At 73.4% G+C, this 113304-nt stretch carries 103 protein-coding genes, 2 pseudogenes and 1 riboswitch (2 of these 106 cut by a window edge); of the genes and pseudogenes, 58 read left to right on the plus strand and 47 right to left on the minus strand.

Translation table 11 applies throughout. The features are described 5' to 3' along the window. The 10 genes from AMK27_RS33975 to AMK27_RS34020 all read left to right on the plus strand — a co-directional run. Window positions 1-1892: the 3' portion of a M14 family metallopeptidase gene (locus AMK27_RS33975; RefSeq protein WP_073917143.1), read on the plus strand. It extends 1060 nt beyond the left edge of the window; only the last 1892 of its 2952 coding nucleotides appear in the window; its start codon lies beyond the left edge, outside the window; it ends in the stop codon at window positions 1890-1892. 218 nt (window positions 1893-2110) lie between these two features. Next, the gene (gene gap, locus AMK27_RS33980; RefSeq protein WP_073917146.1) at window positions 2111-3121 is read left to right on the plus strand and encodes a type I glyceraldehyde-3-phosphate dehydrogenase; all 1011 of its coding nucleotides are present in this window, start codon (window positions 2111-2113) and stop codon (window positions 3119-3121) included. A 104-nt stretch (window positions 3122-3225) separates the two neighbouring features. Continuing rightward, complete coding sequence (locus AMK27_RS33985; RefSeq protein WP_073917149.1) at window positions 3226-4437, plus strand: phosphoglycerate kinase; 1212 nt, start codon at window positions 3226-3228, stop codon at window positions 4435-4437. 7 nt (window positions 4438-4444) lie between these two features. Further along, window positions 4445-5224, plus strand: coding sequence for a triose-phosphate isomerase (gene tpiA / locus AMK27_RS33990; protein WP_073917151.1), 780 nt, complete (start codon window positions 4445-4447; stop codon window positions 5222-5224). Between the two features lie 97 nt (window positions 5225-5321). Then, window positions 5322-5552: a preprotein translocase subunit SecG gene (gene secG / locus AMK27_RS33995; protein WP_017238647.1), complete on the plus strand. Its 231-nt coding sequence runs from the start codon at window positions 5322-5324 to the stop codon at window positions 5550-5552. 77 nt (window positions 5553-5629) lie between these two features. After that, a complete protein-coding gene (locus AMK27_RS34000; protein ID WP_071891222.1) occupies window positions 5630-5965 on the plus strand; it encodes an RNA polymerase-binding protein RbpA in 336 nt (111 codons plus the stop codon). A 140-nt stretch (window positions 5966-6105) separates the two neighbouring features. Next, window positions 6106-7320, plus strand: a complete 1215-nt coding sequence (locus tag AMK27_RS34005) for an MFS transporter (RefSeq protein WP_107425741.1) — start codon at window positions 6106-6108, stop codon at window positions 7318-7320. 47 nt (window positions 7321-7367) lie between these two features. Then, on the plus strand, window positions 7368-9038 hold the full coding sequence (gene pgi / locus AMK27_RS34010) for a glucose-6-phosphate isomerase (protein ID WP_445194889.1): 1671 nt from the start codon (window positions 7368-7370) through the stop codon (window positions 9036-9038). Between the two features lie 4 nt (window positions 9039-9042). Next, a complete protein-coding gene (locus AMK27_RS34015) occupies window positions 9043-9543 on the plus strand; it encodes a PH domain-containing protein (protein ID WP_073917155.1) in 501 nt (166 codons plus the stop codon). Then, window positions 9540-11111 carry a PH domain-containing protein gene (locus AMK27_RS34020; protein ID WP_241847685.1) on the plus strand — a complete coding sequence of 524 codons (1572 nt, stop codon included), beginning with the start codon at window positions 9540-9542 and terminating at the stop codon, window positions 11109-11111. The genes AMK27_RS34015 and AMK27_RS34020 overlap by 4 nt, the downstream gene beginning before the upstream one ends. Before the next feature lie 25 nt (window positions 11112-11136). On the opposite strand, the gene pgl is transcribed toward AMK27_RS34020, so the two are convergent. The 5 genes from pgl to tkt are packed head-to-tail and all read right to left on the minus strand — an operon-like array spanning window position 11137 to window position 17766. Next, complete coding sequence (gene pgl / locus AMK27_RS34025) at window positions 11137-11919, minus strand: 6-phosphogluconolactonase (RefSeq protein WP_073917157.1); 783 nt, start codon at window positions 11917-11919, stop codon at window positions 11137-11139. Then, entirely contained in the window at window positions 11916-12989 is a 1074-nt protein-coding gene (gene opcA / locus AMK27_RS34030; RefSeq protein ID WP_073917159.1) for a glucose-6-phosphate dehydrogenase assembly protein OpcA, read from the minus strand. The genes pgl and opcA overlap by 4 nt, the downstream gene beginning before the upstream one ends. Then, the gene (gene zwf, locus AMK27_RS34035) at window positions 12986-14518 is read right to left on the minus strand and encodes a glucose-6-phosphate dehydrogenase (RefSeq protein WP_073917161.1); all 1533 of its coding nucleotides are present in this window, start codon (window positions 14516-14518) and stop codon (window positions 12986-12988) included. The genes opcA and zwf overlap by 4 nt, the downstream gene beginning before the upstream one ends. Window positions 14519-14523: 5 nt before the next feature. Further along, window positions 14524-15642: a transaldolase gene (tal, locus tag AMK27_RS34040; RefSeq protein ID WP_073917163.1), complete on the minus strand. Its 1119-nt coding sequence runs from the start codon at window positions 15640-15642 to the stop codon at window positions 14524-14526. A 36-nt stretch (window positions 15643-15678) separates the two neighbouring features. Then, window positions 15679-17766, minus strand: coding sequence for a transketolase (tkt, locus tag AMK27_RS34045; protein WP_073917165.1), 2088 nt, complete (start codon window positions 17764-17766; stop codon window positions 15679-15681). A gap of 314 nt (window positions 17767-18080) precedes the next feature. On the opposite strand from tkt, the gene AMK27_RS34050 reads away from it, so the two are divergent. The 3 genes from AMK27_RS34050 (at window position 18081) to AMK27_RS34060 (ending at window position 20659) form a co-directional block, all read left to right on the plus strand. Then, entirely contained in the window at window positions 18081-19028 is a 948-nt protein-coding gene (locus tag AMK27_RS34050; protein WP_030322505.1) for a heme o synthase, read from the plus strand. Window positions 19029-19171: 143 nt separating this feature from the next. Next, the gene (locus tag AMK27_RS34055; protein ID WP_073917167.1) at window positions 19172-19492 is read left to right on the plus strand and encodes a hypothetical protein; all 321 of its coding nucleotides are present in this window, start codon (window positions 19172-19174) and stop codon (window positions 19490-19492) included. Window positions 19493-19567: 75 nt separating this feature from the next. Continuing rightward, on the plus strand, window positions 19568-20659 hold the full coding sequence (locus AMK27_RS34060; RefSeq protein WP_073917169.1) for an amidohydrolase family protein: 1092 nt from the start codon (window positions 19568-19570) through the stop codon (window positions 20657-20659). A 101-nt stretch (window positions 20660-20760) separates the two neighbouring features. Here the strand turns inward: AMK27_RS34060 and AMK27_RS34065 are convergent, their stop codons facing one another. From AMK27_RS34065 to AMK27_RS34075, 3 genes are all read right to left on the minus strand, one after another. Further along, the gene (locus AMK27_RS34065) at window positions 20761-21729 is read right to left on the minus strand and encodes a COX15/CtaA family protein (RefSeq protein WP_107425742.1); all 969 of its coding nucleotides are present in this window, start codon (window positions 21727-21729) and stop codon (window positions 20761-20763) included. A gap of 73 nt (window positions 21730-21802) precedes the next feature. Further along, window positions 21803-22588: an ABC transporter permease gene (locus tag AMK27_RS34070; RefSeq protein WP_073917389.1), complete on the minus strand. Its 786-nt coding sequence runs from the start codon at window positions 22586-22588 to the stop codon at window positions 21803-21805. Between the two features lie 14 nt (window positions 22589-22602). Beyond that, window positions 22603-23538: an ABC transporter ATP-binding protein gene (locus AMK27_RS34075; RefSeq protein WP_073917173.1), complete on the minus strand. Its 936-nt coding sequence runs from the start codon at window positions 23536-23538 to the stop codon at window positions 22603-22605. A 320-nt stretch (window positions 23539-23858) separates the two neighbouring features. On the opposite strand from AMK27_RS34075, the gene AMK27_RS34080 reads away from it, so the two are divergent. The 8 genes from AMK27_RS34080 to AMK27_RS34115 all read left to right on the plus strand — a co-directional run bounded on the left by AMK27_RS34080 (window position 23859) and on the right by AMK27_RS34115 (window position 30419). Beyond that, window positions 23859-24584, plus strand: coding sequence for a helix-turn-helix transcriptional regulator (locus AMK27_RS34080; RefSeq protein ID WP_073917175.1), 726 nt, complete (start codon window positions 23859-23861; stop codon window positions 24582-24584). Beyond that, window positions 24581-25996 carry a Fe-S cluster assembly protein SufB gene (sufB, locus tag AMK27_RS34085; RefSeq protein WP_073917177.1) on the plus strand — a complete coding sequence of 472 codons (1416 nt, stop codon included), beginning with the start codon at window positions 24581-24583 and terminating at the stop codon, window positions 25994-25996. Before AMK27_RS34080 ends, sufB begins: the two co-directional genes overlap by 4 nt. 74 nt (window positions 25997-26070) lie before the next feature. Further along, window positions 26071-27252, plus strand: a complete 1182-nt coding sequence (gene sufD / locus AMK27_RS34090; RefSeq protein WP_073917179.1) for a Fe-S cluster assembly protein SufD — start codon at window positions 26071-26073, stop codon at window positions 27250-27252. Then, entirely contained in the window at window positions 27252-27569 is a 318-nt protein-coding gene (locus AMK27_RS34095; RefSeq protein ID WP_030322524.1) for a bifunctional 3-phenylpropionate/cinnamic acid dioxygenase ferredoxin subunit, read from the plus strand. The genes sufD and AMK27_RS34095 overlap by 1 nt, the downstream gene beginning before the upstream one ends. Window positions 27570-27576: 7 nt before the next feature. Next, the gene (gene sufC / locus AMK27_RS34100) at window positions 27577-28344 is read left to right on the plus strand and encodes a Fe-S cluster assembly ATPase SufC (protein WP_073917181.1); all 768 of its coding nucleotides are present in this window, start codon (window positions 27577-27579) and stop codon (window positions 28342-28344) included. After that, window positions 28341-29609 carry a cysteine desulfurase gene (locus AMK27_RS34105; protein WP_030322528.1) on the plus strand — a complete coding sequence of 423 codons (1269 nt, stop codon included), beginning with the start codon at window positions 28341-28343 and terminating at the stop codon, window positions 29607-29609. Before sufC ends, AMK27_RS34105 begins: the two co-directional genes overlap by 4 nt. A 10-nt stretch (window positions 29610-29619) precedes the next feature. After that, on the plus strand, window positions 29620-30084 hold the full coding sequence (sufU, locus tag AMK27_RS34110; protein ID WP_030322530.1) for a Fe-S cluster assembly sulfur transfer protein SufU: 465 nt from the start codon (window positions 29620-29622) through the stop codon (window positions 30082-30084). Continuing rightward, window positions 30081-30419 carry a metal-sulfur cluster assembly factor gene (locus AMK27_RS34115; protein ID WP_073917183.1) on the plus strand — a complete coding sequence of 113 codons (339 nt, stop codon included), beginning with the start codon at window positions 30081-30083 and terminating at the stop codon, window positions 30417-30419. The genes sufU and AMK27_RS34115 overlap by 4 nt, the downstream gene beginning before the upstream one ends. Window positions 30420-30507: 88 nt before the next feature. Here AMK27_RS34115 and AMK27_RS34120 read toward each other — a convergent pair whose 3' ends face one another. Further along, window positions 30508-31608 carry an oxidoreductase gene (locus AMK27_RS34120; RefSeq protein ID WP_079188673.1) on the minus strand — a complete coding sequence of 367 codons (1101 nt, stop codon included), beginning with the start codon at window positions 31606-31608 and terminating at the stop codon, window positions 30508-30510. A gap of 63 nt (window positions 31609-31671) precedes the next feature. On the opposite strand from AMK27_RS34120, the gene AMK27_RS34125 reads away from it, so the two are divergent. From AMK27_RS34125 to AMK27_RS34140, 4 genes are all read left to right on the plus strand, one after another. Beyond that, window positions 31672-31992: a DMT family transporter gene (locus AMK27_RS34125; protein WP_073917186.1), complete on the plus strand. Its 321-nt coding sequence runs from the start codon at window positions 31672-31674 to the stop codon at window positions 31990-31992. Continuing rightward, complete coding sequence (locus tag AMK27_RS34130) at window positions 31992-32540, plus strand: TetR/AcrR family transcriptional regulator (RefSeq protein WP_073917189.1); 549 nt, start codon at window positions 31992-31994, stop codon at window positions 32538-32540. Before AMK27_RS34125 ends, AMK27_RS34130 begins: the two co-directional genes overlap by 1 nt. A 204-nt stretch (window positions 32541-32744) precedes the next feature. Then, the gene (dapD, locus tag AMK27_RS34135) at window positions 32745-33728 is read left to right on the plus strand and encodes a 2,3,4,5-tetrahydropyridine-2,6-dicarboxylate N-succinyltransferase (RefSeq protein WP_073917191.1); all 984 of its coding nucleotides are present in this window, start codon (window positions 32745-32747) and stop codon (window positions 33726-33728) included. A 62-nt stretch (window positions 33729-33790) separates the two neighbouring features. Further along, window positions 33791-34009, plus strand: a complete 219-nt coding sequence (locus tag AMK27_RS34140) for a hypothetical protein (protein WP_073917193.1) — start codon at window positions 33791-33793, stop codon at window positions 34007-34009. Here AMK27_RS34140 and dapA read toward each other — a convergent pair. Beyond that, window positions 33988-34887, minus strand: coding sequence for a 4-hydroxy-tetrahydrodipicolinate synthase (gene dapA, locus AMK27_RS34145; RefSeq protein WP_073917195.1), 900 nt, complete (start codon window positions 34885-34887; stop codon window positions 33988-33990). The two genes, AMK27_RS34140 and dapA, sit on opposite strands and share 22 nt — an antisense overlap. A gap of 132 nt (window positions 34888-35019) precedes the next feature. Between dapA and AMK27_RS34150 the strand changes: the two genes are divergently transcribed. After that, on the plus strand, window positions 35020-35772 hold the full coding sequence (locus AMK27_RS34150; protein ID WP_073917197.1) for an SDR family NAD(P)-dependent oxidoreductase: 753 nt from the start codon (window positions 35020-35022) through the stop codon (window positions 35770-35772). Between the two features lie 101 nt (window positions 35773-35873). On the opposite strand, the gene AMK27_RS34155 is transcribed toward AMK27_RS34150, so the two are convergent. Then, on the minus strand, window positions 35874-36332 hold the full coding sequence (locus tag AMK27_RS34155) for a GNAT family N-acetyltransferase (protein ID WP_073917199.1): 459 nt from the start codon (window positions 36330-36332) through the stop codon (window positions 35874-35876). Window positions 36333-36429: 97 nt separating this feature from the next. On the opposite strand from AMK27_RS34155, the gene AMK27_RS34160 reads away from it, so the two are divergent. Continuing rightward, a complete protein-coding gene (locus tag AMK27_RS34160) occupies window positions 36430-37143 on the plus strand; it encodes an antibiotic biosynthesis monooxygenase (RefSeq protein ID WP_073917201.1) in 714 nt (237 codons plus the stop codon). Window positions 37144-37198: 55 nt separating this feature from the next. Here the strand turns inward: AMK27_RS34160 and AMK27_RS34165 are convergent, their stop codons facing one another. Beyond that, complete coding sequence (locus AMK27_RS34165) at window positions 37199-39058, minus strand: endonuclease/exonuclease/phosphatase family protein (RefSeq protein ID WP_073917202.1); 1860 nt, start codon at window positions 39056-39058, stop codon at window positions 37199-37201. 243 nt (window positions 39059-39301) lie between these two features. On the opposite strand from AMK27_RS34165, the gene AMK27_RS34170 reads away from it, so the two are divergent. The 4 genes from AMK27_RS34170 to AMK27_RS34185 all read left to right on the plus strand — a co-directional run bounded on the left by AMK27_RS34170 (window position 39302) and on the right by AMK27_RS34185 (window position 44564). Further along, complete coding sequence (locus tag AMK27_RS34170; RefSeq protein ID WP_073917204.1) at window positions 39302-40762, plus strand: hypothetical protein; 1461 nt, start codon at window positions 39302-39304, stop codon at window positions 40760-40762. A gap of 280 nt (window positions 40763-41042) precedes the next feature. Next, complete coding sequence (locus AMK27_RS34175) at window positions 41043-42491, plus strand: alkaline phosphatase PhoX (RefSeq protein WP_073917206.1); 1449 nt, start codon at window positions 41043-41045, stop codon at window positions 42489-42491. A 66-nt stretch (window positions 42492-42557) separates the two neighbouring features. Then, complete coding sequence (locus tag AMK27_RS34180; RefSeq protein WP_241847686.1) at window positions 42558-43328, plus strand: GntR family transcriptional regulator; 771 nt, start codon at window positions 42558-42560, stop codon at window positions 43326-43328. Between the two features lie 216 nt (window positions 43329-43544). Then, window positions 43545-44564, plus strand: coding sequence for a 1-aminocyclopropane-1-carboxylate deaminase (locus AMK27_RS34185; RefSeq protein ID WP_073917207.1), 1020 nt, complete (start codon window positions 43545-43547; stop codon window positions 44562-44564). A gap of 60 nt (window positions 44565-44624) precedes the next feature. Here AMK27_RS34185 and AMK27_RS34190 read toward each other — a convergent pair whose 3' ends face one another. Together AMK27_RS34190 and AMK27_RS34195 are read right to left on the minus strand one after the other, a co-directional pair. Further along, complete coding sequence (locus tag AMK27_RS34190; protein ID WP_198955981.1) at window positions 44625-45869, minus strand: TerD family protein; 1245 nt, start codon at window positions 45867-45869, stop codon at window positions 44625-44627. 36 nt (window positions 45870-45905) lie between these two features. Next, window positions 45906-46145 carry a hypothetical protein gene (locus AMK27_RS34195; RefSeq protein WP_079188679.1) on the minus strand — a complete coding sequence of 80 codons (240 nt, stop codon included), beginning with the start codon at window positions 46143-46145 and terminating at the stop codon, window positions 45906-45908. A gap of 148 nt (window positions 46146-46293) precedes the next feature. Between AMK27_RS34195 and AMK27_RS34200 the strand changes: the two genes are divergently transcribed. After that, window positions 46294-47229, plus strand: a complete 936-nt coding sequence (locus tag AMK27_RS34200; RefSeq protein WP_073917212.1) for an AraC family transcriptional regulator — start codon at window positions 46294-46296, stop codon at window positions 47227-47229. Window positions 47230-47535: 306 nt separating this feature from the next. Here AMK27_RS34200 and AMK27_RS34205 read toward each other — a convergent pair whose 3' ends face one another. Continuing rightward, the gene (locus AMK27_RS34205; protein WP_073917213.1) at window positions 47536-48294 is read right to left on the minus strand and encodes an SDR family oxidoreductase; all 759 of its coding nucleotides are present in this window, start codon (window positions 48292-48294) and stop codon (window positions 47536-47538) included. 20 nt (window positions 48295-48314) lie between these two features. Then, window positions 48315-49124 carry an NAD-dependent epimerase/dehydratase family protein gene (locus tag AMK27_RS34210; RefSeq protein WP_073917215.1) on the minus strand — a complete coding sequence of 270 codons (810 nt, stop codon included), beginning with the start codon at window positions 49122-49124 and terminating at the stop codon, window positions 48315-48317. Window positions 49125-49384: 260 nt separating this feature from the next. Here AMK27_RS34210 and AMK27_RS34215 point away from each other — a divergent pair, with 260 nt between their 5' ends. Both AMK27_RS34215 and AMK27_RS34220 read left to right on the plus strand, forming a co-directional pair. Next, window positions 49385-50317 carry a 5-dehydro-4-deoxyglucarate dehydratase gene (locus AMK27_RS34215; RefSeq protein ID WP_073917217.1) on the plus strand — a complete coding sequence of 311 codons (933 nt, stop codon included), beginning with the start codon at window positions 49385-49387 and terminating at the stop codon, window positions 50315-50317. Between the two features lie 98 nt (window positions 50318-50415). After that, window positions 50416-51549 carry a hypothetical protein gene (locus AMK27_RS34220; protein WP_073917392.1) on the plus strand — a complete coding sequence of 378 codons (1134 nt, stop codon included), beginning with the start codon at window positions 50416-50418 and terminating at the stop codon, window positions 51547-51549. Between the two features lie 151 nt (window positions 51550-51700). On the opposite strand, the gene AMK27_RS34225 is transcribed toward AMK27_RS34220, so the two are convergent. Beyond that, a complete protein-coding gene (locus AMK27_RS34225; protein WP_073917219.1) occupies window positions 51701-52426 on the minus strand; it encodes a GntR family transcriptional regulator in 726 nt (241 codons plus the stop codon). 210 nt (window positions 52427-52636) lie between these two features. On the opposite strand from AMK27_RS34225, the gene AMK27_RS34230 reads away from it, so the two are divergent. Both AMK27_RS34230 and AMK27_RS34235 read left to right on the plus strand, forming a co-directional pair. Further along, window positions 52637-53893 (plus strand): amidohydrolase, encoded by a 1257-nt coding sequence (locus AMK27_RS34230; RefSeq protein ID WP_073917221.1) that lies wholly within the window; start codon window positions 52637-52639, stop codon window positions 53891-53893. Continuing rightward, entirely contained in the window at window positions 53890-55377 is a 1488-nt protein-coding gene (locus AMK27_RS34235) for an APC family permease (protein WP_073917223.1), read from the plus strand. Before AMK27_RS34230 ends, AMK27_RS34235 begins: the two co-directional genes overlap by 4 nt. A gap of 108 nt (window positions 55378-55485) precedes the next feature. On the opposite strand, the gene AMK27_RS34240 is transcribed toward AMK27_RS34235, so the two are convergent. The 9 genes and pseudogenes from AMK27_RS34240 to AMK27_RS34280 form a co-directional block, all read right to left on the minus strand. Beyond that, the gene (locus tag AMK27_RS34240; RefSeq protein WP_445194890.1) at window positions 55486-56736 is read right to left on the minus strand and encodes an amidohydrolase; all 1251 of its coding nucleotides are present in this window, start codon (window positions 56734-56736) and stop codon (window positions 55486-55488) included. A gap of 254 nt (window positions 56737-56990) precedes the next feature. Next, on the minus strand, window positions 56991-59777 hold the full coding sequence (locus AMK27_RS34245) for a SpoIIE family protein phosphatase/ATP-binding protein (protein ID WP_073917227.1): 2787 nt from the start codon (window positions 59775-59777) through the stop codon (window positions 56991-56993). Next, window positions 59774-61840, minus strand: a complete 2067-nt coding sequence (locus tag AMK27_RS34250; RefSeq protein WP_073917229.1) for a SpoIIE family protein phosphatase — start codon at window positions 61838-61840, stop codon at window positions 59774-59776. Before AMK27_RS34250 ends, AMK27_RS34245 begins: the two co-directional genes overlap by 4 nt. 132 nt (window positions 61841-61972) lie before the next feature. Next, a pseudogene (locus AMK27_RS34255) lies at window positions 61973-63173 on the minus strand (MFS transporter). Between the two features lie 89 nt (window positions 63174-63262). Next, window positions 63263-63715 carry a hypothetical protein gene (locus AMK27_RS34260; RefSeq protein ID WP_073917231.1) on the minus strand — a complete coding sequence of 151 codons (453 nt, stop codon included), beginning with the start codon at window positions 63713-63715 and terminating at the stop codon, window positions 63263-63265. A 172-nt stretch (window positions 63716-63887) separates the two neighbouring features. After that, the gene (locus AMK27_RS34265) at window positions 63888-65336 is read right to left on the minus strand and encodes a peptidoglycan D,D-transpeptidase FtsI family protein (protein WP_073917233.1); all 1449 of its coding nucleotides are present in this window, start codon (window positions 65334-65336) and stop codon (window positions 63888-63890) included. A 194-nt stretch (window positions 65337-65530) separates the two neighbouring features. Then, on the minus strand, window positions 65531-66190 hold the full coding sequence (locus AMK27_RS34270; protein ID WP_073917235.1) for a response regulator transcription factor: 660 nt from the start codon (window positions 66188-66190) through the stop codon (window positions 65531-65533). Further along, complete coding sequence (locus tag AMK27_RS34275) at window positions 66187-67464, minus strand: sensor histidine kinase (RefSeq protein WP_073917236.1); 1278 nt, start codon at window positions 67462-67464, stop codon at window positions 66187-66189. The genes AMK27_RS34270 and AMK27_RS34275 overlap by 4 nt, the downstream gene beginning before the upstream one ends. After that, complete coding sequence (locus tag AMK27_RS34280; protein WP_073917238.1) at window positions 67461-68480, minus strand: hypothetical protein; 1020 nt, start codon at window positions 68478-68480, stop codon at window positions 67461-67463. Before AMK27_RS34280 ends, AMK27_RS34275 begins: the two co-directional genes overlap by 4 nt. Before the next feature lie 151 nt (window positions 68481-68631). On the opposite strand from AMK27_RS34280, the gene AMK27_RS34285 reads away from it, so the two are divergent. Continuing rightward, a complete protein-coding gene (locus tag AMK27_RS34285; RefSeq protein ID WP_073917394.1) occupies window positions 68632-69129 on the plus strand; it encodes a cupin domain-containing protein in 498 nt (165 codons plus the stop codon). Between the two features lie 46 nt (window positions 69130-69175). Here the strand turns inward: AMK27_RS34285 and AMK27_RS34290 are convergent, their stop codons facing one another. Next, window positions 69176-69946 carry an IclR family transcriptional regulator gene (locus tag AMK27_RS34290; protein WP_073917240.1) on the minus strand — a complete coding sequence of 257 codons (771 nt, stop codon included), beginning with the start codon at window positions 69944-69946 and terminating at the stop codon, window positions 69176-69178. Window positions 69947-70096: 150 nt separating this feature from the next. Here AMK27_RS34290 and AMK27_RS34295 point away from each other — a divergent pair, with 150 nt between their 5' ends. Then, window positions 70097-71596 (plus strand): aldehyde dehydrogenase (NADP(+)), encoded by a 1500-nt coding sequence (locus AMK27_RS34295; RefSeq protein ID WP_274535756.1) that lies wholly within the window; start codon window positions 70097-70099, stop codon window positions 71594-71596. Window positions 71597-71612: 16 nt separating this feature from the next. Here the strand turns inward: AMK27_RS34295 and AMK27_RS34300 are convergent, their stop codons facing one another. After that, entirely contained in the window at window positions 71613-72668 is a 1056-nt protein-coding gene (locus AMK27_RS34300) for a zinc-dependent alcohol dehydrogenase family protein (RefSeq protein WP_073917396.1), read from the minus strand. A 100-nt stretch (window positions 72669-72768) separates the two neighbouring features. Between AMK27_RS34300 and AMK27_RS34305 the strand changes: the two are divergent. Then, a pseudogene (locus AMK27_RS34305) lies at window positions 72769-73682 on the plus strand (AraC family transcriptional regulator). A gap of 6 nt (window positions 73683-73688) precedes the next feature. On the opposite strand, the gene AMK27_RS34310 reads toward AMK27_RS34305, so the two are convergent. Continuing rightward, window positions 73689-75056: an MFS transporter gene (locus AMK27_RS34310; protein WP_073917243.1), complete on the minus strand. Its 1368-nt coding sequence runs from the start codon at window positions 75054-75056 to the stop codon at window positions 73689-73691. A gap of 72 nt (window positions 75057-75128) precedes the next feature. Between AMK27_RS34310 and AMK27_RS34315 the strand changes: the two genes are divergently transcribed. The 4 genes from AMK27_RS34315 to AMK27_RS34330 all read left to right on the plus strand — a co-directional run bounded on the left by AMK27_RS34315 (window position 75129) and on the right by AMK27_RS34330 (window position 78825). Next, window positions 75129-76229, plus strand: coding sequence for a GlxA family transcriptional regulator (locus tag AMK27_RS34315; protein ID WP_073917244.1), 1101 nt, complete (start codon window positions 75129-75131; stop codon window positions 76227-76229). A 126-nt stretch (window positions 76230-76355) separates the two neighbouring features. Beyond that, window positions 76356-76832, plus strand: a complete 477-nt coding sequence (locus AMK27_RS34320) for a GNAT family N-acetyltransferase (RefSeq protein WP_073917246.1) — start codon at window positions 76356-76358, stop codon at window positions 76830-76832. 73 nt (window positions 76833-76905) lie between these two features. Then, entirely contained in the window at window positions 76906-77613 is a 708-nt protein-coding gene (locus AMK27_RS34325; protein WP_073917247.1) for a DsbA family oxidoreductase, read from the plus strand. Window positions 77614-77766: 153 nt separating this feature from the next. Then, on the plus strand, window positions 77767-78825 hold the full coding sequence (locus AMK27_RS34330) for an aminotransferase class V-fold PLP-dependent enzyme (RefSeq protein ID WP_073917249.1): 1059 nt from the start codon (window positions 77767-77769) through the stop codon (window positions 78823-78825). Between the two features lie 67 nt (window positions 78826-78892). Here the strand turns inward: AMK27_RS34330 and AMK27_RS34335 are convergent, their stop codons facing one another. After that, the gene (locus AMK27_RS34335) at window positions 78893-79402 is read right to left on the minus strand and encodes a MarR family winged helix-turn-helix transcriptional regulator (protein ID WP_073917250.1); all 510 of its coding nucleotides are present in this window, start codon (window positions 79400-79402) and stop codon (window positions 78893-78895) included. A 116-nt stretch (window positions 79403-79518) separates the two neighbouring features. On the opposite strand from AMK27_RS34335, the gene AMK27_RS34340 reads away from it, so the two are divergent. Next, window positions 79519-80586, plus strand: coding sequence for an alkene reductase (locus tag AMK27_RS34340; protein ID WP_073917252.1), 1068 nt, complete (start codon window positions 79519-79521; stop codon window positions 80584-80586). Window positions 80587-80730: 144 nt separating this feature from the next. Here AMK27_RS34340 and AMK27_RS34345 read toward each other — a convergent pair whose 3' ends face one another. Beyond that, a complete protein-coding gene (locus tag AMK27_RS34345) occupies window positions 80731-81834 on the minus strand; it encodes a pyridoxal-phosphate-dependent aminotransferase family protein (protein WP_073917397.1) in 1104 nt (367 codons plus the stop codon). Window positions 81835-81940: 106 nt separating this feature from the next. Here AMK27_RS34345 and AMK27_RS34350 point away from each other — a divergent pair, with 106 nt between their 5' ends. Beyond that, the gene (locus AMK27_RS34350; protein WP_073917253.1) at window positions 81941-83026 is read left to right on the plus strand and encodes an amidohydrolase family protein; all 1086 of its coding nucleotides are present in this window, start codon (window positions 81941-81943) and stop codon (window positions 83024-83026) included. Window positions 83027-83088: 62 nt separating this feature from the next. Here AMK27_RS34350 and AMK27_RS34355 read toward each other — a convergent pair whose 3' ends face one another. Further along, entirely contained in the window at window positions 83089-83658 is a 570-nt protein-coding gene (locus AMK27_RS34355; RefSeq protein WP_073917255.1) for a GNAT family N-acetyltransferase, read from the minus strand. Further along, window positions 83655-85832, minus strand: coding sequence for a penicillin acylase family protein (locus tag AMK27_RS34360; protein WP_073917256.1), 2178 nt, complete (start codon window positions 85830-85832; stop codon window positions 83655-83657). The genes AMK27_RS34355 and AMK27_RS34360 overlap by 4 nt, the downstream gene beginning before the upstream one ends. Before the next feature lie 92 nt (window positions 85833-85924). Here AMK27_RS34360 and AMK27_RS34365 point away from each other — a divergent pair, with 92 nt between their 5' ends. Beyond that, window positions 85925-86644: a siderophore-interacting protein gene (locus AMK27_RS34365; protein ID WP_073917258.1), complete on the plus strand. Its 720-nt coding sequence runs from the start codon at window positions 85925-85927 to the stop codon at window positions 86642-86644. Window positions 86645-86955: 311 nt separating this feature from the next. Next, the gene (locus AMK27_RS34370; protein ID WP_073917260.1) at window positions 86956-87966 is read left to right on the plus strand and encodes an SCO1860 family LAETG-anchored protein; all 1011 of its coding nucleotides are present in this window, start codon (window positions 86956-86958) and stop codon (window positions 87964-87966) included. A gap of 151 nt (window positions 87967-88117) precedes the next feature. On the opposite strand, the gene cobC is transcribed toward AMK27_RS34370, so the two are convergent. Continuing rightward, complete coding sequence (gene cobC, locus AMK27_RS34375; protein WP_073917261.1) at window positions 88118-89689, minus strand: Rv2231c family pyridoxal phosphate-dependent protein CobC; 1572 nt, start codon at window positions 89687-89689, stop codon at window positions 88118-88120. 6 nt (window positions 89690-89695) lie between these two features. Between cobC and AMK27_RS34380 the strand changes: the two genes are divergently transcribed. After that, a complete protein-coding gene (locus tag AMK27_RS34380) occupies window positions 89696-90424 on the plus strand; it encodes a ZIP family metal transporter (protein WP_073917263.1) in 729 nt (242 codons plus the stop codon). A 2-nt stretch (window positions 90425-90426) separates the two neighbouring features. Here AMK27_RS34380 and AMK27_RS34385 read toward each other — a convergent pair whose 3' ends face one another. From AMK27_RS34385 to AMK27_RS34415, 7 genes are all read right to left on the minus strand, one after another. Next, window positions 90427-91863 carry a cobyrinate a,c-diamide synthase gene (locus AMK27_RS34385; protein ID WP_073917264.1) on the minus strand — a complete coding sequence of 479 codons (1437 nt, stop codon included), beginning with the start codon at window positions 91861-91863 and terminating at the stop codon, window positions 90427-90429. Then, on the minus strand, window positions 91857-92465 hold the full coding sequence (gene cobO / locus AMK27_RS34390) for a cob(I)yrinic acid a,c-diamide adenosyltransferase (protein WP_073917266.1): 609 nt from the start codon (window positions 92463-92465) through the stop codon (window positions 91857-91859). Before cobO ends, AMK27_RS34385 begins: the two co-directional genes overlap by 7 nt. Further along, window positions 92465-94534: a putative cobaltochelatase gene (locus tag AMK27_RS34395; protein WP_073917267.1), complete on the minus strand. Its 2070-nt coding sequence runs from the start codon at window positions 94532-94534 to the stop codon at window positions 92465-92467. Before AMK27_RS34395 ends, cobO begins: the two co-directional genes overlap by 1 nt. A 139-nt stretch (window positions 94535-94673) precedes the next feature. Then, a complete protein-coding gene (locus tag AMK27_RS34400) occupies window positions 94674-96221 on the minus strand; it encodes a cobyric acid synthase (RefSeq protein ID WP_073917269.1) in 1548 nt (515 codons plus the stop codon). Beyond that, window positions 96218-97207: a cobalamin biosynthesis protein gene (locus AMK27_RS34405; protein ID WP_073917270.1), complete on the minus strand. Its 990-nt coding sequence runs from the start codon at window positions 97205-97207 to the stop codon at window positions 96218-96220. The genes AMK27_RS34400 and AMK27_RS34405 overlap by 4 nt, the downstream gene beginning before the upstream one ends. A 34-nt stretch (window positions 97208-97241) precedes the next feature. Beyond that, window positions 97242-97381, minus strand: a riboswitch (cobalamin riboswitch). 113 nt (window positions 97382-97494) lie between these two features. Continuing rightward, window positions 97495-97716: a hypothetical protein gene (locus AMK27_RS34410; RefSeq protein ID WP_073917272.1), complete on the minus strand. Its 222-nt coding sequence runs from the start codon at window positions 97714-97716 to the stop codon at window positions 97495-97497. A gap of 12 nt (window positions 97717-97728) precedes the next feature. Then, a complete protein-coding gene (locus AMK27_RS34415; RefSeq protein ID WP_073917273.1) occupies window positions 97729-98997 on the minus strand; it encodes an inorganic phosphate transporter in 1269 nt (422 codons plus the stop codon). Window positions 98998-99417: 420 nt separating this feature from the next. On the opposite strand from AMK27_RS34415, the gene AMK27_RS34420 reads away from it, so the two are divergent. Together AMK27_RS34420 and AMK27_RS34425 are read left to right on the plus strand one after the other, a co-directional pair. Then, window positions 99418-100545: an alpha/beta hydrolase gene (locus tag AMK27_RS34420; RefSeq protein WP_073917275.1), complete on the plus strand. Its 1128-nt coding sequence runs from the start codon at window positions 99418-99420 to the stop codon at window positions 100543-100545. A 77-nt stretch (window positions 100546-100622) separates the two neighbouring features. Continuing rightward, window positions 100623-102080 carry a hypothetical protein gene (locus tag AMK27_RS34425; protein ID WP_079188675.1) on the plus strand — a complete coding sequence of 486 codons (1458 nt, stop codon included), beginning with the start codon at window positions 100623-100625 and terminating at the stop codon, window positions 102078-102080. A 115-nt stretch (window positions 102081-102195) separates the two neighbouring features. Here AMK27_RS34425 and AMK27_RS34430 read toward each other — a convergent pair whose 3' ends face one another. Continuing rightward, window positions 102196-102597, minus strand: a complete 402-nt coding sequence (locus tag AMK27_RS34430; RefSeq protein WP_198955982.1) for a VOC family protein — start codon at window positions 102595-102597, stop codon at window positions 102196-102198. 68 nt (window positions 102598-102665) lie between these two features. Continuing rightward, window positions 102666-103556, minus strand: coding sequence for a KPN_02809 family neutral zinc metallopeptidase (ypfJ, locus tag AMK27_RS34435; RefSeq protein ID WP_073917277.1), 891 nt, complete (start codon window positions 103554-103556; stop codon window positions 102666-102668). A 266-nt stretch (window positions 103557-103822) separates the two neighbouring features. Between ypfJ and AMK27_RS34440 the strand changes: the two genes are divergently transcribed. The 3 genes from AMK27_RS34440 to AMK27_RS34450 all read left to right on the plus strand — a co-directional run bounded on the left by AMK27_RS34440 (window position 103823) and on the right by AMK27_RS34450 (window position 106917). Next, on the plus strand, window positions 103823-105421 hold the full coding sequence (locus AMK27_RS34440) for an ABC-F family ATP-binding cassette domain-containing protein (protein ID WP_073917279.1): 1599 nt from the start codon (window positions 103823-103825) through the stop codon (window positions 105419-105421). A gap of 342 nt (window positions 105422-105763) precedes the next feature. Beyond that, on the plus strand, window positions 105764-105985 hold the full coding sequence (locus tag AMK27_RS34445; protein ID WP_006123601.1) for a helix-turn-helix domain-containing protein: 222 nt from the start codon (window positions 105764-105766) through the stop codon (window positions 105983-105985). Window positions 105986-106116: 131 nt separating this feature from the next. Continuing rightward, window positions 106117-106917 (plus strand): enoyl-CoA hydratase/isomerase family protein, encoded by an 801-nt coding sequence (locus AMK27_RS34450; protein WP_073917280.1) that lies wholly within the window; start codon window positions 106117-106119, stop codon window positions 106915-106917. Between the two features lie 51 nt (window positions 106918-106968). On the opposite strand, the gene AMK27_RS34455 is transcribed toward AMK27_RS34450, so the two are convergent. Next, entirely contained in the window at window positions 106969-107616 is a 648-nt protein-coding gene (locus AMK27_RS34455; protein ID WP_073917282.1) for a hypothetical protein, read from the minus strand. Window positions 107617-107709: 93 nt separating this feature from the next. Here AMK27_RS34455 and AMK27_RS34460 point away from each other — a divergent pair, with 93 nt between their 5' ends. The 5 genes from AMK27_RS34460 to amaP are packed head-to-tail and all read left to right on the plus strand — an operon-like array spanning window position 107710 to window position 110180. Next, window positions 107710-108186 carry an Asp23/Gls24 family envelope stress response protein gene (locus tag AMK27_RS34460; protein WP_073917283.1) on the plus strand — a complete coding sequence of 159 codons (477 nt, stop codon included), beginning with the start codon at window positions 107710-107712 and terminating at the stop codon, window positions 108184-108186. 52 nt (window positions 108187-108238) lie between these two features. Beyond that, window positions 108239-108430, plus strand: a complete 192-nt coding sequence (locus AMK27_RS34465) for a hypothetical protein (RefSeq protein WP_055602871.1) — start codon at window positions 108239-108241, stop codon at window positions 108428-108430. Between the two features lie 6 nt (window positions 108431-108436). Further along, window positions 108437-108796 (plus strand): Asp23/Gls24 family envelope stress response protein, encoded by a 360-nt coding sequence (locus AMK27_RS34470; protein ID WP_073917285.1) that lies wholly within the window; start codon window positions 108437-108439, stop codon window positions 108794-108796. Next, window positions 108793-109566, plus strand: coding sequence for a DUF6286 domain-containing protein (locus AMK27_RS34475; protein WP_073917286.1), 774 nt, complete (start codon window positions 108793-108795; stop codon window positions 109564-109566). The genes AMK27_RS34470 and AMK27_RS34475 overlap by 4 nt, the downstream gene beginning before the upstream one ends. 26 nt (window positions 109567-109592) lie before the next feature. Further along, window positions 109593-110180, plus strand: coding sequence for an alkaline shock response membrane anchor protein AmaP (gene amaP, locus AMK27_RS34480; protein WP_073917287.1), 588 nt, complete (start codon window positions 109593-109595; stop codon window positions 110178-110180). Between the two features lie 12 nt (window positions 110181-110192). Here the strand turns inward: amaP and AMK27_RS34485 are convergent, their stop codons facing one another. The 3 genes in view from AMK27_RS34485 to AMK27_RS34495 are tightly spaced (at most 34 nt apart) and all read right to left on the minus strand, a layout consistent with a single transcriptional unit that may run on beyond the window. Further along, entirely contained in the window at window positions 110193-110948 is a 756-nt protein-coding gene (locus AMK27_RS34485; protein ID WP_073917289.1) for an SDR family oxidoreductase, read from the minus strand. Window positions 110949-110952: 4 nt separating this feature from the next. Next, window positions 110953-112743: a glycoside hydrolase family 15 protein gene (locus AMK27_RS34490; protein WP_073917291.1), complete on the minus strand. Its 1791-nt coding sequence runs from the start codon at window positions 112741-112743 to the stop codon at window positions 110953-110955. 34 nt (window positions 112744-112777) lie between these two features. Next, on the minus strand, window positions 112778-113304 hold the 3' portion of the coding sequence (locus tag AMK27_RS34495; RefSeq protein WP_073917292.1) for an SURF1 family cytochrome oxidase biogenesis protein. It continues 304 nt past the right edge of the window; only the last 527 of its 831 coding nucleotides appear in the window; its start codon lies beyond the right edge, outside the window; its stop codon occupies window positions 112778-112780.

Genomic DNA, 113304 nt, shown 5'->3' on the forward strand with positions numbered 1-113304 from the left:
GGCCGCAGGTGTCCTCGGAGCTGTACATCACCAACGGCGAGGCGGACGGACACGCCGCCAACGTCAACGGCATGCAGATGTTCACCCCCGAGATGTCGACCTGCGCCACCGCCTCCCGGGTCGACCCGAACGACGCCTGGAACGCGGCCGACTGCGCGTCCGTCTTCACCTTCCCCGACGACGAGAAGCTGATCCAGGCCGAGTTCGCCAAGAACATCCCCTTCGCGCTCGCCGTCGCCGAGACCGCCGCCCGCCCGGACCGGCCCGTCTCCCCGGTCGGCATCGAGGCCCCCGACTTCACGCCGAAGGCCTTCACCACCTCCTACGCCCGCGGCGGGGAGCAGGAGGTCGCGGTCACCGCGCGGAAGTCGCTGCGCGGCAAGACCCTGAAGTACCGGATCAACGGCGGCCGCACCCACAGCGAGGGGCTCGACGCCTGGAAGGGCGGCGAGACCTACGGAGGCGAGGACAACCTCTACTTCGACGAGTACCGCGCCGAGGTCGAGGACGCCCGGCCCGGCGACACCGTCGAGGTCTGGTTCACCGCCCGCACCCGGGAGGGCCGGGCCACCGCCTCCGCCCCCTTCAGCTACACGGTGGCCGAGCGGCCCCGCGGCGACGTCCTCGTCCTCGCCGACGAGGGCGGCACCACGGCCGCCCGGCACACCGCGGCGTACGTGAAGGCGCTGGCCGACAACGGCCGGAAGGCCGCCGTCTGGGACGTCGCCACCCAGGGCACCCCGGACGCGCTCGGCGTGCTCTCCCACTTCCGCACCGTCGTCTGGTACACCGGCGCCGAGCGGCCCTCGGGCGCCACCCAGCTCGCCGTCCGCGCCTACCTCAACGAGGGTGGCAAGCTGATCAACACCGGCGAGAAGTCCGGCGGACTCACCCAGGTCGGCCTGGCCGAGACCAACGACTTCGCCCAGTACTACCTCGGCGCCTACCACCGGGCCGGACTCAAGAACCCGCCCGCCTTCGCGGGCAGCGGGGCCTTCAAGGGCATCGGCGCGGGCCTCGGCGCCTCCGCCGACAACCCGCTGGACAACGCGGGCGCGTACACCGTCACCTCGGACACGCTGAAGCCGAAGGAGTTCCCGCAGTTCTCGAGCAGCGCCTCCGCCGGCTCCTACCCGGGCATCCGGATGCCCTTCGAGCCCGCCGAGGGCGCGACCTTCGCGGCGGTCAAGCACGCCGACGACACCTGGGCCCGGCTCAGCAGGACCGTCGACCTCACCGGCGTCCCCGCCGCGGTGGCACCGCGCCTGGACTTCCAGGTCAGCTACGACACCGAGCCCGGCTACGACAACCTCGTCGTCGAGGCCCACACCGTCGGCCAGGACGACTGGACGACCCTGCCCGACCGCAACGGCGGGACCTCCACCGAGGCCCCCGCCGACTGCGGCGAGGGCTACTACGTCCGGGGCCACCCCTTCCTCGCCCACTACCTCACCGTCGGCGAGGACGGCTGCGCCACCACCGGCACCACCGGCTCCTGGAACGCCTTCACCGGCCCCTCCAACGGCTGGCGGCAGGCCTCCGTCGACCTGAGCGCCTGGGCCGGCAAGAAGGTCGAGCTCTCGATCTCCTACATCTCCGACCCCGGTACGGGAGAGATGGGGGCGTTCGTCGACGACACCCGCCTCGTCACCGGGCCCACCACCGAGGCGGAGGGCTTCGAGACCGCCCTCGGCGCGTGGACCGTACCGGGCGCTCCCGCCGGCAGCCCCGGCAACGGCTCCGACTGGGCGCGCTCCGCGGCGCTCTTCCAGTCGCAGGCCGCGGTCACCACGCGTGACACCGTCCTCCTCGGCTACGGCCTGGAGCAGGTCCCCGGAGCGGGCGAGCGGGCACGCCTCGTGGGCCGTGCCCTCGGGGTGCTCCACCGCTGACGGAGAGTAGTGGGGACAAAGGTCCCACGACGGCCCGTACCCGTTGGTAGGTACGGGCCGTCGGCCTTTCTCCCTCACTTTCCGGGCTCGTACGGATGCGGTCGATGTCACTACGGGGGTGCTGTGGGGGTAGGGTCGTAAGCGGTCGGGGACATCCCAAAAAACAAAAATCTCGCCGGCGTCGAGCACACCGGCGTACCTAACGAGGAGATCGGTTCGTGACGATCCGCGTAGGCATCAACGGCTTTGGCCGCATCGGCCGGAACTACTTCCGCGCGCTCCTTGAGCAGGGTGCCGACATCGAGATCGTGGCTGTCAACGACCTGGGTGACACCGCGACCACCGCACACCTGCTGAAGTACGACACCATCCTGGGCCGCCTCAAGGCCGAGGTGACCCACACCGCCGACACCATCACCGTCGACGGCCGCACCATCAAGGTGCTCTCCGAGCGCAACCCGGCCGACATCCCCTGGGGCGAGCTGGGCGTCGACATCGTCATCGAGTCGACCGGCATCTTCACCAAGAAGGCCGACGCCGAGAAGCACATCGCCGGTGGCGCCAAGAAGGTCCTCATCTCGGCTCCGGCCACCGACGAGGACATCACCATCGTGATGGGCGTCAACCAGGACAAGTACGACCCGGCGCAGCACAACGTCATCTCGAACGCGTCCTGCACCACCAACTGTGTCGCGCCGATGGCGAAGGTTCTCGACGAGAACTTCGGCATCGTCAAGGGCCTGATGACCACGGTCCACGCGTACACGAACGACCAGCGCATCCTGGACTTCCCGCACAAGGACCTGCGCCGCGCCCGCGCCGCCGCGGAGAACATCATCCCGACCACGACGGGCGCCGCCAAGGCCACCGCCCTGGTCCTCCCGCAGCTCAAGGGCAAGCTGGACGGCATCGCCATGCGCGTCCCGGTCCCGACCGGCTCCGCGACCGACCTGGTCGTGACGCTCGACCGCGAGGTCACCAAGGACGAGGTCAACGCCGCGTTCAAGAAGGCCGCCGACGACGGCGACCTCAAGGGCATCCTCTTCTACACCGAGGACCCGATCGTCTCCTCGGACATCGTCAGCGACCCGGCGTCCTGCACCTTCGACGCCTCCCTGACCATGGTCCAGGAAGGCAACACGGTCAAGATCCTCGGCTGGTACGACAACGAGTGGGGCTACTCCAACCGTCTCGTCGACCTCACCGTCTTCGTCGGCGGCCAGCTCTAGACTTCAGGGCAGGCTTTCGATGTGAGCAGGGCTCGGGCAGCGCAACGCCGCGCTGCGCGAGCCCTGTTTGTGTGCTCCACCGCGTACCAAGGAGTCTGTGACAGATGAAGACGATCGACGAGCTTCTCGCCGAAGGCGTCTCCGGCAAGCGGGTGTTCGTCCGCGCCGATCTCAACGTGCCGCTCGACGGCACCACCATCACCGACGACGGCCGCATCCGCGCCGTCGTGCCCACGGTCAAGGCGCTCGCCGACGCGGGTGCCCGCGTCGTGGTCGCCTCGCACCTGGGCCGCCCGAAGGGCGCCCCGGACCCGGCGTTCTCGCTCGCCCCGGCCGCCGCGCGGCTCGGCGAGCTCCTCGGCGCCGAGGTGGCCTTCGCGACGGACACGGTCGGCGAGTCCGCCACCGCCACCGTCGCGGGCCTCTCCGACGGCCGGGTGGCCGTGATCGAGAACCTCCGCTTCAACGCCGGCGAGACCTCCAAGGACGACGCCGAGCGCGGCGCGTTCGCGGACCGGCTCGCCGCCCTCGCCGACGTCTACGTCGGTGACGGCTTCGGCGCCGTGCACCGCAAGCACGCCTCGGTCTTCGACCTCCCGGCGCGCCTGCCGCACGCCGCGGGCTACCTCATCGCCACCGAGGTCGGCGTCCTGAAGAAGCTCACGGACGACGTCCGGCGGCCGTACGTGGTCGCGCTCGGCGGCGCCAAGGTCTCCGACAAGCTCGGCGTGATCGACCACCTCCTGGAGAAGGCCGACCGCATCCTCATCGGCGGCGGCATGGCGTACACCTTCCTCAAGGCCCAGGGCCACGAGGTCGGCATCTCGCTGCTCCAGGAGGACCAGATCCCGGCGGTCCTGGACTACCTGAAGCGCGCCAAGGAGCGCGGGGTGGAGTTCGTCCTCCCCGTCGACGTGCTGGTCTCGTCCGAGTTCCCCGACCTGAAGACCAAGGCTCCGGCCAACCCGACCACGGTCGCCGCGGACGCCATCCCGGCGGACGAGGAGGGCCTGGACATCGGTCCGGAGACCCGTAAGCTCTACGCCTCGAAGCTCGCCGACGCCGGCACCGTCTTCTGGAACGGTCCGATGGGCGTCTTCGAGCACCCCGACTACGCCGAGGGCACCAGGGCCGTCGCCCAGGCGCTCGTCGACTCCCCGGCCTTCACGGTCGTCGGCGGCGGAGACTCCGCCGCGGCCGTCCGCATCCTGGGCTTCGACGAGCAGGCGTTCGGACACATCTCGACCGGCGGCGGCGCCTCCCTCGAATACCTCGAGGGCAAGAAGCTCCCCGGCCTCGTCGCACTGGAGGACTGACCCTTTCATGAGCAGCACCCGCACCCCGCTGATGGCGGGCAACTGGAAGATGAACCTCAACCACCTCGAGGCCATCGCCCACGTCCAGAAGCTCGCCTTCGCCCTGACCGACAAGGACTACGACGCCTGTGAGGTGGCGGTCCTCGTCCCCTTCACCGACATCCGGTCCGTCCAGACCCTGGTCGACGGCGACAAGCTCAAGATCAAGTACGGTGCCCAGGACCTCTCGGCGCACGACTCCGGTGCCTACACCGGTGAGATCTCGGGCTCGATGCTGGCCAAGTTCAAGTGCTCCTACGTGGCCGTCGGCCACTCCGAGCGCCGCCAGTACCACGCCGAGAACGACGAGGTCTGCAACGCCAAGGTGAAGGCCGCCTTCAAGCACGGCGTGACCCCGATCCTCTGTGTCGGCGAGGGCCTGGACATCCGCAAGGCCGGCAACCAGGTCGCGTACACCCTGGCCCAGCTCGACGGCGGTCTGAAGGACGTCCCGGCCGAGCAGGCCGAGACCATCGTGATCGCGTACGAGCCGGTGTGGGCCATCGGCACCGGCGAGGTCGCCACCCCCGACGACGCCCAGGAGGTCTGCGGGGCGATCCGCGGCCGCCTGGCGGAGCTGTACTCGCAGGAGCTGGCCGACAAGGTCCGCATCCAGTACGGCGGCTCGGTCAAGTCCGGCAACGTCGGCGCGATCATGGCGCAGCCGGACGTCGACGGCGCCCTGGTGGGCGGCGCGGCCCTGGACGCCGACGAGTTCGTCAAGATCGTCCGCTTCCGCGACCAGTGAGTATGCGGTAGCGGAGTTACGTCGTACCCTTGCGGGGGTCGGGCAGGTGCCCGGCCCCCGTCCGTATAAGTCCGAGGAAGTTGGTCCAGCCGTGGTTATGGGGTTCTCGATCGCCCTCATCGTCTTCAGCGGGCTGCTGATGCTGCTCGTGCTGATGCACAAGGGCAAGGGTGGCGGCCTCTCCGACATGTTCGGAGGCGGAATGCAGTCCTCCGTCGGTGGCTCCTCGGTCGCCGAGCGCAACCTGGACCGCATCACCGTCGTGGTCGGTCTGCTGTGGTTCGCCTGCATTGTGGTACTTGGTCTGCTGATGAAGTTGGACGGGTAACTCCGAACACTGGACGCGCGTTGGGCCTTACGTAGACTGGGGCATCTTCGAGCACCATCACGCAGGGAGTTACGACCGTGGCAAGTGGCAACGCGATCCGGGGAAGCCGGGTCGGGGCGGGGCCGATGGGCGAGGCCGAGCGGGGCGAATCGGCGCCCCGCGCCCGCATCTCCTTCTGGTGCTCGAACGGGCACGAGACGCAGCCGAGCTTCGCCAGCGACGCGGCGATCCCCGAGACCTGGGACTGCCCACGGTGCGGCTTCCCGGCCGGTCAGGACCGGGACAACCCGCCGGACCCGCCGCGCACGGAGCCGTACAAGACCCACCTCGCCTATGTGCGTGAGCGACGCAGCGACGCGGACGGCGAGGCGATCCTCGCCGAGGCGCTCGCGAAGCTGCGGGGCGAGATCTGAGCGCGGTGTGACGATGTGACGAACGGGCCTTGCCCGCGAACTCGGTTCGCGGACAAGGCCCGTTGTCAGTGGTCCCCCTTAACGTCGGTCGTGAAGGATCCTCGGATCCGGCGGACGGACGGGGGCGCACCACCATGACGATGACGAAGGCGGCGACAGCGGGCGGCAGGGCCGTGCCCGCCTGGCGGGGCGGCTTCGGGAGGCTGTGGACCGCCGCGGTCGTCTCCCGGTTCGGCGACTCCCTGCGCACCGCCGCGATGCCGCTGCTCGCCGCCTCGCTCACCGACGACGCCCTCCTCATCGCCTCCGTCACCGCCTGCGGCTACCTGCCCTGGCTGCTCTTCGGCCTGCTCGGCGGAGCCGTCGCCGACCGGGTCGACCAGCGCAGGGCCATGTGGGCCGTCGACCTCGTACGCGGCGCGCTCATGGCCGGGTTCGCCGCCGCCGTCGCCTTCGGACACGCCGGTATCGCCCTTCTCCTGGTCCTCGCCTTCGCGCTCACCACCATGCAGACCCTCTTCGACAACGCCGCCACCGCGCTGCTGCCCTCCCTCGTGCCCGCCGAGACCCTCGCCGGAGCCAACGCCCGCCTGATGACCGGTCAGCAGCTGGTGAGCGGCCTCCTCGCCGCGCCCCTGGTGCCCGCCCTGCTCCTCGCAGGGCCCGCCGTGCCGTACGCCGCCGACGCCGCCACCTACGTCCTGGCCTCGCTGCTCATCGCCTCCCTGCGGACCCCGGCACCCGCACGGCCGCCCCGGCCCGCCGGCTCCACCCTCCGGGCCGAGATGGCCGAGGGGCTCGCCGTGCTGCGCGCGGACCGCTCCCTGCGGTGGCTCTGCACGGCCACCACCCTCTGCAACATCGGCATGGGCGCCCTCATCGCCACGCTCGTCGTCCTGGTCACCGACGGCCTCCACGCCGGGAACACGGGATACGCGGCCACCCTGACCGCCTTCGCCATCGGCGGGGTCGCGGGCGGGTTCCTGGCCCGCCGGATCGCCGAACGGACCGGACGGGTACGCGCGGTGGTCCTCGCCGGCACCGTCCAGACCGGCTGTCTCGTCCTGTTGGGGACGGTCCCGGTCCTCGCGGTGGCGATCGGGGCCATGGCGGTGTTCGGCTTCATGGGGACCGTCTGGAACGTCCAGCAGACCACCCTCATGCAGGAGCGCGCCCCCGAGGGCATGCTCGGCCGGATCGCCGCCGCGTTCCGCACCCTCGCCGTCGCGGGCGCCCCGCTCGGAGCCGTGCTGGGCGGCGCGGCGGCGGCCGGCTGGGGACCGCTCACCCCGGCTCTGCTCGCGGCGGCCCTGTTCGCGCTCGCCGTCACGTCACTGGCCCCCCTGATCAATTAGGTTGGAGAGGCAGCGGGGCAGACAAGCAGTACGAGAAGAAGTGGGCGATGTCCGAGATGAAGAACGAAGGCCGCACCAGGCTCAACCGGCTGCCCGAGTGGGCGGCCCTCGGCAAGCACCGTGAGCAGCTGGGGGAGACCCGGCTGCGCGACCTGTTCGCCGCCGACGCGGAGCGCGGCACCGACTACGCCCTGCGTGTCGGCGACCTCTACCTGGACTACTCCAAGCACCTCGTCACCGACGAGACGCTGACCCTGCTGCGCGAACTGGCGGCCGCCACCGGCGTCGCCGAGCTCCGCGACGCCATGTTCCGCGGCGAGAAGATCAACACCACCGAGGACCGCGCGGTCCTCCACGTCGCGCTCCGTGCCCCCCGCGATGCGGTGATCGAGGTCGACGGGGAGAACGTCGTCCCCGGCGTCCACGCCGTCCTCGACAGGATGGGCGCGTTCTCCGACAAGGTCCGCGCGGGCGAGTGGACCGGCCACACCGGCAAGCCGATCAAGAACATCGTCAACATCGGCATCGGCGGCTCCGACCTCGGCCCCGCCATGGCCTACGAGGTCCTGCGCTCCTTCACCCAGCGGGACCTGACGCTCCGTTTCGTCTCCAACGTCGACGGCGCCGACCTCCACGAGGCCGTCCGCGACCTCGACCCCGCCGAGACCCTGTTCGTCATCGCCTCGAAGACCTTCACCACCATCGAGACGATCACGAACGCCACCTCCGCGCGGGACTGGCTCCTCACCGGCCTGGGAGCCGGCCAGGAGGCCGTCGCCAAGCACTTCGTCGCCCTCTCGACCAACGCCGAGAAGGTCGAGGAGTTCGGCATCGACACCGCGAACATGTTCGAGTTCTGGGACTGGGTCGGCGGTCGCTACTCGTACGACTCCGCCATCGGCCTCTCCCTGATGATCGCCATCGGCCCGGAGCGCTTCCGCGAGATGCTCGACGGCTTCCACCTCGTCGACGAGCACTTCCGCACGGCTCCGCCCGAGGAGAACGCACCGCTGCTCCTCGGCCTCCTCGGGGTCTGGTACGGCGCCTTCTTCGACGCCCAGTCGCACGCCGTCCTGCCGTACTCGCACTACCTCTCCAAGTTCACCGCCTACCTCCAGCAGCTCGACATGGAGTCCAACGGCAAGTCGGTGGACCGCCAGGGCAACCCGGTCGACTGGCAGACCGGCCCCGTCGTCTGGGGCACCCCCGGCACCAACGGGCAGCACGCCTACTACCAGTTGCTCCACCAGGGCACCAAGGTCATCCCGGCCGACTTCATCGGCTTCGCGCGGCCCGTCGACGACCTGCTGCCGGGCCTCGTCGCCCAGCACGACCTGCTCATGGCCAACTTCTTCGCCCAGACGCAGGCCCTGGCCTTCGGCAAGACCCCCGACGAGGTGCGGGCGGAGGGCGTCCCCGAGGAGCTCGTCCCGCACAAGACCTTCCAGGGCAACCACCCCACCACCACGATCCTCGCCGACACGCTCACCCCCTCCGTCCTCGGCCAGCTCATCGCGCTGTACGAGCACAAGGTCTTCGTCCAGGGCGCCGTCTGGAACATCGACTCCTTCGACCAGTGGGGCGTCGAACTCGGCAAGGTCCTCGCCAAGCGGATCGAGCCGGTCCTGACCGCCGCCGACGGGGACCAGAGCGGCGAGCACCTCGACAGCTCCACCGCCGGACTCGTGTCCGCCTACCGCACGCTGCGCGGACGGTAGAGCCATGACGGGGGAGAACGCGGTGCGGCTGCGGCCGCCCAGGAACGCCGTGGACGAGCGGGCCGTCGCCTGGTGGCGGAGCCGGCTCCTGGCGACCACCGCCGTACCGGTGGTGGTCCTCGGCGTCCTCGGCGCCCTCATCGGGCCCGCCCGGTTCTGGCTGCTGCTCGCGGCCGGCGCCGTCGCGGTCCTGGGCCTCACCTGCACCGCGTTCTTCCCCGCCTGGTGGTTCCGGGTGCACCGCTGGGAGGTCACCGAAGACGCCGTCTACGTCCGCACGGGGGCCCTCTGGCAGGAGTGGCGGATCGCGCCGATGTCCCGGATCCAGACCGTCGACACCTCGCGCGGCCCGCTGGAGCAGGGCTTCCGGCTCGCCACCGTCACGGTGACCACCGCCTCCTCCAAGGGCGCGATCCGGATCGAGGGCCTCGACCACGAACTGGCCGCCGAGCTGGCCGAGCGGCTGACCCTGATCACCCAGGCCACCCCCGGGGACGCCACATGAGCGAGGCGCCGGACACGATGACCGGAGCCGCCGCGGACGGGACGCGGGAGACGGACTGGCTGCGGCTCGATCCCCGCACCGTGCTCGTCCGGGTCGTCCTCTTCAGCGGCGTCCTGGCCGGCGCCGCGCTGCCCGTCACCGTCGCGCTGGCCGGGCCGCGCCCGCTGTGGCAGGCCGTCGCCTGGGTCGCCGCGGGCGTCACCCTCGCCCTGCTCGCCGACATCGTCGCCGAGACCGTCCGGCTCCGCCGCACCCGCTACCGGATCGGCGCCGAGAGGGTGGAGCTCCACACCGGGCTCCTCGTCGTCCAGCGCCGCTCGCTCGCCCGCGAACGCATCCGCAGCGCCGACCTCACCGCCAACCCGCTCCAGCGCGCCCTCGGCCTCGTCAAGGTCCGCATCGGCACCGGAGAGCACACCGGCGGCAGCGAATCCACCCTCGAACTCGACCTGGTCACCCGGGCCGAGGGGGAGCGGCTGCGCCACGAGCTGCTCGCCCGCCCCGCCGCCGCCCCCCCGGCCCCGGACCACGACCCCTCTCTCGCGACCCTCGACCCGCGCTGGATCCGCTACGCCCCCGTCTCCTTCCTCGCCCCCGCCCTCGGCGGCGCGGCGGCCGGAGCGGTCATGCAGGTCAGCGAGTGGTTCGGCGCCCAGGCGGAGGTCATCGACTGGATAGGGGACCGGTTCCAGGACGTCTCCATCCCCTGGATGATCGTCGTCCTGGTCCTCATCGCCACCGTCGCCGGAGCGGTCGGCGCCCTCGGCCTCTGGGTCGAGATGTGGTGGAACTACCGCCTGGAGCGCGAGCCCGGCGGCACCCTGCGGGTCTCCCGCGGACTCTTCACCGCCCGCTCGGTCTCCATAGAGGAGCGCAGGCTGCGCGGCATCGAGCTGGTCGAGCCGCTCGGCGTCCGCGCCCTCGGGGCGGCCCGGGTCGACGCCGTCGCCACCGGGCTCGTCAAGGACGAGGCCGACAAGCACACCGACCTCAAGACCCTGCTGCCGGCGGCGGAGCGGCCGGTGGCCGACCGGGTCGCCGCCCAGGTCCTGCGCGAGCCGCAGCCGCCCACCGGGGCGCCCCTCGCCGCCCACCCCCGGGCCGCCCGCACCCGCAGGGTGCGCTGGGCGCTGGGGAGCGCCCTGCTGCCCGTGGCGGTCCTCGTCCTCCTCGGTCTGCTCCTCACCCCGGTCCTGCTGTACGCGGCGGCCGGCTGCGCGGTCGTGCTCGGCCCGGTCGCCCTGCTGTTCGCGCGCGACGCGTACCGCTCGCTCGGACACGCCGTCAGCGGCGCCTACCTGGTCACCCGTTCGGGTACGGTCCGGCGGACCACGGTCGCCCTCCAGCGCTCCGGTGTCATCGGCTGGACCGTCAAGCAGTCGTACTTCCAGCGGCGGGCCGGCCTGCTGACCCTCACCGCCACGACGGCGGCGGGAGCGGGCGCGTACGACATCCTCGACGCCGGCCGGAGCGAGGGGCTGACCTTCGCCGCCGGGGCCGTACCGGACCTGCTCGCGCCCTTCCTCGAAGCCGTACCGACGCAGGAGGCCCGGTCCACCGAGAGGTGAACCGGGCCTCCGAGGCGCCGTGCCGTCAGGCGGACGCCGGCGGGTACAGGCTCCGCGGCAGCTCCGAGGCCGCCGCCGCGTCCAGCAGCCACAGGGTGCGCGAGCGGCCGTAGGCGCCCGCCGCCGGGGCCTGCACCTCGCCCGCGCCCGACAGCGCGATCGCCGCCGCCTTCGCCTTGTCCGCGCCGGCCGCGAGCAGCCAGACCTCCTTCGCCGCCCGGATCGCCGGCAGGGTCAGCGAGACCCGCACCGGCGGCGGCTTGGGCGCGCCGTGCACCCCGACCACCGTCCGCTCGGTCTCGCGGACCGCGGGCAGCTCCGGGAAGAGCGAGGCCACATGGGTGTCCGGGCCGACGCCCAGCATCAGGACGTCGAAGGTCGGGACCCCGCCGTGGTCACCGGGGCCCGCGGCGGCGGCCAGCTCCCGCGCGTACGCGGCCGCGGCCGCGTCGACGTCGGAGCCGTACGGGCCGTCCGAGGCCGGCATGGCGTGCACCCGCACCGGGTCGAGCGGCACCCGGTCGAGCAGCGCCTCGCGGGCCTGGGTGACGTTCCGCTCGGGGTCTCCCGACGGCAGGAAGCGCTCGTCGCCCCACCACAGGTCGAGCCGCGACCAGTCGATCGCGTCCCGGGCGGGTGCCGAACCGAGCGCGGCCAGCAGGCCGTTGCCGTTGCGTCCGCCGGTGAGCACCACCGAGGCGGAGCCGCGGGCGGCCTGGGCGTCCACGATCTTCGTGATCAGCCGGGCCGCGGCGGCCTCGGCCATCAGCTCCTTGTCGCGGTGGACGACCAGCTGGGGCGTGCTCACTTGGCCGCCGCCTTCTTGGCCGGAGCCTTCTTGGCGGCGGGCTTGGCGCCGGGCTTGGCGGCCGGGGCGGCCGACTCCGCGGCGGCTTCCGGAGCGGGCTCCGCGGCCGTCTCCACGTCGAGGTCGGGGGCGGTGACGGCCGCCTCCTCGTCGAGCCGCTCCAGGCCGAACCTGAGCGCCGTCGCGTAGGTGTCGTCGGGGTCGAGCCGGCGCAGCTCCTCCGCGATCAGCTCGGCCGTGTCGCGGCGCTTGAGCGCCACCGCGCGGTCGGGCTGCCCCTGGATGGAGAGCGTGGCGAGGGAGCCGTCCGGCCGGTCGAGGACGATCGGGCCGGAGCTGGTCTCCATCCGTACGGAGGTGAGACCGGGGCCCGAAGACTTCGAGCGGCGCACCGGGATCTTGAGCCGCTCCGCCAGCCACATGGCGAGCAGTTCGACGCTCGGGTTGAACTCCTCGCCCTCGACCTCGGCGGAGGTCACCTCGCACACGACCTGGTCGAGCGCGGCGGCGAGCATCGAGCGCCACGGGGTGATCCGCGTCCACGCGAGGTCCGTGTCGCCGGGGGTGTACGCGTCCGCGCGCGCGGTCAGCTCGTGGATGGGCTGCTCGGACGCGTACGTGTCGGTCACCCGGCGCTGGGCGAGGGCGCCCAGCGGGTCCTTCGCCGGGTCGGTCGGCGCGTTCACCGGCCACCAGACGACGACCGGGGCGTCCGGGAGGAGCAGCGGCAGGACCACCGACTGGGCGTGGTCGCCGACCTCGCCGTACAGCCGGAGGACCACCGTCTCCCCGGTGCTGGCGTCGGCGCCGAGGCGGACCTCGGCGTCGAGCCGTGCCTTGGAACGGTCCCGCGGGGAGCGCGAGACCCGCTTGATGACGACGAGGGTCCGCGAGGGGTGCTCGCGGGACGCCTCGTTCGCGGCCTTCAGCGCGTCGTAGGCGTTCTCCTCGTCGGTGACGATGACAAGGGTGAGCACCATGCCGACGGCCGGCGTGCCGATCGCCCGCCGCCCGAGCACCAGCGCCTTGTTGATCTTGGAGGACGTGGTGTCCGTCAGGTCGGTCTTCATGGCCGGCGCCAGCTCCGTCCGTCTCGTGCGAGCATCTCGTCCGCCTCGACGGGACCCCAGGTCCCGGACTGGTACTGCGCGGGCTTGCCGTGCTTGTCCCAGAACTGCTCGATCGGGTCGAGGATCTTCCAGGACAGCTCGACCTCCTCGACGCGCGGGAAGAGGTTGGAGTCGCCGAGCAGGACGTCGAGGATGAGCCGCTCGTACGCCTCGGGGCTGGACTCCGTGAAGGACTCGCCGTACGCGAAGTCCATCGACACGTCCCGGATCTCCATCTGGGTGCCGGGCACCTTGGAGCCGAACCGCATCGTCACGCCCTCGTCCGGCTGGACCCGGATGACGATGGCGTTGCGGCCGAGCTCCTCGGTCGCGGTGGAGTCGAAGGGGGAGTGCGGGGCGCGCTGGAAGACGACCGCGATCTCGGTGACGCGGCGGCCGAGCCGCTTGCCGGTGCGCAGGTAGAAGGGGACGCCCGCCCAGCGGCGGTTGTCGATCTCCAGCTTGATGGCCGCGTAGGTGTCGGTCTTCGACTGGGGGTCGATGCCGTCTTCCTGGAGGTAGCCGACGGCCTTCGCGCCGCCCTGCCACCCGGCGGCGTACTGGCCGCGGACCGTGGACTTGCCGAGGTCCCTGGGCAGCTTCACGGCGCCGAGGACCTTGGTCTTCTCGGCGGCCAGCGCGTCGGCGTCGAAGGAGGCGGGCTCCTCCATCGCGGTCAGCGCGAGCAGCTGGAGCAGGTGGTTCTGGATGACGTCACGGGCGGCGCCGATGCCGTCGTAGTAGCCGGCGCGGCCGCCGATGCCGATGTCCTCGGCCATGGTGATCTGCACGTGGTCGACGTACGACCGGTTCCAGATCGGCTCGAAGAGGGTGTTGGCGAAGCGGAGCGCCAGGATGTTCTGGACGGTCTCCTTGCCGAGGTAGTGGTCGATCCGGAAGACCTCGTTGGGCGGGAAGACCTCGTGGACGACCTCGTTGAGCTCCTTGGCGGAGACCAGGTCGTGGCCGAAGGGCTTCTCGATGACCGCGCGGCGCCAGGAGCCGTCCTTCTGGTCGGCGAGCCCGTGCTTCTTGAGCTGCTGGACGACCTTGGGGAAGAACTTCGGCGGGACCGACAGGTAGAAGGCGAAGTTGCCGCCCGTGCCCTGCGCCTTGTCCAGCTCCTCGATGGTGTCCTTCAGCTGCTCGAACGCGTCGTCGTCGTCGAAGTCGCCCTGGACGAAACGCATCCCCTGGATCAGCTGCTGCCACACCTCCTCGCGGAACGGGGTGCGCGCGTGCTGCTCGACGGCGTCGTGGACCTCCTGCGCGAAGTCCTCGTCCTGCCACTCCCGGCGGGCGAAGCCGATGAGCGAGAAGCCCGGCGGCAGCAGGCCGCGGTTGGCCAGGTCGTAGACGGCAGGCATCAGCTTCTTACGGGACAAATCGCCCGTGACGCCGAAGATCACCAGACCCGACGGCCCCGCGATGCGCGGGAGCCGTCGGTCTGCGGCGTCACGGAGCGGGTTGGCTCCGTGGACTGCGCTCAAAGTGCTTACGCCTCCGAAGGTGCGAGGCGCGAGAGCTCCGCCTCGGTGGACTTGAGAAGGTCGTTCCAGGACGCCTCGAACTTCTCGACGCCCTCGTCCTCGAGGAGCTGGACGACGTCGTCGTAGGCGATGCCCAGCTTCTCGACGGCCGCGAGCTCGGCACGCGACTGGTCGTAGGTGCCGCGCACGGTGTCACCGGCGACCACGCCGTGGTCGGCGGTGGCCTCCAGGGTGGCCTCCGGCATGGTGTTGACCGTGCCGGGGGCGACCAGGTCCACGACGTACAGGGTGTCCTTGTACGCCGGGTCCTTGACGCCGGTCGAGGCCCACAGCGGACGCTGCTTGTTGGCCTGCGCCTTGTCGAGGGCGGTCCAGCGCTCCGAGGAGAAGACCTCCTCGAACGCCTCGTAGGCCAGCCGCGCGTTGGCCAGGGCGGCCTTGCCCTTGAGGGCCTTGGCCTCGTCGGTGCCGATGCCGTCCAGGCGCTTGTCGATCTCCGAGTCCACCCGGGACACGAAGAAGGAGGCCACCGAGTGGATCTTGGAGAGGTCCAGGCCGCGCTCGCGGGCCTTCTCCAGACCCGCCAGGTAGGCGTCCATGACCGCGCGGTAGCGCTCCAGCGAGAAGATCAGCGTCACGTTGACGCTGATCCCGAGGCCGATGACCTCGGTGATCGCCGGTAGACCCGCCTTGGTGGCCGGGATCTTGATGAGCGTGTTGGGGCGGTCCACCAGCCAGGCCAGCTGCTTGGCCTCGGCGATGGTGGCGGTCGTCTCGTGGGCGAGACGGGGGTCGACCTCGATGGAGACCCGGCCGTCCTGGCCCTGGGTCGCGTCGAAGACCGGACGCAGGATGTCGGCGGCGTCGCGGACGTCCGCCGTCGTGATCATCCGGATGGCCTCGTCGACGGTGACCTTGCGGGCGGCGAGGTCGGCGAGCTGCTGCTCGTAGCCGTCGCCCGAGGAGATCGCCTTCTGGAAGATCGACGGGTTCGTGGTCACACCGACCACGTGGCTCTGGTCGATGAGCTCGGCCAGGTTGCCGGACGTGATCCGCTTGCGCGAGAGGTCGTCCAGCCAGATCGCGACGCCTTCGTCGGAGAGGCGCTTGAGAGCGTCTGTCATGAGAATTCCATCTCCATTAAGTCGTACGTATGCGGATCAGCGCGCGGTGGCGTCGATCGATTCCCGGGCGGCGGCGACGATGGCCTCCGGCGTGAAACCGAACTCGCGGAACAGGACCTTCGCGTCCGCCGAGGCACCGAAGTGCTCCAGGGAGACGATCCGGCCGGCGTCGCCGACGTAGCGGTGCCAGGTGAGACCGATACCGGCCTCGACCGCGACACGGGCCCTGACCGACGGCGGCAGGACGGAGTCCTTGTACGCCTGGTCCTGCTCCTCGAACCACTCCACGGACGGCATCGAGACGACCCGGGTGGGGACGCCGGCGGCCTGCAGCTGCTCGCGGGCCTCGACGGCGAGGTGCACCTCGGAGCCCGTGCCGATCAGCACGACCTCGGGCGCGCCGCCCTCGGCCTCGAACAGCACGTAGCCGCCCTTGACCGTGTCCTCGTTCGGCGCGTACGTCGGCACACCCTGGCGGGTGAGCGCCAGGCCGTGCGGGGCGCCCTTGCCGAAGACCTTCGTGTGGCGCTGCATGATCTCGCGCCAGGCGATGGCCGTCTCGTTCGCGTCGGCCGGACGGACCACGTTGAGACCCGGGATCGCGCGCAGCGAGGCCAGGTGCTCCACGGGCTGGTGCGTCGGGCCGTCCTCGCCCAGACCGATCGAGTCGTGGGTCCAGACGTACGTCACCGGGAGGTGCATCAGGGCGGACAGCCGGACGGCGTTGCGCATGTAGTCGGAGAACACCAGGAAGGTGCCGCCGTAGATGCGCGTGTTGCCGTGCAGCGCGATGCCGTTCATCTCCGCGGCCATGGAGTGCTCGCGGATGCCGAAGTGGATCGTGCGGCCGTACTGGTCGGCCTCCGGCAGCGGGTTGCCCTCGGGCAGGAACGACGAGTCCTTGTCGATCGTCGTGTTGTTGGAGCCGGCGAGGTCGGCCGAGCCGCCCCACAGCTCCGGGATGACCGCGCCGAGCGCCTTCAGGACCTGGCCCGAGGCGGCACGGGTGGCGACACCCTTGCCCGGCTCGAAGACCGGGAGCTTCTCGGCCCAGCCGGCCGGCAGCTCGTTGGCCTGGATGCGGTCGAACTCGGCGGCGCGCTCCGGGTTGGCCGTACGCCATTCGGCGAGCGACTTCTCCCACGCGGCGCGGGCCTCGCGGCCGCGGTCACCGAGCGAACGGGTGTGCGCGATGACCTCGTCGGTGACCTCGAAGGTCTGCTCCGGGTCGAAGCCGAGGACGCGCTTGGTGGCCGCGATCTCCTCGTCGCCGAGCGCCGAGCCGTGGGCGGCCTCGGTGTTCTGCGCGTTCGGGGCGGGCCAGGCGATGATCGAGCGCATCGCGATGAACGACGGACGCCCGGTCTCGGCCTCGGCGGCCCTGATCGCCGCGTAGAGCCCGGCCGGGTCCAGGTCGCCGTTGGCCTGCGGCTCGACACGCTGGACGTGCCAGCCGTACGCCTCGTACCGCTTCATCGTGTCCTCGGACACGGCGGTCTCGGTGTCGCCCTCGATCGAGATGTGGTTGTCGTCCCACAGCAGGATCAGGTTGCCGAGCTTCTGGTGGCCGGCGAGCGAGGACGCCTCCGCGGAGATGCCCTCCTGCAGGCAGCCGTCACCGGCGATCGCGTAGATGCGGTGGTCGAACGGGGAGGTGCCGGCGGCGGCCTCCGGGTCGAACAGACCGCGCTCGAAGCGGGCTGCCATCGCCATGCCCACGGCGTTGGCGACACCCTGGCCCAGCGGGCCCGTGGTGGTCTCGACCGCGGCGGTGTGACCGTACTCCGGGTGGCCGGGGGTCTTCGAGCCCCAGGTGCGGAAGGCCTTCAGGTCGTCCAGCTCGAGACCGAAGCCACCCAGGTAGAGCTGGGTGTAGAGGGTCAGGGACGAGTGTCCGGCGGAGAGGACGAACCGGTCGCGCCCGACCCACTCGGGGTCGGCCGGGTCGTGCCGCATCACCTTCTGGAAGAGGGTGTACGCGGCGGGCGCCAGGCTCATGGCCGTACCGGGATGGCCGTTGCCGACCTTCTGTACGGCGTCCGCCGCCAGGATGCGGGCGGTGTCGACGGCCCGCTGGTCCAACTCGGTCCACTCGAGGTCTGTGGTGGTCGGCTTAGTGCTCACCCTGGGTCAGGGCTCCTCTCCACATGTCTGAAGCCGGTGACTGAGGGTGTACCGGCGTTGTCGAGCCTACCCCCGCCGGAACGTCCCTCTTTTCGTGTGCATGCCCCTCATATGAGCGGACACAGCAAGACTGCCGCCGCCCGTGTGACTTCGCCTCCCGAGGCGCGTCCACGCCTTGGGACACACCCCCTCAACACGACCCCACCCCCGCGAAGATCGGCGTCTGGGCAACGTCTACAGTGGCGTGGTACGCGCAAGCTTCACCCCGCCTTCATCCGGGGAGCTTGCTGGGAATTTCTCTGTCAGGGGTGTGCGTGACGGCCGTCGAGTCCCGACCCGCAGGGGTCGTCTTGACTCCCAGCCCGGGGGGCCATCGGCCGTTCGGGGCCCGCGTCAAGGCATACGTGGCGCTGACCAAGCCGCGGATCATCGAACTGCTGCTCATCACCACCGTTCCGGTGATGTTCCTCGCCGAGCAGGGCGTGCCGGACCTGTGGCTGGTGCTCGCCACCTGCTTCGGCGGCTACCTCTCCGCGGGCGGCGCCAACGCGCTGAACATGTACATCGACCGCGACATCGACGCGCTGATGGACCGCACGTCCCAGCGCCCGCTGGTCACCGGCGTCCTGACGCCGCGCGAGGGCCTGGTCTTCGGCCTCACCCTCGCCGTGGTCTCCACGCTCTGGTTCGGGCTGCTCGTCAACTGGCTGTCCGCCGCACTCTCGCTCGGCGCGCTCCTCTTCTACGTCGTGGTCTACACGATGATCCTGAAGCGCCGCACGACGCAGAACATCGTCTGGGGCGGCATCGCCGGCTGCCTGCCGGTCCTGATCGGCTGGTCGGCCGTCACGAACTCGATGTCCTGGGCGGCCGTCATCCTCTTCGCCGTCATCTTCTTCTGGACGCCGCCGCACTACTGGCCGCTGTCCATGAAGGTGAAGGACGACTACGCCCGCGCCGGCGTGCCGATGCTCCCGGTCCTCGCCTCCAACAAGGTCGTCGCCAAGCAGATCGTCGCGTACAGCTGGGTGATGGTCGCCGTCTCGCTGCTGCTCACGCCGCTCGGCTACACCGGCTGGTTCTACCTGTCGGTCGCCCTGCTCACCGGCGGCTGGTGGCTCTGGGAGGCGCACGGCCTGCTCAACCGCGCCAAGGCGGGCGCCACCGGCGCGAAGCTCAAGGAGATGCGCCTCTTCCACTGGTCCATCACCTACGTCTCGCTGCTCTTCGTGGCGGTCGCGGTGGACCCGTTCCTCCGTTAGGAACCCCCCTGCAGGAACTTTCCGGGACGTCTCGACCGATGTCCCCGCTCAGATGATCTGCTCGGCCGGCGGCCGGGTCACGTGGGATAGGCCACGTGACCCGGCCGTCGCCAATAGATCTACCCCTCGGTAGCATCCCTTTCATGGCAGAAACGAAGCAGGAAGAGCGCAAGGCGGCCAGGCTCGCCAAGGAGATCAAGGCCTTCTCCAAGGAGCACGGCGGCTCCGAGGGACACCTCGCGCACATCGGCCAGGCGGGCACCCGGATCGTCCTCGTCGGCACCGACGGCGGCTGGGGCGACCTCGTCGCGCCGACGTACGAGATCGCGCGCCAGGCCGCCGAGAAGGCCGGCCTCACCCTCCACGAGGAGTTCGACGGCGAGTTCGCCGCCAAGGTCGAGACCGGCCCGTACGAGTGGACCCGGATGGCCGGTATCCAGATCGGCGGACCCTCCAACAGCTGAGGCAACAACCTCGCGCGGGGCTCACCCGTTAGGACGTGTGGAGAAGCGACACGGCCACGCAGGGAGCCCCCCGAGATGATCGACACGCCGAGCCTGGTGGACCAGTACTGCCACGGGGTGCTCCGTACCGAGCTCGGCCTCGGCACCTTCGAGGCCCGCCTCGGCGCCCAGCTGGGCGGGAGCGGCGCGCTGCCCGCCGCGGGCACCACCTTCTTCGACACCCAGACCGGCTTCGCCGTGCGCCGATGGTGCCCGCCGCTGCTCGGGCTCGAAGCGCACTGCCCGCCGGCCCGGTACCTCGCCCGCCGCCGCGAACTGGGCGTCGCCGAATCGGGCCGGCGACTGCTGAGGGCCTCCGGCATCGCCACGTACCTCGTCGACACCGGACTCCCCGACGACCTCACGGGACCGGCCGAACTCGGCGCCACCGGGGCCGCGGAGGCCCATGAGATCGTCCGCCTCGAACCCCTCGCCGAGCAGGTCGCCGACACCTCGGGGACCGTCGAGGCCTTCCTCGCCAACCTCGCCGAAGCCGTCCACGGGGCCGCCGTCCACGCCGTGGCCTTCGCCTCCGCGGCGGGGGTGCGCCGGGGACTCACCCACACGCCCGCACCCCCGGGGCCCGGAGAGGTGCGCGGCGCCGCGGGACGCTGGCTCGCCGGACGCACGGCCGGCGGCCCGCTCACCGACCCCGTCCTGCTGCGCCATCTGCTCTGGATCGCGGTCACCGCCGGACGCCCCCTGCAACTGCACACCGGGGACCGCGACCCGGCCGCGCTCGCCGGGTTCGCCGCCGCCACCGCGGGGCTCGGCACCGACCTGGTGCTGCTCCATTCGTACCCGTACCACCGCGCCGCCGCGCACCTGACCGCCGTGCACGCGCACGTCCACGCCGACCTGGGACCCGTCCTCGCGCACACCGGGGCACGGGCGGCCGCGGTCCTCGCCGAGGTCCTGGAGCGGGCGCCGTTCGGCAAGCTGCTGTTCTCCAGCGGCGCCCACGGACTGCCCGAACTCCACGTGGTCGCCGCACACGCCTTCCGCACCGCCCTCACCCGGGTGCTCGGCGAATGGGTCATGGACGGCGCCTGGTCCCGTACGGACGCCCAGCGGGTCGCCACGATGATCGCCTCGGGGAACGCCCGCCGGGTCTACCGGCTCACCTGACCCGCTGCCGGCCCCACTCCGGTGGCCGGGTAGACGGACGCCCGGACCCCCGCGGGAGCGGGGGGCCGGGCGGATACGGACCGGAGGCGGGCCGGGGTGGCTCAGGCGGTCGCGAGCGCCGGGTCGGCCTGGGCCGGGATGTCCGCGGCGGGGAGCGGGCGCTCGCGCAGGCTCAGGGCCAGGCGCAGGACCGCGATCCACATCAGGGACGAGCCGAGCATGTGGACGGCGACCAGGAGCTCGGGGACCCCGGTGAAGTACTGCACGTAGCCGATGGCGCCCTGCGCGAGCAGCACGATCAGCAGGTCGCGGGCGCGCGCCCGGGTGTCGAGCGGGGCGTCCACCACGCGCAGGACCAGCCACATGGCGAGAGCGAGGGCGCAGACGACCCAGGCGGCGATGGCGTGGAGGTGCGCGGCGTCCGTCCAGTCCCACGGCATGCGCGGCACGTCGCTGCTGTCACCGGCGTGCTTGCCGGCGCCGGTCACCGTCGTACCGAGTGCGATCAGCAGGCCCGAGGTGATCGTGATCGCCCAGGACAGCTTGCGGACCGGGCGCGGCACGCGCGGGCGGGCGGCGGTGTCGCCCTCGCCGGTCCGGTGCCAGGTGACGACGGCGACGGTGAGGAGCGCGTTCGCGGCGAGGAAGTGGCCGGCGACCGTCCACGGGTTGAGGCCCATCCACACCGTGATGCCGCCGATGACGGCGTTGCTCATCACGATCCAGAACTGGGCCCAGGCGAGCCGGGTCAGCCCGCGCCGCCACGGCTTGGTGGACCGGGCGGCGATGATCGCCCAGCCGACCGCGGCCGACAGGACGTAGGTCAGCATCCGGTTGCCGAACTCGATCGCGCCGCGGTAGCCCTGCTCGGGCGTCACGATCAGGCTGTCGTCGGTGCACTTCGGCCAGGTGTCGCAGCCGAGACCGGAGCCGGTCAGCCGGACCGCGCCACCGGTGACGATGATGAGCACGCTCATCACGACGGCGGAGAGCGCGGCGCGCCGGAGCGTCCTGGGGGACGGAGTCCAGCGCCTGGCGATGGAGGCGAGGGGGGTCAGCACGGGCCCTATCGTAGGCGGGGGCTTGTGCACGCTTTCACGAGGGGTGCCTTGTCGGGAAACGTCACCCTCTGGGGCCTCTCCGCTACTCCCAGCGGAAGAACTTCGCCGCCGCGCCGAGGCCGAGGACGGCCCAGACCGCGAGGGTCAGCGCGTCGCCCCAGGGCAGGACCGCGCCGTCCTGGAGGACCGCGCGCAGGCCGTCGGAGAGGGCCGCGATCGGGAGCAGCTCCAGGACCGAGCGGGCCGCGTCCGGGAACCGATCCAGCGGGACGATGACACCGCCGCCCACCAGGAGCAGCAGGAAGACCAGGTTGGCGGCGGCCAGGGTGGCCTCCGCCTTCAGCGTGCCCGCCATCAGCAGGCCGAGGCCGGAGAAGGCGGCCGTGCCGAGGACCAGGAGCACGAGGACCGACAGGGGGTCGCCCTGCGGGGACCAGCCGAGGCCCAGGGCGATCGCCGACAGGAGGGCGATCTGCAGGACCTCGGTCGCCAGGACGGCGAGCGTCTTGGCGGTCATCAGGGCCCAGCGGGGGAGCGGAGAGGCGCCGAGGCGCTTGAGCACCCCGTACCGCCGCTCGAAGCCGGTCGCGATGGCCTGGCCGGTGAACGCGGTCGACAGGACGGCGAGCGCGAGGATGCCCGGGGCGAGGAAGTCGACGGCGCTGTCGGCGCCGGGCGTCCCCGACGCGGGCAGGGTGACGATGTCGACGGTGGAGAAGAGCACCAGGAGCAGCGACGGGATGATCACGGTGAGCAGCAGCTGCTCGCCGTTGCGCAGCAGCATCCGGGTCTCCAGGGCCGCCTGCGCCGCGATCATCCGGCCGACGGGTGCGGCTCCCGGCCGGGGGGCGTACGTACCGGTGCTCACGACCGACTCCTTGCTCACGACCGCAGTTCCTTGCCCGTCAGTTCGAGGAAGACGTCCTCGAGGGTGTGGCGCTCGACGGAGATGCCGTCGGGCATGACGCCGTGCTGGGCGCACCAGCTGGTGACCGTGGCCAGCAGCTGCGGGTCGACGGTGCCGGTGATCCGGTACGTGCCCGGGAGCGGCTCCGCCGCGGCGGTGCCGTCGGGGAGCGCCTTGAGCAGCGAGCCCAGGTCGAGTCCGGGGCGGCCGGTGAAGCGGAGGGTGTTCTCGGCGCCGCCGCGGCACAGCTGCTCGGGGCTGCCCTGGGCGGCGACCCGGCCGGCGTCGACGATGGCGACGTCGTCGGCGAGTTCCTCCGCCTCCTGCATGAAGTGGGTGGTGAGGACCACGGTCACCCCGTCGGCGCGCAGCTCGCGCACGAGGTCCCAGGTGGCGCGGCGGGCCTGCGGGTCGAGTCCGGCGGTCGGCTCGTCGAGGAACACGAGCTCGGGGCGGCCGACGACGGCCATGGCGAGCGCGAGGCGCTGCTGCTGGCCGCCGGAGAGACGCCGGTAGGTGGTGCGGCCGCAGGAGCCGAGGCCGAGCCGTTCGACGAGCGCGTCCACGTCCAGCGGATGGGCGTGGAGTTTCGCCATGTGGCGGAGCATCTCGTCGGCGCGGGCGCCGGAGTAGACGCCGCCGGACTGGAGCATGACGCCGATCCGGGGGCGCAGGGCGGCCGCGTCGGCGACCGGGTCGAGGCCGAGGACGCGGACGGTGCCGGCGTCCGGCTTCCGGTAGCCCTCGCAGGTCTCGACGGTGGTGGTCTTGCCGGCCCCGTTGGGGCCGAGGACGGCGGTCACGGTGCCGGCCCGTACGTCGAGGTCGAGGCCGTCGACGGCGGTCTTGTTGCCGTACCGCTTGACCAGGCCACGGACCTGGACGGCGGACCCGACGGACTCGTTTCGCATGTCGGGAAGTCTAGAGAGGGGCCGGGGGCTCCCCGGCGCGGGGCCCGGGTCGTGGAACGTCCGGTTCGGGCGGTCCGCTCCACGATCTCCTTTTCGTCGCGCCGGGTGCCGAGGGGGCCGGCGGAGCCCCTGTGGCCTGCGGGTACTGCCGCGCGGGGCGGCCGCACCGGGTGCGCGGGGGCGGCCGCACAGGGGGTGTCATTCGTCCTACGAATGATCGTTTCCGCAGGTCAGGTAAGCCTTACCTGAGTGACGCACCGCACCGTCGTCCCGTCCGGCGCGGCTTGTCAGTCCGAGATTAATTACGCAACAATGGCGTTGTGAAAAACGATGGCGCGGCTCCTGTGGAGGAACTCGCGACCCGTGAGCGTTCGACGCGCAACCGGGTCGCGCGATCGATCCTGGACCACGGGCCGTCGACCGTCGCCGATCTCGCCGGACGACTCCGCCTCACCCAGGCCGCCGTCCGCCGCCATCTCGACTCGCTCGTCGCCGACAACGTCGTGGAGGCACGCGAGCAGCGCGTCTACGGGGCCCGCGCCCGCGGCCGCCCCGCGAAGGTCTTCGCGCTCACCGACTGCGGCCGGGACGCCTTCGACCAGTCGTACGACTCGCTCGCGGTCGAGGCGCTCCAGTGGATCGAGCGCAACGCCGGCGGGGAAGCGGCCGTGGCCGCCTTCGCCCGCGACCGGATCGAGGCCCAGGCGGACGCCTACCGCGAAGCCGTCGAGGCCGTCGAACCCGAGCGGCGGGCCGAGGCGCTTGCCAAGGCCCTGACCGCCGACGGGTACGCTGCCACTGCGCGGAACGCGCCGGTCGGCGAGCAGCTCTGCCAGCACCACTGCCCGGTCGCCCACGTCGCCGAGCAGTACCCACAGCTGTGCGAGGCGGAGACGGAGTTCTTCTCCCGCCTCCTGGGAACGCACGTCCAGCGTCTGGCCACCATCGCGCATGGTGACGGCGTCTGCACCACGTTCATCCCGCACAGCACTCCACAGACCACTGAATCAGCATCCGCAAGCACGGCCGGGAGGAACCCCGCATGACCACCGAGATCAGCCACCCCGAGCTCGAGGGCCTGGGTCGGTACGAGTACGGCTGGGCCGACTCCGACACCGCCGGTGCCACCGCCAAGCGCGGTCTGAACGAGGACGTCGTCCGCGACATCTCCTCGAAGAAGAACGAGCCCGAGTGGATGCTGAAGCTGCGTCTCAAGGGTCTGCGGCTCTTCGGCAAGAAGCCCATGCCGACCTGGGGCTCCGACCTCTCCGGCATCGACTTCGACAACATCAAGTACTTCGTGCGGTCCACCGAGAAGCAGGCCGAGTCCTGGGAGGACCTGCCGGAGGACATCAAGAACACGTACGACAAGCTCGGCATCCCCGAGGCGGAGAAGCAGCGCCTCGTCGCCGGTGTCGCCGCCCAGTACGAGTCCGAGGTCGTCTACCACCAGATCCGCGAGGACCTGGAGGAGCAGGGCGTCATCTTCGTCGACACCGACACGGCGCTGAAGGAGCACGAGGAGCTCTTCCGCGAGTACTTCGGCACCGTCATCCCGGTCGGCGACAACAAGTTCGCCTCCCTGAACACCGCCGTCTGGTCCGGCGGATCGTTCATCTACGTGCCGAAGGGCGTGCACGTCGAGATCCCGCTCCAGGCCTACTTCCGTATCAACACGGAGAACATGGGCCAGTTCGAGCGGACGCTGATCATCGTCGACGAGGACGCCTACGTCCACTACGTCGAGGGCTGCACCGCTCCGATCTACTCCTCGGACTCGCTGCACAGCGCCGTCGTCGAGATCATCGTGAAGAAGGGCGGCCGCTGCCGCTACACGACCATCCAGAACTGGTCGAACAACGTCTACAACCTGGTGACCAAGCGCGCCGTCGCCTACGAGGGCGCCACCATGGAGTGGGTCGACGGCAACATCGGCTCCAAGGTCACCATGAAGTACCCGGCCGTCTACCTGATGGGCGAGCACGCCAAGGGCGAGACCCTGTCCATCGCCTTCGCGGGCGAGGGCCAGCACCAGGACGCCGGCGCCAAGATGGTCCACATGGCCCCGAACACCTCCTCCAACATCGTCTCCAAGTCGGTGGCGCGAGGCGGCGGCCGCACCTCCTACCGCGGTCTCATCGAGATCGGCGAGGGTGCCCCGGGCGCCAAGTCGAACGTGCTGTGCGACGCGCTGCTCGTCGACACGATCTCCCGCTCCGACACGTACCCCTACGTGGACGTGCGCGAGGACGACGTCTCCATGGGCCACGAGGCCACCGTCTCCAAGGTCTCCGAGGACCAGCTCTTCTACCTGATGAGCCGCGGCCTCACCGAGTTCGAGGCCATGGCGATGATCGTCCGCGGCTTCGTCGAGCCCATCGCCAAGGAACTCCCGATGGAGTACGCCCTGGAGCTCAACCGGCTGATCGAGCTGCAGATGGAGGGCTCGGTGGGCTGACGCCCCACCCCGCCCCCACCGGCACACGCAGCAACCGATTTTCACGTACGCAGGAAGAGAGCACCCCAACAGCCATGGCTGAGGCTCAGAACATCCCCGCGGGCTCCACCACCGCGGGCTCGATCGCGGTGGCCGCCGAGTCCACCGTCGCCACGCGCATGAGCGCGCCCCCGTCCTTCGACGTCGCGGACTTCCCCGTCCCGCACGGCCGCGAGGAGGAGTGGCGGTTCACCCCGCTCGAGCGCCTCCGCGGCCTGCACGACGGCACCGCCGTCGCGTCCGGCGAGGGCGTCAAGGTCGAGATCGAGGCCCCCGAGGGCGTCACGGTGGAGACCGTCGGCCGCGAGGACGAGCGGCTCGGCAAGGCCGGCACGCCCGTCGACCGCGTCGCCGCGCAGGCGTACTCCTCCTTCGAGAAGGCCTCGGTCGTCACCGTCGCCAAGGAGGCCGTGCTCACCGAGCCGATCCGCATCACCGTGCACGGTGAGGGCGGCGTCGCCTTCGGCCACCAGGTCATCGAGCTCGGCGCCTTCGCCGAGGCCGTCGTGGTCCTCGACCACTCCGGCGACGCGGTGCTCGCCGCCAACGTCGACTACGTCCTGGGCGACGGCGCCAAGCTGACCGTCGTCTCCGTCCAGGACTGGGACGAGAAGGCCGTCCACGTCGCCCAGCACAACGCCCTGGTCGGCCGCGACGCCTCCTTCAAGTCCGTCGTCGTCACCTTCGGCGGCGACGTCGTCCGCATCCACCCGCGGGTGGCGTACGCGGCGCCCGGCGGCGAGGCCGAGCTGTTCGGCCTGTACTTCACCGACGCCGGCCAGCACCAGGAGCACCGCCTCCTGGTCGACCACAACACCCCGCACTGCAAGTCCAACGTGGCCTACAAGGGCGCGCTGCAGGGCCAGGACGCGCACGCCGTCTGGATCGGCGACGTCCTCATCCAGGCCGCGGCCGAGGGCACGGACACGTACGAGCTGAACCGGAACCTGGTCCTCACGGACGGCGCCCGGGTCGACTCCGTACCGAACCTGGAGATCGAGACCGGCGAGATCGCCGGCGCCGGTCACGCCTCGGCCACCGGCCGTTTCGACGACGAGCAGCTCTTCTACCTGATGTCCCGCGGCATCCCGCAGGCCGAGGCCCGTCGCCTCGTCGTCCGCGGCTTCTTCGCGGAGCTCGTCCAGCAGATCGGTCTGCCGGACGTCGAGGAGCGCCTCATCGCCAAGATCGAGGCCGAGCTGGAGGCCTCCGTCTGATGGCCTTCGTCCGAGTCTGCGCGCTGAGCGAGCTGGAGGCCGACACCCCGAAGCGGGTCGAGGTCGACGGCACGCCGGTGTCGGTCGTGCACACCGAGGGCGAGGTGTTCGCGATCAACGACATCTGCTCGCACGCGAACGTCTCCCTCTCGGAGGGCGAGGTCGAGGACTGTGCCATCGAGTGCTGGCTGCACGGCTCCAGCTTCGACCTCCGTACCGGCAAGCCCTCCGGCCTTCCCGCGACGCGTCCCGTCCCCGTATACCCCGTAAAGATCGAAGGGGACGATGTGCTCGTCTCCGTCACCCAGGAGTCCTGAGTCACCCATGGCAACGCTTGAAATCCGCAACCTGCACGTCTCCGTCGAGGCCGAGAACGGCCCCCGCGAGATCCTCAAGGGTGTCGACCTGACCATCAAGCAGGGCGAGACCCACGCCGTCATGGGCCCCAACGGCTCCGGCAAGTCGACCCTGGCGTACTCGCTCGCCGGCCACCCGAAGTACACGATCACCGGCGGCACCGTCACCCTCGACGGCGAGGACGTCCTGGAGATGTCGGTCGACGAGCGCGCCCGCGCCGGCGTCTTCCTGGCCATGCAGTACCCGGTCGAGGTCCCCGGTGTCTCGGTCTCCAACTTCCTGCGCACCTCCGCCACCGCGATCCGCGGCGAGGCCCCCAAGCTGCGCACCTGGGTGAAGGAGGTCAAGTCCGCGATGGAGCAGCTCCAGATGGACCCGGCCTTCGCCGAGCGCAACGTCAACGAGGGCTTCTCCGGCGGTGAGAAGAAGCGCCACGAGATCCTCCAGCTGGAGCTCCTCAAGCCGAAGATCGCGATCCTCGACGAGACCGACTCCGGCCTGGACGTCGACGCGCTGCGCCAGGTCTCCGAGGGCGTCAACCGCGTCCGCGAGACCGGCGAGGTCGGCACCCTGCTGATCACGCACTACACGCGGATCCTCCGCTACATCAAGCCCGACTTCGTGCACGTCTTCTCCGGCGGCCGCATCGTCGAGTCCGGCGGCGCCGAGCTCGCCGACAAGCTCGAGAACGAGGGCTACGAGGCCTACAGCACGAAGGGTGGCGCATCCGCGTGACATCTGCCCATCAGGGGCTCTCCGGCCTCCTCGACACCGAGGCGATCCGCAAGGACTTCCCGCTCCTGGATCGCGTGGTCCACGACGGCAAGAAGATCGTGTACCTCGACTCCGCTGCGACCTCGCAGAAGCCGCGGCAGGTCCTCGACGCGCTCAACACGTACTACGAGCGCCACAACGCCAACGTCCACCGCGGCGTCTACACGGTCGCCGAGGAGGCGACGGCGCTGTACGAAGGCGCCCGTGACAAGGTCGCGGCCTTCATCAACGCCCCGAGCCGCGACGAGGTGATCTTCACCAAGAACGCCTCGGAGTCGCTCAACCTGGTGGCCAACATGCTGGGCTGGGCCGACGAGCCCTACCGCGTGGACCACGAGACCGAGATCGCCATCACGGAGATGGAGCACCACTCCAACATCGTGCCGTGGCAGCTGCTCTCGCAGCGCACGGGCGCGAAGCTGAAGTGGTTCGGCCTGACCGACGACGGCCGTCTCGACCTCTCGAACATCGAAGAGGTCATCACCGAGAAGACCAAGATCGTCTCGTTCACGCTGGTCTCGAACCTGCTGGGCACGGTCAACCCGGTCGAGACGATCATCCGTCGCGCCCAGGAGGTCGGTGCGCTCGTCTGCATCGACGCCTCCCAGGCGGCCCCGCACATGGTCCTGGACGTGCAGGCGCTCCAGGCCGACTTCGTGGCCTTCACCGGCCACAAGATGTGCGGCCCGACGGGCATCGGCGTCCTCTGGGGCCGCCAGGAGCTGCTCGAGGACCTGCCGCCCTTCCTGGGCGGCGGCGAGATGATCGAGACCGTCTCGATGCACTCCTCGACGTACGCGCCGGCCCCGCACAAGTTCGAGGCGGGTACGCCCCCGATCGCCCAGGCCGTCGGCCTCGGCGCGGCCGTGGACTACCTCTCGGCGATCGGCATGGAGAACATCGCGCGCCACGAGCACGCGATCACCGAGTACGCCGTCCGGCGCCTCCAGGAGGTTCCGGACCTGCGGATCATCGGCCCCACCACGGCCGAGGACCGCGGCGCGGCGATCTCCTTCACGCTCGGCGACATCCACCCGCACGACGTGGGCCAGGTCCTCGACGAAGAGGGCATCGCGGTCCGGGTCGGCCACCACTGCGCGCGGCCGGTCTGCCTGCGGTACGGAATTCCTGCGACCACGCGGGCGTCGTTCTATCTGTACTCCACCCCGGCCGAGGTCGATGCCCTGGTCGCCGGTCTGGAGCACGTACGGAACTTCTTCGGCTAGGGGACGGCTCGTGAAGCTGGATTCGATGTACCAGGACGTCATCCTGGACCACTACAAGCACCCGCACGGGCGCGGTCTTCGGGACGGCGACGCCGAGGTGCACCACGTCAACCCGACGTGCGGCGACGAGATCACGCTCCGCGTGAAGTACGACGGCTCGCGGATCGAGGACGTGTCGTACGAGGGGCAGGGCTGCTCCATCAGCCAGGCCTCGGCGTCCGTCCTCAACGAGCTGCTCGTCGGCAAGGAGCTGGCGGACGCGCAGAAGATCCAGGGCACCTTCCTGGAGCTGATGCAGTCCAAGGGCCAGATCGAGCCCGACGACGCGATGGAGGAGATCCTGGAGGACGCGGTCGCGTTCGCCGGTGTCTCCAAGTACCCGGCCCGTGTGAAGTGCGCGCTGCTCAGCTGGATGGCGTGGAAGGACGCGACCGCCCAGGCCCTGGGCGACGCGGCGGAGAGGAAGTCGGCATGACCGAGAACGCCGAGGCCACGATGAAGCCGGCCTCCGAGGAAGAAGTCCGCGAGGCGCTGTACGACGTCGTCGACCCCGAGCTGGGCATCGACGTCGTCAACCTGGGCCTGATCTACGGCATCCACATCGACGACGCGAACATCGCGACGCTGGACATGACGCTGACGTCGGCGGCCTGCCCGCTGACCGATGTGATCGAGGACCAGGCGAAGTCCGCGACGGACGGCATCGTCAGTGAACTGAAGATCAACTGGGTCTGGATGCCCCCGTGGGGACCGGACAAGATCACGGACGACGGCCGCGAGCAGCTGCGCGCGCTCGGCTTCAACGTCTGAGACACCACCGCGTACGAGACGGCCGTGCCCTTCGGGGCACGGCCGTCTCGCATGTCAGGGGCCGGATGCGGGCCGGCCGGCGGCTCGGCTAGCCGAGCCCCGCGGCGCGGGCCAGCTCCGGGGCCAGGTTCTCCTTGCGGATGCGCAGGTCGACGTAGAGCAGCGCGGTGACCAGCGGCGGGAAGACGGAGACGACCGCCTGGCTGACCAGCTGGCCGATGATCAGCACGGTGAGGATGACGACCATGGAGCCCACCACGGCGGCCGAGTCCTCGCCGGAGAAGTCGCTGAACGACAGCGGGGCCGACGCCAGCGCGGACAGGAGCTGCTGGATCAGCATCCCGACGACGGAGGCCATGATCCCGGCGGCGAACAGGCAGCCGAACACCCGCCACCAGTCGCCGCGGACCAGGTGCGCGGAGCGGCGCATCGAGGCGACCGGGCCCTGGCCCTCCATCACGGCGGCGGCCGGGGCCAGGCTGAACCTCACCCAGATCCACAGGCCGAGCGGCAGGACCACCACGGCGGCGAGGAGCATCAGCAGGGGGATCGTGAACGAGACGTCGGAGGCCGTCGCGCCGCTGTCCAGGTCCCCGAGGTCGGCGACGAGCGCGGCCACCATCGCGGCGAAGGCGCCGAAGAAGAGGATCATCGGGACCAGCAGCGCCGCGGTGGTCAGGAACACGGTGCCGAGCACGGCGGGCACCCGGGCCCAGGACCGGCGCCAGAGGGCACCGAAGGAGGTGGGCCGGCCGAGCACCGCCTCCTGGACCACGGCCGGGCAGGCCGCCGCCACCAGGGCGCTCGCGCCGACGAACACGGCCATGGCGACCAGCCAGACGCAGCCGAAGGCGATGATCAGCGGGCGGACGTCGTCCCAGCGCGGCTCCTGCCCCGCGGGCAGGTCGAACACGGCGGGGAAGCCGTCGCCGACGGCCAGGAACGCGATGCCGATCGCCGCTCCGACGACCAGCAGGGCGCCGAGGTAGGCGGCCGCCCCCACCCCGAGGAGCTGCTTCCAGTAGCGGCCGAAGGTGGTGAAGGCGCCGGTCAGGATCGTGCTGAAGGAGAGCGGCGCCAGGGGTATCACGCCGGGCTTCGGCGGCGGGGGCGGCGGCGGATAGCCGTAGCCGTAGGGCGGCGGCGGCCCTGGGGGACCGTAGGGCGGCGGCCCTGGGGGAGTCGTCATGCGGGACACCGTATCGGGCAGTTATGTGTACGCCCGTACGCATCGTTGTGTACGCTTGTACGCATGGGTTACGGACTGCTCGCGGGCGCCATCGCGGCCGAGATTCTCGCCACCACCTTCATGAAGTACAGCGAGGGCTTCAGCAAGCTCTGGCCCTCGCTCATCACCGGCATCGGATACGTGGTCGCCTTCGCGCTCCTCGCGCAGGCGCTCAAGACGCTCCAGGTCGGCACCGCGTACGCCATCTGGGCCGGCGTCGGCACCGCCGCCGTCGCCGCCATCGGCATCCTCTTCCTCGGCGAGACCCTCAGCCTCGCCAAGATCGCGGGGATCGCGCTCATCATCGCCGGGGTCGTCGTCCTCAACCTCGGCGGTGCCCACTGATGGCCCGCGCGCGCCGCCACGACCCCGAACGGCGGGACCGGATCGTCGACGCGGCCCTCCGGGTCGCCGGACGCTCCGGGATCGCCGGGCTGAGCCACCGCACCGTGGCCGCAGAGGCGGACGTGCCGCTCGGCTCGACCACGTACCACTTCGCCTCCCTCGACGAACTCCTCGTCGCCGCCCTCCGCAAGGCCAACGAGGACTTCGAGCGGCTGCTCCGCGAGCACCCCCTCCTCAGCGCGCCGGACACCGACACCGCCACCGCGCTCGCCCGCCTCATGGGGGAGTGGATCGGCGGCGAACGCGCCCAGGTGGAGCTGGAGTACGAGCTCTACCTCGCCGCCCTGCGCCGCCCCGCGCTCCGCCCCGTGGCCGCCGAGTGGGCCGAGACCGTGGTGTCCGCCCTCTCCCGCCGCACCGACCGGGTCACCGCACGCGCCCTGGTCGCCCTCGTCGACGGCATCTGCCTCCAGTCCCTGCTCACCGGCGAGCCCTACGACGAGGAGTACGCGCGCGTGATGCTGACCCGGGTGCTGCGACCGGCGTGAGCGGGAGCGGGAGCGAGACCGGGGTGACGGGCCACGCGCCCCGTACCCGCCCTGAAGGGAGCACCGGGCCGGACAACGTCCCGTACCCGCCCTGAAGGAAGCACCGAGACGGGCCCTCCCGGGCTCGTCGGAACCGCCCATCCGCTCGACCGACACCTGAGACCGGTTGGCCCGCGCGGGGCCCCGCCGGTTAGGTTTTCCGTCATGACCACTGCTCCTCGCACCACCGGCGCCGTCGCCGCCGGCCTCGCCACCATCGCCGGCGACGGCACCGTTCTCGACACCTGGTTCCCCGCCCCCGAGCTGACCGAGGCCGCCGGCCCGGCCGGCACCGAGCGGCTCACCCCCGACGAGGCCGTGAACGCCCTCGGCGAAGGCGCCGCCAAGGCCCTCGGCGTGGACGCCCGCCGCGGCGTCGAGGTGGTCGCCGTCCGTACCGTCATCTCCTCGCTCGACGAGAAGCCGCTCGACGCCCACGACGCCTACCTGCGTCTGCACCTGCTCAGCCACCGCCTGGTCAAGCCGCACGGCCAGAGCCTGGACGGCGTGTTCGGCCTCCTCGCCAACGTCGCCTGGACCTCGCTCGGTCCGGTCGCCGTCGACGACATCGAGAAGGTCCGCCTCAACGCGCGCGCCGAGGGCCTGCACCTCGCCGTCACCAGCATCGACAAGTTCCCGCGGATGACGGACTACGTCGCGCCCGCCGGGGTCCGGATCGCCGACGCCGACCGGGTGCGGCTCGGCGCCCACCTCGCGGCCGGCACCACCGTCATGCACGAGGGCTTCGTCAACTTCAACGCCGGCACCCTCGGCACCTCGATGGTCGAGGGCCGGATCTCCGCCGGTGTCGTCGTCGGCAACGGCTCCGACATCGGCGGCGGCGCCTCCACCATGGGCACCCTGTCGGGCGGCGGCAACGTCGTCATCTCGATCGGCGAGCGCTGCCTGATCGGCGCCGAGGCGGGCGTCGGCATCGCGCTCGGTGACGAGTGCGTCGTCGAGGCCGGCCTGTACGTCACCGCCGGCACCCGGGTCACGATGCCCGACGGCGAGATCGTGAAGGCCCGCGACCTCTCCGGCGCCTCGAACATCCTGTTCCGCCGCAACTCGGTCACCGGCGCCGTCGAGGCCCGCCCGAACAACGCGGTCTGGGGCGGGCTGAACGACATCCTCCACAGCCACAACTGATCCGGTGACTCTGCGTTAACACAACGCAGAGTCACTGCACGCAGACGAGGCGAGGAGTCGACATGAGGGCGAAGCCCATGGTCGCAGGAGTGCTCACGACGGTGGCGGTCCTGCTGCCGGCCGGGACGGCCGCGGCGGACGAGACGCACACCCACAACGGGCCCACCGTCACCAACGGGCCCAGCCTCTCGCTCCACACGGGTCAGATCGACGACCCGCTGGAGGACGTGCTGGAGCACGCCGCCGTCCTCGGCAGGACCTACACCACCGACTCCGCCTGAAGCAGCGCCTCGTACAGCCCGCGCAGCCCGTCGACCGACTCCCGGTCGGCGGGCTGCAGCGGTTCGCGCACCGGGCCGCCCAGCAGTGCCTTGACCGTCACGGTGCCGGGCAGGCCCGCGGCCATCATCCGTTCGGCGAGCGGCAGCAGCCGGGCGTTGAGCCGGGCCGCCTCCACCGTGTCGCCCGCGTCGAAGGCGTCGAGGACCGCGCGCAGCTGACGGGGCACCACGTTCGCCACCGTGCTGACGTAGCCGGCGCCGCCGACCGCGTACAGCGGCAGGTTCAGCTCCTCGCAGCCCGAGTAGTACGCGAGCGGGGTCTCCGCGATCACCCGGGCCGAGCCCAGCAGGTCGTACGCGCAGTCCTTGACGGCCACGATCCGCGGGTGCTCGGCGAGCCGCCGCAGCGTCGCGGTCTCCACGCGGGTGCCGGTGCGGCCGGGGATGTCGTAGACCATCACCGGGAGGCCGGTCGCGTCCGCGACCTTCAGGAAGTGCGCCTCGACCGCCGACTGCGGAGGACGGCTGTAGTACGGGGTGACGACGAGCAGGCCGTCCGCGCCCGCCTCCTCGGCCCGGCGGGCCAGTTCGGCCGTGTGCCGGGTGTCGGCGGTGCCGACGCCCGCGACGACCGAAGGGCCGGGGCCCACGGCGTCCCGGACGGCGCGGACGAGCGCGGTCTTCTCGGCGTCGGTGGTGGTCGGCGACTCACCGGAGGTGCCGTTCAGGACCAGACCGTCGCAGCCCTCGCCGACGAGCCGGGCGGCCAGCTTGCCCGCCTCGTCGAGGTCGAGCCCGCCGTCCGCCGTGAACGGGGTGATCATCGCGCAGAGCGCGCGGCCGAAGGGACGGGCCGGGCGGGAAGGGGAAGTGCTCATCCCCGAAGTCTGAGCGGTTTGCACGGTGAAGGTCCACTTAGATCTTCTTCGACGGAAACATCACGATCACTAAAGCGTGCGGGCTCTGGCATGATCGACGGGCGCGACAGGGGGACATGGAGACAGCACAGCATGAGCGCACACAGCACCGACGGCGACCGCGTCGCCCTCGTCACCGGATCGTCCTCGGGCATCGGCGCCGCCGTCGCCCGCCGCCTCGCCGAGGCCGGATACCGGGTCGTGGTCAACTCCGCCCGCTCCGTCGAGGCGGGCGAACGCCTCGCCGCCGAACTGCCCGGCGCCGTCTACCTCCAGGCGGACGTCTCCGACGAGACCCAGGCGAAGGCCCTCGTCGAGCGGGCCGTGGAGACCCTCGGCCGGCTCGACCTCCTCGTCAACTGCGCGGGCACCACCCGGTTCATCCCGCACGACGACCTCGAAGCCGCCTCGCCCGAGGTCTGGCGCCACCTCTACGACGTCAACGTCATCGGCGTCTGGCAGACCGTCACCGCCGCCGTCCCGCACCTGCGGAAGACCCGCGGCGCCATCGTCAACGTCTCCTCCCAGGCCGGCGTCCGGCCGGGCGGCAGCTCCATCCCGTACGCGGTCTCCAAGGCGGCCGTCAACCACATGACGAAGCTCCTCGCCAAGACCCTCGGCCCCGACGTCCGGGTCAACGCGGTCGCGCCCGGCCTCATCGACACCCCCTGGTTCGACGGGGTCGACGGTGCCGACGCGGCCAAGGCGCATGTGGCCGACGTCGTCCCGCTGCGCCGGGTCGGCCGGGCCGAGGACATCGCCGGGGCCGTCCACGACCTGGCCCACTCCGCGTACATCACCGGCGAGGTGCTGCTCGTGGACGGCGGCGGGCACCTGCTGGGCTGACGGCGGGGGGCCATCTGCTCGGCTGAGGGTGGCCCGCGAGGCCTGCCGCCGGGCTGCCACACCTGCCGCCGGGCTGCCGGGCCCCCCGTCGGGCCGCCGGGTCAGAGCGGGAGCTTGAAGCCCTCGTGGCTGCGCGCGTACCCCAGGGAGGCGTAGAAGCGGTGGGCGTCCGTCCGCCGCTTGCCGCTGGTCAGCTGGACCAGCGCGCAGCCGCGGTCCCGGGCGCGTGCCGCGGCCCGCTCCATCAGCTCGCGGCCGAGGCCGCCGCCGCGCCGGTCGGCCCGGATCCGGACGGCCTCGACCAGGGCGCGCTCGGCGCCCCCCTTGCCGAGCCCCGGGATGTACGTGACCTGGAGGCAGCCGAGGACCAGCGCACCGTCCGTCAGGACCAGCATCTCGTTGCGCGGATCGGCCCCGATGTCCGCGAAGGCCCGCTCGTGGGCCTCGGTGACGGTGACCGAGCGCGGGTCGACGACCGTGTCCTCGTCGGCGAGGAGCGCGAGGACGGCGGGAAGTTCGGCGCGGGTCGCGGGGCGCAGGGCCAGGTCGCTGAGGATCATGGCGCGAAGTCTCGCACGGGAGCGGGGGTTGACCTCAACCAAGGTTGAGGGACCACGGTGGAGCCATCCGAGGAACCCCCGAGGAACAGGAGACCCCATGAACGCCGTCGCCCACCCCGACGCCCGCCCCGACCTCCACCGCCCCGGAGTCGGCGCCGTCCTCGTCAGCACCTGGCGGGTCGGCACCCCCGAGCGCCAGCGCGCGGCCGTCGACGCCATCCGCACGGCGTGGGAGAACCGCGCATGGCCGGACCTCGGGCTGCTCTCGTACAGCGTCTCCATCGGGACCGACGGCGACACGCTGCTGCACTACTCGCAGTGGACCGCCGAACAGGACTACGAGGACTTCGTCCGCACCTACCGCGACGACCGGAACGCCGAGATCGACGCCGCCGTGCCCGGCGTCGAGCGGGTGGAGCTCCGCCGCTACGGGCCGATCCACCGCTCCGCCGTCCGCGACAGGCCGGGCACGGGGGAGCTGCCCGGGACCGTCGTGGCCGTCGAGGCCGACTTCGGCGGGCCGGAGACGGGAAGCCGGGAGGACTGGGTGGACACCGTGTTCGCCGCCATGGACGAGGACGCGGCGCTGCGGCCGGGGTCCGGCGGGTCCGGCGTCCACTTCCATCTGTCCACCGACGGCGGCCGGGTCCTGAACTACGCCGAGTGGGAGAGCGAGCAGGCGCACGTGGAGTGGCTGGCGGACGACGCCCGACTGAGCGAGGCCTGGACACGGGTGCACCGCCATCCGGGGCTCGTGGGCAGCCGGGTGAAGCGGTACACGCCCGCGCTCAGCCTGAGCGCGGGCGTGTGACACGGCCGGACGGCCCGGAGCGGCTCGTCGCCGCGCCGGGCCGCCCCGGGGTGAACTACGGGCGGAAGCGCACGACCTGGGGGTCGTGGTCGCTGTCCTGGTCGGCGAACTCCGCGTTGATGTGGACGCTGTCGTAGTCGAAGTGGCGCACGCCGGGGCTCGTCAGGATCTGGTCGAGCACCTGGCTGTTGCCCTGGTAGACGTACGAGTAGCGCTCGCTGCGGGGCAGCGACTTCACGGCCGGGTACAGCGCGCCGCCGTCGGTCAGCGCCTTCGTCGTCCCGGAGAACTCGAAGTCGTTGATGTCGCCGACGACGAGGACGTCGGCCTGCTTCTCGACCGCGAGGAGCTGCTTCACGAAGCCGTTGACGGACTGCGCCTGGAGCAGTCGCTTGGCCTCGGAGGAGCGGGCCGGCGGCTGGTGGTGCGAGACGATGGACTCGTCGCCGCCCTTCGAGCCGAAGTGGTTGGCGATCACGAAGACCGTGCGGCCGCGGAAGACGAACTCGCCCGCGAGCGGCTTGCGGCTGCTCTCCCAGGCGGTGTTCGACGGGTCGATCCGGCCGGGGGAGACCGTCAGGGCCGCGTGGCCCTTGCGTCCCGTCACGCCGGTGGCGGAGCTCGGGTCGGTGGCCGCGCGGTCGGTGAAGGAGACCCGCTCGGGGTTGAAGAGGAAGACCTGACGGATATTGCCGCCGGGCTCGCCCCCGTCCTTGTTGTTCTCCGGGTCGACCGAGCGCCACTCGTACGCCGGGCCGCCGGCCGCCACGATCGCGTCCGTGAACTTCTTCACCGTCTGGTCGGCGGCGACCGTGCCGTCGTTCTTGGCGCCGTTGTTGTCCTGGATCTCCTCCAGGGCGAGGATGTCGGGCGAGGCGAGGTTCGCGACGACCGCCTTCGCGAGCGCGTCGAACTTCTCCTGCGGGTCGGTCGGGTCGAGGTTCTCGACGTTGTACGTCGCCACGGCCAGCTCGTTCCGCTGCTGCTTGTCCGTGGACTCGCGCTCCAGGCCCCGGTCGACGACCGTGCCGAGGGTGCGGGCGGTGAGGGTGTAGCCGCCGAACTGGTTGAAGTCGAGCGGGCCCTCGGTGGTGCCGGTCAGCCGGTCGCCGACGTTCGCCTTGGGGAAGGGCTGCTGGGCGACCGGGGTCAGCGACTGGATCTGGAGCCGGCCGGTGTTCTGCGACTCGTACGAGCCGTAGACCGTGCCGCCGCGCCGGTTTCGGTTCTCCCAGGGCTTCACCGTGACCCACAGCTCGGAGTACGGGTCGGTGGCGCCGACCACGCGCGAGGAGCCGATCCGGACGTTGGTGCCCTCCAGGGACTCGTAGTAGTCCAGGGCGTACGTGCGGGGCTTCAGGGTCAGGCCGTTGATCGAGCCCGCGGCGGCCGGGTCGCCCTCGGGGGTGTACGCGTCGGGGACGGACCAGGACGAGATGGTCACCGGGGCGGGGACGGGGTTGCCCTGCGAGACCACGGTGACGACCGGCTTCGAGAGCTGGGTCAGCGACTGGTTGCCCGAGGTCAGCCCGCCGGGGACGTACTCGGTGACCGTGCCGCTCAGGCTGACCGCGTCACCGACGGCGACCGTCGGGACGGAGCTGGTGAAGACGAAGAGGCCCTCGCTGGTGGCGGGGTTGCCGTCGCCCTCGGGGTCCTGGATCCAGAAGCCCCGCGAGCCGTAGGTGCGGACGCCGGTGACGATGCCCGTCACGCCCGAGACCTGCTGGCCGACGAGCGGCGAGACGCGCGTGGTGCCCTGGATGTCGTGGATGCGGACACCGGCCGCGTCCTCGGCGGCGGCGTTCGTCGAACCGGCCAGCAGACCCGCGGCGAGAGCGGCGGCGACGACGGCGGAGACCGCCGCGGAGCGCGCGACGGTGCGGCCGGCAGATCTCGGTATGGAGGAAGGCATCAGGGGACTCCGAGGGTGCTTGGAGGAACGGCAGATGAATCTACGCGCGTCAATCTCTTTGCACAGCGCCCAACTTGTCAAGAGTCGACGGGTGTACGAAGGCTGACGGACACATGAACCGACGGACGGCCCCCCGGATGCGTCTACGCTGAGAGCCGCGCTCCGAGCCCGCCTCCGAGCCCCCGCACCCCTTCACCCCGCCAGTCACCCTTCACCCACGGACGCGTCGAGGAGACCCCCCAGATGTCAGCGGAGCACCCCACCCTTCCCCCCGTTCGGCTGCGTGCGGACGCGGAGCTGGCCCGGGACGCGCTGGCGGCCCCCCTCCTCGCGAACGCGGTACGGCTCGCCCGCTGGGCCGGACCCGACACCCGGGTCGACGCGGGCGGCGAACTCGTCGACGAGCAACTGCCCGAGGCCGTCGAGGTGCTGGGCCTCATCGACGACGAGGACGCCGAGATCTCGGCGGGCGACGCCTGGCGCCTCGCCGTCGACACCGGCCTGGTCAACGTCGAGGACGGCGAGGAGGACGAGGCCGGCGATGCGCCCGGGCGGGCCTCGGCCGGCGACAACCTCGCGGTCGTCACGGGCGGTTCGCCCCAGGACGTCCTCGCGCTCTGGCTGGACGGCTTCGACGTGGTCTTCGCCGACGCCGTCGCCCCCGTCATCGATGACCTGGACGAGATCGTCGGCGAGGACGGCGAGATCGACATCGAGTCGCTCGACTGGGACCCGGAGATCGAGGCCGAGTTCCTGGAGGGCGTCCTCGGCAACCTCTACCTGCTCACCGTCAGCGAGGGCGGGCCCGGCGAGGGCCCGGTGCCGCTGCCCGCGCTCGCCGCGTCGATGGTCGTCCCCGACGACATGGGCGAACCGACCGACGACGTCCTGGAGCAGGTCTCGGACGCGATGATGCGCCTCGACGAGCAGTTCCGGCTGCTCGAACCGATCGGGCTCGTCGAGTACCAGCCCGTCGACGAGGCGCTGATGGCCGAGGAGGGCGAGGAGCCCGCGCCGCCCATCGACGACGAGGACGTCACGCGGTACGGCATGGTCCGGCTCACCGAGCTCGGCCTCTACGGCATCCGGGCCCGGATGCTGGAGGCCGGCGTGGACGCCCCCGCCGTCGGCGACCTCGCCGACAAGGGCGCCGACGTGCTGCTCGACGGGATCTCCGGCTACCCGGAGGCCGCCGCCCGCGAGGAGACCGCCGCCTGGCTGACCGGCCGCGACGCGCTCACCGCCGCCCGCGAGCTGCTGCACGCCGCGCGCGGCTCGGACGCCGGCTCGCCGCTGCGCCGCCTGCACTGCCAGCAGACGCTGTCCCTGGTGGGCGCCGAGGCGGAGCCCGCCGTACGGGAGGTCCTGGACGACGCGGAACTCGGCGGTCTCGCCCGGGTCTGGCTCGCCGAGCGGGGCGCGGCGGACGTGCCCGCGCCGCCGGAGTCGATGATCTTCTGGCTGGCGATCGACACGATCGCGGCCCAGCTCGACGCGGACGGCGACCTGCAGGAGCTCCAGGAGCTGATCGAGGGGCTCACCGGACGGCACAGCGGCTTCTTCGAGGCGGCCTGGCGGGTGGACCACCCGGCGACCGCGGAGGTCCTGGAGGCGATGGGACGCCTGCACCGCGACAAGAGCGCGGCGAAGGAGGCCCGCAAGGCGGCCTTCAAGGCCCGGTCGCGGGCGGGCTCGGGCGCGTAGCGGCGGAGGAGCGGCGGGGCCCCGCCGGACGGCGCGTCCGGCGGAGGGACGGGCCGGGGTCGCAGGGCGGTGCGTCCGGCGGGGGCCCGGGCCGGGGTCGCAGGGCGGTGCGTCCGGCGGTGCCTGGGCCGGGGTCGCAGGGCGGTGCGTCCGGCGGAAGAACGGGCCGGGGCCGCCGGGCAGTGCGTCCGGCGGTGTTCCTGTGGCGTTCAGGCGGTGTTCGCGGCGGCACGGGAGGGTGGCCCGCGACATCCGGGCCAGCACAGGGAGACCGTCACACATGCCCCTCAACCGCAGAGAGTTCACGAAGCAGTCCGCCGCCGCCGGTGCGGGCCTCGCCCTCACCGGCGTCGTCGGCGCTCTCGCCACCGCGCCCGAGGCCCTCGCCTCCGACGACCTGGACGCGTACGGAGCCGGTCACGGCCACGACCACGGTCAGGGGAACGGCCACGGCCACCGGCTCGGGTACGGAGAGCTCGTCGCCGACCCCGAGGGGATGCTCGCCCTGCCCGCCGGGTTCTCGTACCGCGTCATCACCCACAGCGGTGTGACCCGGCTGGAGTCCGGCGAGTTCACGCCCTCCAACCACGACGGCACCGCCGCCTTCGCCGGACCGCGCGGCACCACGTACCTGGTCAACAACCACGAGCTCAAGGGCACCCGCGACAAGTGGGCCCACCCGGTCCCGCTCACCGAGGGCCTCGTCTACGACCCGGCGGCGGCCGGCGGCTGCACGGTCGTCGAGGTGCACCGGGACGGCACCGTCGCCGAGTGGGTCGGCATCGCCGGCACCTCCACCAACTGCGCGGGCGGCAGCACCGCCTGGGGCACCTGGCTGACGGGCGAGGAGAACTCGGACCGCGCCGGCGTCAACGGCATGACCAAGGACCACGGGTACATCTTCGAGGTCGACCCCCGCGACCGCCGCGCCAACCGCGCACCGAAGCCCATCAAGGCCTTCGGCCGGTACGACCACGAGGCCGTCGTCATCGACCCCCGGCGCGGCCACGCGTACCTCACCGAGGACGCCTCCAATCCCAACGGGCTGCTCTTCCGCTGGGTGCCGCCGAAGGGCTTCGAGCACGGCCGGGGCAAGCTCCGTACCCTCGCCGACGACGCCGGTGTGCTCCAGGCCGCCAAGTGTGTCGACTCCGCCGGCCGCTTCGTGGACGACCTCTCCCGGGCGAGCCGGATCGGCACCGTCTACGGCGTGGACTGGGTCGACGTCCCGGACCGCGACGGCCGCACCGTCTCCGTCCGCAAGCAGTTCGCGGACGGCCGGATCACCCGCGCCCGCAAGCTGGAGGGCATGTGGTGGGCCGACGGCGGCGCGTACGTCGTCTCCTCCTACGCGCGCGAGGAGAGCCCGGGTGCCGCGCACGACGGCCAGGTCTGGTTCTACGACCCCAAGCGCCGCACGCTCACCCTCAAGGTGCTGCTCGGCGTGAACGCCGCCCCGGACGTGGACGGTGCCTTCGACGGCCCCGACAACATCACCGTCTCCCCGTACGGCGGGCTCGTCATCGCCGAGGACGGCGAGGGCGTCCAGCACCTCTTCGGCGCCACCGACTCGGGCCGCACCTACCCGATCGCCCGCAACGACCTCAACGGCAGCGAGTTCACCGGCGTGACCTTCTCGCCCGACGGTGACACCCTGTTCGCGAACATCCAGGACCCGGGCATCATGGTGGCGATCACCGGACCGTGGCGCCGCCAGCCGCGCCGCTGACCTGCACCCGGCCTTCACTTCTGACCTCTGGTCAGCTCCATGGACTGACATCTAACATGTCAGTCCATGGACGCATTACGGCCCGTGGGCCGGACCCTGCTGCGAGACCGGGCCTACGAGGCGCTGCGCGAGGCCATCGTGCGCGGAGACCTCGCCCCCGGCGCCCCCCTCAAGGACGCCGACCTCGCCGACCGGCTCGGGCTCTCGCGCGCACCCGTGCGCGAGGCGCTGGCCCGGCTCGGCGACGAGGGGCTCGTCGAGTCCAAGCCGCAGAGCTACACCCGGGTGACCCGGCCGGTCAGCCGGGTCGTCCGGGACGCCGCCTCGGTGGTCCGGGTGATGCACGAACTCGCCGCCAGGACCGGTGTGCCCCTGCTGGGGCCCGAGGGCATCCGGGCCATGCGCGAGGCCAACGAGCGCTTCGCCGCGGCCGTCCGCGCCTCCGACGTCGAGGCCGCCCTCCAGGCCGACGACGAGCTGCACCAGGTCCTCGTCGTCGCCAGCGGCAACCACGCGGCCGCCGCCACGATCGCCCGGTACACCCCTCTGATCCGCCGTGTCGAGCGGCGCCTCTTCGGCGACGCCGGGAGCTGCGGCTCGGCCGAACTGCACGCGCGGCTCATCGAGGCGTGCGCGGCGGGGGACGCGGGGGAGGCGGTCCGGGTCACCACGGAGATCTGGGCGGCCCTCGAACAGCTCGCGGACGACGCCATCGAGGTGGCGGAGGTGACGGGCATCCCGGCGCCGGGGTCCGCCCCGTCCGCGGAGTCCCGCACGGCGCCCGAGCCCGCCGCGTCCCCGGCGTCTCCCGCGGCGCCCGGGTCCGCGGCTCCGTAGCGCGCCCGGACCACCCCGCCCGCCCGCGACCCGCGCCCCTCTCCACGCCGCCCGTGTCCGGCCCGCGAGCCGTCCTCACGGGCGGCCGCACCCGTCTCCGTCCCGTCCTCGCACGGGTCTCCGCACCCGCACCCGCACCCGCACCCGCACCCGCATCCGCACCCGTATCCCTGTCCAGGAACGTCGACCAGCAGCCGTCACTCACCGGGAGCCGCATTGCCGATCACCGACTTCGACCGCTACCCGCTCCTCTTCGGGCCCTCGCCGGTCCACCCCCTCGAACGGCTCACCCACCACCTCGGCGGCGCCACCCTCTGGGCCAAGCGCGAGGACTGCAACTCCGGTGTGGCGTACGGCGGGAACAAGACCCGCAAGCTGGAGTACCTGGTCGCCGACGCCCTCGCCCAGGGCTGCGACACCCTCGTCTCCATCGGCGGCGTCCAGTCCAACCACACCCGCCAGGTCGCCGCCGTCGCCGCCCGCGCCGGGCTGCGCTGCGTCCTCGTCCAGGAGAGCTGGGTCGACTGGCCCGACTCCGTCTACGACAAGGTCGGCAACATCCTGATCAGCCGCCTCGCGGGCGCCGACGTGCGCCTGGTGAAGGCGGGCTTCGGGATCGGCTTCAAGGAGAGCTGGGAGCTGGCCCTGCGGGAGGTCGAGGAGAGCGGCGGGAAGCCGTACGCGATCCCGGCGGGCGCCTCGGACCACCGGCTCGGCGGGCTCGGCTTCGCGAACTGGGCGTACGAGGTGGCGGACCAGGAGCGTGAGCTCGGCGTCTTCTTCGACACGGTGGTCGTCTGCTCGGTGACCGGCTCCACCCAGGCCGGCATGGTCGCGGGCTTCGCCGCGCTCGCCGAGGAGGTGGGCGGCCCGGCCCGCCGGATCATCGGCGTCGACGCCTCCGCGAAGCCCGTACCGACGCATGAGCAGATCACCCGGATCGCCCGGGACACCGCCGCGCTCATCGGGGTCGAGCGCCCGGTGACGGCCGCCGACGTCGAGCTGGACGAGCGGTACCACGCCGGGGTGTACGGCGTCCCGGACGAGGCCACCCTCGACGCGATGAGGCTCGCCGCCCGCACCGAGGGCATGGTCACCGACCCGGTGTACGAGGGGAAGTCGATGGCGGGACTGATCGATCTGGTGGACCGGGGGGAGATCGGCCGGGACTCGACCGTGCTCTACGCCCACCTCGGCGGCCAGCCCGCCCTCAACGCGTACAGCGCCCTGTTCTGACCGCGCGGACCCCCTGTTCCGACCGGGCGGACCCGGTTCGGAACAGGGGGATCCGGTCGCTCAGAGTGCCTGGGCGGCCGGCTTCACCATGCCCCGGACGGTCCGCGACTTCACGAACTCGCCCATCGCCGTCATCTCCCACTCGCCGGTGAACTGCTTGATCAGCTTGGCCATCATCACGCCGGTCTGCGGCTCGGCGGTGGTCAGGTCGAAGCGGACCAGCTCCTCGCCCGTCGCCGCGTCGATCAGCCGGCAGTAGGCCTTGGCGACCTCGGTGAACTTCTGGCCCGAGAACGAGTTCACGGTGAAGACCAGGCCGGTCGCGTCGGCGGGCAGCCGGCCGAGGTCGACGACGATCACCTCGTCGTCGCCCGCGCCCTCACCGGTGAGGTTGTCGCCGGAGTGCTTCACCGAGCCGTTGAGGATGGACAGCTTGCCGAAGTAGCAGCTGTCGAGGTGGTTGCGCTGCGGGCCGTACGCGATGACGGAGGCGTCCAGGTCGATGTCCTTGCCCCGGTACGCGGGCTCCCAGCCGAGGCCCATCTTGACCTGGGAGAGCAGCGGGCGGCCGCCCTTGACCAGGGACACCGTCTGGTTCTTCTGGAGGCTGACCCGGCCCTTGTCGAGGTTGATCTTGCCGGAGGCGGCGGGGACCGGGGGAGCGGCCGGCGCGCCGGCCGCGATGCGGGGGTCCACGGCGGCGACGGGCGGCGCCGGCGGGACCGGGGGCGCCACCGGCGGGGCGACGGGCGCGGGCGGGGCGACGGGGGCCGGTGCGGCCGCGGCCGGGGCGGCGGCCGGCTCGTCGTCCACCGAGACGCCGAAGTCGGTCGCGATGCCCGCGAGGCCGTTCGCATAGCCCTGGCCGACGGCGCGGGCCTTCCACGCGCCGTTGCGCAGGTAGATCTCGACGACGACGAGCGCCGTCTCGGTGGCCAGCTGGGGAGGGGTGAAGGTGGCGAGGACGCTGCCGTCGTCCGCGTTGCGAAGGGTGGCGGTGGGCTCGATGCCCTGGAAGGTCTGGCCCGCGGCGTCGGGGCTCGCGGTGACGACGATCCTCTCGATGCCGGCCGGGACGGCGCCGGTGTCCACCAGGATCGCGTCGGGGGCGGCACCGCCGCCGGAGCGGTAGGTGACGCCGGGGCCGGACGGCTGGTTGTAGAAGATGAAGTCGTCGTCCGAGCGCACCTTGCCGTTGGCGCCGAGCAGCAGGCCCGAGACGTCGAGCCGCACCGGGGCGGCGACGTCCACCGCCACGCGAGCGACGGTGAGGGGGATGTTCGAGCCGGGGGTCATTGCGGTCATGCCAGGGCTAACGATCCGGGTCCCTTTGCCGTTCCCTTACCCTCGGCCGGTTCGGCCACCTTGATTACGGGGGTGGTTCCTCGCCTGCCGCTCGTTGCCGAAGCGGTACGCGCCCGTCCACCGGGCCATGACGAGCTGGGCGTCGCCCGACTCGACCTCGGCGAGGAACTTCTCCGCGCGGGCGCCGCGCAGCACGCCCGCGGCGCGGCCCAGGTGGGTGAGGACCACCGAGCCGTCCCGGCGCTGTTCGTAGGTGAATCCATGGGGTCGTGGCATGCCGGGCATCCTGCCGTTCCCGGTCAGATCCGTCATATGAATATTCTTTCGACCCATGGGTGCAGTGGGGGCGCAGGGGCCGGTGGTACCGGCGGGGGCGGGGGGCGCTGTGAGACCGGTCGACAGGAACTGTTTCCGGACACAGGACGTGGACGAGGCACGCGTCGAGCTCGACGCCCGCTACTACGCGAACCGGATGGACCTCGTCGACCGCGAGCACCGCCCCTTCGCGGCCCGCTTCGACACGGTCGTGCTCGGCCCGCTGGTCATCGGCGACCTGAGCTGCGGCGCCGATGTGCGGATGAGCTTCGGGGAACTGGGCGCCTACCACCTGAACGCGCCGCTCAGCGGGCGGATGGAGATGCGCCAGGGCGGTGCCTCCGTCGTCGCGACGGAGGCCGAGGCCCTGCTCCTCGACCCGGCGGGCGACACCTTCCTCGACCGCTGGACCGGGGACTGCAGGACCCTGTCGGTGAAGGTCGGGGCGGCCGAACTGCGCGACCGCCTGGAGGCGCTGATCGGCCGCCCGCCCCGGGGCCCGCTCGTCTTCGCGCCCGGCCTGGACATCACCCGCGGTCCCGGTCTGAGCTGGGTGCGCTTCGCCCGCCAGGTCGCCGCGGAGGCCCTGGCCGGAGAGGGCCTCGCCCGGCACGAACTGGTGGCGCGCCCCTTGCAGGAGGCCCTGCTCAACGGGCTGCTGCTGGCCGCCGAGCACCCCTGGCGCGAGGCGCTCGCGCACCCGGGGGAGCCGCGGCGGCCGGCTCCGGTCAAGCGGGTGATGGACGCGGTGCGGGAGCGGCCCGAGCATCCCTTCACGACCACCGAGCTGGCCGCCCTCGCCCGGGTGAGCGTGCGCCGGCTCCAGGAGTCGTTCCGCGAGTACGTGGGGATGTCGCCGATGGCGTACGTACGGGAGGTCCGCCTCGACCGGGTCCGCGAGGAGCTGCGGGCGGCCGCACCGGACGAGGTGGGCGTGAGCGAGGTGGCCTGGCGCTGGGGCTTCGCCCACCAGGGCCGCTTCGCGGCGCGCTACCGGGAGAAGTTCGGCGAGTCGCCGTCGGAGACCTTGCGCGGGTGCCGCTGAGAGGGCTGTGCGATGTCCGCGCGACGGCTGCTGGGCGTTCGGCGTGCGCCGGGGCGCACAAGGGGGCGCGTAATTCTCTGACCGGCGGGGTTCCCTGCGTCAACCCACCGCGCATTCCGGACAGGGGTCGCGTTCCGCGGCTCGCGATGATCTTCGTCCGGGCCTACGGTGGGCAGGTCCGGCCGCCAGCGTGCGCGCCGTGACCCGGGCCCCGGCCGGCTCCCCCGTATCAGTCCGGCCGGGTCCTGCGTACCCCTCCCGCCGGCCTCTGCCGCTCCCGCTCGCCCGCCGGTCACGCCGGGATTCTCACGCGAGCCCTCCGTTGCTCATCAGCAGCTGCCCGTTGATCCACTGGCCTTCGGGGGAGCAGAGGAAGTCGACCAGGTGCGCGGTGTCCCGAGGGGTGCCGAGGCGGCCGAGCGGCGTCTGGCGCACCATCTCCTGCCGGAGCGGCTCCGTCATCCATCCGGTGTCCACCGGACCCGGATTGACGACGTTGGCGGTGACCCCGAGGTGGGCGAGCTCGCGCGCGGCGGCCAGGGTGATGCGGTCGAGCGCGCCCTTGCTCGCCCCGTACGGAAGGTTCCCCACGGTGTGGTCGCTCGTCAGGGCGACGACACGGCCGGTCCCCTGAGGGCCGGTGAACCGGCGGCCGTACTCCCGGATCAGCAGCCAGGACGCGCGCGCGTTGACCGCGAAATGCCGGTCGAAGCTCTCGACGGTGGTGTCCAGGAGCCCGGAGTCGACCGACTCGCAGTGGCACATGACGAGCGCCGTGACCGGGCGCCCGAGCCGCTCCTCGGCCGTGTCGAAGACGCGTCCGGGCGCCTCGGGGTCGGCCAGGTCGGCCTCGACGGCCGCGCAGGCGGCGCCCCGCGCGGTGAGCCGTCCGGTGACGGCCGCGGCCGCGCCCCGCTCCTCGCCCCACTCCATCCGCCGGTCGTACGGGGTCCAGTACGTGAACGCGATGTCCCAGCCGGACTCCGCGAGGCGGTCGGCGATGCCCGCGCCGATGCCGACCGTCCGGCCGACGCCGGTCACGAGGGCGAGTGGGCGGTGGCCCATGGTGTGCTCCTGTCGTCGTGTCAGTGCGGCCACCGGGGCGGGGTCACGCAGAAGTGGCCGCCCAGGTAGAGGGCGTCGGCGCTGTCCTCGGGAGGGAGGCCCTTGGCGGCGATGAGCTTCTCCGCGTAGACCTCCGAGTCGTCCTGCGGGGCGTACCCGAGCGCCCTGGCCGAGGAGAGGTCCCACCACGCGCGCGTGTTGGCGGACGAGCCGTACACGACCGTGTGGGCCACGTCCTCGGCGGTGAGCGCGGCGTGCAGGAGTCGGGCGCCGTCGGCGGGGCTGAGCCACATCGACAGCATCCGGACGGAGGTGGGCTCGGGGAAGCAGGAGCCGATGCGGACCGACACGGTCTCGACGCCGTGCAGGTCCCAGTAGAGCTGGGCCAGGTCCTCGCCGAAGCACTTGGACAGGCCGTAGAAGGTGTCGGGGCGGTGCGGGGTGCCGACCGGCACGAGGGGGTCGCCCTCGCGCGGCTGCCGGGTGAAGCCGACGGCGTGGTTGCTGGAGGCGAACACCACGCGCGGGACGCCCTCCTCGCGTGCGGCCTCGTAGAGGTGGTAGGTCCCGGCGATGTTGGCGGCCATGATCTTGTCGAAGGTCGACTCCAGGGAGATGCCCGCCAGGTGCACGATCGCGTCGACGCCCCGGACCGCCTCGCGCAGTGCCGCGCGGTCGGCGAGGTCGGCGACGATCGCGTCCGGCGCCCCCGGCACGGGGGCGACGTCCAGGAGGCGGAGCTCGTAGCCGTACGGGGGCAGCAGCTCCCGCATCAGCGTGCCGACGCCTCCGGCGGCGCCGGTGAGCAGGACGGTGCGGGGTACGGCCATGGAGCGGATCTCCTCCGTCGGGCGGCGTGCGGTGGCATTCAACTGCACGCCGTGGCATTCACGTGAGCGGAATTCACAACCGTGGACACGCTAGGGAGCGGTCCGACGGAGCGTCAAGAGTCTGCGGTGGGGTGCGTTCCCTCCTTGACCGGCCCTTCCGTGCTGTTCTAGCGTGCGAGGCGTCAGTGTTCAAGAATATGGATGACAGTCATAACTGTGCACGAGATGGCCCTGCACGACGGACTTCCCTGGGAGCGACCGTGACCACTGCCCCGCTCGCCGGCCGGCTCGACGGCCTGCTGTTCTTTCCCGTCACCGCCTTCGCGCCGGACGGCACCGTCGACCTCGACACCTTCCGCGCCCATGTGCGCGCGGGCGTCGACGCGGGCGCCGCCGCCGTGTTCGCCTGCTGCGGCACCGGCGAGTTCCACGCCCTCACCCCCGAGGAGTTCCGGGACTGCGTCGCCGCCGCCGTCGAGGAGACCGCCGGCCGCGTCCCCGTCGTCGCGGGCGCCGGCTACGGCACCGCCCTGGCCGTCCAGTACGCCCGGCTCGCCGAGGAGGCCGGCGCCGACGGGCTCCTCGCCATGCCGCCGTACCTCGTCGTCGCCGACCAGGCCGGACTGCTCCGCCACTACACCGAACTCGCCGCCGCCACATCGCTCGACGTCATCGTCTACCAGCGCGACAACGCGATCCTCACCCCGGCCACCGCCGTCGCACTCGCCCGTACGGACGGGATCATCGGCCTCAAGGACGGCCTCGGCGACCTCGACCTGATGCAGCGGATCGTCAGCGCGGTCCGCGCCGAGGGCCTCGGCCTGCTCTACTTCAACGGCCTGCCGACCGCCGAACTCACCGGCCCCGCCTACCGGGGCATCGGCGTCACCCTCTACTCCTCCGCCGTCTTCTGCTTCGCCCCCGACATCGCCCTCGCCTTCCACCGCGCGCTCACCACCGGCGACGACACCACGGTGAACCGGCTCGTCGACGACTTCTACCGGCCGCTCGTCGAACTCCGCGCCCAGGGCAGGGGATACGCCGTCTCGCTCGTCAAGGCCGCGGTGCGGCGGGAAGGATTGGACGTGGGACACGTACGGCCTCCGCTGAGCGAGCCCGCGCCCGAGCACGTCGACGCCCTCATGCTGCTCGTCGAGCGGGGCCGGGCCGCCCTGAAGGAGCTCGGCGCGTGAGCGGGGACGCGAAGGCGGCCGGGACCGCCGGGGCTTCAGAGGCTGCCGGAACAGTCGGCACCGAAGGGGCCGCCGGGGCCGGTGGTGCGGGCGGCGGCGTGCGCGCCGGTGCCTTCGTCTACCCCTGGGACGTCGACGCCGACCCCGCCGCGCCCGGGATGCTCGCCGGGCTCGGCCTCGCACAGGTCACCCTCGCCGCCTCGTACCACTCCACGCGGGCCCTGACCCCCCGCCACCCCGCCCACCGGATCGTCACCGCCGAACACGCCGCCGTGCTCTATCCGCCGGACCCGGACCGCTGGTCCGGCCGGCCGCTCCGCCCGTACCCGGCGGGGGAGTGGGCACCCGGCGACGCCTTCGGGCGGGCCGCGGAGGCCCTCGCGCCCACCGGCCTCGACGTGCACAGCTGGGTCGTGCTGGCGCACAACTCCCGGCTCGGCGCGGAGCATCCGGAGACCTCCGTCGTCAACGCCTACGGCGACCGCTACCCCTGGGCGCCCTGCGTGGCCCGCCCCGAGGTCCGCGAGCTGCTCGTGGACCTGGCCGCCGAGGCCGCCGTACGGCCGGGCGCCGCCGGAACCGAGCTGGAGTCCTGCGGCTGGTACGGCCTCGCCCATCTCCACGCCCACGACAAGACCGGCGGAGTCGCCCTCGGGGAGCGCGAGCAGTACCTGATGTCGCTCTGTTTCTGCTCCTCCTGCCGGGAGGGGTACGGGGCCGGGGGCGCCGATCCCGACGAGCTGGCCGCCGCCGTGCGCGGCGCCCTGGAGCCCGTCTGGGCCGGATCGGGGGCGCCGGGCGGGCTCGGCGCCCTGGAGGGCCCGGCCGCGGCCTGGCGCGCCGGCACCGCCCGCGGCTTCCAGGAGGCCGCCGTGGCCGCCGTACGGGCCGCGGCCCCGCCCGGCTTCCGGGTCCTGCTGCACGCCGACCCCGACCCGTACCGCTGCGGCGCCGACACCGGCACCGACCCGGCGCACGTCCTGGGACTCGCGGACGGGGTGGTCGCCCGGCCGCACCGGGTCGCGGAGTTCGCGGCCCACGCGCGCGCGGACACCGTCCTCGCGGCGAACCTGTCGGTCGTCACCGGCATGGGCGGCGCGCCGGACCGGCTGGCCGACGACGCGGAGCGGGCCCGCGCGGCGGGCGCCACCGAACTGCGGCTCTACCACGCCGGGCTGGCCTCGGACGCGGACCTGGCCGCCGTCCGGACGGCCCTGCGAAAGCGGGTCTAGGAAGCCCGCCGGGTAGCCGCGTCGGGAAGTCCCGCCGGCGAGCCCCGCCAGGAAGCTCCGCCAGGAAGCCCTGCCGGGGAGCCCTGCCGGGAAGTCCCGCTGAGAAGCCCTGCCGGGAAGCCCCGCCGAGAACCCCCGCCGGCAAGCCGCGTCAGGACGCCTCCGCCTCCGCCTGTTCCGTCTCGGCCCCCTCCGGGGGTGCGGCCAGCAGGCGGGCGGCGGAGGCGCGGGTGTCCGCCACATGGGCGCGGGCCAGCGCCTCCGCGCCGTCCTCGTCGCGGTCCCGGACGGCCTCGTAGAGCCGCTCGTGGGCCCCGCACATCGGCTCGCCGTCCGACTGCGCCGAGGTGAGCCGGAAGAGCCGCCGCAGCCGGGAGTCGAGCGGGGCCATCAGGTCCACCAGGAGCGGGTTGCCGGAGAGTTCGACGATCTGCCGGTGGAAGTCGGCGTTGAGGGAGACGGCCTCGCGGAGCCGTCCGGACTCCGCCGCCTTCCTGGCCCGCGCCAGCAACCGCTCGAGGTCCCGCAGTTGGGCGGGGCTCGCGTGCCGGGCGGCGAGCCGCGCGGCCAGGCCCTCCAGGTTCTCCCGTACGGCGAAGAGGTGCTCGGCGTCCTCCGGCCCGAAGTCCGCCACCACCGAGCCCCGGCGCGGCTGCACCGAGAGGAAGCCCTCCGACTCCAGGCGCTGCATCGCCTCGCGCACCGGAACCCGGGAGACCCGCAGCTCGTCGGCGATCTCCCGCTCCACGAGCCGCATGCCCGCCGGGTACTCCGCCTCGATGATCCGCTCGCGCAGCTCCACGTAGACCCGCTCCCGCAGGGACGGGTGGGTGTCCCCGATGGCGGTGCCGCGGGCGGCGGGGCGGTGGACGGTCACGGGGCGGCTCCAGTCGGGTGGATGTCGTACTCCATCGATCTTCGCAGACCCGTTCCCGGGGGAACCGTCGGCCCCGGCCCGGGAAACTCGGCCCCCGCAAACCGTTGCCTGGTATTCGGTATACCAGCTACCTTGGCGCCGCACCGCGCTCACCAGGGGAGATCTCGCCATGGCCCCGTCGAGCCGTACGGAATCCGCGAAGGAGAAGCCATGAGCGAGGCCCCGGCCCCGCCGCCCACCGCACCCGACGAGCCCACCGTGCTCGTCCGCAGCACGCTCCCCGACGGCCGCACCGCCGACGTCCACCTCCGCGACGGCCGCGTCCTCGCGGTCGAGGACCACGTCCCCGGCCGCCCCACCCCGCCCGGCGCCCTCGACCTCGCCGGCGCGCTGCTGCTGCCCGCCCTCGTCGACGGGCACGCCCACCTCGACAAGACCCTCCTCGGTGCCCCCTGGCGCCCGCACCGCGCCACCGCCACCCTGCGCGAGCAGATCGCCGCCGAACGCGCCTCCCGCCGCACCGAGGAGGTGCCCGTCGCCGAGCGGGCCGCCGCCCTCGCCTGCCGCATGGTCTCCCTCGGCACCGGCCACGTCCGCTCGCACGTCGACGTGGACCCGGACACCGGCCTCGACCATCTCCACGCCCTCCTGACCGTCCGGGAGAACGTCGGCGACCGGCTCGGCATCCAGCTCGTCGCCTTCCCGCAGAGCGGCGTCGTCACCGCGCCCGGCGTCGTCGACCTCCTCGACGCGGCCCTCGCCGACGGCGCCGACCTGATCGGCGGACTCGACCCGGTCGGGTTCGACGGCGACGCCGACGGCCAGCTCGACATCGTGTTCGGTCTCGCCCAGCGCCACGGCAAGGGCGTCGACCTCCACCTCCACGACGGCGGCGAGACCGGTACCGCGCAACTGCGGGACATCGCGGCCCGCACCGCCGCGCTCGGCCTCGGCGGCAAGGTCGCCGTCAGCCACGCCTACGCCCTCGGCGACGTCGGCGAGGCCGAACTCGACCGCACCTGCGCGGCCCTGGCCGCCGCCGGGGTCGCCATCATGACCAACGGCCCCAGCGGCCCGATGCCGCCCGTCCTGCGGCTGCGCGAGCAGGGCGTCCGGGTCTTCGCCGGCTCCGACAACATCCGCGACACCTGGTGGCCGTACGGCACCGCCGACATGCTCGAACGCGCCACGATCATCGGCCTCAGGGCCGGACTCATGACCGACGCCGAACTGGGCGCCGCCGCCTCCCTCGTCACGGACGAGGCGGCCGCCGCGCTCGGTCTCACGGCCTACGGCCTCACCCCGGGCAGCCGCGCCGACCTGGTCGCGGTCGCCGCGGGCTCCGTCGCCGAGGCCGTCGCCTCCCACCCGCGCCGACTGCTCGTGCTGCACGGCGGCCGGGTCGTCGGCCCCTTCGCCGACGACACCTACCCCGCACTCGTACCGGCCGCCGGAGGAGCGAGATGAGCACCGGAACCACCCCCCGTACGCCCCGCGAAGAGACGCGACGGGAGAAGGGGAGCCCGGAGGCGGGCAGGCTCGCCTCCGGCCGGATCGGCACCTTCGACCTCGTCTTCTTCGTCGTGGCCGCCGCCGCGCCGCTCACCGTCCTCGCCGGGGTCGCGCCCTTCGCCATCGGCATCGGCGGCCCCGGTGCCCCGCTCGCGTACCTGGTCTCCGGGGTGCTCCTCGCGCTCTTCGCCGCCGGATTCACGGCGATGAGCCTGCACGTCCGCAACGCCGGGGCCTTCTACGCGTACGTGGCCCGCGGCCTCGGCCGCACCCTCGGCGTCGGCACCGCGTACGTCGCCGTCGTCTCGTACAACCTCGTCACGCCCGGGGTCGCCGCCGCCTTCGGCTACTTCGCCGCCGGGTCGATCCGCGACTCCACGGGCGTCGACGTGCCGTGGTGGCTGCTCTCCGGGTTCTGCGTCCTCGCCGTCGGGGTGCTCGGCTGGCTGAAGGTCACGCTCAGCGCCAAGGTCCTCGGCATCGCCTTGGTCCTCGAAGTCCTGTCGCTCGTCGTCATGGACGGCGGCATCATCGGCGAGCGCGGCACGGCCGCCCTCGACCCCGCGTCCTTCGCGCCCTCGACGCTCGCCGCCGGCGGGGTCGCGGGCATGTTCGTCCTGGTCATCGGCGCCTTCACCGGCTTCGAGGCGACCGCGATCTTCGCCGAGGAGGTGCGCGAGCCGCGCCGGACCGTGCCCCGGGCCACCTTCATCGCGATCGGCTTCCTCGCGGTCTTCTACTCCCTGGGCTGCTGGCTCGTCATGGGCGCCTTCGGCACCGACGAGGCCGTGGAACTGGCCCGTGCGGCCGACGGACCGGAACTCACCTTCCGGGCCGCCGAGCTGTACGCCGGGCCCTGGCTGGCGGACGCCATGCACGGGCTCATCGTCGTCAGCGCCTTCGCCGCGACCCTCGCCTTCCACAACGCCGCCGCCCGCTACCTTTACGCCCTCGGCCGCGAGGGCCTGCTGCCCCGCCGGCTCGGCGCGGTCTCCGGCAGGCACGGCTCGCCCGTCGGCGCCGTCGCCGCCCAGACCGCCTTCAACCTGGCGGTCGTCGGCGCCGGAGCGCTCCTCGCCGCCGACCCGTACGGCGAGGTCTTCCTCTGGACCAACAGCGTCGGCGTCCTCGGCATCATGGGCATGCAGGCCCTCGCCGCGCTCGCCGTCTGGGCCTACTTCCGCCGCGACCGCCACGGCCTCTCTGCGGCCCGCGTGGTCTGGGCCCCGCTCGTCTCCTGTGCGGGCCTCGCGGTCCTCACCGTGCTGGCGGTGGTCCACTTCGACCTCCTCACGGGCCGCACGGGCGCCGTGAACACGGCCCTCCTCGTCCCGCTCCCCGTGGTCCTGGCGGCCGGCCTCCTGGTCGCGCTCCGCATCCGGCGCGCGGACCCGGAGCGGTACGCCTCCCTGACGACGGTGGACGTGGAACGCGACTGATCCGGTACGGGTACGGGGCCGGGGCCGCGCCCGCCCCCGTACCGCCCGGTCGTCCCTGCCCGGCCGTCCGTCTCAGGTCGTCCGTATCCAGTCGTCCGTTCCCGCCCGTCAGACCAGGCGCCCGTCCCTCGCCACGACCCGGCCCGCCCGGACCACCAGGTCACGGCGGGGGAGGTCCACGACCACCTGGGGGACGCACTCCCCGTCGACGAGCATGAAGTCGGCGGGCGAGCCCGGCCGGAGGTCCGCCCTCGGGAGGCCGAGGAGGGCCGCGCCGCCGTCGGCCGCCAGCCGGAAGCAGGCCTCGAACTCCTCGTCGAGCCTCAGGTCCAGGGCCCACGCCGCGAGCCAGGCGCGGTGCAGCATGTCCGCGTTCCCGAACGGGCTCCAGTTGTCCCTGACCCCGTCCGAGCCGAGACCGACCCGTACCCCGCGCTCGGCGAGCCGCCGGAACGGCAGGATCGTCGTCACCGACAGGGCCACCGTCGTAAGGGCGATGTCCGCCTCCGCGAGGAGGTCCGCCGTCTCGTCGAGCGCCCGGCCCGACAGGCCCGCCACCGCGAAGGCGTGCGCCACGCTCACCCGGCCCTGCAGCCCCAGCGCGCGGGTGCGGGCCGCGATGTCCCGCAGCGGGGCCAGACCCTGCTCGCCCCGGTCGTGCAGATGGATGTCGAGCCCCAGCCCGTGCCGCTCCGCGAGCGCGAAGACGGTGCCGAGCTGATCGCCTCCGGCCGCCTCGCCCTCCGCGTCGAAGCCCGCCGGATCGATGCCGCCGATGTGGGTCACCAGACCGCTCGCCGCCGCCTCCGCGAGCAGTTCGGCCACCCCCGGTGTCCGGACCACACCGTGCTGCGGGAAGGCGACCAGCTCCACGTCCACGATCCCGGCCAGCTTCGCCGCCGCCTCCGCGACCCCCTCGATCCCGGAGAGGCCGTAGGCCGGGGCCACGTCCGCGTGGGCGCGCATCGCGCGCGTGCCCAGGGCCGCCGCGTGCGACATCAGCCGCAGCGCCCGCTCGCCCACCGGCGTCGGCAGCGCGCGGGCGAGCTCCACGTCCCCCGCGACGTACGCGGCGATGCCGTCCGCCGGACGCCTGCTGCGCCAGGGCTCGCCCCAGGACGTCTTGTCGGGGTGGATGTGCGCGTCGACCAGGGTCGGCAGCGCGAGCCGCCCGCCGCCGTCGACCCGCTCGACGACGGCGCCTGCCGGGGCCTCCGGCACCAGCACGCCGTCCACGGCGATCAGGTCGCCGGCCGGCCCGCCGAAGGGCCGTACGTCGTGGAACAGGGTCGCGGTGCGGGGCGGCGGAGGCGGGGTCACGGGGGTCTCCTCGGAGCGGTCGACGGCACGGGAAGCGATGCCGCGATCTGGTATACCACGGAGCTTCCTCGGGCCCCGGGCTCCCGGGTCCCTGCGCCCCCGGACTCCGGCCTCCGGGTCCCCGGCCTCCGGACTCCGGCCCCCGGGTCCCCCGCCTCCGGGCCCTCGGCCTTCGTCCCCCGGGTCCCCCGCTTCCGGGCCGCCGGCCTCTGGGGCCCGGCCCCTGGCCTCCGGCCTGGGCCCCTGGCCTCCGGGCAGCGGGCCTCCGGCCTCCAGGCCCCGCCCCCCGTCCCTCACCAGGCCAGGTCCTCCAGCGCGTCCAGGTCCGGGACCGCCTCCACGGCCGGTTCCGCGTCGCCGCCGCCCACCCGCAGTTCCGCCCAGATCGTCTTGCCGCGCCGGCCGTAGCGGGTGCCCCAGCGGTCCGCGTACTGCGCCACCAGGTACAGCCCGCGCCCGCCCTCGTCCGTCGCCGCCGCGTGCCGCAGATGCGGCGAGGTGCTGCTGCCGTCCGACACCTCGCAGATCAGCGTCCGGTCGTGGAGCAGCCGCACCCGGACCGGGTCGGCCCCGTACCGCACCGCGTTCGTGATCAGCTCGCTGAGGACGAGTTCCGCCGTGAACGCGAGCCCGTCGAGCCCCCACTCCGACAACTTCGCCGCCGCCGCGTTCCGTACCGGCGAGACCGCCGACGGGTCGCGCGCCACCTCCCACTCGGCGATCCGCTCACGGTCGAGCAGCCGGGTGCGGGCCACGAGCAGCGCGATGTCGTCGCGCGGCGTGGGCGACAGGAGGGTCGCGAGGACGTCCGCGCACGTCTGCTCCGGGCTGCGGTCCGGGCGGGCGAGGGCGGACCGCAGCAGCCCCAGACCCGCGTCGAGGTCCCGTCCCCGGTCCTCCAGGAGCCCGTCCGTGAAGAGCACCAGCTTGCTGCCCTCCGGCAGCAGCAGCTCCGTCGCCTCGAACGGCACGTCGCCGAGACCGAGACCCAGCGGCAGCCCCGGCGCCAGCTCGGGGAACTCCACCCGCCCGTCCGGAGCCACCAGGGCCGGGCCGGGATGACCCGCGCTCGCCACCGTGCACGACCCCGACGCCGGGTCGTAGATCGCGTACAGGCAGGTCGCGCCGGTGATGCCCTCCTCCCGCCGCCGCGCCTCGCCGTCCGGCCCCTCCGACTCCCGGTCGTCGATCCTGGCCGTGAGCTCGTCGAGATGCCCGAGCAGCTCGTCCGGCGGCACGTCGAGGGTCGAGAAGTTGTGCACCGCCGTCCGCAGCCGCCCCATGGTGGCCGCCGCGTGCAGCCCGTGCCCGACGACGTCCCCGACGACGAGCGCCACCCGCGCGCCCGGCAGCGGGATCACGTCGAACCAGTCGCCGCCCACCCCCGCCTTCGCCGGGAGGTAGCGGTACGACACGTCCACCGCGCTCTGGTCCGGCAGCACCCGGGGCAGCAGGCTCCGCTGGAGCGTCACCGCCATCGCGTGCTCCCGGGTGAACCGGCGCGCGTTGTCGATGGCGACCGCCGCCCGCGCCGCCAGCTCCTCCGCGAACGACAGGTCCTCGTCGCCGAACGGCTCGGGCGTGTCCGCGCGCCAGAAGTTCGCCATGCCCAGGACCACCCCGCGGGCCAGCAGCGGCACCGTGAGCAGCGAGTGCATGCCGTAGGCGAGGGCCCGGGCGGCCCCTTCCGGGTCCTGCTCGCGCCAGCCCTCCGCCGAGGCCAGCTCCGCCTGCGCCATCGCGTGCCCGGCGCTGAGGGCCGTCGCCATCGGGGTGCTGGGGACGTCGAACCGGATGGTGTCGCCGACCGGCTGCAGCGGCTGGTCGGGCCGCAGCCCGCTCAGCGCCGTCCGCCGCATCTCGGTGGTCGCCGGCGCGGACGGCGGCGGCTCCTCGCCGCGCAGCACCGGTTCGAGCAGCTCCACCGTCGCGAAGTCCGCGAACCGCGGTACCGCGACCTCCGCCAGCTCCTCCGCCGTCCGTACGACCTCCAGGGTCGTCCCGATCCGCACCCCCGCCTCGTAGAGCAGCTGGAGCCGGCCGCGGGCCACCGCCGCCCGGCCGGTCAGGGCGGCCAGCTCGGTGGTGTCCCGCATCGTCATCACGCAGCCGGACTCCCGCCCGGCCGGGAGCGTGGGCCGCACGCTCACCGCGAGCAGCCGGTCGCCCGCCCGGTGCACCTCGTCCGTAGCCGACCGGCCCGACTCCAGGAGTTCGACCGTACGGGCGTCGAGTCCGAGCTCCGAGACGTGCCGCCGCTCCATGTCCGGCGTGAGGCCGAGCAGGCGGCGCGCCTCGTCGTTGGCGAGCAGCAGCCGGCGGTCCGGGCCCACGATCAGGACGCCTTCGCGCACCGCGTGGAGGACCGCCTCGTGGTGCTCCTTCATCCGGGTCATCTCGGTCGGGCCGAGACCGTGGGTCTGCCGCCGCAGCCGCCGGCTCACCAGCGCGGCCCCGCCCACGGCGAGCACGAGCGCCCCGCCGGCGACGCCGATGAGCAGCGGCAGCCGGTCCCGCACCGCGTCCGAGATGTTCTCCACCTCGACGCCGCTGGTGACCACGCCGACGACCCGGCCGTCGTCGTTCACGACGGGGACCACGGCCCGTACGGCGTCGTTGGGCGCGCCCCGGAACAGCTCCGTGTAGGACTCGCCGTCCACCACCGCCCGGTTGAGGTCGCCGGTGACCCTGCGGCCGATCAGGTCCGGCTGCGAGTCGGTGTAGCGCACCCCGTCCCGGTTCAGGACGGCGATGAAGTCCACCCCCGTCGCCCGCCGCGTCTCCTCCGCCCGTTTCTGCAGCACGGCCGTCGGGTCGGGGGAGGCGAGCGCCGCGTCGATGCCGGGCGCCTTCGCGAAGGCCTCCGCGACCGCGAGCGAGCGGACGCTGGCGTCCCGTTCGGTGTCGTTGCGCGCCTGGTAGAACGTCACGAACACGACGGCCGCGATCACCAGGAGCGCGATCAGCGCCTCCAGGGCGAACACCTGCCCGGCCACGCTCCGCAGCCCGGTCCCGCGCTCACCGGTCCGCCCGCCCCGCGCCCCGGCACCCTTCCGGCCGGCCCCGTCCCGGGCCGTCATCCCGTGCTCCGGGCGATGAGCAGCGCCACGTCGTCCGGCGCGCCGGGCCGGCGCAGGGCCCGGAGGAGCGCGTCGCAGGTCTCCTCCAGGGGCCCGCGCATGTCGTCGAGGAGGCCCACGAGCAGGGCGAGCCGCTCGTCGATCGCCTCGTGGCGGGTCTCGATCAGACCGTCCGTGTAGAGCACGAGCCGGTCGCCCGGCCGGAAGGGCACCCAGGTCGTACGGAACGTGCCGCCGCCCACTCCGAGCGGCGTTCCCGGGGGTACGGCCACCAGCTCGGCCGGGCCGTCCGCCGGGATCCGCACCGGCGGCAGGTGCCCCGCGTTCGAGATCCTGACCCGGTCGAGCGCCGGGTCGTGCACGGCGAAGAGACAGGTCGCGATGTAGTGCTCCAGGCCCGCCGTGATCCGGTCCAGGTGCCGCAGGACCTCGGAGGGCGGGAGGTCGAGGTCGGCGAACGCGCAGGTGGCGGTCCGCAGCCGGCCCATCGCCGCCGCCGCGTCGATCCCGCTGCCCATCACGTCCCCGACCACCAGCGCCGTCTTGTCGTCGGGCAGCGGGATCACGTCGTACCAGTCGCCCCCGACCTCGCTCGACGCCTGCGCGGGCTGGTAGCGGGCCGCGACCTCCAGACCCGCCTGATCAGGCGGCACGCCCGGGAGCAGGCTGCGCTGGAGCGTGACCGCCGAGTTCCGCACGCTCTGGTACCAGCGCGCGTTGTCGATGCTGACGGCCGCGCGGGCCGCGAGCTCCGTGGCGAGCAGCACGTCGTCCCCGTCGAAGGGCAGTCGGTTGCGGTCCCGCTTGAGGTCGAGCGCGCCGAGCACCTCGCCGCGCGCGATCAGCGGCACCGCCAGGTACGAGTGCACCCCCGCGCGGGCGAGCAGCTCCGCGGCCTCGGGGCTCCGGGCGATCCGGGACAGGTCGCCGGGGCCGACGCGTTCCACCAGGACGGGCTGCCCGGTGTGCACGCACCGGGTGACGAGCCGGTCCGCCCCGTACATGGTGATCGCCCCGGGCGGGTCCGCCGCCGGCAGCGCCTCCGTCCGGCCCGCGGCCTTCACCGCGAGGGCCCGGAACAGTTCGGGTCCCTCCTCGGGGGCGCCGGGTCTGCGCAGGGCGAGGACGGAGTCGAGGACGTCGACGGCGGCGATGTCGGCGAGTTCCGGCACCACCACCGAGGCGAGCTCGTCGGCCGTCTTCTCCACCTCCAGGGTGGTGCCGACCTGGGCGGAGGCGTCCGCGATGAGGGCGAGCCGCCGCCGGGACCGGTCGGCGTCCGCGTCCGCGCGCATCCGCTCGGTCACGTCGATCACGGAGGCGGCGACCCCGAGGATCCGGTCCTCGGGCCCTTCGAGGCGGTAGAAGGACAGCGACCAGGCGTGGTCGTGGTCCGGGTCGGCCGGGGTCCGTCCGACGGTGGGATGGTCGAGCAGCGGTGTGCCCGTGGTGAGGACGGCGCGGAGCGCGGCCTCGAGGGCCGGGGCGTCGATCTCGGGCACCATGTCGCCGATCCGGCGTCCGATGTGCAGCGCGGCCGGGATCCCGTTGATGCGTTCGAGAGCCGGGTTCACCAGGACGTAGCGCAGGTCGGTGTCGAGGACGGCGAGGCCGATCGGGGACTGGGACACCAGCCGGTCGGAGAGCGCGAGCTCGGCCTCGATCCGTTCGACGGCGGAGCGGTCGGCGGCGATCCCGAGCGCGTAGAGACCCCCCAGGTCGTCGGTGAGCCGCATGTTGCGGAACTCCACGTTCCGTACGGTGCCGTCCTTGTGCCGCACGGGGAAGACGCCCGCCCAGGTCGAGCCCTCGCGCAGCACCTCGCCGAAGAGGCGCACCGCCTCGTCCCGGTGGTCCGTGCCGACGACCAGCCGGGCCATGTACTGCCCCAGGGCCTCGTCGGCACGGAAGCCGAAGAGGTCCTCGGCCTGCGGGCTCCAGAGCACGATCCGGCCGTGGGCGTCGATGACGACGGCGGCGACTCCGAGGACGTCGAGGAGGCCCTTGCCGTCCAGGGGCACGCCGACCCGCCCCGTCGTTCCCGGGAAGGAACCGGCCGTCACACTGCCCTCCTCCCGCCGCGCCGTGCTTTCTTCCATGCTCGCCGCCCACCGGTCGCCCCGCACCGCGAGCACCGCGGGAGCCCGGCCCGGCCGGCGGGCCGGGCCCGGGGACGCGGGGCGGGGACGGGGCCGTCAGCCGACCGGCACGGACGCGCTCCCGGCGGCCGGCTCCCGGCCGCGCCCGCGCCGGGCCCGTACCGTCACCGCCGCCGCCCATCCGGTCCCCGCGAGCGCGAGCGCCGGCAGCAGGACGCGGACGTCGACCAGGGCGACCAGGCCCGCGCCGAGGGCGAGGGCCAGCGCGTTCGGTGCCATGACCAGGGTGTGCGCGGTCGCCGCCACCCGGCCCAGCGCCTCGGCGGGCGCCTCCCGCTGCACGGCCGTCATCACCGCCACCAGGACCCACGGCATCCCCAGACCGATCGCCGCGCTCGCCGCCAGGGCCGTCGCGTCGTACGGCAGCGCCCGCACGCCCACCGCCACCGCGAACAGGCCGAGACCGGCGGCGGCGAGCGCCCGCTCGGGGATCCGGCGCAGCAGCGGGCCCGTGACCAGGCCCGCGAGGACCGAGCCCGCTCCCTGCACGGCGTAGAGCACCCCGGCGTAGGCGGGCGCGTGGCCGAGCCCCCGGTCGACGACGGCGTAGACCGCGGCCCCGTTCACCCCGGCGAGCAGCATCGTGAACGCGCCCGTCGCGACCAGCGGCCGCAGGACCGGCGAGGCGAGGAGCAGCCGGGCGCCCTCGGTGGTCTCCCGCCACCAGTGCCGGGACTCCGGCCGCGCCGGGCGTTCCTCCCGTACGGGGATCAGCGCGAAGAGGCCGGCCGCGAGCGCGAAGCTCGCCGCGTCGAGCAGTGCGACGGTCCCGCCGCCGCAGGCGGCGAAGAGGCCCGCCGCCGCGAGCGGGGCGATCAGCTTCGTCGACTCGTTCGCGGTCATCCGCAGCCCGTTGAAGGCGCCGAGCCGCTTCTCGTCCATGGCGGTCGCCACCAGGGCCTGCTCCGCCGCCTCGTGGACGGCACCCTGCGCCCCGTAGACGAGCAGGACGGCGAAGAGCAGCCACACCCGGTCCGCCGAGTCCACCCACAGGAGGACCGGGAGGAGCGCGCGCGGCCATCGCCAGGTCGAGGACGACCAGGAGCGGCCGCCGCCGCACCCGGTCAGCGAGCGTGCCGAGCAGCGGCCCGAGGAGGACGGGCGCCCAGAGGGCGAAGGCGGCCAGGGCCGCGAGACTGTCGGAGCCCGTCAGCGATTTGACCCAGATCCCGGAGACCAGCCACATCGCCGTCGTCCCGAATCCGGACACGACGATTCCTGTCAGATACCAGCGCATGGCCACAGGCTGTTCTCTGAGGTGGCCACGGCGGATCGGGCATCTTCCCTAGCGGGCGACCCGGGCTGCCCGGGCGGGCCGGGCGGCCTCTAGGGAACCGGGGAGGCGGGTGAGGCCGGGGAGGCCGCGTCCGGCACCGCGCGCCCCTTCTCGTACCGCAGGGCGAGCCCCGTCACCACCGCGCCCAGGCCCTCCCACAGGCCCACGCCCAGGAACCCGGCCGGGGCGCGGCCGCCGACGACCGCGAGGGTGAAGACCGCGCAGGTCAGGAGCCGGAAGGGGACCGTCCAGCGGAAGAACGGCTTCCAGTCGGCGAGCGCGGCGAGCACGTAGTAGACGCCCATGTTGAGCGCGGCCATCGAGGAGGCGGTGAGGAAGACGAGCGTGTGGTCGCCGTCCGCGCGCCCGCCGTCGGGCACCGGCTCGAAGCCCATCACCGTGAGCAGCGCGTCCGGTGCGACCAGGCCCACCACGCCCAGTGCGGCGGCGAGCACGCCGAAGACCGCGATCGTCCAGCCGGACAGGGAACGGGGCAGACGCACGGCGGTCCTCCGCGAGGTGGGTGCAGGATCAGCGGTTCGGTGAACGGGGTTCGCACGCGTGATCGGTCGCGCGCGCGTGACCCTGCATATCGTGCGACGGGCCCCGACGGCCAATCGGGGCCCGGCTCACGTCACTTCACGGCGTCCGCATGCCACGCCCTCCACGCGGGCGTCACTTCAGCGCCGCCGCCATCATCTTCTGCGCCACCGGCGCAGCCAGACCGTTGCCGCTGACCTCGGAGCGGGCCGCGCCCGAGTCCTCGATCAGCACCGCGACGGCGACCTGCTTCCCGGTCGAGGGGTCCTTCGCGTACGAGGTGAACCAGGCGTACGGCGTCTTGCTGTTGTTCTCACCGTGCTGCGCGGTACCCGTCTTGCCGCCGACCTCGGCGCCCCTGACGGCCGCGTTGGTGCCGGTGCCCTCCTCGACCACGGTCCGCATCGCGCTGCGCAGCTGCTCGGCCGTCGACGAGGAGACGATCCGCTCGCTGTCGCCGTCCTTGTACGTCGTGAGCGGGTCGCCGTCGGAGTCGACGACCTCCGACACCATGTGCGGCGCGGCCAGCAGGCCGTCGTTGGCGATCGCCGCCGACACCATCGCCATCTGCAGCGGGGTGGCGGTGACGTCGAACTGGCCGATGCCGGTCAGGGCCGTCTGCGCCTTGTCCATGCCGGACGGGTAGACGCTCGCGTAGGCGCGGACCGGGACGTCGAGCTCGGCGTCGTTGAAGCCGAACTTCTCCGCCATCGCCTTCACCTTGTCCTGCCCCAGGTCGGCCGCCATCTTCGCGAAGACGTTGTTGCAGGAGTAGCGGAGCGCGGTGCGGATCGTGGCGTCCTCGCAGGGCGCGGACGCGTTCTCGTTCCTCAGCACGGTCCGGGTGTTCGGCAGGGTGTACGGGTCGGGGCTCTCCGTCGCCGTGTCCACCGAGCCGTACAGGCCGTCCTCGAGGGCCGCCGCGGCGACCACCAGCTTGAAGGTGGAGCCGGGCGGCAGCGGCTGCCGCAGCGCCCGGTTGACCAGCGGCTTGTCCTCGTCGGTGGTCAGTGCCTTCCAGGCGTCGCCGTTCGTGGTCCCGGCGATCTTCGACGGGTCGTAGGACGGGGTGGAGACCATCGCGAGGACGCGGCCGGTGGCCGGGTCGACGGCGACGGCCGCGCCCTTCGTGTCCCCGAGCGCCCGGTAGGCGGCCTTCTGCACGTCCGGGTCGATCGTGGTGATGACCGTGCCCGGCTGCTGCTGCTTGCGGGTGAGGGCGTCGAGGGGGTTCTTCAGCCGGTCGTCGGTGCCGTCGAGGACGTCCGCGTAGATGCCCTCCAGCTGGGTGGCGCCGTACGCCTGCGAGCTGTAGCCGGTCACCGCCGCGTACAGCTCGCCGTCCGTGTACGTACGGCGGTACTCGAGGTCCGTTCCCTCCGTCTTCTTCGAGCCGGTGACCGGCGAACCGGCCACGACGATGTTCCCGAGCGGCTGCGCGTACTGCGCGATCGTCTTCCGCCGGTTCTTCTGGTCGTCCGCGAGCGCCTTCCCCTCGTACGCCTGCACCCAGGTGGCCCGGCCCAGCAGGGCGAGCACCAGGAGCAGCACGAAGACCGAGGTGCGCCTGATCGTCTTGTTCATCGCACCTGTGGGGACGAACGGCCCGGTGGGGGACGTTCCGGATGTGGCCGGTTTCTCAGCGAACCTTCATACGGGGCGGGCACCGGTGTGGCGGCCGTCACCCCGCCGCATGGGCCGTGACCCCGCCGTGCGGGCACCGGTGGGGCCGCCGTCACCCCGCCGTACGGGCCGGGCCCCCCCGGCGGTGCTCGCCGTCACCCCGTCCGGACGAACCCCGACTCGTACGCCAGGATCACCGCCTGGGTGCGGTCGCGGGCGCCCGACTTCGCCAGCACCGACGCCACGTGCGTCTTGACCGTGGCCGCGCCGACGCCCATCCGGGCCGCGATCTCCGCGTTCGTGAGGCCCGTCGCCACCAGGCGCAGCGCCTCCGCCTCCCGCTCGGTGAGCCGCGCCACCCAGGGCGGTGCCTCCGGCGGGCGGTTGCGGGCGTGCTCGGCGGCCAGGCCGCGGACCGCGGCCGGGTAGAGCAGCGAGTCGCTGCGGGCGACCAGCCGGACCGCGCTCACCAGCTCCTCCGCCGCCGCCCGCTTGAGGAGGAAGCCGGCCGCGCCGACGCGCAGGGCGTCGTACACGTACGCGTCGTTCTCGAAGGTGGTCACCACCACGATCCGGGGCGGCTCCGCCATGCCCCCGAGGATCTGCTCGGTGGCCCGGATGCCGTCGATCTCCGGCATCCGCACGTCCATGAGGACGACGTCCGGCCGCTCGGCGCGCACCACCGACACCGCCTCGGCGCCGGTCGCCGCCTCGCCGACGACCTCCAGGTCGGGCTCCGCGTCGAGGATGACCCGCAGGGCCGTCCGCACCATCCGCTCGTCGTCGGCGAGCACGATCCTGACGGGGGCGCTCATCGGGGGATCCTGACCACGAGGCGCCAGACGCCGTCCGCCGGGCCGGCCTCGGCGGTGCCGCCGAGCAGCCGGGCCCGCTCGCCTATCCCGCGCAGACCGCGACCGCCGTTCGGGCGGGCGACCGGGGGCCGTGCGGGCAGGGGGTTCTCCATGCTGATCTCCCATTCCTCGGTACGGGCGTCGAGTACTACGCTCACGGGCTCCCCGCCCGCGTGCCGGGCCGCGTTCGTCAGACCTTCCTGAACGATCCGGTACGCCTCCCGGGACAGCGCCTCCGGTACGGGCGCGAGGTCGCCGGACACGGTCAGCGCCACCCGCGGCCCCGCGCCCCGCACCAGGGACTCCAGGGCGTCGAGCCCCGGCCCCGGCCCGGGCCCTCCCGCTCCGGCCTCCCGGGCCTCCCCGGCCTCTCCGCCCTGCTCGTCCTGCCGCAGCAGTCCGAGGACCCAGTCCAGCTCGCCGACCGTGCGCCGGGTGGTCTCCTCGATCGCGGTCAGCGCCTCCCGGACGAACGCCAGGTCCGCCCCGGCGCCGCCGTCCAGGACCCGGCGTGCGGCCCCCGCCTGGAGGGTGACCGCGCTCAGCGCGTGGCCGACCGAGTCGTGCAGCTCCCGGGCCAGCCGGTTGCGGGACTCCGCCTCCGCCGCGCGCCGCTCGGCCGCCGCGAGCCGGTCCGCCGGGCTCGGCCCGAGCAGCCGGGGCGCCTGCAGGGCGAGCAGCGCCCCGGTCCCGGCGGCCGCGGCGGCGAGCGCGAGCAGCATCAGGAGACCCGCGGGGAGCGCCGCCCAGCTCCACCACGGCCGGTCGAGACCCCAGAGCCGGCCCAGCTCCGACTCCCGCAGCGCCGGGGAGAACGGCAGGGCCATCACCGACACCGCGAAGGGCGGCAGGGCGAGCGTCGCCCCGCTGACCAGCGCTCCGGCGCCCAGGTGCAGCGTGAACCAGCCGGCCGTCCTGGCCCTCGCTGCCGGGCCCTGGGCCGGGCCGTCCGCGTACCGGTCCGCCGGTACTCCGCACAGGGCCCGCGCCGCCGCCACGGACATCGGCCGGGCCAGCGGGAACAGCGCGGCGACCGCGACCAGCGGAAGCCCCACCGCGTACGCCCCGAACTGCACCGCGAGGCTTCCGGTGAACAGGCCGCCCGCGCCGAGCAGCGCCCCCACGACCACGGAGCCGACCATCCAGAACGGCATGAACAGCGCGCCGCCCACGATCAGATGGAGCCAGCGCCGCCTGGCCCGCTGGCCGAGGAGGGCGACCGCGCACCGTCTCACGCCTCGGCGCTCCGCCGCCGCAGGACCGCGGCGAGGCAGGCGGCGAGGAGGAACCCGGTGATCATTTCGCCAGCGTAGGTCAGCTGGGCCAGGGTCGTGACCTGCTTGTCGGGATCCGTCTCCGGCATCAGCGCGACCAGGGACATGTAGGCGCCCCAGCAGCCCACCGCGCCCGATCCGGTCCACGCGAGCGCGAGGACGGTACGCACCTTCAGCCGGGCGGGCCGGCGCAGGACCAGGCACAGGGTGAGGGCCGCGGCGACGACGACGAACACGCTCCACTGGAACTCCAGGACGGCGAAGTCGGCGTCCCGCTCGACGATCTGCCGGGGCGACAGGCCCGCGTCGGAGCCCAGCAGCCGGCTCACGTGGAGCGTGAGGGGGAAGAGCGCGACGGCGGCGGCGGCCAGGGCGGCGATCCGTACCCCGGGCCCGGAGACACCGGCGGGCGGTCCGCCGAGCCGGCCGCTCCAGAGGTGGCCCCAGCGGTCGCGGGCGTACAGCGTGAAGAGGGTCCCGAGGGAGAGGCCCTGGAGGATGAAGCCGCCGTAGACGACGGCGAAGACCCAGGAGTCCAGGAAGGGTTCGGCGGGTGCGGCGGACCGCTCGTCGCCGTTGAGGAGGGCGACCGCGAGCTGGGCGGGGTAGCCGGTCATGATCGGGGCGAGCAGTCCGGTCGCCGCCCACATGGGGAGCGCGAGGAGCCAGGCGGGCACCCGCCGTCCCCAGCGCTGGGTGAGGAGCAGGGCGAGGACGATCACGAGGACGTCGGCCAGTACGGAGACCGAGTTGGCGACGGCCAGCACCTGCCGGTTCTCCAGGAGCACGCTGCCGGCGGGGATGCCGATCTCGCTGCCCGCCACCCAGGCGGTCTTGAGCGAGATGTACGGGAGGCAGGCGAGGATCGCGACGAGCCGCAGCGCCCGGCGGGCGGGGCCGGGCCGGTCCTCGGTGCGGGGCGCGGGCGAAGGAGCGGGGGAGGGGGCGGCTGAGGGGAGGGGCTCGGTCTCGGTCATGGCTCCAGGCTCGTGCCGGGACCCGTGCCGCCACGTCCTGCCCGCCGGTGATCCGCCTCCGCCGCACGGGGGAGACGAAGATGATTGACCCATGTTTTTCTAGATCAATTGCACCCGTTCCGGGGGTCAATGAGCTTCTAGAGTAGTGCTCATGAACGAGAACGCGCCTTTCGCCCCGCTCCTGACCCGCGCCGCCACCGCCGAGACCACCGCGGACCCCAGCAGCGTCATGACCCTGCTCGCCGACTCCGGCACCACCGGCGGACAGCTCACCAGCTACCGCTCCACCTTCGCGAAGGGGGCGGTCGGCGCCCCGGCGCACTTCCACACCAAGGCGTCGGAGATGTTCTACGTCATCGACGGCTCGCTCCAGGTCCTCGTCGGCGAGGAGCTGTCGGTCCTGGAGAAGGGCGACTTCCTGCTCGTGCCGCCGCACACCGCGCACGCCTTCGCGGCCGCGCCCGGCGCCGAGGCCGACGTCCTCTTCGTCTTCACGCCCGGCATGGCCCGCTTCGACTACCTGCGCCTCCTCGGCCGCGTCATGCGGGGCGAGGCGAGCTTCGAGGAGATCAAGGCCTCTTCGGAGCAGTACGACAACCACTACGTGGACAGCCCGGTCTGGCAGCAGGCGCTCGCCGAGCGCGGATGACCCGCCGCCGGGGCGCGCCCCGGACGGCCGCCCCTCGCGGGAGGCCTCAGAGGCGGCGCGTGGCCAGCGTCAGCCGGTCCCGCGCGTCGAAGAGCGTGTCCTTGATCATCTGCTCGTGCGCCGGGGTGAGCCGCGCCACCGGCACCGAGCAGCTGATCGCGTCCCGCGCCGGGGTCCGGTAGGGGATGGCGACGCCGAAGCAGCGCAGCCCCAGCGTGTTCTCCTCGCGGTCCACCGAGATGCCCTGCTCGCGGATGACCCGCAGCTCCTCGATGAGCTGCTCGCGGTCGGTGATCGTGTGCTCGGTCAGGGCCGGGAGGGTCTCCGGGAGCAGCTTGCGCACCTGGTCGTCGGTGTGGGTGGCGAGCAGCGCCTTGCCGAGCGAGGTCGAGTGGGCGGGCAGCCGGCGCCCGACCCGGGTGAACGGCCGCAGGTAGTGCTGGGACTGACGGGTCGCCAGGTAGACCACGTTGGTGCCGTCGAGCCGCGCCAGGTGGATGGTCTCGGTGGTGTCGTCGGAGAGCCGGTCCAGGGTGGGCCGGGAGGCGGCCACCACCTCGTCGCCGTCGATGTACGAGGTGCCGACGAGCAGCGCCCGCACCCCGATGCCGTACCGGGTGCCGGTCGCGTCCGTCTCCACCCAGCCCAGCTCGACCAGGGTGCGCAGCAGCATGTACAGGCTGGACTTGGGGTAGCCGACGGCCTCCTGGACGGCGGCGAGCGAGTGCATCCCCGGGCGCCCGGCGAAGTACTCGAGCAGCTCCACGGTCCGCACCGCGGACTTCACCTGCGCCCCGCCCATGTCGGCAGTCGCCATGACCCTCGCCCCTTTTCCGTCGTCCGGTCGCCCCCTGGCCGGCCGACCGGACAGGGCCCCTTGTGAAGACGGCCGGGCCGTCCCTAGAGTCCCGTACGGATGCGTTCATCTACGGGAACTGTGTTCAGAATAGCGAACAGGGGCGTGGCAGTGGCGGCAGAACCAGTGTGGAGTGTGGACCCCCGGACGGGGAAGCCGCGCGAGCAGGTCGCGGTGGAGGCCGCGGCGGAGGACGTCGACCGGGCGGTGCGGGCCGCGCACGAGGTCCGCGAGACCCTCGCCGACCGGTCCGTACGAGCCGCCTTCCTGCGGACCGCCGCCGACCTCCTCCAGGAGTCCGGCGAACGGATCGTCGAGACCGCGGACGCCGAGACCGCCCTCGGACCGGCCCGCCTCAACGGCGAACTCGCCCGTACGACGGCCCAGCTGAGGGCCTTCGCCGACGTCGTCGACCGAGGCGCCTTCCTCGACATCCGCATCGACCTGCCCGACCCCGCAGCCGTCCCGCCCCGGCCCGACCTGCGCCGCTGGAAGATCCCGCTCGGCGTCGTCGCCGTCTACGCCGCGAGCAACTTCCCGCTCGCCTTCTCCGTCCCCGGCGGTGACACCGCGAGCGCCCTCGCCGCCGGCTGCCCCGTGGTGATCAAGGCCCACCCCGACCACCCGGCCACCTCCGAACTCTGCGCCGCGCTGCTGCGCAGGGCCGCCGCGAAGGCGGGCCTCCCCGAGGACGTCGTCGTCCTCGTCCACGGCTTCGACGCGGGCGTCGCGCTCGTCGGCCACCCGCTCGTCGCGGCCGCCGGCTTCACCGGCTCGGTGCGCGGCGGACGGGCCCTCTTCGACGCGGCCGCCGCCCGGCCCGTCCCCATCCCCTTCCACGGCGAACTCGGCTCCCTCAACCCGGTGGTGCTCACCCCGGCCGCCGTCGAGGAGCGGGCCGAGGAGATCGGCGCCGGGCTCGCCGGCTCCATGACCCTGGGCGCGGGCCAGTTCTGCACCAAGCCCGGCTTCGTCCTCGCCCCCTCGGGCGAGGCCGGCGACCGGTTCGTGGGCGCGCTGACGGCGGCCCTGGGCGACACCGAGCCGGCCGTGATGCTCGACCACCGGATGCGGGGCGACTTCCTCGCCCGCACCCGGGAGATGGCACGGGACGAGGGCGTCACGGCACCGGTGCACCCCGAGGCCGGCGATCCGCACACGGTCAGGGCCGGCTTCCTCGCGGTCACCGTCCGGACCCTGGTCGACGACGACCGCCGGGACCTCACGGAGGAGTGCTTCGGCCCGGTCACCGTCGTCGCCCGCTACGACTCCCGTACGGAGATCACCGAGGCCCTCGCGCGCGTGCCCGGCAACCTCACCGCCACCCTGCACATCGCCGAGCAGGGCGAGGACGAGGACGCCGCCCCGCTCCTCGCCGCACTCACCCCGCTCGCGGGCCGCGTCCTCGTCAACGGCTGGCCCACCGGCGTCGCCGTCGCCGCCGCCCAGCACCACGGCGGCCCCTACCCGGCCACCACCTCCACCGCCACCTCGGTCGGCGCGACCGCGATCGAGCGCTGGCTGCGCCCGGTCACCTACCAGTCGACCCCCGGGCACCTGCTCCCGCCGGAGCTCCGCGACGGCAACCCGCTGGGCCTGCCCCGCCACTGAGCCCGGCCACCGGCGGTCACCCCCCGACGCGCACCACGATCTTCCCGAGGTGCGCGTTGGACTCCATCAGCCGATGGGCGTCGGCGATCCGTTCCAGACCGTCGAAGGTCTCGGCGATCACCGGCGCCAGGGAGCCGTCGCGCAGCCCCGCGCCGATGAACCCCGCCACCCGCCGACGCCCTTCCGCGGTCCTCACGAGCGCCCCGTTGGCGTAGGTGTGGACCGTCTGCGGCCAGTTCATCGACAGGGCCACCGGCCGGGGGTCCAGCCAGCCGTACAGCACCGCCGTGCCGCCGGGCCGCAGCGCGTCCCCGAGCCGGGCGAACCCGGGACCGCCGATCGCGTCGAAGACGAGGGCGGCGCCCGCCCCGCCGGTCAACCGCCGCACCTCCTCGGCCAGGTGCCCGGTGCCCGTGGCGTCCGTGGCGTCCGTGGTGGCGGCGGCGTCGGTGGGTTCCGTCACGATCACGTGCGCGGCCCCGAGCTCCAGGAGCCGCTTCCGCTTGTCCTCGCCGCGCGTGGTCGCCACCGGCACGGCGCCGACCCGCAGCGCCGTCTGGATCGCGGCCGTCCCCACGCCGCTGGACGCCCCCGTGATCACCACGTGGTCGCCGGCGCCGAGACCGCCGGTCAGCACCATGCCGCCGTACGCGGTGGAGTACGTCAGCCAGACCGCCGCGGCCGTCACCGCGTCCACCCCCTCGGGCCGGGCCACCAGGTACTCCTCCGGCAGCACCACCCGCTCCGCGTGCACCCCGTGCGTCCCGAACTCGAAGTTGGCCGCCGCCATCACCGGATCACCCGGGGCGTACGCGGTGACCCCCGCCCCGACCGCCTCGACGACCCCCGCCGCCTCGTAGCCGATCCGCGAACCCGGCAGCGTCGCCGGGTAGTAGTACGTGCCCGCGCGGAAGAGCGCCTCGGCGCGGTTGAGTCCGATCGCCTCGACGCGTACGAGCACCTCGCCCGGCCCGGGGTCGGGCAGCGCCACCTCCTCCACGCCCAGCACCTCGGGACCGCCGAGCCCGTGGAAGAGAACCGCCTTGGTCGTCCTGCCTGTTGTCGTCGTCATGCCCCGACCGTAGAAGCGCGCGGCGAGACGATCCATATCCCCATGGCTCCCGGTCATGTCCGATCGTCTCGCCGTCCTCGGTGAGGAGTACGGTGCCGGGATGGACGTACTGAGCGATGCCATCGCCGCCATGCGCACCGGCCGGCCCCACTCCTCCCGCACGGTCCGCTTCGCGCCCTGGGGAATCCGCTTCCCCGCGAGTCAGGGCGCCGGATTCCACGTCGTCCTCCAGGGCACCGCCTGGCTGCTGCCCCGGACGGCACCGCCCCCGTCCGGCTCGGCCCCGGCGACGTCGTCCTGCTCGCCCACGGCACCGGCCACGGACTCGCCGACCGGCCCGACACCCCGCTCGTCGACGCCCTGCCGGCCGCCGACGGCTCCTGGCCCACCGGGCCCGACCGGGGGCCCGTCGGCGCCGAGGAGACCCTGCTCCTCTGCGGCGCCTACCAGCTCAGCCGGGCCCGCGCCCACCCGCTGCTGACCGAGCTGCCCCCGTACGTCCACCTCCCCGCCCGGGTCGGCGCCCACCCCCGGCTGCGGGCCGCCGTCGACCTGCTCGGCGCCGAACTCGCCGAACCCCAGCCGGGATCGGACGCCATCGTGCCCGCCCTGCTCGACACCCTGCTGCTGTACCTGCTGCGCACCTGGTGGCTCAGCGTGTGCGCCGACCGCTCCACGGGCTGGTCGGCGGCCCTCGGCGACCCGGTCGTGGCCGGAGCCCTCCGGGCCCTCCACGACGACCCGGCCAGAGCCTGGACCGTCGAGGAACTCGGCGCCCTCGGCGGCCTCTCCCGCGCCGCCTTCGCCCGCCGCTTCACCGCCCTCGTCGGCCGGTCCCCCCTCGCCTACCTCACCTGGTGGCGGATGACGGCGGCGGGCCGCCTCCTGCGCACGGACGACCTCCCGCTCCGCGCGGTGGCCGAACGCTCCGGATACTCCTCGGAGTTCGCCTTCGCCAAGGCCTTCAAGCGGGAGTACGGGATGGCCCCGGGGCAGTACCGCAAGGGGGCCTGAGCCCGCTCAGCGGCCCCGGCGGCCCGGCAGGCGGAGGGAGAGCAGCGTCGTCAGGGCGAGGAGGGCCGCGCTGATCAGCAGGCTCGTGCGGAGCGCCGACTCCACGGACGCCGCCGCCAGGGAGCCGAAGACCGCGATCGCGAGGGCGCCGGCCGTCTGCCGGACCGCGTTCAGGAGGCCCGCCGCCGTGCCCGCGCGCTCCGCCGGGACCGCCTCCATCATCGAGGCGATCAGCGGCGGCAGCGAGAAGCCCGCACCCAGGGCGAGGGGGACGAGCAGGAGCGCCTGGGCCACCTGCGGGGTGTGCGCGTCGACCGTGAGCAGACCGAGCAGGCCCGCCACCGCGACCGCCTGGCCGACGACGATCGGCAGCCGCGCCCCGTACCGCGCCGCCACCCGCGCCGACAGGATGTTCACCCCGGCGAGCAGCCCCGTCATCGGCAGGAACATCAGCCCGGCGGCCAGCGCAGTGAGGCCCAGCACCTGCTGGAAGAAGAGGCTGAAGACGAACAGCATTCCGTAGAAGGCCACGCTGTTCGCCGAACCCGCCGCCACCGCCACCGCCACCGTCCTGTTCTGGAACAGGCCCAGCGGCACCACCGGGTGCCTCCGCCGCGTCTCGACCAGCAGGAAGGCGGCGAACGAGACCCCGGCGAGCCCCAGCGCCCACCACGCCTCCGTGCCGCCCTCGATGGCGGCGAAGGTCAGCGCCCCGAGCGCCGCCATCGCCGTGAGCTGCCCCGGCAGGTCCAGCGGGGCGGGCCTGCGCCGCGAACGCGCCACCCGGCTCAGCAGCGCCAGCGCGAGCAGCCCCAGCGGAAGGTTCACGAAGAAGATGCCCCGCCAGCTCCACGCCGTGGTCAGCGCCCCGCCCGCGACCGGGCCGAACGCCACCGCGACCGTGCCGCCCGCGGCCCAGAGCGACACCGCCCGTGCCCGCCGCACCGGATCGCCGTACGCCTCCCGGACGAGCGCGAGCGAGGCCGGCAGCATCACGGCCGCCGCCACCCCCTGCACCGCCCGCGCCGCCAGGAGCGCCGGAAGGCCCGGGGCCAGACCGCAGGCCGCCGAGGCGAGGACGAAGGCGACGGCGCCGATCCCGTACGCCCGGCTCGCCCCGACCCGGTCGGCGAGCGCCCCGCTGGAGAGCAGCAGCGCCGCGAAGGCCAGGGTGTACGCGTCGACCACCCACTGGAGCCCCGACATCCCGGTCCGCAGATCGGCGCCGATCGCGGGCAGGGCGACGTTCACGACGGAGGTGTCCAGCGTGATGAGCGCGAACCCGAGCATCGCCGCGGCCAGGGCGGGGCCGGGGGACGTCCGGGCGGAGGAGGGGGCGTCGACGGGCGGTTCGGCGAGGTCTGTTGAGGACATGGACCCAGCTTCATGATCGACGGACCCGTACAGTAGTGGCCCGAATGCCATATGCCCGGAGGTTCTGGCCACATGACAGCCGAGTCCGCGCCCCCGCCCCGCGTCCGCCGGGTCGCCGTGATCGCCGCCCCGCCCGTCTCGATGTTCAACCTGGCCATCCCCGAGATGCTGTTCGGCAAGGTCGAGATCGACGGCGCACCCGGGTACGAGACGGTCATCTGCGCCCCCGACCCCGGGCCCGTCACCACCACCGGCGGCCTCGACCTGCACGTCCCGCACGGCCTCGACGCCGTCGCCGGGGCCGACACCGTGGTCCTCGCGGGCAGCGGCTCGTACACCGACCCCGACCCGCGCATCCTCGCCGCGCTGCGCGGCGCCGCCGGCGCCGGCAGCCGGATCGCCTCCATCTGCACCGGCGCCTTCGCGCTCGCCGAGGCCGGGCTCCTCGACGGCCGGGCCGCGACGACGTACTGGGCGTACCGCTCGCTGCTCGCCGCCCGCCACCCGGCCGTCGACCTCCAGGACGACGTGCTGTTCGTCCAGGACGGGCCGGTGCTCACCTCCTCCGGGTACGCGGCGGGCATCGACCTCTGCCTGCACGTCATCCGCACCGACTACGGCGCCGCCGTCGCCAACACGGTCGCCCGGCTCGCCCTCGTGGCCCCCGTACGGCCCGGTGGTCAGACCCAGTTCACCCAGACCCCGCTGCCGCCCGAGCGCGGGGTCTCGTTCGCCGCCACGCGCGCCTGGGCGATGGAGCACCTCGACGCACCGCTCGGCCTCACCGACCTCGCCCGGCACGCCGGCGTCTCCGTCCGCACCCTGTCCCGCCGCTTCCACGCCGAGACCGGCGTCAGCCCGCTCCAGTGGCTGCTGCACCAGCGTGTGGAGCGGGCCAAGGAGCTCCTGGAGACCACCTCGCTCGCCATGGACGCGGTGGCCCGTGCCAGCGGCCTCGGCACCGGGGACTCCCTGCGCCGGCACCTCCTGGGCCGCACGGGCCTCACCCCGAGCGCCTACCGGTCCTCCTTCAGCCGCCTGCCGGCGGCGGACGGGCCCGCCGCGGCCGTCGCCGCCCCGCCGTCGGCCGCGACGCCCCCGCTCCCGCGCGCCGCGACCGCCCCGCCGGCCGCCGTACGCACCCCCGCCGCAACCGCCCCGCGGCAGGCGTAGGCCACCCCGCCACAACCGCGCCGCCGGCCGCCACCCCCTCCCTCCCGCGCGCCGCGACCGCCCCGCCGGCCGTCGTTGGCCCCCCCCGCCGCAACCGCCCCGCCCTCCCGCGCGTCCTGAAGAACCATGATCCGACTCGCCACCCCCGCCGATCTCGACGCCGTCGTCGCCCTCCACACCGAGGCCCGCGCCACCTACTACCGCGGTCACCTCCCCGACGCCGACTTCCTCGGCCCCGAGGAGATCGCCCGCTCCCGGTCCGGCTGGGCCGCCGCGGTCGCGCGCGGCGCCGTCCTCTGCGCCGTCCGGGACGGAGAGCTCGCGGGCATCGCCGCGTACGGGGAGCGCGACGGCCGCATGCACCTCACCCAGCTCCACGTCCTCCCGGCCCGCTGGCGCGGCGGCGTCGGCACCGAGCTCCACACGGCCTGCGTCGACGGCTGGCGGGCCGCCGGGCTGACCGAGGCGCGCCTTGAGGTCTTCGAGAAGAACGAACGCGCCCAGGCCTTCTACGCCGCCCACGGCTGGACCCCCGACCCGGAGACCCCGCGCGACGGCGACCACCTCGTGCTCCGGCTCACACTCGGGCCGGAAACGGAATGAAATCCGGCGGCGGGGTCGTTGTCGCGGCAGAACACCCCGAACACCCCGCCGCCCCACCCCGGAGAGAAGTCATATGCGCGTCGAGATCTGGAGCGACATCGCCTGCCCCTGGTGCTACATCGGCAAGGCACGCTTCGAGAAGGGACTCGAGGCCTTCGCCCACCGCGAGGACGTCGAGGTCGTGCACCGCTCCTTCGAGCTCGACCCGAACCGCGCCAAGAGCGACACCGGCCCCGTCCTGGAGATGCTCGCCACGAAGTACGGCCGCACCCTCGACGAGGCCCGCGCCATGGAGGCGCACGTCGCGTCCAACGCGCACTCCGAGGGCCTCGGCTACCGCACCGAGGGCCGCGACCACGGCAACACCTTCGACATCCACCGGCTGCTCCACCTCGCCAAGGACCGCGGACGGCAGAACGAGCTCCTCGACCTGGCCTACCGCGCCAACTTCGCCGAGGAGCGCTCGGTCTTCGACGCCGGGACCCTGGTGGCGCTGGGCGTCGAGGCCGGTCTCGACGAGGCCGAGGTGCGGGCCGTCCTCGCGGACGACTCCGCCTACGCCGACGCCGTCCGCGAGGACGAGCGCGAGGCCGCCGAACTCGGTGCGAACGGCGTGCCGTTCTTCGTGCTCGACCGCCGCTACGGCATCTCCGGCGGCCAGCCCGCCGAGGTCTTCACCCAGGCCCTGGAGCAGGCCTGGCAGGGCCGGGTCCTCCAGACCGTCGGCGGCGACGCGGCGGTCTGCGACACCGACGGCAGCTGCGAGGTCCCGGGCGCGTGACCTCCCGCACCCGGCCCGGCGCGTGATCTCCCGCACCCGGCCCGGTGCATGATCATCCACACCCGCTCCCACCTGCGGAGATAAGCGCGGCTTGGGGATTCCCCGCGATTCAACCCCATTGACGGGTGATCGCGGGGAATCCAGGGTGAGAACATGAATTCCCTGGAAGAGCCCCTCGGGGGCGCCGAGTTCGCGCCGAAGAACACCTACCTCAACACCTCCGCCTGCGGGCTGCTGCCGCGGCGCGCGATCGAGGCCGTCGTGCAGCTCGCGGAGGAGACCGCCGCCGGCCGCCCGGGCGGCGCGGGGGACTTCGAGGTCGTGAACGAGGCCCGCGCCGCCTACGCCCGGCTCGTGGGCGTCGCGCCCGAGCGCGTCGCGGTCGGCAGCTCGGTCGCCGTGCACTGCGGCATGATCGCCCAGTCGATGCCGGCCGGTTCCGAGATCCTCTTCCCCGAGGGCGACTTCTCCTCCGTCATCACCCCCTTCACGATCCGCGGCGACCTCAAGACCCGCTTCGTGCCCCTCGACCGGCTCGCCGAGTCCATCGGCCCCGACACCGCGCTCGTCGCCTTCTCGGCCGTGCAGTCGGCGGACGGCAGGACCGCGGACTTCGCGGCGGTCCGGGCCGCGGCGGCCGCGCACGGCGCCCGGACCCTCCTCGACGCCACCCAGTCGGCCGGCTGGCTGCCGCTGCGCGCGGGGGAGTGGGACTACACGGTCGCCGGCGGCTACAAGTACCTGCTCTGCCCGCGCGGGGCGTCCTTCCTCACCGTCACCGAGGAGGCTCAGGACTCGCTCCTCGCGATCCACGCCAACTGGGTCACCGGCGAGGAGCTGTGGGTGAACAGCTACGGCCCGGTCCGCGAACTGGCCGCCAGCGCACGCCGCTTCGACGAGCCCGTGGCCTTCCTCTCGTACCACGGGGCGGCCCGCTCGCTCGCGCTCCTGGAGGAGGTCGGCGTCGAGCGGATCGAGGCCCACGTCAAGGGGCTCGCGGCCCGCTTCCGCGCCGGAGTCGTCGCCCTCGGGCACGCGCCGGTCATGGACGAGTCGGCGGTCGTCGCCGTCCCCGGCCTCGGGGACCGCGCGGACGCGCTGCGCGAGGCCGACGTCCTGCTCTCCGTCCGCGCGGGCCATCTGCGCGCGTCCTTCCACCTGTACAACACGGCGGCGGACGTGGACCGCGCCCTGGAGGTCCTGGCGGGCTGACACCGGTACGGCGGGGCGGGCTGACACCCGTACGGCGGGGCGGGGGGCGCCGGTCCGGGCGTACCGGTCAGCAGCCGCGCGGCGGGGCCGCGCAGTCGCCCGCCTCGCCCGCCTCCTCGCGCAGGTTGTCCGCCACGAGGCCGAGGAGCCGCGCCAGCTCGGCCCGGTCGTCCGGGCCGAGCCCGCTCAGGGAGGCCTGCTCCAGGTCGGACCAGACGCCCTCGACGCCGGCGCGCAGCGACCGGCCCTCGTCCGTCGCCTCGACCAGGACCGCACGCCGGTCGGCGGGGTCGGGCCGGCGCAGGACGAGGCCGCAGTGCTCCATGCGCTGGAGCATCTTGGTCACTGTGGAGGCGTCGAGCCCCAGGGACTGGATCAGCTCGGACTGGCGGACCGGTCCGCAGTCCCAGAGCCGCATCATCATCATCTCCTGGCCCGGGTAGAGGCCGAGCTCCCGCAGCCGCCGGCCGGCGGCGATCCGGTGCATCCGGGCCACCCCGGCCAGGGCGACGCTGACGGGGCCGCCGTGGGCGGCGGAGGGCACCTTCTCGGTACAGACGGGGTCGGTTCCTGACATCGGGGCTCCTCGGGACGGCTCTCCCCACACTTTACCTTGGTCGGCCAAGCAATGGGTTACAGTGGCAGTCGAGCCAGATACTTGGCCGACCACATAAGTTCGTGAAGGGGACAGCCATGACCACCGCCTTCGACCCCGTGGACCTCGCGGGGACCCGGCTCGCCAACCGCATCGCAATGGCCCCGATGACCCGCAGCCGCGCCGACGCCGACACCCGCACCCCCACCGCGCTCGTCGCCGAGTACTACGCCCAGCGCGCCTCGGCCGGCCTGATCATCACCGAGGGCACCCAGCCCAGCGCCGTCGGCCAGGGCTACCCCAACACCCCCGGCCTGCACAGCGCCGAGCAGGTCGCCGCCTGGCGCGAGGTCACCGACGCCGTCCACGAGCGCGGCGGCAGGATCTTCGCCCAGCTGATGCACGCCGGCCGGATCAGCCACCCCGTCGTCCTCGGCGACGGCCTCCACCCCGTCGGCCCGTCCGCCGTCGCCCCCAAGGGCCAGCTCTTCGCCGGCACCGGCCTCATCGACTTCGTCGCCCCGCGCGAGCTCACCACGGACGAGATCCGGGAGACGGTCGCCGGCTTCGCCGAGGCCGCCCGCAACGCCGTCGACGCCGGTTTCGACGGCGTCGAGATCCACGGCGCCAACGGCTACCTCATCCAGCAGTTCCTCGCCTCCGGCTCCAACCACCGCACCGACGAATGGGGCGGCCCGGTCGAGAACCGCATCCGCCTCGCCGTCGAGGTCGTCGAGGCCGTCGCCGCCGAGATCGGCCCGGAGCGCACCGGCCTGCGGATCTCCCCTGCCAACACCTACAACGACATCGCCGAGACCGACACCGACGAGCTCTACCCCGCGCTCGTCGCCGCGATCGACCCCGTCGGCATCGCGTACCTGCACGTCACGGAGCCCGCGCCGGAGATCCGCGAACTGACCCTCGCCCTGCGCAAGGCCTTCTCCGGCACGTTCATCCTCAACCCCTCCACCGAGGGGCCGACCGGCGCCGACGCGCTGGCCCTGATCGAGGACGGCACCGCCGACCTCGTCGCGTACGGCGCGCTGTTCCTCGCCAACCCCGACCTGCCCGCCCGACTGCGCTCCGGCGGCCCGTACAACACCCCGGACCCGGCGACCTTCTTCGGCGGCGACCACCGCGGCTACACCGACTACCCGGCGCTGTAACCGGAGCGCCCGGAGCCGTGACCGGAGCACCCTGAGAGGTCCGGAAGCACCCGGCGGCACGCGGAAGGGGCGGGGTCCGACACCGGACCCCGCCCCTTCCGCGTTCCTTCCCGTCCCCAGCGCGGGTCGGCGTACGCGGGTCGGTCAGACCGCCCAGGCCTCCGTCACCGCCCGGCGCGCGCCCTCCAGGTCCACCGCACGGCCCGCCTCGCCGAGCGCCGCGCCCAGCGCGGCCAGCGAGGACTGCACCGCGCCCGGAGTCGCGTCCACCCCGTAGTGGTTGACCCGGATCATCTCCGCGGCCAGCGCCCCGCCACCCGCGATCAGCGGCAGCGACGGATCGGCGGCCAGCGCCTTCGCCACCAGCTCCGAGGCGTCGGTACCCGCCGGCACGCGCAGCGTCGTCGCGACCGGCGCCGCGTCCTTCGCCTCGTACACATACGGCTCCAGGCCGCCGCCCAGGGCCAGCGCGCCCGCCCGGGTCGCCGCCGCCGCGGCCGCGTGCCGCGCCATCAGCGCGTCGAGACCCTCCGCCTCGATCCGCTCCACGCAGGCCTCCAGGGCCAGCATCTCCAGCTGCGCCGGAGCGTGCAGCAGCGCCTTCCGGCCGCCGTCGATCCAGCGCTCCTTCCAGTCCAGGAGCGAGAGGTACGAGCGGCGCGGCGCGGCCGGGTTGGCGGCGAACCGCTCCCACGCCCGCGCGCTCACCGACACCGCCGACACACCCGCGGGCCCGCCCATCGCCTTCTGCGCGCCGATGATGCACATGTCCACGCCCCACGCGTCCGGCAGCACCGGCTCGGCACCGATCGACGCCACCGCGTCCAGGTAGAACAGCGCGCCGTGCGCCCGCACGACCTCACCGATCTCCGCCACCGGGTTGGTGTTGCCGGTCGCCGCCTCCGCGTGCACCAGGGACACGAAGTCGATCTCCGGGTGGGCGGCGAGCGCCTGCTCCACCTGCGCGGCCGTCACCGCCGTGTGGAAGGGCACCTCCAGGTCGACCACGGTCGCGCCGCAGTCCCGCAGCCAGTTGCCGAAGGTCTGCCCGTACGGCCCGGTGACCACGTTCAGCGCCGTCGATCCGGCCCGCGCCCCGCTGCGGATGCACCCCTCCAGGGGGAGCAGCGCCTCGCCCTGGGTGATCACCACGTCCTGCTCCGTGGAGAGCAGCGCGGCCACCCGCCGCTCGATCGACGCGAAATGCGCGGCGGTCAGAGGGGCCAGGTCCAGGAGCGGATGTGTCACGGTCACGGCGGTGCCTTCTTCGACTCGGATTCGTGCGGGCGGAACTCCGGATCAGGGTACCGAGGGGCCCTCCCCGGCCGGGGTCCCGTCCTCGTACAGTGCAGACATGAGTGATCGCGCGGTGCTGCACGTGAAGGGTCGGGTGCTCGTCGGCCCCGAGGACGTACGGGACGAACTGTGGTGCGTCGACGGGCGGGTCACCTTCGACCGGCCCGCCGCAGAGGCGGTCACCGTCGAGGGCTGGGTGCTGCCCGGCCTCGTCGACGCCCACTGCCACGTCGGGCTCGACCGGCACGGCCCCGTCGACGAGGCGACCAGCGAGAAGCAGGCCCTCACCGACCGGGACGCCGGCACCCTGCTGATCCGGGACGCGGGTTCGCCCTCCGACACCCGCTGGATCGACGAGCGGGAGGACCTGCCGAAGATCATCCGGGCGGGGCGGCACATCGCCCGCACCCGCCGCTACATCCGCAACTACGCCCACGAGATCGAGCCCGCCGACCTCGTGGAGTACGTCGGCCGCGAGGCCCGGCGCGGCGACGGCTGGGTCAAGCTCGTCGGCGACTGGATCGACCGCGAGGCCGGCGACCTCACCGCCTGCTGGCCGCGCGCCGAGGTCGAGGCGGCCATCGCCGAGGCCCACCGGCTCGGCGCCCGCGTCACCGCGCACTGCTTCGCCGAGGACTCGCTCCGCGACCTCGTCGAGGCCGGCATCGACTGCATCGAGCACGCCACCGGACTCACCGAGGACACCATCCCGCTCTTCGCCGAGCGGGGCGTCGCGATCGTCCCGACCCTGGTCAACATCGCGACCTTCCCGCACCTCGCCGACGGCGGCGAGGAGAAGTTCCCCCGCTGGTCGGCCCATATGCGCAGGCTGCACGAGCGCCGCTACGACACCGTGCGCGCCGCCTTCGACGCGGGCGTCCCGGTCTTCGTCGGCACCGACGCGGGCGGCTCCCTCGCCCACGGCCTGGTCGCCGAGGAGGTCGAGGAGCTGACGAAGGCCGGCATCCCGCCGATCGACGCGCTCGCGGCGACCGCCTGGGGAGCCAGGGCGTGGCTGGGACGCCCCTCCCTGGAGGAGGGAGCCCCGGCCGACCTGGTCGTCTACGGCGAGGACCCGCGCGCGGACGTCCGCGTCCTCGCTGCGCCGCGCCGGGTCGTCGTCAACGGGCGGGTGGTGGGCTAGGGGGTGTCCTGCCGGTCCCGGGACACCCCCGGGACCGGCCCCGACCGCTCGCCGCCGGCCGTTCAGCGGCGGGTCAGGAACGCCAGCCGGGCCTTCTTCTCCGGGAGGAAGACCTCCGGCAGGTCCACCTCGGGCAGCACGACCTCCGGGCCCAGCTCGAACCCGGCGCGCACCATGCGGGCGATCGCCTTCTCGTTGGAGGCGTCCGGCTCCACGACCACACGGGTGTGGTCGCGCAGCGTGAAGGCGACGAGCGCGGACAGGAGCCGGCCGGTGAAGCCCGGCTGCGGCGCCGGGTTCGGCGCGATCAGGAAGTGGGCGCCGATGTCCCCGGGCTCCACCTCGTAGCACTCGCTGACGCGATCGGCCTCGGGGTCGTACGTCTGGAGCAGGGCGACGGGCTCGTCGTCCAGGACCACCAGGAAGCCGTGGTGGGTGGTGAGCGAGTCGAGGTGCGCGTAGATGTCCCGGACCTGCTCGACGGTGGTGCCGACCATGCCCCAGAAGCGGGCCCGCTCCTCGTTGACCCAGGCGTGGAGGAGCGCGGCGTCGCGCTCCGGCTCGACGGGCCGGACCGTGACGGTGCCGAAGCCCTCGACTCTCCGGACGTAGGCGGCGGTGGCGGTGGTCATCCCTGCTCCTTGGTGAGGTTCTGCCAGTCGGTGGTGACGGGGGCGAGCTCGCCCCTCAGCCACAGCGGAAGCTGGTCGCGGTGGTGCGGGTCGCCGGGCACGCCGGAGGCGCCGAACGGCACGATCCAGCCGCTCCGTTCGCGGTCGGCGAGGTCCCAGACGTAGCGGGCCGCGGAGGCCCGGGCGCTGCGGTCGGTCCACCCGGGCACGCTGGACGTGGAGAGCACGCAGTCGTGGTCCCCGCCGAGCCCCGGCCACCGCGCGTCGTCGGGGTCGGGCAGCGCCTGCCAGGGCGCGAGCCGGTGCGTGACGCCCCAGGCGGCCGGGGGCTCACCCGCGGCGACCTCGTCGAGCGCCTCGCGCACGATCCGGTCGACGTCCGCGGCGGGCACGGGCCCGGCCACGAGCAGGGTCTCCAGGGCGTAGGCGACGCGCGGCCCGAGGGCCAGCCAGGGCCGGAACACCTCGGGGTACGGGGCGGGTTCGCGCAGCGCCGCGAAGGCCTCGTGGGCGGCGAGCCGGCGGACGACGGCCCCGCGCACGGCGGCGTAGAGACCGGCGTCGGCGCTCTCCGCGTCCATCCGCCGGTCCCAGGCGAGCAGCCGGTCGCGCACGGCGGAGGCGGCGGGGGAGAGGGCTCCGGCGCGGGGCCCGGCGGGGGAGCTGCCGGAGCCGGCCCGTCCGCTCCCGCCGTCGCCCAGCCGGGCCACGGCCGCCAGGAGGCGGGCCGCCGAGCGGTTGTCGGTATCCCGGTGGACGGCGGTGATGCTCTCCGGGGTCCAGTCCGCCGAGGCGCCGAGCAGCGCGTCGATCCGGTCCGCCCGGTGCGGCGGCGCGAACTCGATGCCCAGCGGCGCGGCGAGGCCCCGGGCGTTGGCCATCACGGCGTGCCCGTCCACCTCGGCGCGGGGCAGCGGCGCCGGGGCGTCCTCCCACGCGTGTGCCGGGTCCCAGGCGGGCACGATCCGCAGCGAGTTGGTCCGGTGCCGTACGGGGACCAGGCCGGCGACCCGGTGCAGCAGGCCGCCCCCGGTGTCGGCGGCCAGGACGACGTTGACCGGCTCGACCCAGCCGTCGAGGGCGGTGTCCACGTCGGCGACGGTCCGGGCGCGCAGCAGCGCGGGCAGCACCTCGAACCCGAGCCGTCCGGTGACCCGCGGCGGGTACCGCAGAGCGACCGCCTCCCAGACCGGGGCCTGGTCCTGAGAGGCCTGCTCCCGTGAGTCCTGCTCGTCGTCCACCCCGATGATCACCGGGCCCCGGTCGGTCTCGACGACCTCGACCTCGACCGGCTCCCCGCCCGCGACCTCGATCGTCTCGGTGTGCGTCGCCGCAGGGCGCCAGCCCTCGGGGCCGTACGCCTCCACCCCGCCGTCCGGGAGCCGCCGCAGCCGCTCCCGGTAGAGGTCCTGGTAGTCCGACATCGCGTTGGTGATGGCCCAGGCCGCCGGCCCGGTGTGGCCGAAGTGGGCGAGTCCGGGGATGCCGGGCACGGCGATGCCCACCACGTCGTACGCGGGGCAGGCGAGCCGGATCTGCTGGTAGACGCCGGGCGCCTCGATGAAGCGGTGCGGGTCGCCTGCGACCAGGGCCGCCCCGCTCGCGGTGCGGCCGCCCGCGACCAGCCAGCCGTTGGAGCCCGAGGTCCCGGGCCCGTCGGTCGCGAAGAGCTCCGTCCACTCCTCGCCGAGCCGCCGGGCGACCTCCTCGCGCCACAGTTTGGTGGGGAAGCCGGCGAACAGGATGTGGGTCGTCAGCCAGACGGCGAGCGGGGTCCACGGCTCCCACCGGCCGGGCGCGAGGCCGGTCTCGGCGAACTCGGGCGCCCGTGCGGCCCCTTCCGCCAGGCCGTCGTTGACCCCGTCGACATAGGCGCGGACCCATGCCGCCGTCGCCGGGTCCTCGCGCTCGAGCCGCTCGAAGCAGCGGCGGGCGGTGTCGGCGAGCCGGGAGCGCCGGGCGAAGGTGTCCCAGCCGAGCTCGGCGGCGCCGAGGAAGGCGGCGGTGGTGCCCTGGGCGCGGTGCCGCTCGACCTCCAGCTGCCAGGCCCGGTCGCGGGCGGTGACCCGGCCCTGCGCGAAGGCGAGTTCGTCCTGGTCAGCGGCGCGCAGATGGGGGACGCCCCACGCGTCCCGGTAGACCTCGATGCTCACGGAGACCCCGATCCCGTCCATGTACCTGACATGGCGTGGACCATGTCTTCTGCGATTTTCTTAGGTTAGGCTGACCTAAATTAATCTACAGGAGTTCAGGGGAGGGGATTGCGGTGGGTCACGGCTGGCAGGGTGCCGTTCTCAAGTTGATGCGGGGCAAGGACTTCACGTTCACCGTGACGGGGGCCGAGCAGGTCACCGAGGACTACCGCAGGGTGCACTTCACGGACGGCGGTCTGCTCGCCGCCGCCGGGATCCACCCCACGATGTGGGTCCGGATCTGGTTCGAGAACGCGGGCAAGCCGCACCAGCGCGCGTACACGCTGGTCGATCCCGACCAGGAGGCCGGCACCTTCAGTCTGGAGTTCGCCCTCCACGACGGCGTGGCCAGCCGGTGGGCCCGCTCCTGCGCCCCGGGCGACACCGTCGAGGCGACCCTGCAGGGGACCGGTTTCGACGCCCCGGAACCGCGCCCCGGGCGGCTCCTCGTGGTCGGCGACCCGGCGTCGCTGCCCGCCGTCAACTCCCTGCTCGACGCGCTTCCGGGCGTCCCCGCCACCGTCTGGTTCGAGACCCAGCACGCCTCCGACGAGGAGCTGCCGGTCCGGCTCGACCCCGAGCACCACGAACTGCGCCGGGTGCCGCGGCGCGACGGCGGGGCCGACCTCGTCGCCCGCGTGAAGGCGGAGCTCCCCGGCCTCGCGGAGTCCGACCCGTACGTCTGGATCGCCTGCGACACCGCGACCACCCGGACCCTCGCCACGTACGCGCGCAAGGAACTCGCCCTGCCCAAGGAGCGCGTCCACGCGCTGGGGTACTGGCGCGCGAGCTGACCGCCCGCTCCCGATGCGCCGGGTTGACGATCCGTTACCCCGGCGCTCGGCGGCTCGTTCACACCCTTGCCGAGGGACCCGCTGTGTCCCCTCGCGTGCGAAAGACGCGGGACACCCGGGAACGGTTGTGTCGAAAAAAATCGAATATGAACACGGAAACCCCCCTTTGGAGTGAACTCACGTCAGGCGACTGTGGGTTCACTCTCCGTGCGTAAAGATTCCGGTGTCTCAAGTCGCCGAGGCCGCGCCGACCCACCGTCCCCGTGGTGAGCGGCCGGCGACGCCATGTCTCTTGTGGGGGTTCCACCATCTTGAACAGCAACACCTTCCGCATGCCCGTACGCCGTACCGCCGCAGCCGCGACCGTCGCCGCCCTGGCCGTCGGCCCCGTGCTCCTCGCGGCCCCGGCGGCGCAGGCCACGGACGGCGAAGGGCGCGCCACCGCAGTCGTCCTGCGGACCGGCCTCGACGTCTCCCTGCTCGACAAGACGGTCGACGTGCCGCTGCGGGTCTCCCTCAACGAGGTCAAGGCGCCGGAGACCGAGAGCGAGACCGCGCTCTCCGTGAAGGTGCAGGGGGCGGAGCAGGGCAAGCCGATCGACATCCTCGCCGCCGACGTCGCCACCGCGACGGCCACCGTGGACGACAAGAAGGCCGAGGGGTACGTGAACCTCGTCAAGGCCCGGGTCCACGTCCCCGGAATCCCGCTGCTCTCGCTCATCGAGGTCCAGAAGGTGACCTCCAAGGCGCTGTGCGAGGTGGGGAAGAAGCCGGTCGCCGAGTCCAACGTCCTGGGCCACGTCATCGTCTTCGGCAAGAAGACCACCCTCTCCACCGGCGGCCGGACCCAGGTCAGCGTGCCCGGTGTCGGACAGGTCACCCTCGACCTGTCCCGTACGTCCACCACCTCGCGGACGGCGGCGGCGACCGCCCTCGAACTCAAGGTGGAGGTCGACCCGCTGAAGCTCGGCGTCGCCGAGGTCAACGGCACCGTGACGCTCGCCGAGGCCACCTGCGAGACGCCCAAGGGCCCGGCCCCGACGGAGAAGCCCACCGAGGAGCCCACCGGGAAGCCGACCGAGCAGCCCACCCAGGAGCCCAGCGAGCAGCCCTCGGAGCAGCCCACGCAGCAGCCCTCGGTCAAGCCGAGCGACGCCGGCGGCATCAAGACCAACAACGGCGGCACCACGCCCACCCAGAACCTCGCCGAGACCGGTGGCAGCTCCACCACCCCGTACATCGCGGGCGGGGCGCTCGCGCTCCTCGTGGCCGGCGGCGGCGCGCTCGCGCTGACCCGCTCGCGCGCCCGCTCCCGAGGCTGACGGTCCGAGGGGGACGCGCAGGGGCATGCGCCGGAGGCTCCGGGGGGAGCCTCCGGGAGAGCACGGGTCCGGGGGAGGGCGACGGTGACGACGTCGCCCTCCCCCGGACCCGTGTGCGCGCGACGCCCGCCGGTGGTCCGGCGGCGGCCGCTCAGCCGGCCATCAGCAGGGCCTGGTCGAGGGCCTGGAGGAAGCGGTTCGTCGTGGCCCGGTCCCGGACCGCGATCCGCAGCCAGTTCCGGTCGAGCCCCGGGAAGGTGTCGCCCCGGCGGGCGGCGAAGCCCAGCGACCGCAGCCGCTCCCGGACCGCGTCCGCCCCGTCGATCCGTAGCAGCACGAAGGGGCCCTCCGCCCCCGGCACCGTCCGCACCTCGTCGAACTCCGCCAGCCCGGCGAGCAGATGGGCCCGCTCGACCCCGGTCCGGTGCGCCGCGTGCTCGGCCTCCGCCAGCGCCGCCCGCGACATGCAGGCCTCCGCCGCCACCAGGGCGGGCGTCGACACCGGCCACAGCGGCTGGGTCCGCTCCAGGGCGGCGATCGTCGCCGGCTCGGCCAGCACGTACCCGATCCGCAGCCCGGCCAGCCCCCACGTCTTGGTGAGGCTCCGCAGCACCACGAGCCCCGGCACATCGGTCCGGCCCGCCAGCGCCTCGCGCTCGCCCGGCACCGCGTCCAGGAACGCCTCGTCGACCACCAGGGTCCGCCAGGGTCTCGCGAGCGCGGCGATCGAGGCGGCCGGGTGCAGCACGGACGTGGGGTTCGTGGGGTTCCCGATCACCACCAGGTCCGCGTCCTCGGGGACCGCCGCCGGGTCCAGCCGGAAGCCGTCCTCCTCGCGCAGCAGCACCCGGCCCACCTCGTGGCCGACGTCGCGCAGCGCCGCCTCCGGCTCGGTGAACTGCGGATGCACCACGACGGGCCGGCGCACCGGCAGCGCCCGCGCGATGAGCACGAAGGCCTCGGCCGCGCCCGCCGTGAGCAGCACCCGGTTCGAGGGCAGGTCGTGCCGTTCGGCCACGGCCGCGCGGGCGGCCCGGCCGTCGGGGTAGGCGGCGAGTCCGGTGAGGGAGTCGGCGATCCGCTCCCGCAACCAGTCCGGAGGGGTGTTCGTCCGGACGTTGACCGCCAGGTCGATGAGTTTCTCGTCCCGTACCTCGGCGTCACCGTGGTGGCGCAGGTCGTGGGCGTCGGTATGCAGATGCATGTCCAGGGCCGCCGTCGTGTGGGGGGTGGGGATGGTGGGGGGTGAGCCGGGCTCGCCAGCGATGTACCCGTGAGTTCGGGGCAACAACCGTACGCCTGGGGCGTCTTCGTTCGGGTGAACCCGGACAGAAGCGGCGAGAGCGCACGTTGCGCGCCGGGATTTCCGCTTCGGTACGAGCAGCCCGGCGGACGAGCCCCCACCCGCCGCGAGCAGCGCGGCCGCCTCCGCCACCGACGCCGTACCCGTCGCGGCCAGCGGCCGCGCCGACGGATGCGGTACGGGGACGGCCGCGAGCTCTGCCGCGGTGAACGCCCGCACCGGGACCCCGAGCGCCCCGGCCGCCCCCGCGATCCCCGGCTCCGCCGCCCGCGCGTCGAGCGTGGCGAGCGAGCGGACGTCCGCACGCGTCAGCCCCGCCTCCCGCAGCACCGCGTCGACCAGGGCGAGGACCTCGTCCACCGGGACCCCGGCCCGCGCGCCGACACCGAGGTGCGCGGACGCCGCCCCATCCGATACCAAAGGCCCATGGCTGTAGTCGTCGCGCTCGGCGCGTTCCTCATGACGCTCTTCGGGGGCTGGGTCGCGGGACGCGTCACCGACCGGCGCCACCTCGTCCTCGGGCTCGCCGGCGGACTCATGCTCGGCGTCGTCGGACTCGACCTGCTGCCCGAGGCCCTGGAGGCCGCGGGCGAGGAGGTGTTCGGAGTCCCGGAGGCCCTGCTGCTCTTCGTCGGCGGCTTCCTCCTCGCCCATGTCGTGGAGCGGCTCCTCGCCGTACGCCAGGCCGCACACGGCGTCGCGGCCGACGAGCGGGTCCCGCAGGTCGGCATGACGGCGGCGGCCGCGATGGTCGGTCACAGCCTCATGGACGGCATCGCGCTCGGCGCCGCCTTCCAGGTCGGCGGCGGCATGGGCGCCACCGTCGCGCTCGCCGTCATCACCCATGACTTCGCCGACGGCTTCAACACGTACACGATCACCAGCCTCTACGGGAACGCCCGCCGCAAGGCCGTCGGCATGCTCGTCGCCGACGCCCTCGCCCCGCTGATCGGCGCCGCCTCCACCCTGCTGTTCACCCTTCCGGTGGAACTCCTCGGCGCCTATCTGGGCTTCTTCGGCGGCGCCCTGCTCTACCTGGCCGCCGCCGAGATCCTGCCGGAGGCCCACCACGACCACCCCGCCCGCTCCACCCTGCTGTGCACGGTCGGGGGCGTCGGCTTCATCTGGCTCGTGGTGGGCGTCTCCGGCGGCTGAACTCACCTGCAGTGCTCCACGAAACGCGCGGCGGCCTCAGGGGACCCCGCCCAGTGGGTGTGGACATAGCTGGCGTGCACCCCGCCCTGCACGAAGCCCTCGACCCTCCGCTCGGGCTGCCGCAGCCCCCACGCGGCCGCCGCCCCGGCGCCCGGCTCGATGACGGTCCGGTGGAACTCGTGCCCGCGCATCCGCGCCCCGGCGGGCGCGAGCACGCTGTCGCTCACCGCGACGGCGTCCCGGTACCCGAGGGTGAGCCGCTCGGACATCCGCGCGTCCGCGTCGAGCACCCCGCACATGGGAGTGCCGTCGAGCGACCGCGCGAGGTACAGCAGCCCGGCGCACTCGGCGGCGACGGGCGCGCCGGACGCGGCGAGCGCGGCGACCGCCTTCCGCAGCGGCTCGTTGGCGGACAGCTGCTCGCCGTACATCTCGGGGAACCCGCCGCCTATGACGAGCCCGGACGTCCCGTCGGGGAGGGCCTCGTCCCGCAGCGGGTCGAAGGTGACGACCTCGGCGCCGGCCGCTCGCAGGAGCTCGGTGTGCTCGGCGTACGAGAACGTGAACGCGGCTCCTCCGGCGACGGCGACGAGCGGCCCGCGGCCGCGGCCGGCCCCGTCCGCGGCCCTCGGCCCGGCGGCCCGGTCGGGCCCACCCTCCTCGGAACCCCGCCCGGAGGCAGCACCCCCAGCGCTCCGCGGAACGCCCGCCACCACCCCGTGCGGTTCCCACGGCTCGGCGTGCAGGGGCGGCGCCGACCGCGCGAGCGCCATCAGCGCGTCCAGGTCGCAGCCCTGGCGCACCTGCTCCGCCTGGGCGGCGACGGCGGCGAGCGCCGCCGCCTGCCGCTCGGCCACCGGCACGAGCCCCAGATGCCGCGACGGGGTCGCCACGGCGGGCGCCCGCCGCAGGACGCCCAGCACCGGCACCCCGGACTCCCCGAGCGCCTCCCGCAGCAGATGCTCGTGGCGGTCCGTCGCGACCTTGTTCAGGATCACGCCGCCGATCCGCACCTCCGGATCCCAGGACGCGAACCCGTGCACCAGCGCGGCCACCGACCGCGACTGCGAGGACGCGTCGACGACCAGCACCACCGGCGCCTTGAGGAGCTTCGACACCTGTGCGGTGGAGGCGAGTTCGCCCTGGTCGGCGGCGCCGTCGTACAGACCCATGACGCCCTCGACGACCGCCAGGTCGCACCCGCGCGCCCCGTGCTCGAAGAGCGGGGCCACCAGCCCCGTACCGCACATGTACGCGTCGAGGTTGCGGCCCGGCCGCCCCGTGGCGAGCGCGTGGTAGCCCGGGTCGATGTAGTCCGGCCCGACCTTGTGCGGCGAGACCGCCAGACCACGGCCGGCGAACGCGGCCATCAGGCCGGTCGCGACCGTGGTCTTGCCCGCGCCCGAAGAGGGCGCGGCGATGACGAGACGTGCTACCACTCGATGCCCCGCTGGCCCTTCTGACCGGCGTCCATCGGGTGCTTGACCTTGGACATGTCGGTGACGAGGTCCGCGAAGTCGACGAGCTCCTGCGGCGCGTTGCGGCCGGTGATGACGACGTGCTGGTGCCCGGGGCGGTCGCGCAGCACCTGGACGACCTCGGCCGTGTCGATCCAGCCCCAGTGCAGCAGGTACGCGAACTCGTCGAGGACGTAGAACGTGTACTTCTCCTCGGCGAGGTCCCGCTTGACCTGCTCCCAGCCCTCGCGGGCCTTCTCCTCGTGCGACTGCTCGCCCTCGGCGACCTCGCGCTGGATCCAGGACCAGCCCTCACCCATCTTGTTCCAGGTGACGGTGCCGCCCTTGCCGGTCTCGCCGAGCGCCTTGAGGGCGTTCTCCTCGCCGACCCTCCACTTGGCCGACTTCACGAACTGGAACACCCCGATCGGCCAGCCCTGGTTCCAGGCGCGCAGCGCCATGCCGAACGCGGCGGTCGACTTCCCCTTGCCGATGCCCGTGTGCACCATCACCAGCGCGCGGTTGCGGCGCTGACGGGTGGTGAGACCGTCGTCGGGAACGACGGTCGGCTGTCCCTGCGGCATTAAGCGGCCCTCCTGGCGGTGGTCTTCCGGTTTCCCTGTACGTCCCGGACGAGGCCGGCGATCGAGTCGGCGCGCAGCTCGTCCAGGGTGACGGCGGTGCCGCCGAGTTCACGGGCGAGCTCACGGGCCAGTCCGAGCCGCACCGGTCCGGACTCGCAGTCGACGACGACGGAGGCCGTGCCGTCGGCGGCGTGCAGCCGCGCCGCGCGGGCGGCGAGCGCCACCGGGTCGGCGCCGCCGCCGGTGGCCCGCCCGTCGGTCACGACGACGAGCAGCGGGCGCCGCGAGGGGTCCCGCAGCCGCTCGACGCGCAGCACGTCATGGGCCTTGAGGAGACCGGCCGACAGCGGGGTGCGGCCACCGGTCGGGAGCTTCTCGAGCCGGGCGGCGGCCGCGTCGACGGACGAGGTCGGCGGCAGCGCGACCTCGGCGGCACGGCCCCGGAAGGTGATGAGGCCGACCTTGTCGCGCCGCTGGTAGGCGTCGAGCAGCAGGGAGAGGACGGCGCCCTTGACGGCGCTCATCCGCTGCCGGGCCGCCATCGAACCGGAGGCGTCCACGGCGAAGAGCACCAGGTTCCCCTCGCGCCCCTCCCGGGTCGCCTGCCGCAGGTCGTCCCGGCGGACCACCAGACCGGGGCCGGTCCGCCCGCGGGCCTTCTGGTACGGGGCGGCGGCCTGCACGGTGGCGGCCAGGTGCAGCTTGGTCAGCGAGCCCCGGGGGCGTACGGATCCGGTGGTGCGCCCGTGCTCGGTGCGGGCCCGGGAGCGGCGCCCGGCCGCGCCCTCGCCGAGGCCGGGGACGCTGAGCACCTTCGTACGGAAGGGCTCGGCGGCGGCGACGGCGGCGCGCTCACCGGAACCGGCGCCCTGCGGGGCGGGTTCGGGGGAGGGCGAGGGCGAGGACGGCGCGGGAGGCGAGGCCTCCTCGGGAGCGGGGGAGTGCTCGGCGGCGGGCCCGTCGCTCTGCGGCGGGACGCCCCCGCCGGGACCGCCGTCCCCGGGCCCCCCGTCGCCGGGCCCGTCGGGCTCGGGGTCCTCGTCCGGCTCCTGGCCCTGGCCCTTGAACTCCTCCAGGGTCTCGTCGAGCTTGTCCTCGTCGAGGCCGGGGGCGTCGAAGGGGGAGCGGCGCCGCCGGTGCGGGAGGGCGAGCAGGGCGGCCTGCCGCACGTCCTCCGAGGTGACCTCGGTGCGGCCGGCCCAGGCGGCGAGCGCGGTCGCGGTGCGGGCCATGACGATGTCGGCGCGCATGCCGTCGACCTCGAACGCGGCGCAGGTGGCGGCGATCTGGAGCAGCACGGCGTCGCCGAGCGTCACCTGGGGCAGCAGAGCCCGTGCGGTGACGATCCGTTCGCGCAGCGCGGCCTCGTCCGCGGCCCAGCGGTCGGCGAAGGCGGCGGGGCCGTCCTCGAAGGCGAGCCGCCGCCGGACGACCTCGACGCGCTGCTGCGGGTCGCGCGAGGCGGCGACCTCGACGGTCAGCCCGAAGCGGTCGAGGAGCTGGGGCCGGAGCTCGCCCTCCTCGGGGTTCATGGTCCCGACGAGCAGGAAGCGGGCGGCGTGCCGTACGGAGACGCCCTCGCGCTCGACGTAGGAGGAGCCCATGGCGGCGGCGTCGAGGAGGTGGTCGATGAGGTGGTCGCTGAGCAGGTTGACCTCGTCGACGTAGAGGATCCCGCGGTGGGCGGCGGCGAGGAGGCCCGGTTCGAAGGCCTTGACGCCCTCGCTGAGCGCCTTCTCGATGTCGAGGGAGCCGACGAGCCGGTCCTCGGAGGCGCCGACGGGCAGCTCGACCATCCGCGCGGGGCGCTGGACGCCGGGCTCGGTGCCGTGCGGGCCGTCGGGGCAGCCGAGGTCGGGCGAGGCCGGGTCGCAGCTGAACCGGCAGCCGGCGACGACGGGCACGGCGGGCAGCAGCTCGGCGAGCGCGCGCACGGCGGTGGACTTGGCGGTCCCCTTCTCACCCCGCACGAGCACACCGCCGACGGCCGGGCTGACGGCGTTGAGCAGCAGCGCGAGCCGCAGGTCGTCCATGCCGACGACGGCGGTGAACGGATACCGGGTACTCATCGGCCGGTCACTCCTTCAGATCGCGAATGTTCGAACGACGGCCCGGGGCCGCCAGGAATCCTCGACACGTGGTGCGGGCAGTGCGGGTAGTACGGGCGGTGCGGGCGGTGCGGGTCGGGACCCGGACGCGGAGCGCGGTTCACGGCGCACCCGGCGGCACGAACGGCAGCCCCGCGGGAGCCCCCTGCTCGATCAGCCGCAGCAGGGCGTCGGTGTCGGCGTGCTCCTCGATCAGATCCCCCAGCCGGTCCAGCTGTTCCTCCCGGAGCGTCCCGAACGACGTGTCCGGCGCCGGTACGAACCGCCGTCCGGCCGCCGTCGCGACCTCCCGCAGGAACGCCCGCCGGAACCCGTCGCTCTCCAGGGAGCCGTGCCAGTGCGTCCCCCACACGGAGCCCACCCGGCACCCGTCGAGGAACGGCTCCCCACCCCGTACGTCCGCGACGCCGTGGTGGATCTCGTACCCCTCGACGTGTTCCCCGAGCGCCGAGCCCACCGGCCGCGCGAGCGTCTTCTCGGGCGCGAACCGCACCCGGACGGGCAGCAGCCCGAGCCCCTCGACGGACCCCGCCCGGGACTCGACCTCGTCCTCGATGTGTTCGCCGAGGACCTGGAAGCCGCCGCAGATGCCGAGCACCGGACGCCCCTCGGCGGCCCGTCGCGCCAGCGCGTCGGCGAGCCCGCGCTCCCGCAGCCAGGCGAGCGCCCTGACCGTCCCGCGCGTCCCCGGCACCACGACCAGGTCCGCGTCGACGAGCTCCTCCGCCCGGTCCACGAACCGCACGACGACCCCCGGCTCGGCGGCCAGCGCGTCCACGTCCGTGAAGTTGGACATCAGCGGCACGGCGCAGACGGCGACCCGCAGCACGTCCTCGCCGACCGGCGGCGCGACGACGGACTCGCGCACCGCGCCCCGCAGCGAGACCCGGAGGCCGTCCTCCTCGTCGATGCCGAGCCCGTGGGCGTACGGCAGGACGCCGAAGGTCCGCCGCCCGGTGAGCCCGTGCAGCATGTCCAGGCCCGGTTCGAGCAGGGTCACGTCACCGCGGAACTTGTTCACGAGGTAGCCCGCGACCAGCTCCTGGTCCTCGGGCGCCAGCAGCGCCGTCGTACCGAAGAACTGGGCGAAGACCCCGCCCCGGTCGATGTCGCCGACCACGACGACCGGCAGCCGCGCCGCCCTGGCTATCCCCATGTTCACGATGTCGGTGCGCCGCAGGTTGATCTCGGCCGGGCTGCCCGCGCCCTCGCAGATCACGGCGTCGTACGTGCTCCGCAGCTCCTCCAGGCACGCGAGGACCGGCTCGAAGAGCTCCTCCCGCCGTCCGCCGCGCAGCGCCTCCCCGGGGGACGCCCCCCCGGCCTTCCCGAAGAACCCGCGGGCGCTGAGCTCGCCGACCGGCTTGCCCATCAGGATCACCTGGCTGGACCGGTCGCTGCCGGGCTTGAGCAGGACGGGGTTCATCAGCGCGGTGGGCTCCACCCGCGCCGCCTGCGCCTGCATCGCCTGGGCGCGCCCGATCTCGGCCCCCTCCCTCGTGACGAAGGAGTTCAGCGACATGTTCTGCCCCTTGAACGGCGCCACCTTCAGTCCCTTGCGGACCAGCCAGCGGCAGATGCCGGCCGTCACGACGCTCTTGCCGGCGTCGGACGTGGTCCCGGCGACGAGCAGTCCCCCACCCCTCATGCGTTCCTCCGCTTCCGGGTCGACGCGGCCAGGGCGCCGATGATCAGCCGGCCGCCCACGCAGGCGGCCAGAGTGAGTCCGGTGACCCGGCGCGACAGGCGTACGGCCCGGTCGATGTCGGCCACCTCGACGGCCCGGCCCTCCCCGTTGAGCACCGGACGGTGCTCGACCCGGCCGCCGTACGACAGGGTGCCCCCGAGGCGTATGCCGAGGGCGCCGGCGAAGGAGGCCTCGACGGGGCCCGCGTTGGGGCTGGGATGCTTCGCCGCGTCGGCCCGCCAGGCCTCCAGGGCACCGCGCGGATCGCCGCCCGCGACGGTCGCGAGGACGGCCGTCAGCCGGGCCCCGGGCCAGCCGGCCACGTCGTCGAGCCGGGCCGAGGCCCAGCCGAAGCGGCGGTGGCGCGGCGACTTGTGGCCGACCATCGCGTCCAGGGTGTTGACCGCGCGGAAGCCGAGGAGGCCCGGTACGCCCGCGACCGCGCCCCAGAAGAGGGCGCCGACCACGGCGTCGGAGGTGTTCTCCGCGACCGATTCGACGACCGCGCGGGCCATCGCGGGTCCGTCCAGGGACTGCGGGTCGCGCCCGCAGAGATGCGGCAGCCGCTCCCGGGCGACGTCCAGGTCCCCGGCGGCGAGCGCCCCGCCGATGGCGCGGGCCTCCCGGCCCAGGGTCGTCCCGCCGACGACGGCCCACACGGAGGCGGCGGTCAGGGCGACGGCGGCGGCCGGCCGGTTCCGTACGGTCCGGGCGGCGAGCGCTCCGAGGGCGACGGCCGAGCCGGCGCAGACGGCGGTGTGCAGGGCACCCCAGCCGCGGTGGTCGTGGTGGAGGCGGTTCTCGACCGCGGCGGCCGCCCGGCCGAACGCGGCGACGGGATGTCCGCGGCGGGGGTCGCCGACGAGCAGGTCGACGACGAGACCCGCGGCCGCTCCGTACGCGAATCCGTCCGGGGAGAGCCGGCTGGTACTGCTGCGGCCGGGCATGGCGCATGTCCTCACTCAGGGTCCGCGCCCTGGATCGACGTGACCGGCGGCGAGAGTTCCTGACTCCCGGACCCCTCGGATCCGGTCACAGTGGCGGGACCGCGCCGGATTCGCACCGGACTTCCTCTGCTGCCGCCGTAATGGCCTCGGCAGTCCACCACGGGCCGAGAACAGCCGTCAACTCACCCTTGACCTGCAGCGGGTCACTGTGCGAAGCACCACAGACACGACGGCGGGGCGGTCCGCACCCGAAGGTGCGGACCGCCCCGCCGGTCACGCGCGGACCGTCAGACGACGATCAGGTAGATGCCGTACGCGACGGCTGCGGCGCACAGGGCGAAGCAGGCGTACGCGGCGGTGCGGGCCAGAGCCGCGGAGCCTCCGCGGGCGGCGGCCTCCTCCTGCTTGGTGAGGCCGACGATGCCGAGGGTGAAGAGGCCCACGAGGGCGACGGTCGCCACGAGGCTGACTCCGAAGACGGAGCCGAGAGCTGCCCAGTCGATCTTCATGTCGTTCGTTCCTTAGACCGCGGCGGCGGGGGCCGGGGGAGCGGTCGGGTCGGTGGGGGCCGGGGCGGGGATGGTCGTCCTGAGGTCCTCGTCCGCGACGGCGGCGACGGAACCGGCGGCCGGCGGCGGAGTGACGGCGGCCATGGCGGTGGTCACGACGCCCGCGGGCTCGTCGTCGAGGTCGTCGGCGGTGACGTTGTTGTGGTCGACCGGCTTGCGGCGGGAGAGCGACCAGATGACGCCCGAGCCGGCGACCAGCAGGACCGCGACGGCGGCGATGCCCCAGGGGCCCTGCTTGGTGAGGAACTCGGCACCGGCGCCGACCACGGCCGCGGCGGGCAGGGTCAGGCCCCAGGCGACGAACATCCTGGTGGCGGTCGACCAGCGGACGACACCGCCCTTGCGGCCGAGGCCGGCGCCCATCACGGCACCCGAGCAGGACTGGGTGGTGGAGAGCGAGAAGCCCAGGTGCGAGGAGGCGAGGATGACCGTCGCGGCGCTGGTCTGGGCGGCGAAGCCCTGCTGCGGCTGGAGGTCGGTGAGGCCCTTGCCCATGGTGCGGATGATGCGCCAGCCACCGAGGTAGGTGCCGAGGGCGATGGCGACACCGGCGGAGACGATGACCCACATCGGGGGGTTCGAGCCGGGGGCGACGACACCCTGGGTGACCAGGGCGAGGGTGATGATGCCCATCGTCTTCTGGGCGTCGTTGGTGCCGTGGGCGAGGGAGACGAGACCGGCGGAGGCGATCTGGCCGGCCCGGTAGCCCTTGGCCGTGGCCTTCGCCTCGGGGTTGGCCTTGATCTTGTACGTCAGCTTGGTGGCGGCCATCGCGGCGAGGCCGGCGACGAGCGGCGCGGCGACGGCCGGGATGAGGACCTTGGTGACGATCGTCGGGCCGTTCACGGCCGACCAGCCCGCCGACATGACCGCGGCGCCGATGAGGCCGCCGAACAGGGCGTGGGAGGAGCTGGACGGAAGTCCGAGCAGCCAGGTCAGGAGGTTCCAGAGGATGGCGCCGACCAGCGCGGCGAAGATCACCTCTGTACGAATGCCCTCTTCGTTGATGATCCCGCCGGAGATCGTCTTGGCGACCTCCACGGACAGGAAAGCGCCGACGAGGTTCAGCACGGCGGACATGGCCACCGCCGTCTTCGGCTTGAGAGCACCGGTCGAGATGGTGGTGGCCATCGCGTTCGCGGTGTCGTGGAAACCGTTCGTGAAATCGAACACGAGAGCTGTCACGACCACAATGGCGAGCAGCAGCGTGATGTGTTCCATTTACCCAGGCAATCGTTTGACGTCAGTGGCTGGACGAACGTAAGCAACCTGGGTGAACGGAAGATGAACTGGGTAGGGCGCTGTGGTGTCCCAAACCGGCGTCGAGGGATTCCGCTTACGGCTCCGGGCCATGAACCGTCCACGATGCGGTCACCCCGCAACCCCGGGTAATCCGGCCCATCACCGGGCACATGCGACCTGCCCCGGTTCCTCCGCCACCGACCCGTTCCGGTCCCTGGACGAAACCATCCGACCGGGGGACCCCGCCGACGAGACCCATGTCACTCCCCGGAGGGTCCCAGAGCCCTCGGCGGGCCCCGCGCGCCGAGCCCCCCGTCCCGCCCCCGGACCGCCCCTCTCCTCCGGCCCGTCCGGGTCCCACCGGTGGCAGTCCGCCCCCACCCTGCCGAGACTGGGAGCGTGCGCCCGGCTACAGCGACGGCAGCGGCCGTCACCACTCTGCTCGGTGTCGGCGCGGCCGCGTTCGCGGCCGGCCGGTACGCCAGCGACGTCGCCCTCAGGGCGCCGTCCGGACGTCCCCTGCCCGGGGATCCCAAACTCACCGTGCACGCCACGGGACCCGAACGGATCACGCTCACCCGCAGCCTCGCCTCGCTGCGCCCCGGCACGTACGGCATCGAGGGGCACGGCCAGCACGCCGTCGTCGGCCCCGTCCTCGACCGGGTCCCGCACACCGCGGACACCGTCGTCCGGCGCCTCGAACGCGTCGAGCGCGGGGTGCTCGGCCCCGGCTCCCGCGTCCGCCTCACCCCCCAGCTGCACATCGGCACGCCGATCAGCGCCCTCGGGCTCGCCCACGAGGACGTCGAGATCCCCGGCGAGCTCGGGCCCCTGCCGGCCTGGCTGGTCGCCGCGCCCCGCACCACCTGGGTGATCGCCCTGCACGGCCTGGGCACCACCCGCGAGCACCCGCTGAACGTCGTCCCCTTCTACAACCGCCGGAAGATCCCCGTCCTCGTCCCCGCCTACCGCGGCGACGAGGGAGCACCCGCCTCCCCGGACGGCCTCGCCCACCTCGGCGACTCCGAGTGGCGCGACGTCGACGCCGCCATCCGCTACGCCGTCCACCGGGGCGCCTCGAAGGTCGTGCTGCACGGCTGGGGCAGCGGGGCCTCGATGGCCCTGCGCGCCGCCGCCGAGTCGGGGGTGCGCGACCGGATCGGCGGACTCGTCCTCGACTCGCCCGTCCTGGACTGGGAGGCCACCCTCCGCAACCTCGCGGCGGCCCACCACGTCCCCGCGCCCCTGCTCCCGCTCGCCGTCCGCGCCGCCCAGGGCAGGACAGGACAGCACGGCGACCTCCTGGAGGAGGCCTCCGCGCCGGGCGTGCTGCGCGTTCCCGTGCTCCTCCTCCACGGCCCCGACGACACCATCGCCCCGTGGGAGCCGTCCGTCGAACTCGCCGCCCGCCGCCCCGACCTGGTCACCCTCCAGACCGTCCGGCACGCCCCGCACGCGGCGATGTGGAACGCCGACCCGGTCCGCTACGAGGAGGCCCTGCGCCGCTTCCTCACCCCGCTCCTCTAGGGCCCGGCGGGCGGCGCCGGGGACGGCGCGGCCGATTCCGATTGGGCTTTCGGGCCGTCAGCGGGAAGACTGCCCCCGTGACGTCTCGAAAGCCCGATGAACCATTGGCGCGCAACTCCAGACTCCGACTCGTCCGCCCGCGGGCGCTGGCCACCGCCCGACGGGCCGTGACGACCCGGCGCACCCGGCCGGCGCCACGGCCGCCCGAGGGCACTCCGCCCCGTGCGGAGCTGGCCCGCCAGGCCCGGCACGTCCTCGCCGACGCGGTACGGATCGCCCGCTGGGCGGCCGTCGAGCGCGGCGCCGTCGCCGCCCCCAGCGGCCCCTCGGCCCCCTCCGCGCAGGAACGGGCCGCCGCCGCACTGGACCTGACGCCCGGCCAGGTCCGGGCCGGCTGGGACCGCGCCCGGCTCGCCGGCCTCGTCGAGCTCCACGGCGACACCGCCCGCCCCGGCTGGCGGCTGCACGCCTGGGACCGCGACGACTCCGCCGTGCTGCGCGGCTGGGTGGCCCTCTTCGACGCCTGGTCCCTGGTGCACCCGGCCCCCGAGGGGGTCGAGCCGAGCGCCGTCGCCGAGGTCGTCGAGGCCCTTCCGCAGGTCCTGTCGCTGCTCCAGCTCTCCCAGGGCCCGGTCCTCGTCCCCGCCCTCCTCGACCTGCTCGGCCAGCGCGTCGAGGAGCTGCGCGAGGTGCGCTGCGAGGTTCCCGGGGCCGAGCAGGCCCCCGAGGCCCCCGCCACCGCCGCGAACAGCGCCGACGGCCCCGACAGCGACGACGGCGACGATGCCGACGGCGGCACCGACGGGCTCCCGGCCCTGCTCGACTGGGCGCTCGAAGGCCTGGCGGCCGTCGGCGCGCTCACCCTGGACCCCGGTGCGGAGGGGCGTCACGCCACCCTGACCCCGCTCGGCAACTGGGCGGTCTGGGTCAAGCTGGAGCAGATCTGCGTCGCCGCGCAGAGCCCCGCGGGGAACATCGAGCAGTCCGCGGAGGACATGCTCCGCGGCTGCGCCCGGCTCACCCCGGGCCCCGCCCGCGCCGAGTACCGCGCCTGGCTCGCGGCCCGCACCCTCTCCAGCGCGGTGACCGAGCTCCTCACCGTCGCCCGCGGCGAGGACGCGCTGCTGCGCGGGCTCGCCTTCGAGGCGCTCCGGGTCGTCGGCGCCCCCGCCGAGGCCGAGGTGCGGGCCACCGTCGCGGAGCCCTCCCTGCGGCCGTACGCGCTGCTCTGGCTCGCCGAGTACGAGGGCGCCGACCCCGACGACGCCCAGGAGGTCCTCACCCGTGAGGAGTCCACCTGGCTCTGGGTGGACACGGCCGCCGCCGTCGCCGACCACGGGGAGACCGAGCTGCTCGTCCGGCACCTGGACTCCGCCGTGCAGGGCACCGTCCCGGCGCTCCTCGACGAGATCAGGGCCGTCGGCCACCCCCGTACCGTCCAGGTCCTGGTCGCCCTCGCCGCCGCCCACCCGGACCCGGCGCTGGCCAAGGCCGTCCGCCGGGCCGCCTTCCAGGTCCACACCGGGGGAGCGTGACGGGACCCCCGCCCGGGGGATCCCGTCGGGGGAACCACCCGGCGCCCGGCGACTCCGCGGCGCGAACCTCCCCGGCGCCCGGCCGCCGCGCGGCGCGAACCTCCCCGGCGCCCGGCTACTCCGCGGCGCCGGGGGTGTACGTCCCGAAGCTCCAGACGTTGCCCTCGGCGTCCCGCGCCATGTAGTCCCGCGAGCCGTACTCCTGGTCCTTGGGCGGCATCACGATCTCGACGCCGTGCGCCACCGCCCGCGCGTGGTGCTCGTCCACGTCGTCCACGTGCACGAACACGCCGACCGGCCCCGCGTCGGCCATCAGCTTGTCGAACTCGCTGCCGGTGCCCCTGCTGCCCAGCATCACCACGCCGTTCCCGTACGACAGCTCGGCGTGCGCCACGCGCCCGTCCTCGGTCTCGTACACGGCGTCCGCCCGAAAGCCGAAGCCCTCCGTGAGCAGGCTGATCGCCGCCTTCGCGTCCTCGTACGTCAGCGTCGGACAGATGTGGGGAGCCTCAGCCATCCCGATCACTTCCCTCTCGATTCAGTCGCGTGTGACCCGGATCTCAGTCTGGCAGTCCCCGCCGGTGATCAGCGGAAGGTGTTGCACCGGGCCATGTCGCCCGTCCGGTAGCCCTCGTAGAACCACTGCTGGCGCTGGGCCGCGGAGCCGTGCGTCCAGTTCTCCGGGGTCACCCGGCCCTGGAACCGCTCCTGGATCCGGTCGTCGCCCACGGCCGCCGCCGCGTCCAGGCCGTCCCGGATGTCCTCCTCCGTCAGCTTCGTCAGCAGCGGCCGGCCCGTGCGGTCGTCGGGCGTGGTCGTGGCGTGCCGGGCCCACACGCCCGCGTAGCAGTCGGCCTGGAGCTCGACCCGCACCGCGTTGGAGTTCGCGCCGGTCCGCCCGTCCTGGGCCCGGCTCAGGGTCCCCATCAGGTTCTGGATGTGGTGGCCGTACTCGTGCGCCACCACGTACGCCTGGGCGAAGGGTCCGCCGGTCGACCCGAACTTGGTGCGCAGCTCGTCGAAGAAGCCGAGGTCCAGATAGACCTGCCGGTCGCCGGGGCAGTAGAACGGCCCCACCGCCGAGGTCGCGGAACCGCAGGCGGTCGGGACCCGCTGGCTGAACATCACGGTGGAGGCGTTCCCGTAGGTGCCGCCGCGGCGGGTGTACTCGCTCCGCCAGAAGTCCTGGACGCTGTTGACGACGGCGACGATCCGGCAGTCCTCGCGGGTGTTGGCGTCCGAGCCCTTCTTGCAGGCCTGATCCACCTGGGCGGCCCCCGACGCGCTGGCCGCCGGCTCGTCGCCGCCCGAGGAGAGCCCGAGCTGGTCCGGTCCCACCCCGAGGAACAGGCCCAGGATCAGGGCGATGAAGCCGATGATGCCGCCGCCGACGGTCGCCCTGCCGCCCGGGATGCGGCTGCCCCGGACGTCCTTGACCTCCGAGGTGTCCAGATCGGCGTCGTCGTCGAACTGCACGGTCCACCACCCTCCGCGTCACTGCCGCGGCAGAGGCCGCCGCCCTGCGCCGAGTATCGGTCGATCTCCCAGCACCCGCCCCTTTTGTCAAGCAAGAGCGGATATGTGAGAAAGCTCCGATCGCCTGCCCGGGCCCCCTCATGGCCGAAAAGCAGTTGCAGGGGCCCGTTAGACTGGCCGTATGGCCATTCTCCCCGTGCACTAGCGGCGTCGAAGCCCTCCACCAGCCGTCCTTCCGCCGTTTCCCACCGCCCTGGAGTCTGTCCGTGATCACCGCTTCCGGCATCGAGCTGCGCGCCGGCGCCCGAGTCCTCATCGAGTCCGCTTCCTTCCGTGTCGCCAAGGGCGACCGCATCGGCCTCGTCGGTCGCAACGGAGCGGGCAAGACCACCCTCACCAAGTGCCTCGCGGGCGAGGGCCAGCCCGCCGCCGGCCAGATCGCCCGCTCCGGCGAGGTCGGCTACCTCCCGCAGGACCCGCGCACCGGCGACCTCGACGTCCTGGCCCGCGACCGCATCCTCTCCGCCCGCGGCCTCGACGTCCTCCTCAAGAAGATGCGGATGAACGAGGAGCGCATCGCCACCGGCTCGGGCGCCACCCGCGACAAGGCCATGCGGCAGTACGAGCGCCAGGAGACCGAGTTCCTGACCAAGGGCGGGTACGCGGCCGAGGCCGAGGCCTCCACCATCGCCGCCGCCCTGGGGCTGCCCGACCGGGTCCTCGGCCAGCCGCTGCACACCCTCTCCGGTGGCCAGCGCCGCCGCGTCGAGCTCGCCCGGATCCTCTTCTCGGACGCCGACACGCTCCTCCTCGACGAGCCGACCAACCACCTCGACGCCGACTCCATCGTCTGGCTGCGGGACTACCTGAAGAGCTACCGCGGCGGCTTCATCGTGATCTCCCACGACGTCGACCTCGTCGAGACCGTGGTCAACAAGGTCTTCTACCTGGACGCCAACCGTTCCACGATCGACGTCTACAACATGGGCTGGAAGCTCTACCAGCAGCAGCGCGAGGCCGACGAGAAGCGCCGCAAGCGCGAGCGCCAGAACGCCGAGAAGAAGGCCGCCGCCCTCAACTCGCAGGCCGACAAGATGCGCGCCAAGGCCACCAAGACCGTGGCCGCGCAGAACATGGCCAAGCGCGCCGAGCGACTGCTCTCCGGCCTGGAGGCGGTACGCGCCTCCGACAAGGTCGCCAAGCTCCGCTTCCCCGACCCCGCGCCCTGCGGCAAGACCCCGCTGACGGCCGAGGGACTCTCCAAGTCCTACGGCTCGCTCGAAATCTTCACCGATGTGGATCTCGCGATCGACAAGGGCTCCCGCGTCGTCATCCTCGGCCTCAACGGCGCGGGCAAGACCACGCTGCTCCGGCTGCTCGCCGGCGCCGAGAAGCCCGACACCGGCGAGGTGACCCCGGGGCACGGCCTCAAGCTCGGCTACTACGCCCAGGAGCACGAGACGCTCGACCCCGAGCGCAGCGTCCTGGAGAACATGCGCTCGGCCGCTCCGGACCTCGACCTCGTCCAGGTCCGCAAGACGCTCGGGTCCTTCCTCTTCTCGGGCGACGACGTCGACAAGCCGGCCGGGGTGCTCTCCGGCGGCGAGAAGACCCGTCTGGCCCTGGCCACCCTGGTCGTCTCCTCGGCGAACGTCCTGCTCCTCGACGAGCCCACCAACAACCTGGACCCGGCCAGCCGCGAGGAGATCCTCGGGGCCCTGCGGACCTACCAGGGCGCCGTCGTCCTCGTCACCCACGACGAGGGCGCGGTCGACGCGCTGGAGCCGGAGCGGATCATCCTGCTCCCGGACGGCGTGGAGGACCTGTGGGGCCCGGACTACGCGGACCTGGTCGCGCTCGCCTGACCCGGAGAGGACCGGGTGATCATGCCCGGCTGGATCATTCGGCCCACGGGTGATCCTTCATCTGAGTGAGGGCGTCTCGTACACCCCGGCGCGGTGCGCTGCCGAATCCTTCCGGCAGACCCGCGCCGGACGTGTGTTCCCCCTGTATCGCTGACCTGCTGATTCCCGTGCGGGGCGCCCCGGGGCCCGCTTTCCGGCCCAGCGGAATCTGAGCTTCCGGTCGTGTCGAACGCGCGCCCGTCCACAAACCCGGCGGCATGGACCTTGTCGAATGGGTGGCCAGGACGCACGGGAGGGGTGATCATGAGAAGTCCAGAGCGCACTTCCCATGAGGAGGCACGGGTGGCCGAGACTCTGAAGAAGGGCAGCCGGGTGACCGGCGCCGCGCGCGACAAGCTCGCGGCAGACCTGAAGAAGAAGTACGACTCCGGTGCGAGTATCCGGGCGCTGGCCGAGGAAACGGGCCGCTCCTACGGATTCGTCCACCGGATGCTCAGCGAGTCCGGAGTCACGCTGCGTGGACGCGGCGGAGCGACCCGGGGCAAGAAAGCCGCCTCGGCCTGACATAGGACGCCTCTACCGGGCCACCGGACCCCCCGGTGGCCACCCGGTCGGCCCTCGCGCCGGCCCGGTGGTTACTGTGCAGTCACTTAGCATTCGCATGCAGTGTGCTGCACCGTAACCGGAGGCGCCCCATGACTACGCTCGACGACTCTGAGCTCGTATTCGACAAGGACGGTGTACGGCTCACCGTCGAGGACGCCGTTGCCACGGTGACCCTGACCAATCCGGCGAAGCGCAACGCTCAGTCTCCCGCTCTGTGGCGGGCGTTGACAGAAGCCGGCCGGTCGTTGCCCGGCAGCGTGCGGGTCGTCGTTCTGCGCGGTGAGGGACAGTCCTTCTCCGCCGGACTCGACCGGCAGGCGTTCACGCCCGAGGGCTTCGACGGAGAGCCGTCCTTCCTCGATCTCGCGCGCGGTTCCGACGCGGACCTCGACGCGGTCATCGCCGAGTACCAGGAGGCGTTCACCTGGTGGCGCCGCAGCGACCTCGTGTCGATCGCGGCCGTCCAGGGGCACGCCATCGGCGCGGGCTTCCAGCTCGCTCTCGCCTGCGACCTGCGGGTCGTCGCCGAGGACGTGCAGTTCGCCATGCGTGAGACCAGCCTGGGTCTCGTCCCGGACCTGACCGGGACGCACCCGCTCGTCTCGCTCGTCGGCTACGCCCGCGCGCTGGAGATCTGCGCCACCGGCCGCTTCGTCCACGCGGAGGAGGCCGAGCGCATCGGCCTCGCCAACCTGTCCGTGCCCGCCGACGAGCTCGACGCGGCGGTACGGGACCTCGGCGCCGCCCTGCTCGCGGCGCCGCGCGACGCGGTCACCGAGACCAAGGCGCTGCTCCAGGGCGTCTCCGGCCGCTCGTACGAGGACCAGCGCGTCGCCGAGCGCGCCGCCCAGGCCCGCCGCCTGCGCGACCTCGCGGGTCTCGGCGACTGACCTCGGGCAGACGCTCGACCGGGCAGGCGGCCGCCACCTGCCCGCACACCTCTAGCGCAGGTCCGACACCACGACCGTGACCGCGGCGTCCTCCGGGACGGCCGCGGTCACCGCCGTGCGCACCGCGCGGGCCACGTCCAGGGGGCGGGCCCCGGCCGTCACGGCCAGTTCCACCCGGACCCCGTCCGGCCCCCGGCGCACCGGCGGCCCCAGCGTGTCCGTCACCGCCGCGACCCCCGCCACCCCGAGCGCGGCGAGCGCCACGGGGTCGTCCGTCGCGGGCGAGGTCGGGCCGGGCGGGGGAGCGGCACCGGCGTCCGGCTCCGGCGGCGCCGCGTCGAGCAGCTCCGCCACCCGCAGGTCCACCGCGCCGACCACGAGGCCGAGCCCGCCCTCGGCCGCGGCGAGCAGCGCCGCCCGCAGTTCCTCGACGAGCTCCGGGAGAGGGCGCCCGGCGATCGCGCCGAACGAGGCCGTGACGAGCAGGCCGCCCGGTCCCGGATCCTCGGCGGCGTCCGCCGGCCGGATCCGCAGTGCGCCGGGCACCACACCCCGTACGGCCCAGGCGGCCCGGCCGAGCATCTCGCGCACCGCCCGCTCGGTGATCCAGGCCCCGTCCGCCGTTGTGCCGAGCGGCAGCAGCCTGCCCGGCGAGAGGCGGTCCCGCACCGCCGCCGTCCAACCTTCAGCAGTCGTCATTGCCCCAGCCTGCCGTATCCCCGGGGCGAGACCGGGGAACCGCCCTTAGTGTGGGCGAAGAACCCCGAAATATCCCAGAAGGGGCGAAATCCAATGACGGACACCACTCAGACCGGCGCGCCCGCGACCGACGGGCCCCGCCGCACCTCGGTCACCAAGCGGGGCGGCGGAGACCCGGCGTCCCGGGGACGGACCACGATCGCCGACGGCGTCGTCGAGAAGATCGCCGGTCTCGCCGCCCGCGACGTCGTGGGCGTGCACGCGATGGGCAGCGGCCTCTCCCGCACCTTCGGCGCCGTACGCGACCGGGTGCCCGGCGGCGGCGGTGCCAAGTCGAACGCCACGCGCGGAGTGAAGGCCGAGGTCGGCGAGGTGCAGACCGCGCTCGACCTGGAGATCGTCGTCGACTACGGCGTCTCCATCGCGGACGTCACCGGCGACGTCCGGGAGAACGTCATCACGGCCGTCGAGCGGATGACCGGACTCGAGGTCGTCGAGGTCAACATCGCGGTCAGCGACGTGAAACTGCCGGACGAAGAGGACGAAGAGCCGGAGTCACGGCTCCAGTAGTCGCTGACGACGGCGCACAGATGGCTCAGGAGGACTCGGAAAGGGGTCAGGAATGAGCATGGCGGTGGTCGGCCTGGTGGCCGGCATGGCTCTCGGCTTCGCCGGATACTTCGGCGGTTTCGGAGCGTTTGTGCTGGTCGCGGCCTTGGGGGCGATCGGCTTCGTGGCGGGCCGCTTCCTCGACGGCGACCTCGAACCCGGCGACCTGTTCCGCGGCCGCGACCGCGGCGACCGGCGGCGGTGACCCGGGGTGGCAACCGACCTGGTCTCCCCGGACCCGGTGCGTGACCGGGGTGCCACCTCGATCGCCGACCGGGTGGTGGCGAAGATCGCCGCCCAGGCGGCCAGGGAGGCCGCCGGCCCCGCGCCCGAGGGAGGATCGAAGCCGCACGCCTCGGTCGTCGTCCACCGGGACGTCGCCCGGGTCGCGGTGAGCCTCGACCTCGACTACCCCACGGACATCGGGGCCCGGTGCGGGGCCGTCCGGGGCCGGGTGCGCGCCCGCGTGGAGGAACTCGTGGGCATGGAGGTCCACGAGGTCACCGTCCAGGTGGAACGCCTCCACTCCCCGCTCACCCGCCAGGCCGGCCCGAGGGGCCGCCTGTCATGACGACACCTCCCGAACCGCCCCCCGACCACGAGCCCGCTCCGGCCCCCGGCGACGAGCCGACCCGGGCCCGCGGCGGCGCTCCCGACGGGGCTGCCGGTTCCTCCCCCTCCGGACCGCCGCGCGGGGCCCCCTCCGACGGGGCCCCCGTCCCGGTCCTCACCGATGCCGATGCCGACGCGGGCACCGGCCCCACCCCCGACCCCGGTACCGGCCCCGGCCCCGCGTCCCGCGTCCGCCGCTTCTGGTCGGTCCGCCGCATCCCCGCCGCCGTGCTCGCGGCACTCGTCCTCGGCGGCGCCGGACTCCTGCTCTACGACGTGGCGGCCGTACGGGCCGGCCGCACCGCCATGGCCTGGCGGCGGGAGCTGGCCGCCGGCCTCGCGACCCGGCCGCTCGACGACACCTGGGTCGTCGTCGGCGCGGCGGTCGCGGTCGTCCTCGGCCTCTGGCTCCTGATCCTCGCCGCGACCCCCGGCCTGCGCGCCATCCTCCCGATGCGCCGCGAACACGCCGACGTACGGGCCGGACTCGACCGGGAGGCCGCGGCCCTGGCCCTGCGGGACCGCGCCATGGAGGTCTCCGGCGTGCAGTCCGTCCGGGTCCGGGTGGGACGCTCCAAGGTGGCGGTCAAGGCCGCCTCGCACTTCCGGGAGCTCGACGAGGTCCGCGCCGACGTGGAGGCGGCCGTCGCCGCGGGCGTCGACGAACTGGCCCTCGCCCACCCGCCCGCGCTGACGGTACGGGTGGCCCGGCCGCCCAGGAAGGCGTGAGCCATGAGCCACGAAGGAGTGCCCCGGTGACGGTCGTCCTCCGGCGCGTCAACCGCGTCCTGCTCGGCCTCGCCGGGCTGCTGCTCGTCGTCGGCGGCGGGGGAGTCCTCGCCGCCGCCCTCGATCTGTCCGTGCCGTCCTGGTGGCCCTGGTCGGGCCCCTCGGACGTGCTGCTGTCCGCCGCCGACCGGCAGCGCTGGCGCGACGAGGGCTGGTGGTGGCCGGTGGTCATCGCGGTCCTCGGGCTCGTCGTCCTGCTCGCCCTGTGGTGGCTGCTCGTCCAGTTCCGGCGGGCCCGGCTCGCCGAGGTCGTCGTCGACAGCGGCGACGGCGAGGTGGCCGTCCTGCGCGGCCGGGCCCTGGAGGGCGTCCTGGAGGCGGACGCCACGGCCCAGGAGGGCGTGGCCAAGGCCCGGGTCGCGCTCACCGGCCGCCGGGCCACCCCTCGTACCCGCGTGGCGCTCCGCCTGGAGCCGTACGCCTCCCCGGGGGCCGCCCTGACCACGCTCAGCACCCAGGCCCTGGCCCACGCGCGGGCGGCCACGGGCCTGCCCGCGCTGCCCACCGAGGCACGCCTGCGGGCCGTGAAGCACCGGGCCCGCAGGGTCGCCTGAGGTTCCGCGGGGTCAGAACTCGGCGCGCGCCCCGCCGTCCACCGGGAGCATCAGCCCCGTGAGGTAGGAGGCGGCCGGCGACAGCAGGAACGCCGCCGTCCGCCCGAACTCCTCCGGGGTGCCGTAGCGGCGCAGCGGGATGGTGGCCTCGTTGGCCGCGCGGGACGCGTCCGCGTCGCCGGACAGGGAGTCGAGGAACCGCACCCGGTCCGTGTCGATCCGGCTGGGCAGCAGGCCGATCACGCGCACCCCGCGCGGGCCCAGGTCGTTGGCGAGGGACTTCGCGAAGCCGGCGAGCCCCGGGCGCAGACCGTTGGAGATGGTCAGACCGGGGATCGGCTCGTGGACCGAGCCGGACAGGACGAAACCGATGACGCCGCCCTCGCCGAGCGTCTCGGCGGCCGTGCGGGCCAGCCGGACGGCTCCGAGGAAGACGGTGTCGAAGGCGGCCGCCCACTCCTCGTCGGTGTTGTCGGCCGCGAAGCCGGGCGCCGGACCGCCGACGCTGATGAGGATGCCGTCGAAGCCGCCGAACCGCGCCCGTGCCTCGGCGACGAGCCGCGCCGGGGTCTCCGGGTCGGTGTTGTCGGCGGCGACGCCCGCGGCGCCCGCCCCCAGCTCTGCCACCGTCTCGGCGACGGTCTTCTCCTCGCGGCCGGTGACGAGCACCTTGGCCCCTTCGGCGAGCAGCGCCTCCGCGGAGGCCCGCCCGAGCCCCCGCGTCGCCCCGGTCACCACGTACACACGGTCCTTCAGCCCAAGATCCATGGGCCTATCCTGCCGGGTCCCGATCCTCGGCGGCCAGTGCGAGCGCCGTGCCCACCAGGCCGATGTGGCTGAAGGCCTGCGGAAAGTTGCCCAGCTGACGGTCCGCCACCGGGTCGTACTCCTCCGCCAGGAGGCCCACGTCGTTGCACAGGCCCACGAGGCGTTCGAAGAGCTCCAGGGCCTCCTCGCGGCGGCCGCACAGCCGGAGCGCGTCCGCCAGCCAGAAGGAGCAGACCAGGAAGGTGCCCTCCTGCCCCGGGAGGCCGTCCACCGTCCCCGACGCGGTGCTGTAGCGGCGCACGTAGCCGCCGTGCATCAGCTCCGCCCGCACCGCGTCCACGGTGCCCACCACCCGGGGGTCGTCCGGGGGCAGGAAGCCGACCTGCGGGATCAGCAGCGTCGCGGCGTCCAGCTCCTGGGAGCCGTACGACTGGGTGAAGGTGTTCCTGACCGGGTCGTAGGACCGGGCGCACACCTGGGCGTGGATCTCGTCCCGCATCGTCCGCCACCGCGCCGCGTCCCCCGGCAGCGACGGGTCGGCCTCCAGGGCGCGCACCGCCCGGTCGGCGGCCACCCAGGCCATCACCTTCGAGTGGGTGAAGTGCCGGCGCTTCCCGCGCACCTCCCACAGTCCCTCGTCGGGCTCGCGCCAGGTCGACTCCAGGAAGCCGAGCAGGCTCAGCTGGAGGTTCCAGGCGTGCCGCTCCGCGGGGATCCCGGCCTCGCGCGCGCGGTGGAGCGAGTCCATGACCTCGCCGTACACATCGAGCTGGAACTGGTCGACGGCCGCGTTCCCGGTCCGTACCGGCGCCGAGTCGGCGTAGCCGCGCAGCCAGTGCAGGGTGGTCTCCGGAAGGCGGCGCTCTCCGGCGGGTCCGTACATGATCTGCAGGTCGGCCGGGTCGCCGGCGACCGAGCGGAGCAGCCAGTCCCGCCAGGCGCTCGCCTCGTCGACGTATCCGGCGGCGAGCAGCACGCCGAGGGTGAGGGAGGAGTCGCGCAGCCAGCAGGCGCGGTAGTCCCAGTTCCGCACGCCGCCGACCTCCTCCGGCAGGGAGGTGGTGGGGGCCGCCATGATCCCGCCGGTCGGGGCGTACGTGAGGGCCTTGAGGGTGATCAGGGAGCGCAGTACCGCCTCCCGGTACGGGCCCCGGTAGGTGCAGCGGCCCGCCCACGCGCGCCAGTCCGCGAGGGACTGCTCCAGGGCCTCGTGGGGGTCGACGAGCTCGGGGCGCGGCTCGTGGGAGGGGTGCCAGGTCAGTACGAACGCGACCTTCTCGCCCGCGGCGACGGTGAAGGAGGAGCAGGTGGAGAACTGCTGGCCCCAGGTCTTCACCTGCGGCTCGCTGCGCAGCCAGACCGCGTCCGGCCCGGCGACCGCGACGCGGTGGCCGTCGGAGCGGCGCATCCAGGGCACGATCGAGCCGTAGTCGAAGCGGAGCCGCAGGACGCCGCTCATCTCCACGGTGCCGCTGACGCCCTCCACGATCCGCATCAGATCGGGGGCCCTGTCCCGCTGGGGCATGAAGTCGACGACCTTGACCGTGCCCGTACGGGTCTCCCAGTAGGTCTCCAGGACGAGGGAGTCCTCGGCGTACCGGCGCGTGGAGCAGGTCGTGGCGCCCTTGGGGGCGATCCGCCAGTGGCCGTTGTTCTCGTCGCCGAGGATCGCGGCGAAGCAGGCGGCGGAGTCGAAGCGGGGCAGACACAGCCAGTCGACCGATCCGTCGCGGCCGACGAGCGCGGCGGTCTGGAGATCGCCGATGAGGGCGTAGTCGTCGATACGTTGCGTCACGCTTTGGGCTGTTCCCGGAAGAGGCGCCTGTCAATCAGAGGGACGGCGTGGCCTGGACCGTTTCGGCGTCCCGTTCCGGGGTTCCCGGGGCGTCGTTCCCCGTGGTCCCGGAGGCGGCGGCGGCCTGCCGGTCGTGCTTCTCGCGGCGGACCAGGATCACCCAGCCGACGGGTACCCCGGCCGCGAAGAGCCACCACTGGACGGCGTACGCCATGTGGGCGCCGATCGACGCGTGGTCGGGCTCGGGGATCAGTTCGGGGGTGTCCCCGGCGGGCTCGGGCCCGGTCTGCTCCAGGTAGCCGCCGAGCACCTCGCGGCCGATGAGTTCCGCCTGCTGCGCGCTGTTGATGAGCATGACCTGGCGGTCCGGCAGGCCCTTCAGGTCCTTGATGCCGCTGGCGCCGGTCGTCTCGTCGGCCTTGAGCCGGCCGGTGATCGTCACCTCGCCCTTGGGGGCGGGCGGCACCGGCGGGTAGGAGTGCTGGTCGGCGGCGGCCGGGACCCAGCCGCGGTTGACCAGGACGATCCGGCCGTCCCTGAGGACCAGCGGGCTCAGGATGT

Origin of the sequence: Streptomyces sp. CB02009 (assembly GCF_001905825.1) — a bacterium.
Classification (GTDB): Bacteria; Actinomycetota; Actinomycetes; order Streptomycetales; family Streptomycetaceae; genus Streptomyces.

Coding starts and splice junctions, on each gene's coding strand:
- AMK27_RS33985 (WP_073917149.1), top strand. CDS start 3,226: ATGAAGACGATCGACGAGCTTCTCGCCGAAGGCGTCTCCGGCAAGCGG.
- tpiA (WP_073917151.1), top strand. CDS start 4,445: ATGAGCAGCACCCGCACCCCGCTGATGGCGGGCAACTGGAAGATGAAC.
- secG (WP_017238647.1), top strand. CDS start 5,322: ATGGGGTTCTCGATCGCCCTCATCGTCTTCAGCGGGCTGCTGATGCTG.
- AMK27_RS34005 (WP_107425741.1), top strand. CDS start 6,106: ATGACGAAGGCGGCGACAGCGGGCGGCAGGGCCGTGCCCGCCTGGCGG.
- pgi (WP_445194889.1), top strand. CDS start 7,368: ATGTCCGAGATGAAGAACGAAGGCCGCACCAGGCTCAACCGGCTGCCC.
- AMK27_RS34015 (WP_073917155.1), top strand. CDS start 9,043: ATGACGGGGGAGAACGCGGTGCGGCTGCGGCCGCCCAGGAACGCCGTG.
- AMK27_RS34020 (WP_241847685.1), top strand. CDS start 9,540: ATGAGCGAGGCGCCGGACACGATGACCGGAGCCGCCGCGGACGGGACG.
- opcA (WP_073917159.1), bottom strand. CDS start 12,989: ATGAAGACCGACCTGACGGACACCACGTCCTCCAAGATCAACAAGGCG.
- tal (WP_073917163.1), bottom strand. CDS start 15,642: ATGACAGACGCTCTCAAGCGCCTCTCCGACGAAGGCGTCGCGATCTGG.
- AMK27_RS34055 (WP_073917167.1), top strand. CDS start 19,172: ATGGCAGAAACGAAGCAGGAAGAGCGCAAGGCGGCCAGGCTCGCCAAG.
- AMK27_RS34060 (WP_073917169.1), top strand. CDS start 19,568: ATGATCGACACGCCGAGCCTGGTGGACCAGTACTGCCACGGGGTGCTC.
- AMK27_RS34075 (WP_073917173.1), bottom strand. CDS start 23,538: ATGCGAAACGAGTCCGTCGGGTCCGCCGTCCAGGTCCGTGGCCTGGTC.
- sufB (WP_073917177.1), top strand. CDS start 24,581: ATGACCACCGAGATCAGCCACCCCGAGCTCGAGGGCCTGGGTCGGTAC.
- sufD (WP_073917179.1), top strand. CDS start 26,071: ATGGCTGAGGCTCAGAACATCCCCGCGGGCTCCACCACCGCGGGCTCG.
- AMK27_RS34095 (WP_030322524.1), top strand. CDS start 27,252: ATGGCCTTCGTCCGAGTCTGCGCGCTGAGCGAGCTGGAGGCCGACACC.
- sufC (WP_073917181.1), top strand. CDS start 27,577: ATGGCAACGCTTGAAATCCGCAACCTGCACGTCTCCGTCGAGGCCGAG.
- AMK27_RS34115 (WP_073917183.1), top strand. CDS start 30,081: ATGACCGAGAACGCCGAGGCCACGATGAAGCCGGCCTCCGAGGAAGAA.
- AMK27_RS34120 (WP_079188673.1), bottom strand. CDS start 31,608: ATGACGACTCCCCCAGGGCCGCCGCCCTACGGTCCCCCAGGGCCGCCG.
- AMK27_RS34125 (WP_073917186.1), top strand. CDS start 31,672: ATGGGTTACGGACTGCTCGCGGGCGCCATCGCGGCCGAGATTCTCGCC.
- AMK27_RS34130 (WP_073917189.1), top strand. CDS start 31,992: ATGGCCCGCGCGCGCCGCCACGACCCCGAACGGCGGGACCGGATCGTC.
- dapD (WP_073917191.1), top strand. CDS start 32,745: ATGACCACTGCTCCTCGCACCACCGGCGCCGTCGCCGCCGGCCTCGCC.
- AMK27_RS34140 (WP_073917193.1), top strand. CDS start 33,791: ATGAGGGCGAAGCCCATGGTCGCAGGAGTGCTCACGACGGTGGCGGTC.
- dapA (WP_073917195.1), bottom strand. CDS start 34,887: ATGAGCACTTCCCCTTCCCGCCCGGCCCGTCCCTTCGGCCGCGCGCTC.
- AMK27_RS34150 (WP_073917197.1), top strand. CDS start 35,020: ATGAGCGCACACAGCACCGACGGCGACCGCGTCGCCCTCGTCACCGGA.
- AMK27_RS34155 (WP_073917199.1), bottom strand. CDS start 36,332: ATGATCCTCAGCGACCTGGCCCTGCGCCCCGCGACCCGCGCCGAACTT.
- AMK27_RS34160 (WP_073917201.1), top strand. CDS start 36,430: ATGAACGCCGTCGCCCACCCCGACGCCCGCCCCGACCTCCACCGCCCC.
- AMK27_RS34165 (WP_073917202.1), bottom strand. CDS start 39,058: ATGCCTTCCTCCATACCGAGATCTGCCGGCCGCACCGTCGCGCGCTCC.
- AMK27_RS34170 (WP_073917204.1), top strand. CDS start 39,302: ATGTCAGCGGAGCACCCCACCCTTCCCCCCGTTCGGCTGCGTGCGGAC.
- AMK27_RS34175 (WP_073917206.1), top strand. CDS start 41,043: ATGCCCCTCAACCGCAGAGAGTTCACGAAGCAGTCCGCCGCCGCCGGT.
- AMK27_RS34180 (WP_241847686.1), top strand. CDS start 42,558: ATGGACGCATTACGGCCCGTGGGCCGGACCCTGCTGCGAGACCGGGCC.
- AMK27_RS34190 (WP_198955981.1), bottom strand. CDS start 45,869: ATGACCGCAATGACCCCCGGCTCGAACATCCCCCTCACCGTCGCTCGC.
- AMK27_RS34195 (WP_079188679.1), bottom strand. CDS start 46,145: ATGCCACGACCCCATGGATTCACCTACGAACAGCGCCGGGACGGCTCG.
- AMK27_RS34205 (WP_073917213.1), bottom strand. CDS start 48,294: ATGGGCCACCGCCCACTCGCCCTCGTGACCGGCGTCGGCCGGACGGTC.
- AMK27_RS34210 (WP_073917215.1), bottom strand. CDS start 49,124: ATGGCCGTACCCCGCACCGTCCTGCTCACCGGCGCCGCCGGAGGCGTC.
- AMK27_RS34230 (WP_073917221.1), top strand. CDS start 52,637: ATGAGCGAGGCCCCGGCCCCGCCGCCCACCGCACCCGACGAGCCCACC.
- AMK27_RS34235 (WP_073917223.1), top strand. CDS start 53,890: ATGAGCACCGGAACCACCCCCCGTACGCCCCGCGAAGAGACGCGACGG.
- AMK27_RS34245 (WP_073917227.1), bottom strand. CDS start 59,777: ATGACGGCCCGGGACGGGGCCGGCCGGAAGGGTGCCGGGGCGCGGGGC.
- AMK27_RS34265 (WP_073917233.1), bottom strand. CDS start 65,336: ATGAACAAGACGATCAGGCGCACCTCGGTCTTCGTGCTGCTCCTGGTG.
- AMK27_RS34270 (WP_073917235.1), bottom strand. CDS start 66,190: ATGAGCGCCCCCGTCAGGATCGTGCTCGCCGACGACGAGCGGATGGTG.
- AMK27_RS34280 (WP_073917238.1), bottom strand. CDS start 68,480: ATGACCGAGACCGAGCCCCTCCCCTCAGCCGCCCCCTCCCCCGCTCCT.
- AMK27_RS34285 (WP_073917394.1), top strand. CDS start 68,632: ATGAACGAGAACGCGCCTTTCGCCCCGCTCCTGACCCGCGCCGCCACC.
- AMK27_RS34290 (WP_073917240.1), bottom strand. CDS start 69,946: ATGGCGACTGCCGACATGGGCGGGGCGCAGGTGAAGTCCGCGGTGCGG.
- AMK27_RS34300 (WP_073917396.1), bottom strand. CDS start 72,668: ATGACGACGACAACAGGCAGGACGACCAAGGCGGTTCTCTTCCACGGG.
- AMK27_RS34310 (WP_073917243.1), bottom strand. CDS start 75,056: ATGTCCTCAACAGACCTCGCCGAACCGCCCGTCGACGCCCCCTCCTCC.
- AMK27_RS34315 (WP_073917244.1), top strand. CDS start 75,129: ATGACAGCCGAGTCCGCGCCCCCGCCCCGCGTCCGCCGGGTCGCCGTG.
- AMK27_RS34320 (WP_073917246.1), top strand. CDS start 76,356: ATGATCCGACTCGCCACCCCCGCCGATCTCGACGCCGTCGTCGCCCTC.
- AMK27_RS34325 (WP_073917247.1), top strand. CDS start 76,906: ATGCGCGTCGAGATCTGGAGCGACATCGCCTGCCCCTGGTGCTACATC.
- AMK27_RS34330 (WP_073917249.1), top strand. CDS start 77,767: ATGAATTCCCTGGAAGAGCCCCTCGGGGGCGCCGAGTTCGCGCCGAAG.
- AMK27_RS34335 (WP_073917250.1), bottom strand. CDS start 79,402: ATGTCAGGAACCGACCCCGTCTGTACCGAGAAGGTGCCCTCCGCCGCC.
- AMK27_RS34340 (WP_073917252.1), top strand. CDS start 79,519: ATGACCACCGCCTTCGACCCCGTGGACCTCGCGGGGACCCGGCTCGCC.
- AMK27_RS34350 (WP_073917253.1), top strand. CDS start 81,941: ATGAGTGATCGCGCGGTGCTGCACGTGAAGGGTCGGGTGCTCGTCGGC.
- AMK27_RS34355 (WP_073917255.1), bottom strand. CDS start 83,658: ATGACCACCGCCACCGCCGCCTACGTCCGGAGAGTCGAGGGCTTCGGC.
- AMK27_RS34360 (WP_073917256.1), bottom strand. CDS start 85,832: ATGGACGGGATCGGGGTCTCCGTGAGCATCGAGGTCTACCGGGACGCG.
- AMK27_RS34380 (WP_073917263.1), top strand. CDS start 89,696: ATGGCTGTAGTCGTCGCGCTCGGCGCGTTCCTCATGACGCTCTTCGGG.
- cobO (WP_073917266.1), bottom strand. CDS start 92,465: ATGCCGCAGGGACAGCCGACCGTCGTTCCCGACGACGGTCTCACCACC.
- AMK27_RS34395 (WP_073917267.1), bottom strand. CDS start 94,534: ATGAGTACCCGGTATCCGTTCACCGCCGTCGTCGGCATGGACGACCTG.
- AMK27_RS34400 (WP_073917269.1), bottom strand. CDS start 96,221: ATGAGGGGTGGGGGACTGCTCGTCGCCGGGACCACGTCCGACGCCGGC.
- AMK27_RS34405 (WP_073917270.1), bottom strand. CDS start 97,207: ATGCCCGGCCGCAGCAGTACCAGCCGGCTCTCCCCGGACGGATTCGCG.
- AMK27_RS34410 (WP_073917272.1), bottom strand. CDS start 97,716: ATGAAGATCGACTGGGCAGCTCTCGGCTCCGTCTTCGGAGTCAGCCTC.
- AMK27_RS34415 (WP_073917273.1), bottom strand. CDS start 98,997: ATGGAACACATCACGCTGCTGCTCGCCATTGTGGTCGTGACAGCTCTC.
- AMK27_RS34430 (WP_198955982.1), bottom strand. CDS start 102,597: ATGGCTGAGGCTCCCCACATCTGTCCGACGCTGACGTACGAGGACGCG.
- AMK27_RS34450 (WP_073917280.1), top strand. CDS start 106,117: ATGACTACGCTCGACGACTCTGAGCTCGTATTCGACAAGGACGGTGTA.
- AMK27_RS34455 (WP_073917282.1), bottom strand. CDS start 107,616: ATGACGACTGCTGAAGGTTGGACGGCGGCGGTGCGGGACCGCCTCTCG.
- AMK27_RS34460 (WP_073917283.1), top strand. CDS start 107,710: ATGACGGACACCACTCAGACCGGCGCGCCCGCGACCGACGGGCCCCGC.
- AMK27_RS34465 (WP_055602871.1), top strand. CDS start 108,239: ATGAGCATGGCGGTGGTCGGCCTGGTGGCCGGCATGGCTCTCGGCTTC.
- AMK27_RS34475 (WP_073917286.1), top strand. CDS start 108,793: ATGACGACACCTCCCGAACCGCCCCCCGACCACGAGCCCGCTCCGGCC.
- AMK27_RS34485 (WP_073917289.1), bottom strand. CDS start 110,948: ATGGATCTTGGGCTGAAGGACCGTGTGTACGTGGTGACCGGGGCGACG.